We start from the raw sequence: 113591 nt of genomic DNA, 5'->3' as shown, positions 1-113591 counted from the left end.
AGCTGCGCCGGCACGTCGACGCCGTGGTCTACACCTACGGCGCCGCCGGTGACCGGCGGCTGGGCATCCCCGGGGAGGAGCTGCCCGGCAGCCTGGCCGCCACCGACGTGGTCGCCTGGTACTGCGGTCACCCGGACGCCGACCGGCCGCGGGTGGAGGACGCCGTCGCCCGGGCCCGCGACGTGGTGGTCGTCGGCGTCGGGAACGTGGCGCTCGACGTCGCCCGGGTGCTGGCCCGCTCCCCCGCCGAGCTGCACCCCACCGAGATGCCCCAGCACGTGCTCGACGCCCTGGCCGCCGCGCCGGTGGAGCGGGTGACGGTGCTCGGCCGCCGCGGCCCGGCGCAGGCCAGCTTCACCACCCAGGAGCTGCGCGAGCTCGGCCACCTGGCGGCCGCGACCGTGCTGGTCGACCCGGCCGACCTGGCCCCCGACCCGGCCACCGAGGCGCTGGCAGCCGCGGACCGGCACGTCGCCCGCAACCTCGCCGCGCTCGCCGACTACGCCGGCCACGAGGTCACGCCCGGCACGGTCAGCCTGCGGCTGCGGTTCCGCGCCCGCCCGGTCCGGCTGCTGGGCACCGACCGGGTCACCGGAGTGGAGGTCGAGCGGACGACGGTGGACGCCGAGGGCCGCGCGGTCGGCACCGGTGAGCTGGACGTCGTCCCGGCCGATCTGGTGGTGCGGTCGGTCGGCTACTCCGGGCACGCGCTGCCCGGGCTGCCCCTGGTCGGGGGCACCGTGCCGCACGAGGCCGGGCGGGTGCTGCGCGACGGCCGGCCGAGCACCGGCGAGTACGTCGCCGGCTGGATCAAGCGCGGCCCGACCGGCGTGGTCGGCACCAACAAGCACGACGCCCGGGAGACCGTCGCCGCGCTGCTGGCCGACGTGGCCGCCGGGGTGCTGCGACCCGGCGGGGACGACGACTGGCTGGACACCCTGCGCGCCCGCGGCGGGCACCCGGTGCTGCTGGAGGACTGGCGGGCCATCGACGCCGCCGAGGTCGCCCTGGGCGCCGTCCACGGCCGGGCCCGCACGACGCTGCACGAGCGCGAGGCGCTGCTGGCCGCCGTCCGCAGCGCCGTCGCGGCACAGGAGGGCTGATCCCCCGGGTGGCGCGGTACGGCACACTCGACGGTGTGAGCAGCGCCCCCGTACAGACCTCACCTGCCACCACGACGATCTCCTTCGCCCGCGGCGCCCCGTCGACCGACATCGTCGACGTCGAGGGCCTCAAGCAGGCGGCGGTCGCGGCGTTCGACGCCGACCCGGCCGGGCTGACCGGCTACGGGACGGCGGTCGGCTACGTGCCGCTGAGGGAGTGGATCGCCGAGAAGCACGGCGTGCCGGTCGACCACGTGCTCGTCACCAACGGCTCGATGCAGGCCGACGCGTTCCTCTTCGACGAGCTGGCCACGCCCGGCGCCGCGGTGGTCACCGAGCGGCCCACCTACGACCGCACCCTGCTCGGTCTGCGCAACCGGGGCGCCGACGTGCACCTGGTGACGCTGGAGGAGGACGGGATCGCCGTCGAGGAGGTGGCCGCGCTGCTCGAGGGCGGGCTGCGCCCGACGCTGGCGCACGTCATCCCCAACTTCCAGAACCCGGCGGGCTACACGCTGTCGCTGGCCAAGCGCGAGCGGCTGCTGGAGCTGGCCCGGCAGTACGGCTTCGTGCTGTTCGAGGACGACCCCTACGTGGACATCCGGTTCAGCGGCGAGCCGCTGCCGCGGATGCTGGAGCTCGACGGCGGCGCGGCCAGCGAGCACGTCGTCTACGCCTCGTCGTTCTCCAAGACCGTCTGCCCCGGCATCCGGGTCGGCTACCTGGTCGGGCCGCCGGCGCTGATCAAGAAGATCCAGGTCCGGGCCACGAACACCTACATCGCGCCGAACATGGTCGCCCAGGGCACCGTCCACGCCTACCTGCAGGGCGACCGGTTCCCGGCGGCGCTGGAGCGGGTGAAGTCGGCGCTGGCCGAGCGGGTCGGGCTGCTGGACGACGCCCTGCGCGCGCACCTGCCGCAGGCGACCTTCCGCCGTCCCGAGGGCGGCTACTTCCTGTGGGTGACCCTGCCCGAGGGCGAGGGCCACGACGTCGCCCGGATCACCACCGAGGCGGCCGCCCGCGGGGTCGCCATCGTGCCGGGCACCGACTTCCTGCTCGAGGGAGGCGAGAACTCCTTCCGGCTGGCCTACTCCGCGGTGCAGCCCGGGGACGTCGACGAGGGCGTCCGCCGGCTGGCCGAGGCCGTCGAGGCCGCCCGCCCCTGACCCACCCCGCCGTCCCCCGGGATCAGGTCAGCTGATCGTGCGTGCTCCTGGCTCACCGTGTGAGGTGAGCCAGGAGCAGCTGCGGTGAGCTGACCTGATCCCCGGTGGACGGCGGCACGCGGACGGCGGCACGCGGACGGCGGCACGCGGACGGCGGCCGGTGGACGGCTGGGCGGGGACGGCTCCGGTCCTGCCACGATGAGCTCGTGGACACCTTCGCGGAGATCGCCGACGAGCGTCGCGGTCTGGCGGCCCTGCTGTCGGGGCTCACGGCCGAGCAGCAGGCGACGCCGAGCCTGTGCGCCGCCTGGCGGGTGCACGACGTGGTCGCACACCTGGTCGTGCCCCTGGAGGTGGGCATCCCGAAGTTCGTGCTGGCCATGCTCGCCTGTCGCGGGGACTTCGACCGCGCGAACGTCCGGCTGACCCGCGAGCAGGCACGTCGGCCGTTCGGCGAGCTCGTCGAGGTGCTGCGCCGGAAGGCCGACTCGCGGTTCACCCCGCCCGGCGCCGGCCCCGAGGCGCCGCTCACCGACCTCCTGGTGCACGGCCTGGACATCCGCTGGCCGCTGGGGCTGCCGCGCGACGTCCCGGAGGCACGCCTGCGCACGTCGCTGACCTTCCTGACCGCCGGGCGCGCCGGTGGCCTCGTCGCCGCGGGCACGCTGAGCGGCTTGCGGTTCGAGGCGGACGACGTCGAGTGGGCGCACGGCAGTGGTCCCACGGTGCACGGGAACGCCGAGGCACTCCTGCTGGCGATCACGGGCCGCACGACCGCACTCGACCACCTCAGCGGCGACGGCGTCCCGACGTTGCGGAGTCGACTGGCCTGACGGTCGACGACCCGAGCCCGAACTGCACGGACCTCACCCGCTGTTGCGCAGGGCGGTGGCGACGCCGTTCACGCTGAGCTGGATGCAGCGGCGCACCAGCTCGTCGTCGTCCCCGCCGCGGCGGCGGCGCAGCATCTCCACCTGCAGGTGGTGCAGCGGCTCCAGGTAGGGGAAGCGGTTGCGGATGGACCGGGCCAGGGCTGGGTTGTCGGCCAGCAGGTGGTCATCGCCGGTGATCGCCAGCAGCATCCGCACCGACCGCTCGTGCTCGGCGGTGATCTGGCCGAACACCAGCTGCCGCAGCTCCGGGTCGGGCACCAGCTCGGCGTAGCGCGCGGCCAGCTCCAGGTCGGTCTTGGCCAGCACCATGCCCATGTTGGACAGCACGGTGCGGAAGAACGGCCAGCGCCGGTGCAGGTCCTGCAGCTGGGCCAGCCGGCCGGGGTCGCCGTCGACCCACGACTCCAGCGCCGACCCGGTGCCGTACCAGCCGGGCAGCATGATCCGCGCCTGCGACCAGCTGAACACCCACGGGATGGCCCGCAGGTCGCTGATCGAGTCACCGGCCTTGCGGGACGGCGGCCGGCTGCCGATGTTCAGCTCGGCCAGCTCGCGCACCGGTGTCGCGGCGCGGAACCACTCCACGAACCCCGGCGTCTCGTGCACCAGGGCGCCGTACGCCGAGCGGGCCCGGGCGGCGAGGTCGTCGAAGAGCGCGTAGGTCTCCTCGGCGTCGTCCCCGAGCCCCTCGATGTCCAGCAGCGTCGACTCCAGGGTCGCCGCGACCAGCGCCTCGAGGTTGCGCCGGGCCAGGTGCGGGGAGGCGTACTTGGCCGCGATCACCTCGCCCTGCTCGGTGATCCGCAGCGCGCCCGCGACCGAGCCAGGCGGCTGCGCCCGGATCGCCTCGTAGCTGGGGCCGCCGCCGCGGCCGACCGTGCCGCCGCGGCCGTGGAACAGCCGCAGCCGCACGCCGTCGGCCCGGGCCACCTCGACCAGCGCCAGCTCGGCCCGGTACAGCGCCCAGTTGGCGGCGAGGTAGCCGCCGTCCTTGTTGCTGTCGGAGTAGCCGAGCATGACCTCCTGCGCGTCGCCGCGGTCGGCCACCAGCGCCCGGTACAGGGGGTGGCCGAGCATCGCGGTGAGGATCGCGCCGGCCGCCTGCAGGTCCTCGATCGTCTCGAACAGCGGTGAGATGCCGACGCTGCACCGCGGGCCGCCCTCGGCGCCGGGGTCGAGCAGGCCCACCTCCTTGAGCAGGACGGCGACCTCCAGCACGTCGCTGACCGACTCGCACATGCTGATCACGTAGTTCGGGATCGACTCCGGGCCGAGCAGCGCGACCTGCTCGGCGGCGGCGACCAGCAGGTCCAGCTCGCCGCGGGCCAGCTCGGACAGCTCGGCGTCCCGGCGCACCAGCGGCCGGCGCAGCCGGAGCTCCCCGGTCAGCAGCTCGACGCGGGCCGCCTCGTCCAGCGACGCGTAGTCCTCGCAGACGCCGGCCCAGGCCAGCAGCTCGGCCATGACCTCCTCGTGCACCGCGGAGTTCTGCCGCATGTCCAGCCCGCACAGGTGGAAGCCGAACACCTCGACCGCCTCGCGCAGCCGGGCCAGCCGGTCGTCGGCCAGCGCTCCGGCGCCGTGCCCGCGCAGCGAGGCGTCGACGGTCTCCAGGTCCGCGATCAGCTCGGCCGGGCGGTCGTAGGGCGGCAGCTCGGCGTCCGGGGACGGACCGGGCACCTCTCCGAGCACCCGCAGCGCGGTGGCGGCCAGCCGCCGGTACACCCCGCGCAGCGCCCGCCGGTAGGGCTCGTCGCCGCGGAACGGCGAGTCGTCGCCGGAGGCCTCGGCCAGCGCGTAGAGCGCGTCGGTGGGGGTGACCAGCCGGTCGGACATCGACAGCTCGTCGGCCAGGCAGACCAGCTCGGCCAGGTGGTGGCGCAGCGCCGTCCGGGCCTGGGAGGTGGTCGCCCGCCGGACGGCGTCGGCGGTGACGAACGGGTTGCCGTCGCGGTCCCCGCCGATCCACGAGCCCGGCCGCAGCATCGGGGTGGCCAGCAGGTCGGCGTCCGGCCAGCGCTCGCGCAGCGCACGGCGCAGGGCGGCGTTGATCTCCGGCACGACCTCGAACAGCGACAGGTCGTAGTAGCGCAGCGCCTCGTCGATCTCGTCGGCCAGCCGCAGCCGGCTGAGCCGGAGCAGCGCGGTCTGCCAGAGGGTGAGCACCTCCCGCCACAGGTGCGCCGACCAGGCCGGGTCGTCGACGTCCCGGCGCTGCAGCAGTTCGCTGACCTGCTGCTGGACCTGCGAGATCGTCCGGCGCCGCACCTCCGTGGGGTGCGCGGTCACGACCGGGACGACGACCGCGCCGGTCAGCTCGCGGGCGACGACGGCGGGGTCGAGGTCGGCGGCGTCCAGCAGGTCGAGGCTCGCCGCCAGGCTGCCCTTCTGCGGCGGCGACCCGGCACGGCGGTGGTGCCGGCGGCGGCGCTCGTGGTGCACGTCCTCGGCGATGTTGGCCAGCAGCGAGAAGTGGCTGAACGCGCGGATGACGTGGGTGGCCTCGCGCGGGTCGAGCCCGGCCAGCCGCTGGGCCAGCTCACCGCGGTCGACCTCGGACCGGCGGATGCGGAAGGCCTCGACCCGGGTGGACTCCACGAGCTCGAGGACGTCGGCGCCGGCCTGCTCGCCGATCACCTCGCCCAGCACCCGGCCCAGCAGCCGGATGTCCTCCCGCAGCGGGTTCTCGGACGCCCGGTCGTCGGGGGCGTGCAGGTCGGCGACGTCGACGGTGGCTTCGGACACGACGCGCAGTATCCGGGGCGGGTGTGTCGGGCCGGTGACGTGCCCCGCGGAGGAGCGGGCCAGCGCCGGTCGAGGTCACCCGAGAAGATGGGCGCCATGAAGCGACTGACCGCGACGCCGGCCACCTCCGCCCCGGCCGAGCACGGGGAGGGCCCGATCTGGGACGCCGCCACCGCCGAGCTGGTGTGGGTCGACATCACCGCGGGCCTGGTGCGGCGCGGCCGGGTGGACGGGGACGACGTCGTCGACGTGGCGCAGCACCGCGGCGGGGGCACCGTGGGCTTCGTCGTCCCGGTCGAGGCCGGCGGCTGGCTGCTGGGTGCCGACGGCGGGATCACCCGGCTGTCCGCCGACGGCGAGGCGGACGTGCTGGTCGAGCTGGCCGGCGAGGGCGGGTCGGCCGAAGCCGGCGGCACCCGGATGAACGACGGCGGCTGCGACCGGGCCGGCCGGTTCTTCGGCGGGACGATGGCCTTCGACGAGCGCCCCGGCGCCGGGAGCCTGCACCGGCTCGACCTCGACGGGACGGTGCGCACGGTCCTCGACGGGCTGACCGTCTCCAACGGGCTCGGCTGGTCGCCCGACGACCGCACGATGTACCTGTCCGACTCCGGCGCGAAGCAGGTGTGGGCCCTCGACTACGACCCGGCCACCGGCACCTCCGGGCAGCGCCGGGTGCTGCTGGACTTCACCGACGACCCGGACGGCGTCGCCGACGGCCTCACCGTGGACGACGAGGGCTGCCTCTGGACCGCGCTCTGGGGCGGCGGCCAGGTGCGGCGGTACTCCCCCGACGGGGACCTGCTGGCGGTGGTCGAGGTGCCGGCGGAGAACACCACGAGCTGCGCGTTCGCCGGGGACCTGCTCGTGATCAGCACCTCGGTGCACGGGATGGACGACGCCGCCCGCGCCGCCCGACCCGACGCCGGGAAGCTCTTCACCGTCCGGCCCGGCGTGAGCGGCCCCCCGGCCAACCCCTACCGCGGCCCGCTCACCGCCCTCCGCGAGACCTGACCCCGACCGCCCCAGGGCGAAGATGGCCATCTCCGCCGCCCGGTCCGCGCCGAAGATGGCCATCTTCGGCGTACGGGGAGGCCCGAAGATGGCCATCTTCGGGGTTCAGGAGCCGAAGGCCTCGCGCCAGGCGGGCATCAGCTCGCGCTCGGCCCACTCCAGGTAGGGGCGCTGCTGGTCGCCGCCGATCTGCACCAGCGCGAGGTGGCTGAACCCCGCCTCGGCGTAGGCCTTCGCCGCCTCGATGACCGCCTCGACGTCGTCCCCGCAGGGGATGGAGCCCTCGACGTCCTCCTCGCGGACGAACTGGCTGGCCGCGTCGAAGCCGGCGGTGCCGGGCAGGTCGGCGTTGACCTTCCAGCCCAGGCCGAACCAGCGGAACAGCTGGTGCGCGCGGGTGACGGCGGCGGCCTTGTCGGTGCCGTAGCTGATCGGCATCTGGCCGACCCGGTCCTTGCCCGCGCCGCCGGCCTTCTCGAACTGCTCGGTGAGCTCCGGCTTGGGCTCGGTGGCGATGAGCACGTCGGCGTACTCGGCGGCCAGCGCGACCGACTTCTGCCCCGACACCGCGATGCCGATCGGCACGCCGCCCTCGGGGAGGTCCCAGACCTTGCCGCCGTCCACGTCGTAGTACTGGCCGTGGAAGGTGGTGTACCCGTCGCCGGCGAGCAGCTCCTTGATGACCTGCACGGCCTCCGCGAACATCTCGTGCCGGACGGCGACCGGCGGCCAGCCCTCGCCGATCACGTGCTCGTTGAGGTTCTCCCCCGCGCCCAGGCCGAGGGTGAACCGCCCGTCGGCCAGCAGCTGCAGGGTGGCCGCCTGCTGCGCGACGACGGCCGGGCGGTACCGCAGGATCGGGCAGGTCACGTAGGTCATCAGCGGGATCCGGCTGGTGGCCTGGGCGGCCGCGCCGAGGGTGACCCAGGCGTTGGGCGCATGGCCCATCTCGTCCAGCCACGGGAAGAAGTGGTCGCTGCTGACGGCGAAGTCGAAGCCGACCGCCTCGGCGCCGACCACGTGGGAGACCAGGTCCTTGGGACCGGCCTGCTCGGTCATCATCGTGTAGCCCAGCTGCATGCTCATGCCGCAGCCGCTACCCCGCCGTCCCGGCGACCGAACGGCGTCCTGGCTCAGCGTGCGTGCTCCTGGCTCACGTCGGGAGCTGAGCCAGGAGCACGCACGACCAGGTCACCTGATCCCGGGGGGGCAGGCAGGCCGCGTCAGCGTTCGGCGGAGAGCGCCTCGCGGAACTTCACCTTGCCGCCGGTCCGCAGCAGCGCGCCGGCGTACACCCGCCCGCCGATCCGCACGATGGCCGCGATCGCCACCAGCATCAGGACGACGGCCACCGCGACCTCCCACCACGCCGCCCCGCCCGCGGCCTGCCGCACCGGCATGACCAGCGGCGACAGCCCCGGGACGAACGAGGTGACGGTGGCCAGCGAGCCGGTCGGGTCCTGGGCCGCCTGCACGGAGACGACGAAGCCGACGACCAGCACGATGGACGCCGGGGTGATCACGCTGCCCAGGTCCTCCTGCCGGCTCACCAGCGACGCCGCGGCGGCGAACACCGACGCGTAGAAGGCGTAGCCGAGCACGAACCAGGCGACGACGGTGACGACCGTGCCGATGAGCCGCCCGGGCAGCTCCACGACGTCGAAGGCCAGCGCACCGGCGACCCCGACGACGGCGATCACCACCATCTGGCCGAGCCCGAGCAGCCCGAGGCCGAGGATCTTGCCGGCCAGCAGCTGCCACGGGCGCATGGTGGCCAGCAGCAGCTCGACGACCCGGCTGGACTTCTCCTCCACCACGCCCTGCGCCACGAACTGCCCGAACAGGATGAGCAGGCTGTAGAGCACCACCACCCCGACCAGGGCGACGACGGCGGCCTCGACGTCGGCGTCCGCGTCGGCGTCCAGCGCGACGACCTCGACCTCCGGCGGACTGGTCAGCTGCACCCCGGCGTCGGCGAGCTGCTGGCTGATCGACAGCCCCTGCACCGCGCCCTGCACGAGGGTCTCGACCTGGCCGCCGTCGTTCTCCACCAGCAGCTCGGGCCGGGCACCCGCCGGGTCGAGCAGGGCGCCGTCGACGTCGCCGTCCTCGACCGCGGTGCGGGCGGCGCCCTCGTCGTCGTACTCGGTGACCTGCACGTCGACGTCCAGCGCCTCCGCCTGGGTCTCCAGCGCGCCGGTGACCGCCTCGCTGCCGCCGACGACCGCGATCCTGGTCGTCTCCGAGCCGCTGTTGATCGCCACCTGGAACACCAGCAGGCCGACGATCAGCACGATGAGCACGGCGGAGCCGATCAGGAACCCCTTGTCCCGGATCCGGGTGGAGACCTCGCGGCCGGCCACCAGCCGGACCAGCTGGGCGGGGCTGTGCGGGGTGACGTCGCTGTGCGCGGGGGCGGTCATGCCGCCACCTCCCGGGTGTCGGTGACGGCGTCGCGGAAGAGCTCGACGAGGGTGGGTTCGCGCCAGGCGAAGTGGGTGACCCGGCCGGTGGCCAGCGCGGCGGCGAGCACCTGCTGGTCGTCGGTGCCGGGCGCCAGCTCGAGCACGGCGTCGCCGCGCTGCTCGGAGACCACCCGCACCCCGGGCACCGCCGCGGCCCAGCCGGGTGCGGCGTCGGGGGCGACCACGCGCAGCTGGCGGCCGGCCGCGGAGGTCCGCAGCTCGGCCACGCTGCCGCTGGCGACGATCCGGCCGCGGGCGAGGATGCCGACCGCGTCGCACAGCCGCTCGACCAGGTCGAGCTGGTGGCTGGAGAAGACCACCGGGACGCCGCGCCGGCACTGCTCCAGCAGCGCGTCGGCCAGCGAGTCGACGCCGACCGGGTCCAGGCCGGAGAAGGGCTCGTCGAGGATCAGCACGTCCGGCTCGCTGACCAGCGCCGCGGCGAGCTGGACCCGCTGCTGGTTGCCCAGCGACAGCTTCTCCACCCGGTCGTCGCGGCGCTCGCCCAGCCCGAGCCGCTCGGCCCAGGCGCCGGCGGCGCGGGCAGCGGGGGCGGCGTCCATGCCGTGCAGCCGGGCGAAGTAGGTGAGCTGCTCGCCGACCTTCATCTTCGGGTAGAGCCCGCGCTCCTCGGGCATGTAGCCGATCCGGCGGCGGACGGCCTCGTCGACCGGCCGGCCGGCCCAGCGGACCTCCCCGGCGTCGGCGCGGGCCAGGCCCATCGCGATGCGCATGGTCGTCGTCTTGCCCGCGCCGTTGGACCCGCAGAAGCCGAACATCTGGCCGGCGGCGACGCCGAACCCGACCCCCTCCAGCACCTGGTTGCTGCCGTAGGCCTTGTACAGGCCGTCGAACTCGAGCACTGCTCCTCCGGGGGTCGTCGCGTCCCTGCCCTCTCGACTTTCCATGCCGGAAAGACTGGCCTACGACTTTCCGTCTCGTCAAGTGAACTGTCCGGTGCGTCGCAGTCGACGTCCCGCGCTGCGGCCCGGCCCGGTTTCCGGTGTCATCAGGACATGAGCAGCGAGAACTCCCCCGCGCAGCCGCCCGGCGGGGTCGGCCTGACCGGTCTGCGCGAGGCCGCGGCCGGCTGCCGGGCCTGCGAGCTGTGGGAGCCGGCCACCCAGACCGTGTTCGGCGAGGGGCCGGAGACCGCCCGCATCGTGTTCGTCGGGGAGCAGCCCGGCGACCAGGAGGACCGGGCGGGCGAGCCGTTCGTCGGCCCGGCCGGCCGGCTGCTGGACCGGGCGCTGGCGGACGCGGCCATCGACCGGCGCGACGCCTACATCACCAACGCGGTCAAGCACTTCCGGTTCACGCCCACGCCCAAGCGCCGGATCCACCAGTCCCCCGGCGCCGAGCACCTGCGGGCCTGCCGGCCGTGGCTGGAGGCGGAGTTCGCCGTCCTGCAGCCGGAGGTCGTCGTCTGCCTGGGTGCGGTCGCGGCCAAGGCGCTCATCTCGCCGTCGTTCCGGATCACCAGGGACCGCGGGCAGCTGCTGCCCTGGACGCCGCCGGGTCGGCAGGCCGTCCTGCTGACCGAGCCCGACGCGGACGGCGACGAGCCCGAGGAGGAGGTGCCGACCCAGACCTGGATGCTGGCGACGGCGCACCCCTCCGCCGTGCTGCGGACGCCGGACGACGCCCGGGCCGCCGCCTACGACGCCCTGGTGGCCGACCTCAGGGTGGTGGCCGGCGCGCTCGCGTGACCGGTCAGACCAGCGCCGGCCAGCGGCCGACCACGGTGCCGTCGTGCTCGGTGCTGGGCTCCTCGGCGTGCCCGGCGCAGCGGAACACCCGGCGGCCGTGCCCGGCCAACGCCACGTCGGCCGGCGCCGGGCAGGGCCGGTACCAGTCCCGGCCGCCGACGTTGCGCGAGCAGCCGGGACGGCGGGCCCGCTCGGCCGCCAGCACCTCCCGCATCGCCGGCAGCGCCGCGTCCTGCAGGGCGCGCAGGACGTCGCCGGCCAGCCGGTGCAGGTCGTCGTCCGGGGTGACCGCCCACCAGTGGTCCCCGGTCGAGCCCGGCAGCACCGCACCGATCCGCTCGAACCAGCCGAGGCCGTGGTCGGCGGTGGCGCACGGCCGCGCCGGGCACCGCCCCGCCGGCACGTCCTCCGCCGCCCACAGCGCCTTGGACAGCACCCGGAGGTCGGCGGTGAACACCACCCGCTGCTCGGTCGAGCCCTCCGAGGCGTGGGAGCCGACGGTCACCCAGTGGGTGTCCGAGGGCAGCGTCCACACCGTGCCGGAGCCGGTCAGGCCCTCGGCCCGCAGCGCCGGGCCGACGTGGTCGCGGAGCAGTTCGCGATAGGCGTCCTGGGCCGTCACCGGGGCAACGGTAGGACGTCGGTCCGGACCGCCGCGCGCCCGGCCTCCGGTCAGCGTCCGGACTCGGGCTCAGGGAGCCGGCCGCCGGCGGGCACCTCGCCGCCGTCGGGCACCGTCGCCGACCGGCCGACCAGCGTGATGTCGCCGTCGCCACCGACGGTCGCCCGCTCCCCGACCACCACGCCGTCGGCCAGCACCGCGCGGGTGACCGTCGCACCGGCCCGCACGTGCACGCCCGGCAGCAGCACCGAGTCGACGACCGTGGCGCCCTCCTCGACCACCACGCCCGGCGAGAGCACCGACCCCCGGACGGTCCCCGCCACCCGGGTGCCGCCGGAGACCAGGCTGCCGTCGACGTTGCCGCCGGCCAGCACCCGGGCGGCGCTGTGCCGGCCGCCGCGGGTGTGCACCGGCCAGCTCCGCTCGTCCAGGTCGATGGGCGGGTCCGGGAGGAGGAAGTCCTGGTGGGCCTGCCAGTAGGACTCGACGGTGCCGACGTCCCGCCAGTAGCCCTGCAGGGGGTACGCGCGGGCCAGGCCGTCCTTCGTCTGCGCGGGCAGCAGGTGGTTCCCGAGGTCCTCGAGCCCGTCCTCCCCGACCGTGGCGGCCAACGCCTCCAGCCGGTCCAGCGTCGCCGTGGGCGAGAAGACGAACACCTCGTTGGTGGCCGTGGTGGTGGCCGGCTCGTCGGGCTTGTAGGCGTAGTCGGTGACCCGGCCCTCGTCGTCCACCTGCACGATGCCGTACCGGGCGGCGTCGTCCCGCTCGACCTCGGTGGTGACCATCGTGACCTCGGCGTCGGAGGCCAGGTGCGCGTCGACCACCTCGCGGTAGTCGAGCTTGTAGACGGCGTCGGAGCTGACGACGACCAGCGCGTCGGGGGCGTGCTGCCGGATCAGCTCGGCCTGCCGCCACAGCCCGTCCGCGGTGCCCTCGGTGAAGCCGCCGCGCTCGCTGCCCTGGAACGGCGGCAGCATCATCAGCCCGCCGGTGGTGCGGTCGAGGTCCCACGGCCGCCCGTTGGCCAGGTGCTCCGACAGCGACTGCGGCTGGTACTGCACCGACACCCACACGTCGGCGATGCCGGAGTGCTCGCAGTTGGACAGCGGGAAGTCGACCAGCCGGTAGACACCGGCGAACGGGACGGCGGGCTTGGCCCGGGTCTCGGTCAGCAGTTCCAGCCGGCTGCCCTTGCCACCGGCGAGCACGAGCACGAGGACCTTCGGGAGCGCCATGGGTCCCCGCTACCCGGGCACCCCAGGTGCAAGCACCAACGACCCGGTGGGCGCGCCGGTCAGGCCGAGGCCGAGCCCGCGATCCAGTCGACGACGAGCTCGGGCACGGCGTCGGTGTCGTCCCCGGTCGACCGCTCCGGGAAGTCGAAGACGGCCAGCATCATCTGCACCGGGTACCAGGGCGGCCGCGCGGCGCTGCGCACCCGGGCGCCGTCCACCAGGAAGTCGACGCGCTCGGGCGTCCAGTCGACCGCGTAGGTGTGGAACTCCGCGACGTCCAGCGGCAGCCGGACGGCGGCGAAGTCGTCGGCGACGGCCGGGTCGCGGAACGGGTGCAGGCCCGCGCCCACGGCGGCCGACTCCCCCGGCACCACGGCGTCGCCGAACACCTCGGCTCCGCAGATCTCCGCCGAGCGCTCCGGCCGGTCCTCGAGGCCGACCATCCACCAGGCGGCCATCGACCGCGGCGACAGCTCCGCCCGCGCGCGCACCTCCAGGTGCCCGCCCCGCGGCGTCCAGCCCCGGTGCGGCGGCTGCTCCTCGCGGACGACGAGGCCGTCGCGGTAGGGCTGCTGGCCGGTGGTGCTGCCCACCGGCCCGGACCCGTTGCCCGACTGGACGCCGGACACCCGCATCGGCGGCCGGTGGTCGTCGCCGCACCACAGGCCTTGCCCGGGCGGGACCGACAGGTGCAGGCAGGAGTCCCGCACCTCGTAGGTGGCGGCGGTCGCGGCGCGGGAGCTCCAGGCCGGCAGGTAGTGCGGCACCCAGACGTCCCGGTCCAGGTCGGCACCGTCGAAGTCGTCGGCGAAGTCCCACCGCGCAGCGTCTCGGAGCACCTGGGCAGGCTAGGGCCCGGCCGGGCGGAGCGGGAGGCCCCTCAGTCCTCGGCCAGCCGGCGGCGGGCGGACTCGGCCAGCTCGTCGGCGCGCGAGGCGCGGAACAGCCAGAACGAGGGCACCGCGACCGCGACCAGCACCATCGCCACCACGATCACCACCCCGCCGGACACCATCGCCAGGCTGACGCCGAACGAGCTGGCCAGCACCCCGGCCCGCAGGTCGCCGAGCCGCGGACCACCGGCGACCACCACGATGAAGACGCCCTGCATGCGGCCGCGCATCTCGTCCGGCGCGGCGGTCTGCAGCATCGACGAGCGCAGCACCGCGCTGACCATGTCCCCGGCACCGGCGACGGCCAGGCAGGCCACCGCCAGCCACAGCGTCGAGGCCAGCCCGAAGCCGATGATCGCCACGCCCCACACCGCGATCGCGACCAGCACGACCGCGCCCTGCCGGTCGACCCGGCTCACCCAGCCCGAGGTGAGCCCCATCAGCAGCGAGCCGATCGAGACGCCGGCGAACAGCCAGCCGAGGCTGTTGGCGTCCATCGCGTAGGTGGTCTCCGACAGCTCCGGGAACACCGCCTGCGGCCAGGCGAACAGCATCGCGATGACGTCGACGACGAAGGTCATCAGCAGCACCGGCTGGGTGCGCAGGAACGCGAACCCCTCGCCGACCCCGCGCACCGCCGAGCTCAGCCGCAGCGGGCCGGACACCCCCTGCGGCGGCAGCGGTGGCAGGCCGCGCAGCAGCAGCACCGCCGCGACGAAGCCGAGGGCGTCGACGGTGTAGAGGATCGACAGGTCACCCAGCGCGATCAGCAGCCCGGCGAGCAGCGGCCCGACGATCACCCCGGCCTGCCGCACCGTCATCGCCAGCGCGTTGGCCGCCGCGACGCCGTCCGCGCCGACGATCGCCGGGATCACCGCGCTGCGGGCCGGCTGGTTGACCGCGGCGAACCCGGACACCGCCGCGGCCAGCACCCACAGCACCCACAGGTGCCCGGCGCCCGGCAGCAGCGCCTGCACCGCCAGCAGCGCGCTGGTCACCGCCGCGCCCACCGAGGTGACCAGCATCAGCCGGCGGCGGTCCATCGCGTCGGCGATCGCCCCGCCGAGCAGGCCGAAGACCACCAGCGGCACGAGCGCGACCACCGAGGTCAGGCCGACCATCAGCGAGGAGCCGGTGAGGCGGTAGACCTGGTACGGGACGGCGACCAGCGTCATCTGCTGGCCGAGCATGGTGACCGCGACGCCGCCGAACACCCGCCGGTACGCCTTGTTGCGCAGCGGCGTCGTGTCGATCGCCCAGCTCCTCCGCCGGGCCGGCGCGGTGCCAGGGGCCGCGGGGTCCGTCATGGGGCCAGGCGCTGCACGACCCAGCCGCCGCCTTCCTCGTCGTCGCGCACGAAGACCAGCCGGTCGTGCAGGCGGTCCGAGCCGCCCTGCCAGAACTCCACCCGCTCGGGCACCACCCGGTACCCGCCCCAGTTGGCCGGCCGGGCGAGCGGGCCGGGCGGGGTGACGGCGTCCAGCTCCTCGACCCGGGTGCGCAGCAGCGCGCGGGACTCCACCACGGTCGACTGGATCGAGGCGGCCGCGGCCAGCTGCGACCCGCGCGGCCGGGGGTCCCAGAGCAGGTCCGACGCGGCGTCGCCGGCCCGCTCCACCGCACCGTGCACCCGCACCTGGCGCTGCAGGGCGTGCCACGGGAAGACCAGCGCCGCCCGCGGGTTCACCGCCAGCTGCGCGCCCTTGGCCGAGGCGTAGTTGGTGCCGAAGACGAAGCCCGTGACGTCGTATCCCTTCATCAGCACGACCCGGGCGTCGGGCGCCCCGTCGGCGTCGGCGGTGGCCACCACCATCGCGTTGGGCTCGGGCAGCTCGGCGGCGACCGCGTCGGCGAACCAGGAGTCGAACTGCTCGACCCAGGTGGGCGCCAGTCCGTCCTCCCCGAAGGCCCCGTCGTCGTAGTCCCTGCGCATGCGGATCAGGTCGGGCACCACCTCATGCTGTCACCGTTGCGTCCTGCACCGTCGGGTGACTCCGGACCCGTCGGGCCGACCGCCTGCACCGGCGCGGGGCGCTGCCCCTAAGTTGTGCCTCGTCGTGCGCTGATCCGGCGTCCGTCCCCACCCGCGCGCAGAGGAGCATGCGAGATGGCTGACGACTTCGTACCCGGCCTGGAAGGCGTCATCGCCTTCGAGACGACCATCGCGGAGCCCGACAAGGACGGCGGGGCCCTGCGGTACCGCGGCGTCGACATCGAGGACCTCGTCGGCACGGTGACCTTCGGCAACGTGTGGGCGCTGCTGGTGGACGGGGAGTTCGGCCCCGGCCTGCCGCCGGCCGAGCCCTTCCCGATCCCGGTGCACACCGGTGACGTGCGGGTCGACGTCCAGGCCGCGCTGGCGATGCTCACCCCGATCTGGGGCTACCGCCCGCTGCTGGACATCTCCGACGAGGAGGCCCGCGACGAGCTGGCCCGGGCCGCGGTCATGGCGCTGTCCTACGTGGCGCAGTCCGCCCGGGGCATCGGCACCCCGGCCGTGCCGCAGAAGCGGGTCGACGAGGCGTCCACCATCGTCGAGCGCTTCATGGTCCGCTGGCGCGGCGACCCCGACCCGCGGCACGTCGCCGCCGTCGACGCCTACTGGACCTCGGCCGCCGAGCACGGCATGAACGCCTCCACGTTCACCGCCCGGGTGATCGCCTCCACCGGTGCCGACGTCGCCGCGTCGCTGTCCGGCGCGATCGGCGCGATGTCCGGCCCGCTGCACGGCGGGGCGCCGTCCCGGGTGCTGCACATGCTCGACGGCGTCGAGGCCTCCGGTGACGCGACGGGCTACGTCAAGGGGCTGCTGGACAAGGGCGACCGGCTGATGGGCTTCGGCCACCGGGTCTACCGCGCCGAGGACCCGCGCGCGCGGGTGCTCCGCCGCGCCGCCGAGGAGCTGGGTGCCCCGCGCTTCGAGGCCGCGCGCGCCCTGGAGCAGGCCGCGCTGGCCGAGCTGCGGGAGCGGCGCCCGGACCGCCCGATCGAGACCAACGTCGAGTTCTGGGCGGCGATCGTGCTGGACTTCGCCGAGGTGCCCAGCAGCCTGTTCACCTCGATGTTCAGCTGCGCCCGCACCGCCGGCTGGTGCGCGCACATCCTGGAGCAGAAGCAGACCGGCCGGCTGGTCCGCCCCTCCGCCCGGTACGTCGGGCCCGCACCGCGCAAGCCCGAGGACGTCGAGGGCTGGGACACCATCACGACGACGCAGATCAGCCCGCCCACCCCCTGAGCGAGGACGACGCCATGACGATCACCATCCCCACCGACCTGCTGCCGGCGGACGGACGCTTCGGGTGCGGGCCGTCGAAGGTCCGCCCGGAGGCGCTGCAGGCGCTGGCCACCGCCGGCTCCGGGCTGATGGGCACCTCGCACCGGCAGGCGCCGGTGAAGGGCCTGGTGAAGCGGGTCCGCGAGGGCCTGACCCAGCTGTTCGACCTGCCCGACGGGTACCAGGTGGTGCTCGGCAACGGCGGGACGACGGCCTTCTGGGACGCCGCGACCATCGGGCTGATCCGGCAGCGCAGCGCGCACGGCACCTACGGCGAGTTCTCCGCGAAGTTCGCCTCCGGGGTCGCCGAGGCGCCGTTCCTGGACGCCCCGGTGATCGCGAAGGCCGCCCCCGGCTCGCTGGCGCTGCCGACCGGCGAGGCCGGCATCGACGCCTACGGCTGGGCGCACAACGAGACCTCGACCGGCGTCATGGCGCCGGTGGTCCGGCCGGCCGGGGCCGACGCCGACGCGCTGGTGCTCATCGACGCCACCTCCGGCGCGGGCGGGCTGCCGGTCGACGTCGCGCAGACCGACGTCTACTACTTCGCCCCGCAGAAGTCCTTCGCCAGTGACGGCGGGCTGTGGATCGCGCTGATGTCGGCGGCGGCGCTGGAGCGGGTCGCCGAGATCAAGGCGGGCGACCGGTGGATCCCCGGGTTCCTGGACCTGTCCATCGCGGTGGACAACAGCGCCAAGGACCAGACCTACAACACCCCTGCGGTCGCCACGCTCTTCCTGCTGGCCGACCAGGTCGACTGGATGCTCGGCCTGGGCGGGCTGTCCGGCGCCGTCGCCCGCAGCCAGGAGTCCTCCCGCCGGCTGTACGAGTGGGCGGAGGCGACGAGCTACACGTCTCCGTTCGTGGCCGAGCCCGAGCAGCGGTCCTACGTCGTCGGCACCGTCGACTTCGACGAGTCGGTCGACGCCGCGGCGATCGCGAAGGCGCTGCGGGCCAACGGGGTCCTCGACACCGAGCCCTACCGCAAGCTGGGCCGCAACCAGCTGCGGGTGGGCATGTTCCCGGCGGTCGACCCGGACGACGTCAGCGCGCTGACCGCCTGCATCGACCACGTCGTCGAGAACCTCTGAGGGCTGCCTCCCTGGTGGGGGGCGTGCGCCGGGGATGATCAGAAGATTGCGCACCATCTTCTGGTCGCGGGATCCGGTCGGGCGTGTGAGGGTCGGTGCAGGCCCAGGGAGGAGACCCGGGCACTGAGCTCGAGGAGCACCCTGTGCCGCAGTCACCACGTCGCGTCGGAACCGCCATCGTCGGGCTGGGCGGTGCCGTCGCGACCACCGCCGTGGCCGGGCTCGAGCTGCTCCGGCTCGGCGCCGTCGGCGCCGACGGCCTGCCGCTCGCCGGGCTGACCGTCGGCGACCTGCCCGTCGAGGAGGCCACCGGTCTCGTCGGGTACGACGAGCTGGTCGTCGGCGGTTGGGACCTCGACGGTGCCGACCTCTACAAGGCGGCCGAGCAGCACGGCGTGCTCGACCACCGCCAGCTGCAGCAGGCCGAGCCGCTGCTGTCGTCCATCACGCCCTGGCCCGCGGCCGGCGACGCCGACTTCTGCCGCAACGTCACCGGCGGGAACGTCGTGCTCGCCGAGGGGCGGCGCGCGCAGGTGGACGCCGTACGCGCCGACCTGCGCCGGTTCCGCAGCGAGCAGCAGCTCGACGGGCTGGTGCTGCTCAACCTCGCCTCCACCGAGCGGTGGCCCGACCCGGCCGCGGCCTGCCTGCAGACGCCGGAGGCCTTCGAGGCCGGGCTGGACGCCGACGACCGGGCGATCACCCCGTCGATGGTCTACGCCTACGCGGCCATCTCCGAGGGCGTCGGCTACGCCAACTTCACCCCCTCGCTGTCGGCCGACGTCCCGGCGCTGGTGCAGCTCGCCGAGCAGCGCGGCGTCCCGATCGCGGGCAAGGACGGCAAGACCGGCCAGACGATGATGAAGACGGTGCTCGCGCCGGCCTTCCGCAGCCGGGCGCTGACCGTCGAGGGCTGGTACTCCACCAACATCCTCGGCAACCGGGACGGGCTCGCGCTCGACGACCCGGCCTCGCTGGAGAGCAAGCTGCAGACCAAGGCCAAGGTGCTCGACTCGATCCTCGGCTACCCCGTCGAGGACCACGTCGTCCGGATCGACTACTACCGCCCCCGCGGTGACCAGAAGGAGGCCTGGGACGCCATCGACCTGGTCGGCTTCCTGGGCCAGCGGATGCAGATCAAGGTCGACTTCCAGTGCCGCGACTCGATCCTGGCGGCGCCGCTCGCCGTCGAGATCGTCCGGCTGGTCGACCTCGCGCAGCAGCGCGGCGAGGGCGGCGTGCAGCGGCACCTGGGCTGGTTCTTCAAGGCCCCGATCACCGCCGACGGCAGCACCCCCGAGCACGCGATGCACCGGCAGGAGTCCGAGCTCATGGACTGGTTGACCAGCGGCGCCGTCCTCACGGGGAGCGACGCCGACCCGGCCTCCCGGTGACCGCGAGGACCTCCGGGCTGACCACCCTCGGCGCGCTGCGGCCGCTGCTGGCCGAGATCGGCGACGCCAAGCGGGTGCGCACCGCGAGCGCGCCGGGGTCGCTCGCCGAGCAGGCGTTCGCCCGCGCCTGGGCCCGCCTGCTCGACGGCGAGGACGCCGAGCAGGTGGCGCTGTCCGAGACCGCGGCCGCCGTGGCGCGGGCCCGGCTGGCCGGCATCGACGCCGCGGTGCTGACCGACGCGGGGCTGTCCGCGGACGAGGCGCAGGCCGTGCTGCGGCGTGCCTTCGACGAGGTGGCCGGCGCGCTGGACGACGGGCTGGCAGCCCGGCTGCGGGACGCGCTGCCCGCGGTGCGGCCGGCCGGTCCTCCCCCGGCCCTCGCCGTCGCGCTCAACGCCCAGCCCCGGGCCGGGGCGACCAGCCCCGGCAGGCCCCGGGTCGTCGTCGAGCCGCCGGAGAGCCACGGCGACCACTGCCTCACCGTGGCCGTCTACGGCTGCCTGCTGGCGCCGGTGGTCGGCGCCGACCCGGTGGTCCCGTTCCTGGTCGGGCTGGCCCACCACCTGCACAACGTGGTGCTGCCCGACGCCGGGTTCGCCGGCGAGGTGCTGCTCGGCGGCCACCTGGACCCGGTGATCGGCACCCTGGAGGAGCGCGAGCTGGCCGCCCTGCCCGCGCCGCTGGCGGGCCGGCTGCGCGAGGTGCTGCTGCTCCGGGCCGACGCCGTCGCCCCCGCGTCCCAGGCGTTCCACGCCGCCGACGTGCTGGACCGCGTGCTGCAGGTGCACCACCACGCCCGGGCGGCGGCCTTCACCGCGGCGCAGGCGCTGGACGAGCTGGAGCTGGTGCACGCCGGGCCGGTGCAGGCCTTCCACCTCGACGTCCTCGCCGCGGCCGGGCTGTGACCGCCCCGGCGGCTGCCCGCTCCGGCGTGACGGCGGCCGGGGTGCCGGTCGTGGACGGCATCCCCTTCGCCCGGGCGGGCCGCGCGGAGCTGCGCGACCGGGTGGCCGGGCTGCTGGCCGACGGCGAGGTCGACCGGGCCCGGGTGGCGCTGCTCGCCGACGCCGACGACTGGTGGTCCGAGCCGCCGCCGCCGGACGAGCAGCTGGCGCGGGTCGACGCGGCGGGGACGCTCCGCGAGGCGATGGACCTGCTCGGCATGGGCCGGGTCGGCGACTACTTCGCCCACCGCTGGTCGGACCCCACGCACCTGGCCGTGCTGGCGCTGCTCGGCCGGCACTGGCCCGGCGACCGCCCGGTGGTGGACGTGGCCTGCGGGATCGGCACCCAGCTGCGGGAGCTGTCCCGGCGGGGGGTGCGCGACCTGCTCGGGCTGGACGTCGTGTGGTCCAAGCTGTGGCTGGCCCAGCGCTTCGTCTGCCCGGAGGCCCGCTACGTGTGCGCCGACCTCACCGCCGCCCCCGACCTGCAGGTGCCCCGGCCGGCCTACGTCACCTGCCACGACGCGTTCTACTTCCTCCGCGACAAGCCGGCGGCGGCCGCCGCGTTGCACGCGCTGGCGGGCCCGGGCGGCACGGTCGTCGTCGGGCACGCCCACGTCGCCGACACCGTCTCCGCCGGCGAGCCGCTGGCACCGGCGGCGTACGCCCGGCTGCTCGGGGCGACGGTGCTCTACGACGACGCCGAGCTCACCGCCGCGCTGCTCGCCGGCCGGCCGCCCCGCCCGGCGGCAGCCGACGAGCTCACCGGAAGCGAGGCGATCGGCCTGGTCGCCGGCGACCTCCGCGCCCCGGCACCGGCCGACCTCGGCGAGCCGCTGGGGCCGCTGCGGCCCAACCCGCTCTACGTCGACGGCGAGCTGCGCTGGCCCAGCGAGCGGTACGCCGCCGAGTACGGCCCCCGCTCGGCGCACCTGCCGGCGCGCTGGCCGGACCCGCTGCCCGCCGACGCCGCCCGCCGCCGGCTGCTCGTCGACCTGCCGGAGCAGTGGTGACCGCGGTCGGCTGGGGCGTGGCCGGCTGCGGCTGGGTCGCCCGGGACCACGCCGTCCCGGCCCTGCAGCAGGTGCCCGGCGCCCGGCTGGTGGCGCTGCACGACCGCGACCCCGGCGCCCTGGCCCGGATGCCCGCCGGCCCGCGGGCCACCACCGACCTGGCCGACTTCCTGGCCACGCCCGGGCTCGACGCCGTCTACGTGGCCGTGCCCAACTCGGCCCACCGGGAGGTCGTCGAGGCCGCGGCCGCGGCCGGGGTCGCCGTGCTCTGCGAGAAGCCGCTGGCCGCCGACGTCGTCGACGCCGAGGCCGAGGTGGCCGCCGCCGACCGGGCCGGCGTCCTGCTGGGCACCGCCTACGACCAGCGCTGGCACCCCGCGCACGTCCGGCTGCGCGAGCTGGTGCCCGAGCTGGGGACGGTCACCGCCGTCCGGGTCGTGTACTGCTGCTGGCTGCCCGCCGACTGGTCGCCCGACGGCCGGCCGCACGACAACTGGCGCGTGGACCCGGCCCGGGCCGGCGGCGGCGCCGCGATCGACCTGGCGCCGCACGGGCTGGACCTGGCCGGCGTGCTGCTCGGCGAGGACGTCGACGAGCTGACCGCGCTGCTGCAGCGCCGGGTGCAGCGCTACCCGGTCGACGACGGCGCGCTGCTGGCCGGCCGCACCGCCGGCGACGTGCTGGTCGACCTGCACGTCGCCTACAACTGCCCCGACGCCCTCCCCCGCCGCCGGCTGGAGGTCGTCGGCACCCGGGGCTCCGCGGTCGCCGTCGACACGATGGGGCAGGCCGCCGGCGGCTCGCTGACCCTGTACCGGCCCGAGCCGGTCGACGTCCCGTTCGCCGGCACCGACCCGTTCACCGCCCAGTTCGCCGGCTTCACCGCGGCGGTCGCGGGCACGGCGCCCTGGCCCTACCCGGCGGCCCGCGACCTCGCGCTGCACCGGCTGCTGGTCACCGCCCTGGACCGGGCCACCCTCCCCACCCCTTCCCGAGAGGAGCTGCCCGCATGAGCGAGCCAGCCACCAACCCCTACCGGGGCCTGCTGCCCGACCTGCCCGCCTTCGCCTGCACCAACTGCGGGCACTGGCAGCGCTGGCCGGCGCCGGGTCCGCAGGTCTGCCCGGTCTGCGCCGACGTCCGCAACGCGCTGCCCGAGCACGGCTTCGAGTTCGTCACGCCGAAGGAGGCCGACGAGCTGGTCACCGGCTTCGTGCGGCCGACCGCGGTCGCCGGGGTCACCGAGTTCGGCACCGAGCCGCGGTTCGGGCTGGACAGCCGCGGCTGGGTCATCGAGACCGACGCCGGTCTGGTCGGCTTCGAGTGCGCCCCCTGGTACACCGCCGGGATGCTCGCCGAGCTGCGCCGGATGGCGGCGGAGAAGGGCGGCTTCGACGTGCTGGCCTCCAGCCACGTGCACGGCTACGGCGCCCTGTGGCAGCTGCAGCTGGAGATGGAGCCGCGGACGGTCTGCGTCGGGGTGCGCGACCTGGAGTGGACCAAGGCGTTCCGGGTGACCTGGCCCGCCGACGACGTCCTGGAGCTGGCGCCGGACCTGACCCTGCACCGCACCGGCGGGCACTTCCCCGGCCACTCGGTGCTGCACGACAGCCGCCGCGGGGTGCTCTTCTGCGGCGACTCGCTGAAGGTCGACCTGGACGGGGACGGCAACCCCGTCGGGCTGAGCGCGCACAAGGCGTTCCACGCGCAGATCCCGCTCTCCCACGGAGAGCTGCGCGAGTACCTGGCGGTGGTGGCCGAGCTCGACTTCGGCGCGGTCGCCACGCCGTTCGAGCTGGTGCCCGGCGTGACCACCGACCACGTCGTCCACCTGGTGCAGCGGCTGCTGTCCGGGCGCCCGGACGCCGCACCGGTCGCGCTGGCGGACCTGTGAGCACCTCCCAGCGCTACCTGGACTCGTTCCCGGCCGGCGTCGAGGAGTTCGCGATCGAGGGGCTGGACGTCCTCGACGTCCCGCTGCACAGCGCCTTCCTGTCCTCCTCGCCCACGCACCCCGGCGGCAGCGGCCTGGGCTACGGCGCCACCCGCGAGGAGGCGCGCACCGGCGCGCTCGGTGAGATGGCGGAGATGGCCCTGTCCATCCGGGCCCACGCCGGCCTGGACCGGGTGCACGGCTCGTACCGCGAGCTGGCCCGCACCGAGGGCCGCGACCGGGTGGCCGACCCCCGCACCCTCTGCCTGGAGGCCGGCAGCGCCTACGACGACGACCGCCCGCTGCAGTGGCTGCCGATGACCCGCACCCGGGACGGCGAGTCCGTGCTGGTGCCGGCCGAGCTGGTGGTGTCCGCCCCCGAGGAGCTGCCCGGCTCCGTGCCTCCCGGCGGCTGGCTGACCACGGTGATCACCAACGGCCAGGGTGCGGCGTTCGACGCCGACCGGGCCGTCCGGCACGCGCTGCTGGAGGTGCTGCAGCGGGACGGCAACGCCACCACGTTCCGCGCGCTGGACCAGGGCGTGGTCGTCGACCTGGCCGGGCTGCGCGACCCCGACGCGCTCGCGCTGCTCGACCGGCTCGACTCCGCAAGCATCGACGTGCTGGTCAAGCTGGCGAGCACCGAGCACGGCATCGTCGACGTCTACGCCGTCGGCTGCTCGCGGGACGGCTCGGAGCCGGCCCCGATGATGGTCACCGCCTGCGGCGAGGCGGCGTCGGCCGACCCGGACGCCGCCGTGCGCAAGGCGTTGCACGAGTTCGCGGCCGCCCGCAGCCGGAAGGCGTTCATGCACGGCCCGCTGGACGCCGTCGCCGCGGCCACCCCACCCGGCTACCTGGACCAGTGGCTGCACGGGCACCCGCCGGAGCGGATGGTCGAGGAGGACCGGGCGCTGCAGGCGATGTTGGGCTGGACCTCGCTGGGCACCGACCGGCTGGTCGACCTGCTGCGCGGGTCGGTGCTCTCGCGCCGCCGCACCGTCGCCTTCGCCGACCTGCCCACCGGCGGGGACGACGACGTGCTCGGCACGCTGACCGCCGAGGGCCTCGACGTGCTGGTCGACCTGCAGCCCTCGCAGGGCGAGGCGGTCGCGGCGAAGGTGCTGGTGCCCGGGCTGGAGGTCGAGACGATGTCCTACGGCCGGATCGGCGAGCGCGGGGTGCGCCGGCTGCTGGACCGCGGCGACGCACCGGGGGCCGGGCTCGCCGTCGTGGGCGCCGACCCGGGCGGCTGGGCACGGGTGCACCTGACCGCCGAGGCCGAGGAGCGTCTGGGTGGCCCGGCTTGGTTCGACCGCGCTGGGGCCGACCGGGTCGTGGGCGAGCTCTACGCGCTGTACCGCGAGCCCGGGCGGCACGCGGCGGCGATGGCGGTGGCCTCATGAGCCTGCGGTACGCCTACAACACCAACGGCCTCACCTCGCACCGGCTGGACGACGCGCTGTCGTTCCTCGCCGACACCGGGTACGCCGGGGTGGCCCTCACCCTCGACGTGCACCACCTCGACCCGTTCGCCGACGACGCCCGCGCGCACGCCGAGCGGGTCCGCCGCCGCTGCGACGAGCTGGGGCTGGGCGTGATGGTCGAGACCGGCGCCCGGTTCCTGCTCGACCCCCGGGTCAAGCACGAGCCCACGCTGGTCAACCCGACCCCCGAGGGCCGGGCCCGCCGGCTGGCCTACCTGCGGCTGGCCTGCGACCTCGCCGAGGTGCTGCAGGCGGAGGCGGTGAGCTTCTGGGCCGGCGTGCCGCAGCCCGGCGTCGACCGGGAGGCCGCCCGCGGCTGGCTGGTCGACGGCGTGCGGGCGCTGGTCGACAGCCACGGCGGGCGCAGCTACGCGCTGGCCGTCGAACCGGAGCCGGGGATGCTCGTCGAGGACGCCGACGACTGGGCCACCCTCGCCGCGGACGTACCCGGCCTCACCCTCGCGCTGGACACCGGGCACTGCGTGGTCAGCGGCCGGTACACCCCCGAGCAGGCCGTGACCGCCTTCGCACCCGCCCTGGGTGCGGTCGCCGTCGAGGGCATGCGGCGCGGCGTGCACGACCACCTGCCGCTCGACGAGGGCGACGTCGACCTGCCGGCGGTGCTGGCCGCGCTGCGCGCGGCGGGCTACGACCGCCTGGTCAGCCTGGAGCTCTCCCGCGACGGCCACCGGGCGCACCAGATGGTGCCCCGCTCCATCGAGCTGCTGAGGAAGGCCGAGGGATGAGGATCTGCTTCGTCAGCCGGCGGTACTGGCCGGCGGTCAGCGGCATGAGCGTGTACGCGGAGAACCTGCTGCGGGAGCTGGTCGCGCTCGGCCACGACGTCACGCTGGTCAGCCAGTACCGGGACGACGAGGCCGGCACCCGGGTCTACGGCGGCGGCCCCCCGCCGGTCGACCGGGTGCCCGCCGGCGTCGAGGTGCACGCGCTGGCCAGCCGCGGCGAGACCGTCGTCCCGGCCGACTGGGAGGGCGACATCGAGGAGATCGTGCGCACCGTCGTCGGGCTGCACGAGCAGCGGCCCTTCGACGTGCTGCACGCCCAGTACGGGTACCCGCCGGGGCTGGCGGTGCTGGAGGCCTCGCGGCGCACCGGCGTGCCTGACCTGGTCAGCATCCAGGGCGGCGACGGGCACTGGGTGGGCACCTGCTGCCGGACCCACGCCGACGCCATGCACACCGTGCTCGACCACGCCGGCGCGGTGCTGATCGGCAGCGCCAGCTTCCGCGACGAGGTGGTGGGCAACCTGGGCACCGACCCGGCCCGCTTCACGATCGTCCCCGGCGCGACCGACACCACCCGGTTCACCCCCGGCGACCGGCCGCTGGGCAGCCTCGCCGACCCGCCGGTGCTGCTGTTCCACGGCCGGGTCGACCGGCGCAAGGGCGTGCTGGACCTGCTCGAGGCGCTGCCCGAGGGCGTCCGGCTGGTCGTGTCCGGGATCGGCCCGGACCTCGACGAGGCGAAGGCGCGGGCCGACGGGCGCACCACGTTCCTCGGCTACGTGCCGCCGGACGAGGCGCCGGCGGTCTTCCGCACGGCCGACGTGTTCGTCAGCCCCACCTACAGCGAGGGCTTCAGCAACACCCTGCTGGAGGCGATGGCGAGCGGGCTGCCGACGGTGAGCACCGACAGCGTCGGCGTCGTGGACTGCCTGCGGCACGAGGAGAACGGGCTGCTGCACCAGCCGGGCGACGTCGCCGGGCTGCGGGCGGCGCTGGACCGGCTGCTGTCCGACGCCGCGCTGCGCACGAGGCTGGCGACCACCGCGCTGGAGGAGGTGCGCCGGCTCTACTCGTGGCCGGTGCTGGCCCGCAGCATCGACGAGGTGTACGCCGAGCTGGCCGGCACCGTCCCGGACCTGGCCTGGGAGCTGCCGGCGACGGCGGACCCGACCTGCCGGTTCCGGGCCGCCGCGCACCTGCTCTGATGCGGGTCCTCGCGGTCAGCCCGCACCTGGACGACGCCGCGTTCTCCGTCGGCGGCACGCTGGCGGCGCTGGCCGACGCGGGGCACGAGGTCACCGTCGTCACGTGCTTCACCCGCAGCGTGCCCGACCCGACCGGCTTCGCGCTGGCCTGCCAGCTGGACAAGGGGCTGCCCGCCGACGTCGACTACATGGCGCTGCGCCGGGCCGAGAACGCCGCGGCGACGGCCGTGCTCGGGGCGACGGCGGTCGACCTCGACCTGCCCGAGGCCCCGCACCGCGGCTACGCCGACGCGCTGGACCTGTTCGCCGGCGTCCACCCCCGGGACGACGTCTGGCGGGCCGTCGCCGAGCAGCTGGCCGGCCTGGACGCCGACCTGGACGCCGACCTGTGGCTGGCACCGCAGGCGCTGGGCGCGCACGTCGACCACGTCCAGGTGCTGCGCGCGGTCGCTGCGCTGGACCGGCCGACGCTGTGGTGGCGGGACAGCCCCTACGTGCTCCGGCAGCCCGCCGCCGTCCCCGGCGCCGCGCTGCCGGGCCGGTCGGAGGCCGTCGAGCTGCCCCAGCTGCCGGACCGGCGGGCCGACGCCTGCGCCTGCTACACGACCCAGCTGGGCTTCCAGTTCGGCGGCGAGGCCGGCATGCGGTCGGCGCTGGCCGGGCTGGCCGAGGTGCTGCTGGCCGGGCCCGCCGCCCGCGACGTCCTGGCTGCGGTCACCGGCGCACCCTGAGCCCGCGGACGGTCGGGGCCTCCTACGTCGGCAGGACCCAGGTGTCCTTGCTGCCGCCGCCCTGGCTGGAGTTGACCAGCATGGAGCCCTCCTCCAGGGCGACCCGGGTGAGCGGGGCGGGCAGCGCTTGGGTGGTCGTGCCGGCGACCGCGAAGACCCGGAGGTCCACCCGGCGGGGGGCGACCAGGCCGCCGACGACGGTGGGGGCCGTGGAGAAGTCGACCGGCTCCTGGGCGACGAACCGGTGCGGCGTCGCGAGCACCTCGGCCTGCAGCTCGGCCAGCTCGGCGGCCGAGCAGTGCGGGCCGAAGACCACGCCCTGCCCGCCGTACCCGTCGACCGGCTTGACCACCAGCTCGTGCAGCCGGTCGCGGACCGCCGCGAGGTCGCCCGGGTCGGCCAGCAGCCAGGTGGGCACCCCGGCGAGCACCGGCTCCTCGCCGAGGTAGAACTCGATCATCTCCGGCACGTACCGGTAGGTGGCCTTGTCGTCGGCCACGCCGTTGCCCGGCACGTTGGCCACGGCCAGCTTCCCCGCGCGCACCGCCTCGCCGAGCAGCACGTCCAGCGGCGCGCCGGTGGGGCTCAGGTGGGAGGCCAGGTCGGCCTCGTCGAACCGCCGGTACAGCACGTCGACCGGGATGCGCTCGCCGTCGACCTGCACCGCGACGCCGCCGGTCGGGGTCGGCCACAGCACGTCCGGCGTGACGACCGGGATGCCCAGCGCCTCGGCGAGCAGCCGGTGCTCGAACCACGCGGAGTTGGCCGGGCCGTCGGTGAGCAGGCCGAGCTGCGGGGTGCCGGTGCAGCCGGCCGGGGCGGCGTCGACCAGCGCGGCCCGCAGCAGCGCGATCGACTCCCCCGGGTCGACCAGCCCGGCGGCCTCGGCACCGGCGTAGAGCCCGGGCAGGGCAGCCCGGGCGCTGTCCCGGTTGGTCAGCGCGTAGCCGATGCCCGAGGGGACCCGCAGGTTGTCCTCGAGGACGACCCAGCCCCGGGGCCCGTGCAGCAGGTCGAGCCCGGAGACGGTGATCCGCTGCTGGCCGGCCGCGGCCAGCCCGACGGCGGCCGGCCGGTGCCCCGGGCTGGCGGTGACGATCCACTCCGGGACGACGCCGGCGCGGACCACCTCGGGGTGCTGGTCGGTGTCGGTGCGGCGCCGGCCGGCGGGGCGGTACACGTCGGCGAGGAAGGCGTTGAGCGCGCGGGTGCGCTGCTCGACACCGCGGGCGAGGTGCTCCCAGTCCGCGGCGGACAGCACCCGCGGCACGGGGCACAGCGGGAACGGCCGCTCCACCAGCCGTCCGTCGACGTAGCCGCCGAAGACGACGCCGCGCATCCGCCGCTCCTGGGCGATCGCGCCGACGAGGGCGGTGACGCCCACCCGGCCGAGGTCGTCGAGGACCCGGGCGACCGGGCCGTAGGGCTCGCGCACCGCGCCGTCCGGGCCCACGGCCTCGTCCCCGGGGGAGCCGGGGTAGCGGGCGAAGACACCGGGGCTGCTGGTCATCGCGGGCTCACAGCCACCGATCGAACCACTCGGCCACCCGCTCCGACAGGTGCAGCAGGTTCTCCCGTCCCACGATCGTGTGGCCTTCACCCGTGAGCAGCAGCAGCTCCGCCGTCGCCCCGCGCGCGGTCAGCTCCTGGTGCGCCTGCACCGACTCGAGCACCGGGACGTTGGTGTCCCGGTCGCCGTGGGTGAGCAGCACCGGCGCGGTCAGCCGGTCCAGCGCCGTCATCGGGGAGATCGCCGCGAGCACGTCCCGGTCTGCCACCGGGTCGCCGTACTCGGTGACCGAGGCGGCCGCCATCCACGGCTCGGTGCCGGCGAAGAAGGTGCGCAGGTCGCTCATCCCGGCCAGCGTCGCGCCGGCGGCGAACAGGTCGGGCCAGCGGGTGAGCGCCACCAGCGTCAGGTAGCCGCCGTAGGACCAGCCGTGCGCGCCGAGCTGCCCGGGCCGGGCGACACCCGACCCGACCAGGTGGTCGACGGTGGCCACGACGTCGGCGAAGGACGCCTCCCGGGCACCGAGGTCGTCGGCGGCCATGAAGGCCGCGCCGTGCCCGCCCGAGCCCCGGACGTTGGGGGCGAACACCGTCAGCCCCGCGGCGACCAGCGACTGCGCCACCGGCGACCAGGACGGGCGCTCCTGGCCCTCCGGGCCCCCGTGGAAGCTGACCACCGTGCGGTTGGGGCCGTGCACGCCCGGCGGGACGTAGAGCCAGCCGTCGAGCTCGGTGCCGTCGGCGGCCGCGTAGCGGCGGTGCTCGGGCACGACCAGCAGGTGCGGGTCGGGCCGGCGCGGCGTCGAGGGCAGCGGCTGCGGCCCGTCGGCGCCGTCCAGGGAGACCAGCCAGAGCGAGCGCGGCGCCAGCGGCCCGGTCAGCTCGGCGAGCAGGGTGCGCCCGTCGCCGGCCAGCGACCAGCCGGGCATCACCGGCTCGGGCAGCGGCACTGCGCGCACCAGCCGGCCGTCAGCGAGGTCGCGGACCTCCACCTCGGTGCTGCCGTCGGCGTTCCAGACGCAGACGACGGTGCCGTCGGCGAGCACCGCGTAGGCGTCCAGGTCGGCGTCCGGACGGGCCACCAGGACCTCGCCCGTGCCCGGCACCCGGTCGGCGTCCAGCGGCACCCGGAGCAGGCCGGTGCGGTCGCTGCGCGGCAACCCCGGCACGCCGGGCAGCCCGGCGCGCAGGTAGACCGCGCTGCCGTCGGGGGCGAACCGGCCGTCCTCGGACGCCGCCCCGCCGGGGCTGCCGAGCGGGACCACCCGCCGCTGCTCGCCGCTGGCGACGTCGACGAGCACCACGTGCCGGTGGCCGCGCGGTCCGCGGCGGGCCAGCAGGGTGCGCTCGTCGGCGGCGACCGCGGTGACCGAGAGGAAGCCGCCGGTGGCCAGCGTGCGGCGGGCGCCGCTGACCACGTCGACCAGGACGACGTCGGCGCCGGGGCCGTCCCCGGGGGCGATCGAGCAGACGTAGTGGCCGGGGGCGGCGGTCCAGCCGCCGGCGAACACCGTCGTCCGGGGGTCCTCACCGGCGACCAGGTGCCGGTCGGTGCCGTCGGGCCGGACGGCCCACAGCTGGGCGCAGATCGAGCCGCCCGGGCTGACCAGGTAGGCCAGCCACTCGCCGTCCGGTGACCAGGCGACCGACACGACCTCCTCGTCCGGCCCGGAGAGCACGGCCGGCGGCGTCTGCTGGCCGAGCGTGGCCACCTCGAGCCGGGGCTTGCCGGAGCGGTCGCTGACGCAGGCGACCCGGTCCCCGGTCGGGGCCAGGGCGGGGCACCAGACCCCGGAGGCGCCGGCGATCTCGGCGATGGCGAGGCGGACCTGGGTGGACAGGCCGCGGGAGAGCAGGGCGTCGGTCATCTCGCCTCCTCGGCGGGGTCGGTGGGGGTGCGGCGTCGGGCGCGGCCGTCGTCCCCGGCATCGGCAGTGTGGCCCTGGCCCCTGACTCGACCGGGCGCGGTGTCGTCAGCGGATCCCGTGCCGCTGCAGCCAGAGCTCGAGCAGGCCCACCTGCCACAGCTGGTTGGACCCCAGCGTGGTCCGGTGGGCGTTGGGCGCGGCCAGCAGCCGGTCGACGTACTCCGGGCGGAACAGGCCGCGCTCGCGCGCCTCGGGTGCGTGCAGCGCCGCGCGCACCGTCTCCAGGTACTCCCCCTGCAGGTCGATGATCGCCGGCACCGGGAAGTAGCCCTTCGGCCGGTCGATCACCTCGGCCGGGACGACCTTGCGGGCGGCGTCCTTGAGCACGCCCTTGCCGCCGTGCATCAGCTTCAGCTCCGGCGGGACGGCGGCGGCCAGCTCCACGAACTCGTGGTCCAGGAACGGCACGCGGGCCTCCAGGCCCCACGCCATCGTCATGTTGTCCACCCGCTTGACCGGGTCGTCGACCAGCATGATCGTCGAGTCCAGCCGCAGCGCCCGGTCCAGCGTGGTGTCCGCACCGGGCCGGGCGAAGTGCTCGGCCACGAAGGCGCGGCTGACGTCGTCGGGGGTCAGCCACCGCTCGGCGAGCACGCCGGCCATCGCGCTGTGCGGGCGGTCGACGAAGACCGCCGCGTAGGCGTCGACGGCCTCGGCGACCGGGACGCCGTCCAGCGGCGGGTACCAGTCGTACCCGGCGAGCACCTCGTCGGCGCCCTGCCCGCTCTGCACCACCTTGACGTGCTGGCTCACCTGCTGGGAGAGCAGGTAGAAGGCGACGGCGTCGTGGCTGGTCTGCGGCTCGCTCATCGCCCCGATCGCGCCGTCGAGGCCGGCGTGCACCTCGGCGGTGGGCACCATCAGCCGGTGGTGGTCGGTGCCGAAGGTCTCCGCGACCACGTCGGAGTAGACGAACTCGTCGCCGGAGCGCTCGCCGACCGCCTCGAAGCCGATGGAGAAGGTGGCCAGGCCGCGCTGGCCCTCCTCGGCGAGCAGGCCGACGACCAGGCTGGAGTCGATCCCGCCGGACAGCAGCACGCCGACCGGGACGTCGGAGACCATCCGCCGCCGGACGGCGACCCGCAGCTGCTCGAGCACGCGCTCCTGCCACTCCACCGGGTGCAGGTCGGCCAGCTCGGCGCGGCGCTCGTGCACCGGGCGCCAGTACTCCCAGTCGGACTCGGTGCCGTCGGGCTCGTAGGTGCGCACGGTGGCCGGCGGCAGCTTGCCGACCCCGGCCAGGATCGTGCGCGGCGCGGGGACCACCGCGTGGAAGGACATGTAGTGGTGCAGCGCGACCCGGTCGATGCTGGTGTCGACCCCACCGGCGCGCACGAGGGCCGGCAGCGACGAGGCGAAGCGCACCCGCCCCGGCCCGCGGGCCAGGTACAGCGGCTTGATGCCCAGCCGGTCGCGGGCCAGCACCACCCGGCCGCTCCCCCGCTCGACGACGGCGAAGGCGAACATGCCGAGGAACCGCTCGACGCAGGCAGCGCCCCAGCGGTGGTAGGCCTTGAGCACCACCTCGGTGTCGGAGGTGGAGAAGAACCGGTAGCCCGCGGTCCGCAGCTCGGCGCGCAGCTCCTGGTAGTTGTAGATGATCCCGTTGAAGACCACGGTCAGCCCGAGCTCGGCGTCGACCATCGGCTGGGCGCCCGCGTCGGTCAGGTCGATGATCTTCAGCCGGCGGTGGCCGAGCGCGACCGGCCCGGACTGCCAGCCGCCCGAGCCGTCGGGGCCGCGCCGCTGCAGCTGGTCGCACATCGCGCCGACCGCGCCGAGGTCGGCGACCCCGCCGTCGAACCGGACCTCACCCGAGATGCCGCACACGTGCGCCCCTCCCTGCCCAGTGGCTGTCCCGCCGTCCCCACCATCCCCCCGCACTGTTTCCGGCAGGTGACCGCGGGGGCGCCCGGGGCACCGTCGGGGGCCATTGTCGTGGCTGCCGCTGCAGGCTGCGACCGGGTGCGCACCCACCGTCGAGGACGCCCCGACGGCCCGTGTCGAGCCGACGCGCCGGACGTGGCGTGTCGGCCGTACGGCCCTCGGCGAGCGCGGATAGCGTGGGAGCGGTCCGCTCCGCCGGACCCGTACCGAACCCTGCTGGAGGTCGTCCCCATGCGCTCCCTGCGCCTCGTGGCGCTCTCCGCCGACGGCAAGCACCTGGTGCTCGCCGCGGACGCGCCCGACCCCACGGAGGACGGCGAGCGCTTCGAGCTGCCCCTCGACGACCGGCTGCGCGCCGTGCTGCAGGACGGCGCCTCCGCCCGGACCGCGCTCGACGCGGGCAACGACCTGCCGCCCCGGGTCATCCAGGCGCGCATCCGGGCCGGGGAGAGCCCGGAGCAGGTGGCGCACGCGTCCGGCACCCGGGTCGAGCGGATCATGCGCTTCGCCCACCCGGTGCTCCAGGAGCGCGCCCGGGTGGCCGAGCAGGCCCGCGACGCCCGCGTCCGGCTGTCCGAGGGCACGCCGAGCATCCCGCTGGAGCAGTTCATGTCCGAGCGGCTGCGGCTGCTCGGCGCCGACCTGGACGCCGTCCGCTGGGACGCCCACCGCAGCGAGGACGGCACCTGGCAGGTGCGCGCCGCCTGGCGGGCCGGCCACAAGTCCGGCACCACGCGGTGGAGCTACGACATCCCGGCCAAGACCGTCACGCCGATCGACGCGACCACGATGGACTTCGCGGAGGGCACCCGGCTGGTCCGGGTCGTCCCCGACGTCCCGGTCGGACTGCCGGCGGCGCCGATCTCGCGCCGGTCGGTCACCGCCGTGCCCAGCGCCGACGGGCTCGCCGACGCCGAGGAGCTGGACACCGCGGACCGGCTGGACGACGACGAGGTGCGCAACGTCGTCCCGGCCGACGGCAACCCCGTCGACGTCCTGCTCTCCGGCGACGCCGGCCCGGACGCCCCGCGCCCCACCTACGCCAGCCCGTACGACGACGAGATCGACCCGGACACCCAGGACACCGTGGTGCTCGGCCGGCTCGGCGAGGGCGAGACCGACGACCCGCGGGCCCGCATCCCGGCGTGGGAGGACATCGTCTTCGGGGTCCGCCGGCACCGTTGAAGGACCCCGTCCTCCCTGCCCCCCACCACTCGCACGCTCGCGGCGGACCCCTGCAGGGAGGCCGTAAAGCGGTCGAGACCGTCCGACCGGCGGCATAGCCTGCGGAGGCCATGACCGAGACCCCTGCCGACGACGACCGGGGGCGGCTGTCGTCGCTGGCCCGGCTGTGGCCGTTCACCCGCCCATACCGCGGCCTGGTCGCGCTCACCTTCGTCGGTGCCCTGCTGGCCACCCTCACCCAGCTCGCCGTCCCGCTGATCACCCGCGAGGTGGTCGACGGCCCGATCGCCCGCGGCGACCGCGCCGGCCTCGTGCCGCTGGTCGGGCTGGCGCTCGCCTTCGGGGTCGCCGAGGCGGCGCTGTTCTTCCTCCGCCGCTGGGCGATGAACATCAGCAGCCTGCAGATCGAGCGCGACCTCCGGGACACCCTCTACCAGCGGCTGCAGCGCCTGCCGGTCGCCTTCCACGAACGATGGTCCTCCGGGCAGCTGCTGTCACGGGCGACCTCCGACGTCTCGACCATCCGGCGGTTCGTCGGCTTCGGCGCAGTGTTCCTGGTGGTCAACCTGGTCACCTGCGCGGTGGTCGGCGTCCTGCTGGTCGTCACGTACTGGCCGCTGGGCGTCGCGGTGCTGGTCACCACCGTGCCGCTGACCGTCTTCGGGCTGCGCTGGGAGAAGCGCTACAACACCGAGTCGCGGCGGGTGCAGGACGAGCAGGGCGAGCTGACCACCGACGTCGAGGAGGCCGTCCAGGGCATCCGGGTGGTCAAGTCGCTGGGCCGCAGCGGGCTGGTCTTCGGCCGCTACGACCGCAAGGCGGTGCGGCTGCGCGAGCTCGAGCTGGCCAAGGTGCGCACCCTCGCGCTCATCTGGTGCCTGTTCGAGCTGCACCCCCAGCTCACCCTCGCGGTGGTGCTGGTCGGCGGCTCCCTGGCGGTGGGCAGCGGCGCGCTGACCGTGGGCGGGCTGGTCGGCTTCGTCGCTCTCTTCACCGTGCTGCTGTGGCCGATCCTCAGCCTCGGCTTCCTGCTCGCCCAGGCCCAGGAGACCGCCAGCGCCTGCGACCGGATCGGCGAGCTGCTGGACGCCCCGCTGACCGTCGCCGACGCCCCCGGCGTCCGGCCGCAGGAGGTAGGCACCCCGGCCCGGCTGCGCTTCGAGCACGTCGGCTTCCGCTTCCCCGGCGCCGGGGAGCCGGTGCTGGACGGCGTCGACCTCGACGTCGCCCCCGGCGAGACCGTCGCCCTGGTCGGTGCCACCGGGTCGGGCAAGACGACGGTGACCGCGCTGGTGTCCCGGCTGTTCGACGTCACCAGCGGGCGGGTCACCCTCGACGGCCACGACGTCCGCGACCTGCCGCTGGTGCAGCTCCGGGCCGTGGTGGCGACCGCCTTCGAGGAGGCGACGCTGTTCTCGATGAGCGTCCGGGAGAACGTGACGCTGGGCCGGCCGGACGCCGGGGACGACGAGGTCGCCGAGGCGCTGCGGGTGGCCCAGGCGGACTTCGTGCACGACCTGCCGTGGGGCCTGGACACCCGGATCGGCGAGCAGGGGCTGTCGCTGTCGGGTGGGCAGCGGCAGCGGCTGGCGCTGGCCCGCGCCGTGCTCGGGCGCCCGTCGGTGCTGGTGCTCGACGACCCGCTGTCCGCGCTCGACGTGCACACCGAGGCGCTGGTCGAGCGGGCGCTGCGCGAGGTGCTGGCCGACACCACGGCGCTGGTCGTCGCCCACCGCGCCTCCACCGTGCTGCTGGCCGACCGGGTGGCGCTGCTCGAGCACGGCCGGGTCACCGCGGTCGGCCGGCACTCCGACCTGCTGGCCGAGGTGCCCGCCTACCGGGCGCTGCTGTCCTCGGCGTCCGAGCTCGCCGGCCGCACCGGGCCGGAGCTGACCGAGGCGGGCAGCCGATGACCGGCCCCGAGGTGCCACCGGGTCCGGACGCGACCCCCGACGTGCACGCCGACTGGCGGGGCGTCGCCGGCGAGGACACCGAGGAGGTCACCGCCTCGGCCAGCTCGTTCCTGCGCGGGCGCTCCCGCCGGTTGCTCGGCGAGCTGCTGCGGCCGCACCGCCGGCAGCTCTGGGTGCTGCTGGCCACGATCGTCGTGCAGAACCTGGCCTGGCTGGCCGGCCCGTTCCTCATCGGCGTGGGCATCGACACCGCCGTCCCGGCGCTGCTGGACGGCGACTCGTGGCCGCTGGTCTGGACCACGGTCGCCATGGTCGCGGCGGCCGCGGTCGACACCGTGCTCCGCTACCGGTTCCTGATGGGCTCGGGCCGGGTCGGGCAGGCGGTGCTGCTGACCCTGCGCCGGCGGGTGTTCGGCCACGTCCAGCAGCTGCCCCTCGCCTTCCACGAGCAGTACACCTCGGGCAAGACGATCAGCCGGCTCACCAGCGACGTCGAGGCCCTCTCCGAGCTCTTCGACGAGGGCCTCGACGGCCTGCTCACCGCGCTGTTCAGCGTGCTGTTCATCGGCGCCGTGCTGGTCGTGCTCGACCCGCCGCTGGGCCTGGTCGCGCTGCTGGGCTTCCCGCTGCTGTTCCTGCTGGCCCGCTGGTTCCAGCGGAACTCGACGGTCGCCTACCGGCGCACCCGGCAGACCATCGCGGCGCTGATCGTCCAGTTCACCGAGACGATGGGCGGCATCCGGGCGGTGCAGGCCTTCCGCCGGGAGCCCCGCAACGACGCCCTGCACGCGCAGCTCAACGAGGAGAACCGGGAGGCCCAGCACCGCGCATTCTGGCTGATCGCGGTGTTCGTGCCGGCGGTGACGCTGATCGGCAACCTGGTCACCGTGGCGGTGCTCGGGTACGGGGCGCTGCGGGTGATGGACGGCGACCTGGCCGTCGGCGTGCTGGTCGCCTTCCTGCTGTACCTGCGCCGGTTCTTCGACCCGCTGCAGGACATCGCGATGTTCTACAACAGCTACCAGTCGGCCGGCGCCGCGCTGGAGAAGCTCTCCGGGGTGCTGGAGGAGCGCTCCGGCGTGCCCGAGCCGGCCGACCCGGTGCCGCTGCCGCACCCGACGCCCGGCGAGCTCGTGTTCGACGGCGTCCGCTTCGGCTACGGCGCGGCGACCGTGCTGCCGCACCTGGACCTCACCGTCCCGGCCGGCCAGACGGTGGCGCTGGTCGGGGCGACCGGCGCCGGCAAGTCCACGCTGGCCCGGCTGACCGCCCGGTTCTACGACCCGGTGGCCGGCGAGGTGCGGCTGGACGGCGTCCCGCTGCCCCGGCTCGCCGACGCCGACCTGCGCCGGGCGGTGGTGATGGTGACCCAGGAGAGCTTCCTGTTCAGCGGCTCGATCGCGGACAACATCGTCTTCGGCAAGCCCGACGCCACCCGCGCCGAGGTCGAGGCGGCGGCCCGCGCGATCGGCGCCGACACCTTCATCCGGGCGCTGCCCGAGGGCTACGACACCGACGTCGCCAAACGCGGTGGCCGGCTGTCGGCGGGGCAGCGCCAGCTGGTCAGCTTCGCCCGCGCGTTCCTCGCCGACCCGGCGGTGCTGGTGCTCGACGAGGCGACCAGCTCCCTCGACGTCCCCTCGGAGGTGCTGGTGCAGCGGGCCCTGCAGACGCTGCTGGCCGACCGGACGGCGCTGGTCATCGCGCACCGGCTGTCGACCGTGGAGTTCGCCGACCGGGTGCTGGTGATGGAGGCCGGCGAGGTGGTCGAGGACGGCTCCCCCGCCGACCTGGTCGGCGGCACCGGCCGGTTCGCCGACCTGCACCGCGCCTGGGCCGACTCCCTCGTCTGAACAAGGACCCCCCTGCCCCCCAGCCCTCGCACGCTCGGGCCGGGCCCCTGCAGGGGGGCCGAGGGGTCCTTGAAGGAACAGGCGCTGCTGGAAGATCGTTCCCTGGTACGAGGCCGGTCGTCGTCCTGGTGACGAGCGTGGCAGCCGGATCGTCCGGCCACCACGGCAGACCGGTCCGGAACGGAGACAGACGTGTCAGCATCGGTGTCCATGCCCCTCGGCGGCGTGCAGGTCGGGTCCTACGACGGCTACGAGCAGGCCCAGCGGGCGGTGGACTTCCTCTCCGACCAGAAGTTCCCCGTCGAGAACGTGACGATCATCGGGAGCGACCTGCGGATGGTGGAGCGGGTCACCGGGCGGCTCAGCTGGGGCCGGGCGATCGGTGCCGGGGCGGCCAGCGGCGCCTGGTTCGGTCTCTTCGTCGGCCTGCTGCTCGGCATCTTCGCCGAGGACGGCAGCAGCTGGGTCGGCTCGGTGGTCTCCGGCCTGCTCATCGGTCTGGTCTTCGGCGCGGTCTTCGGCGCCGTCGGGTACGCGGCCTCGCAGGGCCGGCGCGACTTCACCAGCACCAGCAAGGTCGTGGCCGGGCGCTACGACGTGATGTGCGCACCGGCGGTGGCCGAGCAGGCCCGCGCCGAGCTCGCGAGGCTCTCGCTCCGCGGCTGACGAAGGACCCAGTCGAGACGCGTCCGACTGCGGTGTCCCGCCTCCGGGACACCGCAACGGGGCGCATCTCGACGGGCCTCAGCGCAGCGTGGCGAAGGCGACCGCGGCGGCCGCGGCGACCCCCAGCGAGTCGACCCCGCTGCGCATCGGGATCCGCGCCCGCACCTGCGCGGCCCGCTGCGCCTGCGGGGTGAGGCCCGGGCCCTCGGCGCCGAGCAGCACCGCCGTCCGCGGGTGGGCCCGGGGGTCGACGTCGCCGAGGTCGACCGCGTCGTCGGCCGGGGTCATCGCCACCGTGCGGTAGCCGGCGGCGTGCAGCCGGTCCAGACCGCCGGGCCAGTCGCCCAGCACGGCGATCGGCAGGGTCAGCACGTGGCCCATCGACACCCGCACGCAGCGCCGGTACAGCGGGTCGGCGCAGTGCGGGTCGAGCAGCAGCCCGTCCACGCCGAGCGCCACCGCCGACCGGGCGATCGAGCCGATGTTCTCGTGGTCGTTGAGGCCCTCGAGCACCGCCAGCCGCCGCGGCGCCGACGGGTCCGGCCCGGCGATCAGCGCGTCCAGGTCCGGGGGCGGCAGCCGGTCGGCCGAGGCCAGCACGCCGCGGGTGAGCCGGAAGCCGATGACCTCCGACAGCACCCACTTGTCCGCCTCGTAGGCCGCGACGCCGGGCGGCAGGTCCAGTGACGCGAGCCGGCCGGGGATGCCCAGGACGGTGCGCACCGGGTACGGCGAGGCGAGCAGCCGCTCGACCGCGGGCACGCCCTCCACGATCACCGGACCGGTGCCCCGCTCGGTGCCCGGACGGCGGTCCCCGGCCACCAGGTCGCGGAAGTCGGCGACCCGCTCGTCGCCCGGGTCGGTGATCAGCTCGGGGGCAGGCACCCGCCGATCATCCCTGCCCCCGTTCCCCCGGGATCAGGTGACCTGGTCGTCGGTGCTCCTGGCTCACGGTGTGCGGTGAGCCAGGAGCACCGGCGGTGAGCCCGGACGGGTCGCCGTCCACAGATCTGCCCGGTCCACCCCACAGCTGGGGCCGGCTGCGCCAGGGTCGACGCCGTGCATCCCGTGCTCCGCGCCGCCGCCGACCGCCAGTGGGGCGTGTTCAGCGCCTCCGACGTCCGGCGGGCCGGTCTGCAGCCGACCGACGTCCAGTCCGCGCTGCGCCGGGGCGAGTGGGACCGCATCCGACGCGGTGTCTACGTCGAGCGGGGCGCCCTCGCCGACGCCTCGCGCCGGGGCGGGAACGCGCGGCACCGGCTGGACTGTGCCGCCGTCCTGCTGTGCCTGGGCGGTCATCCGGCGATCAGCCACGCCTCGGCAGCGCGGCTGGCCGGGCTGCCGCTGCCCACAGCCGAGCGCGGCGCCCTCGTCACCCTGACCGACACCGAGCAGTGGCGCCGCGGACGCGGCTACGCCGTGCTGCGCGCCGGGCTCGCCGCCCACCACGTCCGTGACGACGGCCCGTTCTCGCTCACCGGGACGGCGCGCACGCTCATCGACTGCGCGCGGGGGTGGTCGCTCGAGGACGCGGTGATCGCCATGGACGCCGCGCTGCACGCGGGAGCGGTGACGCCCGAGGAGCTGCGGGCGACCGTGCTGGAGCAGACCCACTGGCACGGCATCGGGACGGCGGCCCGCGCGGCCGGGCTGGCCGACGGCAGGGCCGAGTCACCTCTGGAGACCCTCGGACGCCTGCGCATCCTCGGCAGCGGGCTGCCGCTCCCCGAGCTCCAGGTCGACCTGCACGGCCCGCGCGGTTTCGTCGCCCGGGTCGACGCCTGGTACGCCGACGCCGCCGTCGTCGTGGAGTTCGACGGCCGGGTCAAGTACGACGACCCGTTCGGCGGGCGCACGGCGGCCCAGGTGCTGTGGGACGAGAAGCGGCGCGAGGACGAGATCCGCGACCTCGGCGGCCGGGTGCTGCGGGTGGTCCCTGCGGACGTCGGAGCGTCCTGGCCGGTCAAGGCCGACCGGCTGCGCTCGCTGCTGGCCACCCGGCCGCCGGTCCCACCTCAGCTCCGGGCGGTGCCGTCCGCCCGGTCGCGCCGCTGGGCCGGCTGACCGTCCGAGCTCACCTCCGGTGCTCCTGGCTCACCTCCTGCGCTGAGCCAGGAGCACCCGGGATCAGGTCACCTGATCCCGGGCCGACGGGCGGCAGGGCTCGGCGGGCACGATCCCGTCGCGCCCCGCAGGATCGGGCCGTGGACAACGCGGGCAGGACGGTCGTCATCGGTGGCGGCATCTCCGGCGTCGCGTGCGCCCGGGCGCTGGCCGACGCCGGCCGGCCGGTCCGGCTCGTCGACCGGGGACGGCGGCTCGGCGGCCGGATGGGCGGGCGCACGCTGCACGGCCGGGTGGTCGACCTCGGCGCCTCCTACCTGACCGCCGGCGACGACTCCCCGTTCGCCCCCGTCGTCGCCGACTGGGTCGAGCGCGGGCTGGCCCGGCCGTGGACGGACACCTTCGCCGTCGCCGGACCGGGTGGCATCGAGCGGACGACGTCGGGCCCGATGCGCTACGGCACCGCCGGTGGGCTGCGCAGCCTGGTCGTCGACCTCGCCACCGGGCTGGACGTCGAGCTCGGGCGCACCGTCCGCGAGGTCACCCCCGGCCCCCGGGTGGACGGCGAGGCCGCGGCCGCCGTCGTCCTGGCGATGCCCGACCCGCAGGCGGACCGGCTGCTGTCCGCCACCGACGCCCCGGACGCCGGCTGGCAGCCCACGTTGGCGGTCGCGCTCGGCTGGCCGCAGCGGTCCTGGCCGGCCGACCTGCACGGCGTCTTCGTGCACGACTCGCCGGTGCTCGGGTGGGTGGCCGACGACGGTGACCGGCGCGGCGACGGCGCTCCGGTGCTCGTCGCGCACAGCACACCGGCGCTGGCGGCAGCCCACCTGGACGACCCGGACGCCGCCGTCCCCGCGGTGGTCGATGCCGTCCGGACCCTGCTCGGCATCGACGCGCCCCCGGAGTGGACGCACGCGCACCGCTGGAGCTTCGCCAAGCCCGACGAGCCGCGCAGCGAGCCGTTCGGCCTGGTCGACGGGGTCGGCCGCTGCGGTGACGGCTGGTCGGCGCCGTCGAAGGTCGAGAGCGCATGGCGCTCCGGCGACGCCCTCGGCCGCGCCCTCGCCGGCTGAGACCCCCGTGCCCCACGACGGGGGCCTTGCCATGCCCGCACAACTCATCTAGCGTTGAGTTCATCATCCGTTGAGTTGTCGTGGAGGTCGTCATGGACGCCGCCGTCGTCGTCACCGACCTGGTCGTGCACCGGGGTCCGCACCAGGTGCTGCACCAGGTGTCATGCGCCGCGCCCCCCGGCCGGGTCACCGGCCTGCTGGGGCCCAGCGGGAGCGGCAAGAGCACGCTGATGCGCGCCATCGTCGGCGTGCAGCGCGTGCGCTCGGGCCAGGTCACCGTGCTCGGCCGGCCCGCCGGCTCGGCCGAGCTGCGCTCCCGGGTGGGCTACGTGACCCAGGCGCCGAGCGTGTACGCCGACCTCACCGTGCGGGAGAACGCCCGCTACTTCGCCGCCCTGCACGGCCGCGACGCCGCGGCCGCGGACGCGGCGGTCGCCGACGTGGGGCTCGCCGACGCCGCCGGGCAGCTGGTGGAGGACCTCTCCGGCGGGCAGCGCGGCCGGGCGTCGCTGGCCTGCGCCCTGGTCGGCGAGCCCGACCTGCTGGTGCTCGACGAGCCGACCGTCGGCCTCGACCCGGTGCTCCGGGTGGAGCTGTGGAGCCGGTTCCACGAGCTCGCCGCGGCCGGGACGACGCTGGTCGTGTCCAGCCACGTGATGGACGAGGCCGCCCGCTGCGACCGGCTGCTGCTGCTGCGCGAGGGCCGGCTGCTGACCGACTCCACCCCCGCCGAGCTGCGCGCCCGCACCGGCACCGACGACCTCGAGCAGGCGTTCCTGGCCCTGGTCCGCGAGAGCGAGGTGGCCCCGGCATGACCACCGCCCTCTCCCCCCGGCTGACCACCGCCACGGCCGCGCGGGTGCTCCGCCAGCTGCGCCACGACCACCGCACCGTCGCGATGCTGCTGGTGCTGCCCAGCGCGCTGCTCGGGCTGCTGTACCTGGTCTGGGCCGACGTGCCCACCGTGCCGGGCGAGCCGAGCACCTTCGACCGGGTCGGGCTGACGATGCTCGGCGTCTTCCCGTTCGTGGTGATGTTCCTGGTGACCAGCATCGCGATGCTCCGCGAGCGCACGTCCGGCACCCTCGAGCGGCTGCTCACCACCCCGCTGTCCCGGCTGGACCTGCTGCTGGGCTACGGCGCCGCGTTCGGGCTCGCCGCGGCCGCCCAGGCGCTGGTCACGGTGGCCGTCGCGACGACCGCCTACGACCTCGACGTCGCCGGCCCGCCGGCGCTGGTCGTGCTGATCGCGGTCGTCGACGCGGTGCTCGGCGTCGCCCTGGGCCTGCTGGCCAGCGCCTTCGCCCGCAGCGAGTTCCAGGCCGTGCAGTTCATGCCGGTCGTCGTCCTGCCGCAGTTCTTCCTGTGCGGGCTGCTGGTGCCGCGGGACCAGCTGCCCGGCTGGCTGCAGGCGGTCAGCGACGTGCTGCCGCTGAGCTACGCCGTCGAGGCGCTGCGGGAGGTCGGCGCGTCGACCGGGGCGACGGGCACCATGTGGCGGGACGTCGGCGTGGTCGCCGGCGCCGCGCTGCTGGCCCTCGCGCTGGCGGCGGCCACCCTGCGGAGGAGGACCAGCTGAGCCAGCCCGCACGTCGCCCCCGGCCCACCGGACGGCGGCCCGGCAACCCCGACACCCGGGAGGCGGTGCTCGCCGCGGCGCGCGCCGCCTTCGCCGAGCGGGGGTACGACGGCGCCTCGATCCGGGTCATCGCCACCGCAGCCGGCGTCGACCCGGCGCTCGTCCACCACTACTTCGGCAGCAAGGACAAGTTGTTCCTCGCCGCCGTCGAGGCCCCCGCCGACCCGGCCGAGCTGCTGCCCGAGGTGCTCGCCGGCGGCACCGCCGACCTCGGCGCCAACGTCGTCCGGCTGCTGCTGCGGGTGTGGGACGGCCCCACCCGCGCCGCCGGGCTGGCGCTGCTGCGCTCGGCGGTCAGCAACGAGTGGGCGGCGCGGCTGCTGCGGGAGTTCCTGGTCTCCCAGGTGCTGCGGCGGGTGGTCGGCACGCTGGACCTGCCCCCGGAGGAGGCGCAGGCGCGCGGGTCGCTGGTCGCCTCGCAGCTGATCGGGCTGGTGATGGGCCGTTACGTGCTCCAGGTCGAGCCGCTGGCCTCCGCCACCGCCGACCAGCTGGCCGCCTCCGTGGGCCCCACCGTGCAGCGCTACCTGACCGGTCCCGTGGACCTGCGCGGCATGGTGCCGGGCACCCCTTAGGCTCCGCCCCGATGAGCGGGCCGGAGGGGTTCAGGTTCGCCGACGACCCGTTCGCCGACCCGGTCTTCGCGACCGCGGCCGACGGGGCGCCGGCCGCGGTCTGCCGCGGCGTGGGCAAGACCTACCGGACGGCGACCGAGCAGGTGCCGGCGCTGGTCGACGTCACGCTCTCCATCCCCCGCGCCCGGGTCACCGTCGTGGTCGGCCCCTCGGGGTCGGGCAAGTCCTCGCTGCTGCGGTTGCTGGCCTGCATCGACTCCCCGGACACCGGCGAGGTGCTCGTCGCCGGGCAGCGGGTCGACCGGCTGCGCCCGCGGGCCCGTCGCCGGCTGCGGCAGCGCCAGGTCGCCTACCTGTTCCAGCGGCCCGGCGAGAACCTGCTGCCCTACCTCGACGCGGTCGCGCAGGTGCGGCTGGCCGCCTCCCTGCGCGGGGCACCGGTGACGGCGCCGGCGGCGCTGGACCTGCTCGACCGGCTCGGCCTGGGCGACCGCGCCGACCACCTGCCCGGGCAGCTGTCCGGCGGGGAGCAGCAGCGGCTGGCGGTGGCCTGCGGCGTCGTCGGCGACCCGGCGCTGGTCGTCGCGGACGAGCCGACGGCCGAGCTGGACACCGCCGCCGCCGAGCGCGTGCTGACCGCCATGGAGGACCTCGCCGCGGCCGGGGTCGGCTTCGTGCTCTCCTCGCACGACCCGCGGGTGATGGCCATCGCCGACGGGTTCGTCCGGCTCGACCACGGGCGGCTGGTCCGGTGACCGGGCGGCGGCAGCCGGCCGGCGGGCTGACCGGCGTCGGCCTGGTCAAGCGCTTCCGCCGGGGCGCGGAGACGGTGACCGCGCTGGCCGGGGTCGACCTGCAGGTGGTCGCCGGCGAGTTCGTGGCGCTGGTCGGCCCGTCCGGCTCGGGCAAGAGCACGCTGCTGGCCCTGCTGTGCGGCTGGGAGACCCCCGACGAGGGCACGCTGGCCTACCTGGGCCCGCTGGCCCACCGCCGTCCCGACACGCTCGGCTGGCGCGACCTCGCCCTGGTGCCGCAGGCGCTCGGCCTGGTCGCCGACCTGAGCCTGGCCGACAACGTGCTGCTGCCGGCCCGGGTGCGCCGCACGCACGCGGCCGCACGGGACCGGGCGGACGGGCTGCTGGCGGACTTCGGGCTGGCCCACCTCGCCGACCGGTACCCGCACCAGGCCTCCCTCGGCGAGCAGCAGCGGGCCGCCGTGGCCCGGGCGCTGCTGCTGCGACCGGCGGTGCTGCTGGCCGACGAGCCCACCGCCCACCAGGACCGCGGCCACGCCGACGGGCTGCTCGACGCGGTGGTCGACGCCGCCCGCGAGGGGTCGGCGGTGCTCATCGCCACCCACGACGAGCAGGCCTGGGCCCGGGCCGACCGGGTGCTGTCCATGCGGGACGGCGTGCTCACCGACGGGCCGCCGTCGTGAGCCGGCCACCGCTGTGGCGGCTGGCGCCGTGGACCCGGGCGCCGCTGCTCGGGCTGCGCCAGCCGGCCGCCGTGCTGGCCGTGCTGGTCACCAGCGCGATCCTGGCGTGCGCGGTCGCCTCCGCCCCGCTGTTCCTGTCCTCGGCCCGGTCCGCCGCCCTGCAGCAGCAGCTGGCGAGCCAGTGCGCGGAGGCGGGGTGGCCGCAGACGGGCGTGTCGACCCGGCAGTTCGACCAGAACGGCCGGTCGACCGGGGCGACCGCCGACCCCGCCGTCGACACCGCGCTGGCGGACGCCTGGGCCGCGCAGGGGCGGACCAGCGCGCCGGTGCTGGCCACCGCGTCCCTCGTCGGTCGGGATCGCGCCGCGTTCGGGGCGCTGCTGCGCACGGCGTCCGGCGAGGCGGCGAGCCTGCCGGTGAGCCTGTTCCACCGCCCCGACGCGCTGGAGCACATCGAGGTGGTCGAGCAGCAGGAGGGGGCCGGCCTCTGGCTGCCCGCCGGGTACGCCGACGGCGCGGGCGTCGCCGTCGGCGACGACGTCACCGTGGCGGGCACCGCGGTGCCGGTGGTGGGCACCTACCGCGACCTGTTCACCGTCGACCCGGGGCCGTACTGGTGCGACTACCGGCCGCTGTTCGCCAACGACGTGAACGCCAACACCGCTCCCCCGGCGCTGGCGCTGGCCACCGACCCGGACACCTTCCACGCCGTTGCCGCCGGGTTCGACGGCGTGCAGCAGCTGGCCCGGGTCGAGGTGGCCGCAGACGAGCTGTCGGTCGCCGGGGCGCGGCGTCTCCTGGTCGCCCAGGACGCCGCCCAGCGCGGCGCCTTCGAGCTGCTCGGCGTCCCGGCGGTCGACGAGCACGGCCTGACCAACCCCCGGCTGGCGGACGCCGTCGACCGGGCCGAGCTGGTCGAGTCTGGGCTGCGCGGGCCGGTCGTGCCGGTGGCCGTCGCCGGGGCGCTGCTGGCCCTGCTCCTGGTCGCCGCGGCCGGCAGCTTCTGGGCCGACCGGCGGGCCACCGAGGTGCGGCTGCTGGCGGCCCGGGGCGTGGGGCCGGTGCCGCTGGCCGGCAAGGCCGCGCTGGAGCTCGGGCTGCCGGCGCTGGTCGGCGCCGCGGTCGGCTGGGCCGCCGCCCGGCTGCTCACCAGCGGGCTCGGCCCGGCCGACGACCTGGACCCCGGCGCCACCTCGGCCGCCCTCACCGCCGCGGTGGCCGCCTTCGTCGTGGGGCTGGGCGCTGCCGCGACGGTCGCCGGGCTGCGCGCCCGGGGCACCGCGGAACGGCCGGTCGGCGCGGCGCCCCGCTGGCCGTCGCAGGTGCCGTGGGAGGTCGCGCTGCTGCTGGGCGCCGGCTGGTGCTGGCTGCTGCTGCAAGACCGGGACGCCGTGGTCAGCGAGGGCGGGGTCGCCCAGGTCAACGGCCTGCTGGTCGCCTTCCCGCTGCTCGCCGTCGCCGGGGCCGCGGTGCTGCTGGGCCGGGCGCTGACCGCCCTGCTGCCCCGGCTGCGCCGCTGGGCCGGACGCCGCTCCCCCGCGGTCTTCCTCGCGGTCAACCGGCTGACCGCTGCCCGGCTGGCCACCGGGACGCTGCTGGTGGCGGTGACCCTGCCGGTCGCCGTCCTGGGCTACACCGCCACGCTGACCGCGAGCTCGGAGCAGACGCTGGACGCCAAGGTCGGCGTGCAGATCGGGGCGGGCCGGGCGGTGCAGACGCTCTCCCGCTTCGCGCCGACCCCGGCCATCGACGCGGTCGGCACGTTCGTCGTCCGGTACGAGGGGAGCGCGACCGCGGCCGACGGGCAGGGCGACAGCGCCGGCCGGACCGACGTCCAGGTGCTCGCCGTGGACCCCGCCGACTTCGCCGGCACCGCCTTCTGGGACGGCTCGTTCGCCGACGCGTCGCTGCCCGCCCTGATGGACGCGCTCACCGGGCCCGCGGTCGACGGCCGGCTGCCGGTGGTGGCGGCCGGCCTGCCGGCGGGCGACCCCGACCTGCGGCTCGGGCGCGCCGAGGTGCCGGCCGAGGTGGTGGCGACCGCGCGCGTGCTGCCCGGCCGCCGCGCCGACCAGCCGGTCGTGCTGGTCGACGCCGGCCGGCTGCCGGAGATCCCGCGCGAGGCCGGGGCCGCCCGCGCCGCCGAGATCTGGACCGACGGCGAGCTGGGGCCGGCGGTCGAGGCGCTCACCGCGGCCGGCCTGGTGGGGTTCCGGGCGCTCGAGCCGGCCGGCGTGCAGCAGACCGCCAACTTCCTGGGCATCACCTGGACGTTCGGCTACCTGTCCGCGCTGGCTGTCTTCGTCGGGGTCATCGCCGTCGGCGGGCTGCTGCTGTACCTGGAGGCCCGGTCGCGCAGCCGGGTGGCCGGGTACGTGATGGCCCGCCGGCTCGGGCTCAGCCGCGGGGCGCACCTGCGCTCGCTGGTGGTCGAGCTGGCCGGGGTCGCCGTCGCCGGGCTGCTGGTCGGCGCGGTGCTGGCCGCCGGTGCGGTGGCGCTGGTCTACCGCCGGCTGGACGTCGACCGGGTGCGGCCGCCGACACCGCTGCTCGACGTGCCGGAGCCGGCGCTGGCCGTCAGCGCGGTCGTGGTGGTCGCGGTCGCCGGGCTGGCGGCGCTGTACGCCCAGCGCGCCGCCGACCGGGCCGACCCGGCGACGGTCCTCCGCCAGGAGGCGTGACCCGCCGACGCCGCCGTCCCGGCCCGCCGCCGCCGTCCGGGCTCAGCGTGCATGCTCCTGGCTCACCTCCCGCGCTGAGCCAGGAGCCCCCGGGATCAGGTCACCTGATCCCGGGGCGACACCCGCCGGCGCGGGGAGCGGGCGAGCTGGCGGCTCTGCGCCACCAGCCGGCCGGTGGAGTCCCAGATCCGGTAGTCCTCGTCGACCCAGCCCCCGGCGATCTCGCTCGACCGGGCCTCGACCAGGCACCAGCCCGGCGCCGGCAGCGCCCGGACCAGCACCTGCAGCTGCACCGTCGGCGCCCAGCCCAGGTCGCCCAGCGCGAAGCTGGTCGGCGGCAGCGCGTCGGCGAAGGTGAGCAGGGCCAGCGGGTCGGGGTCCCGGCCGTCGGTGAAGCGCATCCAGGCCCGCAGCACCGGCTCCCCCGACGGCCGGCCGACCGCCCAGCCGGCGGTGGCGGGGTCCAGCCGGGTGTCCACCCGCAGCGAGAGCCCGGGCACCTGCACGCCGGGCGGGGCGAGCTCCCGGTGCTCGGCCACCGAGGAGCACTGCTCGGGCGACGGCGCCTCGGGGGCGGGGTGGCGGTACTCGGGCTCGTCGGTGCCCAGGGTCGCCGTCGTCACCTGCACGGTGAGCGCCGGGCCGGTCGCGTCGGCGAGGGTGACCCCCGCGTGGGCCAGCGTCCGGCCGGCCGGACCGGGGACGACGGTCAGCGTGGCCGGGCCGGCGGCCGGGGCGCGGAGGTAGCTGGCCGACACCGCGACCGGGTGCGGGTGCGGGCTGTCCAGCAGCGCGGCCCGGGCCGCCACCGAGAGCAGGTACCCGCCGTTGAGGATGCCGCCGCCGACGTCCCAGCCCGGGTCGAGCGCGGCGACCAGGCCGCCGCCCTCGGTGCGGGTCACGGCGGTCGCGGCGTCGAAGGCGGGGAGGTCGGTCTGCGGCACGGAGGACAGGGTGCCAGGCTCAGCCGACCGGCCAGCCGGTCACCCGCTCGTAGCGCGGCTCGGGCCCCAGGTGGCTGCGCCAGAGCACCACCTCGGTGACCGGCCACACCGGTCCGCGGTGGCCGGTCAGCCGGTCGAGCAGGTCGCCGTCGGCGTCCCGGCCGGCGCGCCAGCGACCCAGCGTGAGGTGCGCCCGGAACGGCCGGTCCGCCACGGGCAGGTCCACCGCGTGGGCGGCGGCGACCAGCCGGACCGCCAGCGCGGTGAGCTCCGCGACGTCGCCGGCCAGCCCGGCCCAGCAGACCGTGGGCCGGCGCCGCGACCCGAACCGCCCCGCGCCGGACAGCTGCAGCGACATCGGCGGGGCGCCGGTCACCGCCGGCGCCACGGCGGCGCTGAACGGCGCGAGCGAGGCGGCCGGCACGTCGCCGAGGAACAGCAGCGTCACGTGCCAGCGGGACGGCGGGGTCCAGCACGGCGCGCCGGGCGCGTCGCGCAGCGGCACGAGGGCGCGGTCCAGGTCGGCCACCGCGTCCGGCGGCGGGTCGACGGCGAGGAACAGCCGGCCGGCCGACGCGGTCAGTCGCCCACCACGAGGCCGGCCGCCTCCAGCATCGCCAGCAGCCGCATCCGCTCCAGCTCCCGGGTGCCGGGCGGCTCGGTGGCCAGCTGGTTCGGCACGTCGAGCAGCTCGGCGGCCTCGATCAGCACGTCGTCGTAGGCGGCCAGCAGCCCGCGGCGCCGGGCCATCGGCATGCCGCCGGGCACCATCGACAGCTCACGGGTCAGCCGTCGCACGTCGGCGGCGACCCGCTCGAGGGGCCGGCGCGGACGCACCGCGATCGGCTGCGACACCGGTGCGCCGGGCACCCGGCGACCGGCCGGGTGGTGCCAGGCGGCCGGACGGCGCTGGGCCGGCGGCCGGGGTGGCTCGACCGGGGCAGGCGGCTCCTCGACCAGCTCCGGGGCGGGCTGCCGGGGCTCGCTGGTGGCCCAGCGGAGCAGCAGGACGACCAGCGTCACCAGGGCGGCCAGCAGCAGGACGACGGCAGCGATGAGCGGCAACGACGTCCCGACGTCCGCGGAGACCGACCCTGCTGAGGGCACGTGTCTGACGTTACGTCTGTCGACGCCTGGTGACAACGTGAACGCTCACAGCGACTAGATCAACGCCCTGCATCGCGCGCGACCTGCTCCCCCGGCACCTCGCCGTCGGCCTCGTCGGCGAGCCCGGCCACCCGGGACGGGGGCCGGCCGGCGGCCACGTGCAGGTGCGCGCTCGGCGGGACGACGTGCAGCTCGAGCCGCACCCGGCGGCCCCGGGCGAGCAGCGCACCGGCGACCACGGCGGCCGCGACGACGACCAGCCCGCCGGCGATGAACCCCCAGCGGGCGCCCAGGTGCTCGGACACCCAGCCGATCAGCGGTGCCCCCACCGGGGTGCCGCCCATGAAGCACATGAAGTACAGCGCGAGGATGCGGCCGCGCATCTGCGGGTCGACGCCGAGCTGGACGAAGCTGTTGCAGGCCACGCTGAACACCAGGGCGGCCGCGCCGGTCGGCACCAGCAGGACGGCGAACGAGGTCTCCTCCGGCATCAGCCCGGCCACCACCAGGAGCACGCCGAAGGCGCCGGAGGAGACGACCAGGAACCGCTGCAGCGGCCGGGTGCTGCGCCGGGTCGACAGCAGCGCACCGGACAGCGAGCCGACGGCGTAGCAGGTGGACAGGAACCCGAAGGCCGCCGCCCCGAGCCCGTACTCCTCCCGGGCCATCAGCGCGATGGTGATCTGGGTGTTGAAGCCGAAGGTGCCGGCGACGAAGGCCAGGCCCATCGCCAGCATCAGGTCGGGGTGGCGCCGGGTGTACCCGAGCGCCTCCCGCAGCTGCCCCCGCGACCGGGACGCCGGTGGGCTGCGGCGCAGCTCGCTGCCGCGCATGGCCAGCAGCGCGGTGATGGTGACCGCGAAGCTGGCGGCGTTGACGAGGAAGGCCGGGGCGGTGTCCCCGCCGGACACGCCGATCACCGAGCCGGCCACCGCCGGGCCGACCAGCCGGGCGCCGTTGAAGACGGTGGAGTTCAGGCTGACGGCGTTGGCCAGCCGGTCGGGCCCGACCATCTCCGAGACGAACGACTGGCGCACCGGCATGTCCAGCGACGACGCGACACCGAGCGCGGCGGCGAGCACGTAGACGTGCCACAGGGCGATGGCGTCGGAGAGCACCAGCAGGCCGAGCCCGAGGGCCAGCGCGCCCATGACCGCCTGGGTGACCACCAGCACCCGGCGCTTGTCGTAGCGGTCGGCGAGGACGCCGCCGTAGAAGCTGAACAGCAGCGTGGGCGCGAACTGCAGCGCGGTGGTGATGCCGAGCGCGACGCCGCTGCCCCCGGACAGCTGGAGCACCAGCCAGTCCTGGCCGATCCGCTGCATCCAGGTGCCGGTGAGGCTGACCAGGTTCGCCGAGGCGTAGAGCCGGAAGTTGCGGACGCGGAGGGCGGCGAACACAGCCCCCTTGCGCGGCGACGTTGCCTCAGCCGTGTGCCTCACCCACTGGCGAGCTTGTCCATGATCACCGCGGCCTCCCGCAGGACGGCGCGCTCCTCGGCGCTGAGCTCGTGCAGCTGACCGGACAGCCACGCCTCGCGGGCGCGCCCTTCCTCGGTCAGCAGGTGCTCCGCGGCCGGGGTGAGGTCGATGACCACCTGCCGGCCGTCGGTCGGGTGCGGCGTGCGGGTGACCAGCCCCTTGCCCTCGAGCGCGACGACCACCCGGGTCATCGACGGCGGCTGGACCCGCTCGTGGGCGGCCAGCTCCCCCGGGCTCATCGCCCCGTGCCGCTTGAGGGTGGACAACGCCGCCAGGTGGGTCAGCGTCACCGACGTGTCGACCCGCTGGTTGCGCAGCCGCCGCGAGAACCGCATGACCGCCAGCCGCAGGTCATGGGCGAGCGCCGCGGTGTCCAGCGTCGTCCGTGCCACCCGCCCACCCTAACCGAGATGGAAAGCCTGCCTAACGACCCGGACGGTCAGACCAGCTGCTGGATCGGGTCCAGGGCGAAGTAGACGACGAAGACCGCGGCCACGACCCACATCAGCGGGTGCACGTCGCGGGCCCGCCCCACCGCGACCCGCAGCAGCACGAAGCTGACGACGCCGGCCCCGATGCCGTTGGTGATCGAGTAGGTGAAGGGCATCAGCGCGATGGTGAGGAAGGCCGGGATGACCAGCGACATGTCGTCCCAGGCGAGGTCGCGGATCTGGCTGATCAGCATGGCGCCGACGATCACCAGCACCGGCGCGGCGGCCTCGGAGGGCACCACCTGCACCAGCGGGGTGAAGAAGGCCGCGACCAGGAAGAACAGGCCGGTGACCACGCTGGCGAGCCCGGTGCGGGCACCGTCGCCCACGCCCGCGGCGCTCTCGATGTAGGTGGTGTTGGACGAGACGCTGGAGGCACCGCCGGCCGCGGCGGCGATCGAGTCGACCAGCAGCACCGGCTGCGAGCGGGGCAGGTTCCGGTCCTCGTCGAGCAGGTCGCCCTCCGCGCCGACGGCGGTGACCGTGCCGACGGTGTCGAAGAAGTCCGCGATCATGATCGAGAAGACGATGAGGACGGCGGCGATGACGCCGATCCGCTCGAACCCGCCGAACAGCGAGAAGTTGCCGATCAGCGAGAGGTCCGGCAGCCCGAACCAGTCGTCGGGCCACGAGGGCACCTGCAGCGCCCAGCCGCGCGGGTTGGCCTCGGTGCCGTCGGCGCCGGTGCGCGGCCCGATCCCGGCGATGGCCTCCACGACGATCGCGAAGACGGTGGTGGCCACGATCCCGATCAGCAGCGCGCCGCGGACCTTGCGCACCACGAGCACGCTGGTCAGCAGCAGGCCGACGACGAAGGTGAGCATCGGCCAGCCGGCCAGCGCGCCGCCGACCCCGAAGCTGATCAACGGCGCCCCGGGCCGGATGACCCCGGCGTCGGCGAGCCCGATGATGGTCAGGAAGAAGCCGATGCCCACGGCGATGGAGATCTTCAGCTGCGCCGGGATCGCCTCGAAGACCGCCCGGCGGAAGCCGGTGAGCACCAGCAGCGTGATGAGCAGGCCCTCCAGCACGACCAGGCCCATGATCTCCGACCAGGACAGCTGGGTCGCGGCGTAGACGGCGACGATCGCGTTGATGCCCAGACCGGTCGCCAGCGCGAACGGGTACCTGCCCACGATGCCCATCGCGATGGTCAGGACGCCGGCGACGAACGCGGTGACCGCGGCGACCGAGGCGAAGGGCAGCGTGTCGCCGTTCACGTCGGCGCCGGACAGGATGATCGGGTTCAGCACCACGATGTAGGCCATCGTGAAGAAGGTGGTCAGCCCGCCGCGCACCTCCCGCCCGAACGTGGAGCGGCGCTCGCTGACCTCGAAGTACCGGTCCACCCCGTTCGTCGGGCGCACCTTCGGCCCGGGGCTGCGCCGGGGCGCCGCGGCGGTGGCCGGCTGCCCCGTCGTCCCCACCGCGGTGCTGCCGGTGCCCTTCGCGGGCGAGCGGGTGGGACGTGACCTGTCGGGCATGGCGGACCCCCGGGGGACGGCGACCGGGGCGGCAAGCCAGGGTCGACGTCCCGGCGGTCCGCCCGGTGCAGGTGGCAACGAGCGGCGACAGCGTGCCACACCGCAGCGGCCTGGCGGGCCGACCGCCGCCCCGACCAGCGGTGCAGCCGCCTATCGTCGGCACGTGCCCGCGCCCACCCGCCCCTCACCGCCGCCCCTGCGAGTCGACACCGCCCGGGTCGTCCTGGTCGGGATCGGGCTGTGGGCGGCCGCCCTCGTGGTGCTGCTGGTGCTCGGCGACAGGGTGGACCGGGTGTGGACCTGGACCTGCGTCGCCGCGATCGTGCTGGCCGTCCTCGGCCTGGCGCTCATGCGCTGGCAGGGCCAGCTCCCGCGCGACTGAGCCACTGCGCGCGGGTGGTCGCGTACTCCACCTCACCCAGCTCGGTGCCGGGCAGCGGGTCGGCCTGGTCGAGGTGGGACGTCCGCACGTGGGTCATCCCGAGCGCGGCCATGGTGGCCCGCGACGCGGCGTTGACCGCCATCGTCTCGGCGAAGACGCGCGCCAGGCCCAGGTCGGCGAAGCCGTGCCGGAGCAACTCGCGGGCGCCCTCGGACGCCAGTCCCTGCCGCCAGTGCCGGCGGAGCAGCCGGTAGCCGAGTTCGGCCTGCCCGGCGACGGGCCCCTGGTCGGGACGCTCGGGCGGCTCGAGGATGAACCACCCGACGAAGGCCCCGTCCACCAGCGCGGCCCAGAAGCCCAGCCCCGGGACGACGTGCGCCACCGCGAGACGGCGCCGGTGCCGCTCGACCACCTCGGCCCGGGTGCTCGCCCGGCCGGTGAGGTACCGCATCACCTCGGGGTCGGAGTCCAGCTCGACCTCGGCCTCGAGGTGCTCGTCGCCGAGCGGCACCAGCTCGATCCGACGGGTGCGGAGCACGGCCTGGGCGCCCACCGGCTCAGATGACGTCGAAGTCCGCGGTGTCGTAGCGCGCCGTCCGGGTGACCTCGGCGGGATCGCCCTCGGTGCGCTCCAGGCTGGCCTGGCTGTGCGCCCCGCAGCCGTAGTCGGCGGTCACCACGTGCCCGTCGGCCGGCGAGTACCCGTTGGCACAGGCGCCCAGCGACAGCCGCAGCGAGCCGGCCAGCGGCAGGTAGAAGCCGCAGGTCGCGCAGGGGCCGGGGGCGTGCCGGGCCATCGCCGACCGGGGGCCGAACTCGCTGTCCCGCCACCGCTCGGCGGTCTCGCGGCGGCCCTCCACCGACAGCACCCGCTCGCGGCCGATGCCGATCTCCTCCGCGACGACCCGACCGGCCGGGTCCTCGGCGGAGTCGTCGTCGGCCAGGTAGCTGGGCACCAGCCGCGGGTCGTCCTCGGTGGAGGGCAGCACGTCGCCGACGGACAGGTCACCGGGGCGCAGCCGCTCGTGCCAGGGCACCCAGGCCGGGGCGAGCAGGGCGGCGTCGCCAGGGAGGAGGACCACCTCGTCCAGGGTGACGGCGTCCTCGCCGGGCACCCGGGCCAGCGTCACCGCCCAGTGCCAGCCCAGGTAGCCCGGGAGCGTCGCGGCGAAGGAGTGGGTGGCGACCGTGCCCAGCGACGGGTCGGCCGCCTCGGCCAGCACCTCGGCGGTCACGCCCAGGTGCTCCCCCACGACGGCGGGGTCACCGGCGGTCTCGACGGCTGCGGCGCGGGCCTGCTCGACCGCCGCGGCCAGCACGTCGTCCGGGGAGGAGCCATGGGCAGCGGAGAACGCGGAGTCGGACACGCGCCCATTGTCGCGGATGGCACCGCGGAACGGGCGGGCGCGCCCCCGGAGTGCTGGTCGGCCGGGTCCTCAGGCGGCTGCGGCACCATGGGCGGCGTGTCCGACTCCCCCGCGCCGCGCGCCCGCCGGCGCCTGCGGTCCGGCCGGGCGGCGGACCCGGGGCCGGAGACCACGCCGATGGGCGTGCGCCGCCTGCAGACCCGGCCGCTGCCGGTGGCCGGTGCCCGCGCCCCGGACGACGCGACGCCGACCGGGCCGCGCTCCGGCCTGCCGCCGACCGCACCCGGGCTCGGCGACCGACCGCCGCGGGTGACGGTCACCCGGGTGGCCGCCTCGCGCACCCGGGAGCTCAGCGGCGCCGCGGTCCGCCGGGTGCGGGCCTACGGCCGCGCCGACGGCGCCGACGCGAGCGGGCTGACCGGGCTGTTCTGGGTCAACGCCCTGCACATGGCCGGCGACGCGATGATCGCCGTGTCGCTGGCCGGCACGCTCTTCTTCGCCGCGGCCGCCGACGCCCAGCGCGGCAACGTGGCCCTGTACCTGCTGGTGACGATGGCGCCGTTCGCGCTGGTCGCCCCGGTGATCGGGCCGGCCCTGGACCGGTTGCAGCGCGGCCGCCGCTGGGCGCTCGCCGGCAGCCTGGGCGGCCGGGCGGCGCTGGCGCTGCTGATGGCCGCCCACCACGACGACGCGCTGCTCTACCCCGCGGCCCTGGGCGTGCTGGTGCTGAGCAAGGCGTTCAACGTGCTGCGGGCCGCCGTCGTCCCGCGGGTGCTGCCCCCGGCGCTGTCGCTCACCTCGGCCAACGCCCGGCTGTCGGTGTTCGGGCTGGCCGCCGGGGGCGTGCTGGGCGCCGTCGGCGCGGGCCTCGCCGCCCTCCTCGGGTTCGGCTGGGAGCTCGGGGCGACCGCCGCGGTGTTCGCCGGGGCCGCCGTCCTCGCCGTCCGGCTGCCCGCGCACGTCGACGTCCCGGGCGACGAGGAGCCGGCCGACGTGCTGCGCACCGCGCCGCTGACCCTGCCCGGCAGCCGGCGCCGGGCGACCACGCCGCACGTGGTGACCGCGCTGCGGGCGACCGCGGCGCTCCGTGGGCTCAGCGGCTTCCTGACGATCTTCTCCGCGTTCCTGGTGCAGGCCACCGTCGAGGGCGGCTGGGCCTCGACGGTCGCCCTCGGCGGCATCGCCGCGGCGGCGGGGGCCGGCAGCTTCCTCGGCACCGGCATCGGCGCCCGGCTGCGCACGACCAGCCCGGACCGGGTGGTGCTGGCCGCCGCGGGCGCCGCCGCGGCGATCACCGCGGTGGCGGCCTTCGCCTTCAGCCTGTGGACCGCCGCGCTGGTCGCCGGGGTCGCGGCCGTGGCCAACGCGCTGGGCAAGGCCGCGCTCGACGCGATCGTCCAGCGCGAGGTGCCCGACAGCCTGCGGGCCTCGGCGTTCGCGCGGTCGGAGACCTGGCTCCAGCTGGCCTGGGTGCTCGGCGGCGCGCTGGCCATCGCGCTGCCCACCGTCGGCTGGCTGGGCTTCACCGTCGCCGCGGCGCTGCTGGTGCTCGCCGTCGGCCTCACGCTCTGGAGCCTGCGCACCCGCCGGGCCGTGCGCACCACCGACCGGGAGGCAGGGACGTGAACGGGGCTGGACGGGCGTCGGCGGGGGTGGCGCTGCTCGCCGCGCTGGGGGTGCTCACCGGGTGCGGCGACGCGGGCGACGACAAGGAGGTCGTGCCGACGCTGGCCGTGCGGGCCGGCGGCGACGAGATCACCGCGGACGCCACCCAGTACTGCCTGGACGGCGACGGGCAGCGCTTCCAGACCTCGGCGCCGATCATCGAGGTCGCCCCGGACACCACCATCGAGCTGACCGTGTCCGAGGCGGTCGCCGCGGCCGGCTGGAGCGTGCAGGTCTTCGACGAAGAGCTGCAGCAGATCCTCGGCGAGGTCGACGTCCCGGCGGGTGAGTCGACGTTCAGCGAGATCACGTCGTCCGACGTCGCCCCGCCGACCTTCTACCTCGTGGTGGTCGAGACCGCCGACCCCGACGCGTGCAGCGGCCTGTCCGGCGCCTGGCCGGTCGGCTTCATCCGCGCCGGCGGCTGAGCGCCCCGCTCAGCCCTCGAGGTCGGCGGCCACCGCGCGCAGCACCGAGCCGACCTTGCGGCCGGTCGCCTTGTCCGGGTGCCGGCCGTGCCGCAGCCCCTCGGACACGCCGTCGAGCAGCGTGATCAGGTCCTCGATGATCGGCACCAGGTCGTCGGGCTTCTTGCGGGTCGCCGCCACCACCGAGGGCAGCGGGTCGAGCACCTGGACCTGCAGCGCCTGGTCGCCGCGGCGGCCGGCCACGATGCCGAACTCGACGCGCTGACCGGGCTTGAGCTCCGCGGTGCCGGCCGGCAGCGCGTCCTTGTGCACGTACACGTCCGGGCCGCCCTCGCGGGCCAGGAAACCGAAGCCCTTCGCCGGGTCGAACCACTTCACCTTGCCGCTGGGCACGTCGATCCCTCGGTCCGTCGTCCACTCACCCGGCCGTCCCGGCCGGGGTGCCGCCCGGGTGCCCGGCGGCGCTCCTCCCAGGTTAGACGGCGCGTCGCACCTGCGGCCGCGCCTCTCCCCCGACGGACGGCGCCCCTACGCTGACCGCCGTGTCGTCGCAGGAGGTGCCGCCGTCCCCGCAGGGGCACCCGGACTACCGGTTCAGCCTGGCCAACGAGCGCACCCTGCTGGCCTGGCTGCGGACGGCGCTGGCGCTGGTCGCCGGTGGGGTGGCGATGACCCAGTTCGTGCCCGAGCTGGGCGTGCCCGCCGGCGGCCCGGTCGTCTCCCTCGGCCTGCTGCTCGGAGGCCTGGGCACCGCACTGGCCGGGCACCGCCGCTACGTCCGCAACGAGCGGGCGATCGCGGCGGACCAGCCGCTGCCGGCGAGCGCCCTCACGGGGTGGGTCACCGGGCTGGTCGCTGCAGTGGTGCTCGCGCTGCTGGTGCTGGTGGTCGTGGAGGTCGTCCGCCGGTGAGCAGCCCCGGCGGCACCCAGCCGGCCCGGACCGCGCTGGCCTGGCAGCGCACCGGCCTGGGCGTGCTGCTGGTGGCCGGGCTGCTGGCCCGGGCCGCTGCCGAGCGCGGCGACCTGCGGCTGGTCGCACCCGCCGCCGTCGTGGCGGTGGCCGGGCTGGTGGTGCTGGGGCTGCTCGCGCCGCGCCGGCAACGGGAGACCGAGCGGGCGGCCCGCACCGGCGCGGACGGTCGCGCCCCGCGGGCGACGGTGCAGGTGACCGGTCTGGTCGTCCTGGTCGCCGCCTGCGCACTGGCCGGGGAGCTGCTGCAGCGGACCTGACCCGCGCGCGGCCCCGTCGCAGGGGCCCGCGGCGAGCCTGCGAGCCGTGGGGGGCGACGGGGCCCTCCCTCAGGCGTTGCGGACGGCGGCGGCCGCCTCCAGGCCCAGCTCGGTCACCGACACCTCGCGCATCTCCACCTTGCGGACCTTGCCGGTCACCGTCATCGGGAACGCGTCGACCACCTTCACGTACCGGGGCACCTTGTAGTGGGCGAGCTTGCCGGCGCAGAAGGCCCGCAGCGCCTCGGCGGTGAGCGGCTCGGCGCCGTCGCGCAGCCGCACCCAGGCCATCAACTCCTCGCCGTAGCGCTCGTCCGGGACGCCGATGACCTGCGCGTCCACGACGTCCGGGTGGGTGTACAGGAACTCCTCGACCTCGCGCGGGTACACGTTCTCCCCGCCGCGGATGACCATGTCCTTGATCCGGCCGACGATGTTGAGGTAGCCGTCGGCGTCCATCACCGCCAGGTCGCCGGTGTGCATCCAGCGGGCCGCGTCCAGCACCTCGGCGGTCTTCTCCGGCTCCTCCCAGTAGCCGAGCATCACCGAGTAGCCGCGGGTGCAGAACTCCCCGGTCTCCCCGCGCGGCACGGTCAGCCCGGTCTCCGGGTTGACCACCTTCACCTCGAGGTGCGGGTGCACCCGGCCGACGGTGGAGGTACGGCGGTCCAGGTCGTCGTCGGCGCCGGTCTGGGTGGACACCGGCGAGGTCTCGGTCATCCCGTAGCAGATGGTCACCTCGGTCATGCCCATCTCGTCGACCACCCGCTTCATCACCTCGACCGGGCACGGCGAGCCGGCCATGATGCCGGTGCGCAGGCTGGACAGGTCGTAGTCGGCGAAGCCGGGCAGCGCGAGTTCGGCGATGAACATGGTCGGGACGCCGTACAGCGAGGTGCACCGCTCGTCCTGCACCGCCTGCAGGGTGAGCGCGGGGTCGAAGCCGGGCGCCGGGATGACCATCGTCGCGCCGTGCGAGGTGCAGCCGAGGTTGCCCATGCCCATGCCGAAGCAGTGGTAGTAGGGCACCGGGATGCAGACCCGGTCGGCCTCGGTGTAGCCGCAGCCCTCGCCCACGAAGAAGCCGTTGTTGAGCAGGTTGTGGTGGGTGAGCGTGGCGCCCTTGGGGAAGCCCGTCGTCCCGGACGTGTACTGGATGTTGATCGGGTCGTCCGGGCTCAGCTGGGCCGCCCGCTCGGCCAGCAGGGCGTGGTCGGCGGCCCGGCCGTCGGCCATCAGCTGCTCCCACCGCGGGTCGCCGAGGAAGACGACGGTGCGCAGCGCGGGGCAGTCCGCCCGCACCTCCTCGACCATCGCCCGGTAGTCGCTGGTCCGGAACTCCGGCGCGGCGACCAGCACCGAGATGCCCGCCTGCTGCAGCACGTAGGCGAGCTCGTGGGTGCGGTAGGCGGGGTTGATGTTGACCAGGACGGCGCCCAGCTTCGCCGTCCCGTACTGCACGAAGACCCACTCGGCGCAGTTCGGCGCCCAGATGCCGACCCGGTCGCCCTTGGCGACCCCGAGCGCGTCGAGGCCGAGCGCGCAGGCGTCCACCTCGGCGACCAGCTCGGGGTAGCTCCAGCGGCGGCCCGAGGCGCACTCCACCAGCGCCTCGTGGTCACCCACCCGCGCTGCCGTCCGATCGAGGTCCGCCCCGATCGTGTCGCCCAGCAGGGGCACCGTGGAGGTGCCGCTGCTGTAGGACGGCAGCGCAGGTGGGGTCACCGGTCCTCGCCCGCCATCAGGCCGGCGCGGTTGGGGCGGTCGGTCGGGTGGGCGTAACGCAGCCGCTCCGGCGGGAGCGGGAAGGCGTGGTCCTCACCGAACGGGGAGAGGCCACCGGCCATCTCGCTGATGAGCTCGGTGACCGGCGGGCCGTCCCCCTCGGACACCCCCCAGGTCGGCTCGACCAGGTGGGCGTGCTTGTCCTTGCGCTTCGACATCGAGCCTCCATCAGCGGTGCGGTCCCGGGCCGGCTCCCCGGGGTGCCTCCCCGCCATCTTCCCGCGTCCGGCCGGTGAGATGCACGTCGCACTCCCCGACGTGTCGTCCGGCCAGGTCAGCGGCGTCCGGCGACCCGGGCCCCGTAGAGCGTCCCGGCCCCGTCGGCGGTGAGCACCCACTCCTGCCGGCCGACCTCGGCGTACCGGACGTCGGCGCCGTTGAGCTGCTGCACCGCGCGGGTGCGCCACACCGCGGTGGACACCAGTCGCAGCCGCAGCGGGTCGTCGGTGAACTCGTCGAAGCCCAGCGGCTCGACCTGCAGCACCGCCGGTCCCGCGATCCGCAGCACGCCGGTGCGCCACTCGGTGCGGGCCAGCCCCGCCGTCCAGCGCCGGACGCGCAGCAGCGAGCCGAGGCCGGCCAGGCCGACGGCGACCCCGCCGGCCACCAGGGCCACGACCATCAGCCCGGCGAACGGCGGCCGGGTGCCACCGCTGTCGACGATCCGGACGACGGCCGCGCCGAGCAGCACGCCCAGGACGACGGCCACCACCCCGCCGCCGAGCCAGCGCAGCGCCCCGGCGCGGAGGGCGTCGACGGCGGTGCGGGTCTGCGGGTCGTCGAGGGCGGGCACGCCGGGATGGTCCCAGACGGCCCGGTCCACCGGCCGCCGGAGCAGCGCGCACCGGAGCCGTCGTAACGTGGACCGGATGTCTCCGGACCAGCCCGCCACGCTCGCCGCCTGGCTGCGCACCCGCACCGACGAGCAGCTGGGCGCCCTCCTGGCGGCCCGGCCCGACGTCGCGCGCCCCGCCCCCTCCGACGTGGTGGGGCTGGCGACCCGGCTGGCCGTGCCGGTCTCGGTCGACCGCGCGCTGGACGAGCTGGACGCCGCCACGCTGCAGGTGCTCGACGCGGTGCTGCTCTCCCCCACCGACGGCGTCGCCCGCGCCGACCTGCCCGGGCTGCTGCCCGGCGTCCCCGTCGAGGTGGTCGACGCGGCGGTCGAGACGCTGGCCACCCGGGCGCTGCTGTGGGGTGACGAGGAGCTGCACGCACCCGAGCCGGTGCGCCGGGCCGTCCGCTACCCGGCCGGCCTCGGCCGGCGCGCCAGCGACCTGCGGGTGCCCCTCCCCCGCGACCTGCCCGCCGTCCTCGCCGAGCTGGCCCCGGACGAGCGCACCGTGCTGGAACGGCTGGCCGGCGACCGGCCGGTCGGCCACCTGCCCGACAGCACGGCCGGCTCGCTGAGCCCGGCCCGGCGGCTGCTGCAGGCCGGCCTGCTGGCCCGGATCGACGCGGTCAACGTGGAGCTGCCCCGGGAGATCGGGCTGGCGCTGCGCGGCGACCAGCCGTTCGGCCCGCCGCGGCTGCGCCCCGAGCCGGAGGTCCGCACCGCCGACCCGGCGCTGGTCGACCGGCGGGCGGCCGGGGCGGCGCTGGAGGTGATCAGCCGGGTCACCGAGGTGCTCACCGCGCTGGCCGCCGAGCCGGCCGGCCTGCTGCGCAGCGGCGGCCTCGGGGTGCGCGACCAGAAGCGGCTGGCCAAGGAGCTCGGCATCGGCGAGGCCGACGTCGCCTTCCTCGTCGAGGTGGCGCACGCCGCCGGACTGCTGGACGTCGGGGGCGCCCAGCGCGACGAGTGGCTGCCCACCCGGGGCTACGACGCCTGGCGCGAGCAGGACCTGCCCGACCGGTGGGCCGTGCTGGCCGGCGGCTGGCTGACCAGCGTGCGGCTGATCTCGCTGGTCGGGCAGCGAGACGTGGCCGGCAAGGCGGTCAACGTGCTGTCGCCCGACGTCGTCCGGCAGACCGCGCCGGTGCTGCGCCGCTCGGCGCTGTCCGTGCTCGCCGAGTACCCGCCGGGCCGCGGCCTGGTCGCCCCGGAGCTGGTCGCGCTGCTGCGCTGGCGCACGCCCCGGCGGGCCGACCGGCTGAGCCCCGTGCCGGACCTGCTGGCCGAGGCCGAGCGGCTGGGCATCGCGATCAACGGGGTGCTCGGCAGCGGCGGCCGGGGGCTGCTGGCCGGCGGTGAGGACGGCGCGTCCGACGGCATGCGCGGCCTGCTCCCCGAGCCGGTCGACCACGTGCTTGCCCAGCCCGACCTGTCGCTGATCGCGCCGGGCCCGCTGGTCGCCGAGCTGGCCGGCACGCTCGCGCTCGTCGCCGACGTGGAGTCCTCCGGCGGCGCGACGGTCTACCGGGTCACCGAGGCCAGCATCCGGCGGTCGCTGGACGCCGGCTGGTCGGCCACCGACCTGCACGGCTTCTTCACCCGGGCCTCCCGCACGCCGGTGCCGCAGGCGCTGGAGTACCTGGTCGACGACGTCGCCCGCCAGCACGGCCGGCTGCGGGTGGGCGCGATCGAGTGCTACGTGCGCTCCGACGACCACGGGCTGGTCTCCCAGGTGCTCAGCGACCGGCGCACCGCCGGCGCCGAGCTGCGCCGGCTGGCGCCGGGCGTGCTGGTCAGCGGCCTGCCGCCGGAGGAGGTGCTGGCGGTGCTGCGCGGCGCCGGCTACGCACCGGCCGGCGAGTCGGCGGGCGGGGCGGTGCTGACCCGCCCCGCGGCACCCGCCCGGGCCGCCGGACGACGTCCCGCCGGCTCCGCCCCCAGCGGACCGCGGCCGCTGGCGCCGGAGGACGTCGCGGCGACCGTCCGGGAGATCCGGGCCGGCGACGCGGCGCTGGCCGCCCGCCGGACCGAACCGGTGCGCCAGATCCCGGGCGTGACCACCGCCAGCACCCTGGAGCTGCTCTCCCGCGCGGTCCGGGAGAGCCTGCCGGTCTGGCTGGGCTACGTCGACGCCCAGGGCAGCGGCAGCCAGCGGATCGTCCAGCCGGTCTCGCTCGTCGGCGGCTTCCTGCAGGGGTTCGACGAGGGCCGCGGGGAGAACCGGACCTTCGCCGTCCACCGGATCACCTCGGTCGCGCTGGTGGACGCCGACCACTCCTGAGGAGCAGCGCTCCGAACTCCCTTCCCGCCCGGTGATCAACGCGGGATGATCTTCGGCCGAGGCGGTGTTGGGCGGACCAGTTGGTGCGCGCAACCAGAACCGGGAAGGGGTCCCGGACGTCCACTGGGGCGGCGCCGCAGGTCAGGAGCGTGGGAGATGGGGAAGCGGACGGTCGCCGACCGGTTGGCCGAGGCACTGGGTGCCGTGCTGGGCACGACGGAGCTGCCGGTGCGGCTGCGCGGCTGGGACGGCTCGATCGCCGGGCCGGCGGGTGCGCCCGTGGTCGCGATCAGGTCGCGGCGGGCGCTGCGCCGGATGCTCTGGTCGCCGGGGCAGCTGGGCCTGGGCCGGGCGTACGTCGCCGGGGAGATCGACATGGAGGACGACGTCTTCGCGACGTTCACCGCGCTGCGCACCGGCGGCCGGCTGAACCAGGAGACCCGGCCGGCCGAGACGACGTGGCGGGAACGGCTGGCCCTGCTGGGCACCGCCCTGCGGCTGGGCGCCATCGGGCCGGAGCCGGCACCGCCGGCCGAGGAGGCGCCGTTGGGCCGCGGCCACCGGCACTCCCGGGCCCGGGACGCCGCGGCGATCTCGCACCACTACGACGTCGGCAACGACTTCTACGAGCTCGTGCTGGGCCCGTCGATGGTCTACTCCTGCGCGGTCTGGGAGACCCCGGAGGTCGGGTTGGAGGCCGCCCAGGAGGCCAAGCTCGACCTGGTCTGCCGCAAGCTCGGGCTGACGCCGGGCGCCCGGCTGCTCGACGTCGGCTGCGGGTGGGGCTCGATGGCCATCCACGCGGCGCAGCGCTACGGCGCCGACGTCGTCGGGATCACGCTGTCGGAGGAACAGGCGCGGATGGCCCGCAAGCGGGTCGCCGAGGCCGGCCTGACCGACAAGGTCGACATCCGGGTGCAGGACTACCGCGCCGTGGACGACGGGCCGTTCGACGCGATCAGCTCGATCGGCATGGCGGAGCACGTGGGCCGCGCCCAGATGCCCGGCTACGTGGCCCAGCTCGACCGGCTGCTGCGCCCCGGCGGGCGGCTGCTCAACCACGCGATCAACTGGAACGCCGGGAAGTCGGTGTGGAACCCGGACACCTTCATCAGCCGCTACGTCTTCCCGGACGGCGAGCTGCTGAACCTGGGCGAGATGGTGGGGCTGCTGGAGTCCCGCGAGCGCGAGGTGCTCGACGTGGAGGCGCTGCGGCAGCACTACGCGCTGACCCTGCGGGCGTGGGTGGCCAACCTGGAGGCCAACTGGGACGCCGCCGTCGCCGCCAGCAGCGAGGGACGCGCCCGGGTGTGGCGGCTGTACATGGCCGCCTGCGCGCTGACCTTCGAGGCCGGCGACATGGGCGTGAACCAGGTGCTGCTGCAGAAGACCGGCGGCGAGCAGCCCCCGCTGCGCCGCACCGCCTGGACCTGACCCCACCACACCCCGGAGATGGCCATCTCCGTCGTCCCAGCCAGGGGCGAAGATGGCCATCTTCGCCCCTCCCGGACGGGGCGGAGATGGCCATCTTCGGGGTCCCGGCCCGGACGGCGGGCTGAGGTCGGGGGCACACCGTCGTCCGGAAGGGGACGTCGTCCGGCGGCGTTAACCTGGACAGTCCGGCGCGGAGTCCGCGCCCGAGCCCCCGAACAGAGGATGCGCGTGAGCGACGGCCCACTGATCGTCCAGTCCGACAAGACGCTGCTGCTCGAGGTCGACCACCCGCTGTCCAAGGAGTGCCGGGCGGCCATCGCCCCGTTCGCCGAGCTGGAGCGCTCGCCGGAGCACGTGCACACCTACCGGGTGACGCCGCTGGCGCTGTGGAACGCGCGCGCCGCCGGGCACGACGCCGAGCAGGTCGTCGACGCGCTGGTGCGCTTCTCGCGCTACCCGGTGCCGCACGCGCTGCTGGTCGACATCGCCGACACCATGGACCGCTACGGCCGGCTCACCCTGGCCAACAACCCGGTGCACGGCCTGGTGCTCACCAGCACCGACCGGGCCGTGCTGGAGGAGGTCGTCCGCAGCAAGCGGGTGGCCCCGATGCTCGGCGCGCGGATCGACGCCGACTCGATCGTCGTGCACGCCTCCGAGCGCGGCCGGCTCAAGCAGGCGCTGCTCAAGATCGGCTGGCCGGCCGAGGACCTCGCCGGCTACGTCGACGGCCAGGCGCACCCGATCGAGCTGGCCCAGGACGACTGGCACCTGCGCGACTACCAGCAGGAGGCCGTCGACGGCTTCTGGGCCGGCGGCTCGGGCGTCGTCGTGCTGCCCTGCGGCGCCGGCAAGACGCTGGTCGGCGCCGCGGCGATGGCCGAGGCCAAGGCCACCACGCTGATCCTGGTCACCAACACCGTCTCCGGCCGGCAGTGGAAGCGCGAGCTGATCGCGCGCACGTCGCTGACGGAGGAGGAGATCGGCGAGTACTCCGGGGAGCGCAAGGAGATCCGGCCGGTCACCATCGCGACCTACCAGGTGATCACCACCCGCCGGAAGGGCGAGTACCGGCACCTGGACCTCTTCGACGCCCAGGACTGGGGCCTGATCGTCTACGACGAGGTCCACCTGCTCCCCGCGCCGATCTTCCGGCTCACCGCCGACCTGCAGTCCCGCCGCCGGCTCGGGCTGACCGCGACGCTGGTCCGCGAGGACGGCCGGGAGGACGACGTCTTCTCGCTGATCGGGCCCAAGCGCTACGACGCGCCGTGGCGCGACATCGAGGCGCAGGGCTACATCGCGCCGGCCGAGTGCGTCGAGGTCCGGGTCAGCCTGGACGACGAGGAGCGGATGACCTACGCGGTCGCCGAGCCCGAGGAGCGCTACCGGATCGCGGCGACCGCCCAGTCGAAGCTGCCGGTGATCCGCCGGGTGCTCGACCGGCACCCGGACGAGCAGAAGCTGGTGATCGGCGCCTACCTCGACCAGCTCGACGAGCTCGGCGTCGCGCTGGACGCCCCGGTGATCCAGGGGTCGACGACGAACAAGGAGCGGGAGCGGCTGTTCCAGGCGTTCCGCACCGGCGAGATCAAGACCCTCGTCGTCTCCAAGGTCGCCAACTTCTCCATCGACCTGCCGGAGGCCGCCGTCGCGGTGCAGGTCTCGGGCACCTTCGGGTCCCGGCAGGAGGAGGCCCAGCGGCTCGGCCGGGTGCTCCGCCCCAAGGCCGACGGCCGGCAGGCGCACTTCTACACGGTCGTCTCCCGCGACACCCTGGACAGCGAGTACGCCGCCCACCGGCAGCGGTTCCTGGCTGAGCAGGGCTACGCGTACACGATCGTCGACGCCGCCGACCTGGCCGGCCCGGGCGAGGTCAACGGCCCGGACTGGGTGGACGAGCCCGCCGACTAGGAGGACCCCCTCGCCCCCCAGCCCTCGCTCCGCTCGGGCCGGGCGCCTGCGAGGGGGCCGGTCACGGCCTCAGGGCGCGGCCCAACCGGGCCATGCCCTCGGTGATCCGGTCCGGGGTGTTGGTGGTGAACGACAGCCGGAGCGTGGCGCGGTCCGGTGGGCCGGCGTGGAACGGGGCGCCGGGCACGAACGCGACGTCGTGCGCCAGCGCCGTCCGCAGCAGGTCGGCGGTGTCCGCTCCCCCGGGCAGCCGCGCCCAGACGAACATCCCGCCGTCCGGGTCGCTCCACGTGCTGCCGGCCGGCAGCGCGGCGGGCAGCGCCGCCACCATCGCGTCCCGGCGCGCGGCGTAGGCGGTGCAGAGCCCGCGCACGTGCGCGTCGAGGTCGGCCGCACCGAGGTAGGCGGCCGCCGCGGCCTGGTCGACGGTCGAGGTGTGCAGGTCGGCGGCCTGCTTGGCCACCGTGAGCGCACGCCGCAGCTCGGCCGGGGCGCGCAGCCAGCCCAGCCGCATCCCCGGCGCCACCACCTTGGAGAAGCTGCCCAGGTGGACCACCCGGTCCGCCGCACCCGGCTGCGCGGCCAGCGCCGGGACGGGCGTGCCGCGGTAGCGGAGCTCGCCGTACGGGTCGTCCTCGACCACCCAGGTGCCGTACCGGGCAGCGAGCCCGGCGACGGCCGCCCGGCGCTCCGCCGTCAGCGTGCGGCCGGTCGGGTTGGCGAAGGTCGGGACCAGGTAGAGCAGCGTCACCCGCTCCCGCGCCAGGACGTCGGCCAGGTCGTCGGGGTCGATGCCGTCGTCGTCGGAGGCCACCGGGACGACGCGGGCACCGGCGAGCTGGAAGCACTGCAGCGCCGCGAGGTAGGTGGGCTCCTCGACCGCGACGACGGCGCCCGGGTCGAGCAGCGCCGTCGCCAGCAGCGTGAGCGCCTGCTGCGAGCCGGTGGTGACGAGCAGGTCGTCGGGGCCGGTCGGGAGACCGCGGTCGGTCATCCGCCGCGCCACGAGGGTGCGCAGGTCGCGGTCGCCCTCGGTCGGCGCGTACTGCAGGTGCCGGCGGCCGGCCCCGGTCGACAGCACCGCGTCGAAGGCGGCGCGGATACCGTCGAGGTCGAACAGCTCGGGGGCCGGCAGCCCGCCGGCGAAGGAGATGACCTCCGGCCGGTCGAGCAGCGCGAGCAGGTCGCGGACCGGTGAGCTGGCGACGCCGCGGAGGCGCTGGGCGAGGGCCGGGGTGGAGGCGAGGGACGAGGGCACGGGAGGGCTCCAGGAGGCAGCTGCTCGACGACGAGGGGCGGCGCTGGAGGGCGGCTGGGTGTGCCGCGGCGTCCGCGCCGGGAGGGCCTCCTGGTCGAGAGGCCGGGTCGATCTTACGGGGCTGCGGCGCCCCCGCGGGACGGCTGGGCGGGACGGGGACCAAGGGACGTGACGAGACGGTCCGGCACGGGCATGACGAGCACCACAGCCACCGCGCCGATCGGGCATCTCCCCAGGTCAGGAGGGGTGCAGCGGCTCCCTATACGTCGTCCGCCGGGACGCGCGCGGGAGGCACCCGGTTGGGCGTGTCGACCCTCCGCCGACCAAGATGGACCCCGACATGGGGAGTGCACAGCGAGCGGAGGCCCTGGGCCCGCAGACGAACAGCCGACCGCTCCGGGCCTGGCAGCGGGCGGCCCTCGCGAAGTACGAGGAGGAGTTCCCCAAGGACTTCCTGGTCACCGCGACCCCGGGTGCGGGCAAGACGACCTTCGCCCTGACGCTGGCCCAGCGGCTGCTCGCCAAGCGCGAGGTCGCCCGGGTGGTCGTCGTCTGCCCGACCGACCACCTGCGCATGCAGTGGGCCGACGCGGCGCACGCGATGGGGATCGTGCTCGACCCCAACCTGACCAACGCCGTCGGCCCCGTGCGCGCCGGCACCCAGGGCTACGTGACCACCTACGCCCAGGTCGCCGGCAAACCGATGCTGCACGCCGCCCGGGCCACCACCGTGAAGACCCTGGTGATCCTGGACGAGGTGCACCACGCCGGGGACGGCCTGTCCTGGGGCGAGGCGGTCGAGGAGGCCTACGGCCGCGCGGCCCGCCGGCTCTGCCTGACCGGCACGCCGTTCCGCACCAAGGCCGACGAGCGCATCCCGTTCGTCAAGTACGTCGAGGACGGCTTCGAGGGCCAGGGCGGCCTGATGTCCACCGCCGACTTCACCTACGGCTACAAGGAGGCGCTGGCCGACGCCGTCGTCCGGCCGGTCGTCTTCGCCGCCTACACCGGCACCTCCCGCTGGCGGAACTCGGCCGGCGAGGTGGTCGCCGCCTCGCTGAGCGAGGCCGGCACCCGCTCGGTGGAGATGCAGGCCTGGCGCACCGCCCTGGACCCCAAGGGCCAGTGGGTGCCGCACGTGATCGCCGCGATGGACGACCGGATCACCCACCTGCGCGAGACCGGGATGCCCGACGCCGCCGGGCTGGTGCTCGCCAGCGACCAGGACGACGCCCGCGAGTACGCCAAGATCGTCCGCCGGGTCACCGGCAAGGCGCCGGAGCTGATCCTGTCCGACGACCCCAAGGCGTCGAAGAAGATCGAGAAGTTCAACCTCGGCGGCGCCCGGATCGCGGTCTGCGTCCGGATGGTCTCCGAGGGCGTGGACGTGCCGCGCGCTGCCGTCCTGGCCTGGATGACCTCCTACCGGACGCCGCTGTTCTTCGCCCAGGCCGTCGGCCGCGTGGTGCGCGCCCGCGGGCCGCACGAGTCGGCGACGGTGTTCCTCCCCGCGGTGCGGCCGCTGCTGTCGCTGGCCGCGTCGATGGAGGAGCAGCGCAACCACGTCATGCCGCCGCCGAAGTCGCAGCCCGACGAGGAGCTGGAGGCGCTCGACCTGCCGCCCCGCGAGCCGCGCGAGGGCGAGCTGCAGAAGTGGGAGGCGCTCGAGGCCGACGCCCGCTTCGCCCACGTGCTGCACAGCGGGACGGCGCACACCGGCGAGGGCAGCGGGGGCGCCGAGCCGCTGGAGGCCGAGGACGAGGACTTCCTGGGCATCCCCGGGCTGCTGACCGCCGCGCAGACCGCCGAGCTGCTGTCCCGGCGGGACGACGAGCTGCGCATCCGGGTCGCCGCCTCGCACCGCCGCGGTGACGACGACGGCGCCATGCTGGTCGAGGACCACCCCGAGGAGGACGTCGCCGGCAACGGCTGGCGCGACGTGGCCGAGCTGCGCCGGGAGATCAACCGGCTGGTCAACCGGATCGCGGCGAAGACCTCGACGCCGCAGGCCGTGGTGCACACCCAGCTGCGCCAGTCGGTGCCCGGGCCGCCGTCGGCGTCCGCGCCGGTGCAGGTCCTCCGCGCGCGCCGGGAGCGCCTGCGCACCATGCTGTGAGACCGGCCCCTGCCCGGCCGGCTGAGCAGTTCCGGTCGCTGGTCGCGGCGTGTCCGGCTGTGTCGACGGCACCAACTGCCCACTCGGCCCGACTGCGACCGCGGGACCCCTGAGCCCACGACCAGGGTCCGGTCCGGGTCTTCCCCGATTCCGCCGGGCCGCCGCCGCGGGCACGCTGACGGCATGACCGAGAACGCGTACACCCCCACCCCGCAGGCCCCGACCACGGCGGGCCGTCCGCCGCTGCAGCGCAGCCGCACCGACCTGCTGCTCGGCGGCGTCAGCGGTGGGCTGGCCGCGCACACCGGCATCGACACCCTGCTGTGGCGGGTGGGCTTCGCCGCACTGACCCTGGCCGGTGGCGCCGGGGTGGCGCTCTACCTCGTGCTCTGGGTGCTGATGCCAGCCGCGCCCGCCGGCCCCGCCGACCGCACGAACCTGCTCGACGAGTGGGTCGAGCGGCTGCGCGCCCGGTTCGTCACCCGCCCCGCGTCGTCGGCGCCGGCACCCCGCTGAGGCCGGCTCGGCCGGCCCGCTCCCGGGTCAGCCGAGCAGGCCCCGGGCGGCGGCGAGGGCGACCGCCTCGGTGCGGCCGGAGGCGCCGAGCTTGGCCAGGATGTTGCTGACGTGCACGCTGGCCGTCTTCTCGCTGATGAACAGCTCGGCGCCGATCTGCCGGTTGGTGCGGCCGGCGGCCATCAGCGCCAGCACCTCCTGCTCGCGCGGGGTGAGGACCGTCCCCGGGTCGACCGCGCGGACGCCGGGCAGCTCCAGCCGCCCGCGCCGGGCCAGCGCCTCGACCGCCGTCCGCAGCGGCGCGGCGCCGAGCCGCACCGCCACCTCGTGCGCCGCCACCAGCTCGGCCCCGGCCCCGGCGCGGTCGTCGGTGGCCAGCAGCGCCTCGGCGAGCCGGAACCGCGAGCGCGCCTGCTCGTAGACGTGGCCGTACCCGAACAGCTCGACGGCGGTCCGCCACACCTCCGGTGCCGGGGTGCCCCGCAGCCGCACCGCCTCGGCCTCCAAGCGGGCCTCCCAGGCGTGCGCCTCCGGCCCCGACGCCCCGATCGCCGGGTCGTGGGCGCGGGCCGCCGTCCGGCCGACCTCGGCGAGCGCCTCGCCCTCGGCCTCCCACCCGGCCAGCGCCGCGCCGTCCCCGGCCGACCGGGCCGCGGCGGCCGCGTCGGCCACCGCGGACAGCGCGACCGCGACCAGCCGCACGGTGGCCAGCCGGTCCTCGCCCCACAGCTGCTGCAGGCGCTCGTCGGCCCAGCGGGCCCGGTCGGCGGCCGTCCGGGCGTCGCCGGCGGCCGCGGCCAGCTCGATCTCCGCCGAGGTGGTGGCCAGCATCAGCAGCACGTGGGAGTCCCAGCGGGTGGCCAGCCCCTGCGCCCAGGCCAGCCGCTCCCGCGCCTGCGGGTCGCCCCGGCCGACCAGCACGAGCAGCCCGTCGGCGCGCACGTGCGCGGCCATGTCGGGCACCCGGGCCAGCTCGTCGGCGGCGCGCAGGCTGCCGTCCCAGTCGCCGCCGACGTAGCGGGCCACCACCTCGATGTGCCGGATCTCCGCGCCGTAGAACGACCACTCGACGCCCAGCGCCCGCGCCCGGACCAGCCCGGCGGTCGCGTGCTCCAGCGTCTCGGCGACCTCCCCGGCCTCGTAGGCGACGATCGCCAGGCTGAACCACACCCGCATCTCGACGTCGGCGTCCCCGGAGCGCTCGGCCCGCTCCCGGGCCTCGTGCAGCCGGGTGCGCAGCGTCGGCAGGTCGCCGGAGTCCTGCAGCCGGGCCAGCGAGACGGCGGTGTCGGCCCAGGCGCTGTCCAGGTCGAGCGCGTCCGCGGCGACCAGGGCCTCGACCGCGGCCACGTCGCCCTCGGCCACCCGGCCGAGGGCGTACAGCGTCCGGGCGTGGGTGGCGGCCGCCCAGGTGCGCACCGGGGACGGCGGGTCGGCGGGCACGAGGGCCATCGCCGCGGTGCTCTCGGCGAGCGCCTCGGCCGTCTCCTCGATCCGGGTCAGCGCCTGGGCGATCGTGTAGTGCACCCGCGCCCGGGCCACCGGGTCCCCGTCCGGGCCGAGCAGCTGCTGGGCCGAGCGCAGCAGCCCGACGCCGCGGTGGAGCTCCCCCACCGCGCGGGCCGCGGCGGCGGTGTCCAGCAGCAGCACCCACTGCTCCCGGCCGGCCCGCTCGGCGGCGTCCGGCACCGCCGACCACAGCGCCAGCGCCGCCTCCAGGTGCTGCAGCTGCTCGGCCGGGGCGCCCACCCGGCGGGCGGCGTCGGCGGCCTCCAGCGAGGCGGTGAAGGCGCCGGGCAGGTCGTTGCTCTCCCGTGCGTGGTGCGCGCGCTCGGCGGCGGTGCCGGCGCCGGGGTTCGCGGCCAGGTGCGCGGCGACCTCGCCGTGCAGCCGGACGCGCTCGCCGGGCAGCAGGTCGGCGAGCACCGCCTCGCGCAGCAGGGCGTGCCGGAACCGGTAGCGCCCGTCCTCGGACACCACCAGCAGGTGGTGGTGCACCGCCGCGGCCAGCGCCTGCTCGGTGTCCTGCGGCGACTGCGAGGAGACGGCCGACACCAGCTCGTGGCGGACCTGCCGGCCGGCGACCGCCGCCACCCGCAGCACCTGCTGCGCCTCCGGGCTCAGCTGCTCCACCCGGGCCAGCAGCACGTCGGTGAGGCCGAGCGGGAGCGCCTCGCCGGCGAGCCCGGCGGCCAGCAGCTCCTCGGCGTAGAAGGCGTTGCCCTCGGCGCGGGCGACGACGTCCTCGACAGTCCGGGCCGCCACCCCGCCGGACGACGCCGCGAGGCTCCGCACCAGCGCCTCGACGTCCGGGTCGGGCAGCGGGTCGAGCTCGAGCCGGTCGACTCCGGGCAGCCGCACGAGCTCGGCGAGCAGCGGCCGCAACGGGTGCCGGCGGTGCAGGTCGTCGGCGCGGTAGGAGGCCACTACCAGGATCGGTTCGTCGACGAGCCGGGCGAGCAGCCGGGCCAGCAGGTAGCGGAGCAGGTCCCGGCTGGACCGGTCGGCCCAGTGCAGGTCCTCGAGCACCAGCAGCAGCGGCTGGTCCGCGGCCAGCTCGGCCAGCAGCGAGGCGACCGCCTCGAACAGCTGCAGCCGGCCGTCGTCCGCCGGGGGCCGCAGCGTGCCCCGGGCCCGCGGGCTGCCGCCGTCGGCGTCGTCGGCCGGGGCCGCCGCGCCGGTGCCCGGCCGGCCGGTGAGCAGCCCGGCGAGGACCGGGTGGTCGGCCAGCGCGGGGGCCAGCCGCGGATCGGCCACGACCGGGCGGAGCAGGTCGACGAAGGGCAGGTACGACAGCCCGACGTCGCCGAGGTCGACGCAGTGGCCGGAGAGCACCCGCACGCCGCGCTCGGCGGCGCGGGCGGAGAGCTCGTCGAGCAGCCGGGTCTTGCCGACGCCGGCGTCACCGGCGACCAGCACCGCCGACGGCCGGCCCTGGACCGCCCGGTCGACGTGCGCCATCAGCCGGGCCAGCTCCTCGGCCCGGCCGACCAGCGGACCCTCGTCCCAGCGCGGCACGCCGCCGATGGTGGCAGAGGGCACGGACAGGACGTGCTCGTTCAGTGCGCGCGCCGACGGCGGGCGGTCCACGAACCGCGACGGCTGCCGGTGGCGAAGGACCTCGCGACCTGCTCGCGGCGGTAGGCCAGCTCGGCCTCGAGTGCGGCGTTCGGGTAGTGCGTCATGACCGTCTCCTGGGGATCTCGTCCGGGTGGGACGAGACAGACGGTCGTCCTGAGGCACCTGCTCCGGCATCGGTCGACCACGCACTCCTGGGCGGTCCCGGCAGCCTGAGTCGTCTGAGGCGGTGCCCCGGTCGTCTGAGGTGCCCCGCAGGTGCGGGCAGGCGCGCACCCCCGCCGTCCCCGACCCGTCGTCCTGGCTCAGCTCCGGTGCTCCTGGCTCACCGCAGGAGGTGAGCCAGGAGCACGCACGACCAGGTCACCTGATCCCGAGCCGGCGCGACCGGGGTCGTCAGCCGACGGTGTACCCGGCGCCGTCGTCCACCACGTCGGAGTCGTCGGCGGAGTCGTCCGCGTCGTCGGAACCGGAGACCGGCTCGGGCACGGGCTGGTCGGCGTCCTGGTCGAACTCGCCGTCGCCGTCGGTGTCGGCGAACAGGGTCGCCTCGAGGTCGGTGTCCTCGGTGAGCGCGGGCTCGAGCGCGACCTCGACGTCGTCGGTCGTCCCGACCTGCACCTGGGTGGAGCCGAGCACGGTGCCGTCGTCGGGCCGGTCGTCCTCGTCGACGGTGACGACGACGAAGCCGCCCTGCGGCGCCGACACGGTGTCGACCACGGCGCTGCTGCCGTCGCCGGACTGGTCCTCGAAGGACAGGTCGGCCTGCTGGTCGCTGCCCGCCTGGCCCCCGGGGGCGACCGTGGTCTCCCCCGCCGTCGCCGGCGAGGACGCCGGGGCGTCGCCCTGCGGCGCATCGTCACCGCAGCCGGCGAGCAGGAGGACGGCCATGGCGGACGGGACGGCGAGCGATGCACGAAGATGGGGTCTCACACCGGGACTGCTGCCCACGGGCTCGTGGTTCCACACGACAGACCTCTCCGGGACGTCCACCTCACTGGCGTGGGGACCAGCCGCCGAGGGAACCCGCACGACCGACCGGCGTCCGCCCTGCGGCGCCGAGGAGAGGAGCACCGTGCCCCACACCGGGACGAACGAACTGACCCCGACCGTCTTCGTGCTCTACGGCGCGACCGGGGACCTGGCACGCCGGATGGTGCTGCCGGCCTTCTTCGAGCTGGCCCAGCACGGCCTGCTGCCCGACGACTGGCGGCTGATCGGCAGCGGCCGCGGCGAGCGCAGCGACGAGGACTTCGTCGAGCACGTGCGCGGCGCCCTCGAGGAGTTCGGCCGCAGCCCCGACGAGGGGCCGTGGGACGACTTCGCCAAGCGGCTGCGCTTCGCCGGCGGCGGCTTCACCGAGGAGGACCCCGGCCAGCTGCTGGACGCGGTCTCCACCGCCCGCGAGGAGCTCGGCGAGGACGCCCAGCTGGTGCACTACCTGTCCCTGCCGCCCAAGGCGTTCACCAGCTACACCCGGGCGCTCGGCGCGCACGGTCTCGGCGAGGGCTCCCGGGTGGTCTACGAGAAGCCCTTCGGCGACTCCCCCGAGGGCTTCCGCGAGCTCGACGACCTGGTGCACACGGTGTTCGACGAGGAGCAGGTCTTCCGGATCGACCACTTCCTGGGCAAGGAAGGCACCCAGGACCTGCACGTGCTCCGGTTCGCCAACGGGCTGTTCGAGCACATCTGGAGCCGCGAGCACGTGGCGCAGGTGCAGATCGACGTCCCCGAGGACCTCGACGTCGCCGACCGCGCCGACTTCTACGACGCCACCGGCGCCACCCTGGACATGCTCGTCACCCACCTGTTCCAGGTGGCGGCCGAGGTGGCCATGGAGCCGCCGGTCAGCTTCTCCGCGAACGACATCCTGGCCGCCCGCGAGTCGGTGCTGGCCAAGTTCCGGCCGCTGGCGCCCGAGGACGTCGTCCTGGGCCAGTTCGAGGGCTACCGCGAGCTCGACGGCGTGCCGGACGACAGCGACACCGACACCTACGTCGCCGCCCGGCTGTTCATCGACTCCGGCCGGTGGCGCGGGGTGCCGTTCCTGCTCCGTACCGGCAAGCGGCTGGCCGCCAAGCAGCAGCGGGTCAGCCTGGTGCTGCACCGGCCCAAGGGCCCGGTGGACGACGTGCCGGCCAACGGCAACGTGATCTCGCTGTCGCTGGCCGGGGCCGGTGCGGTGGACATCGACGTGATGGCCAAGCGGCCGGGCCCGGACCTGGCGATGGCCCCGGCGCGGGTGTCGCTGGACCTGTCGAAGATCCCCGGCGGCGAGCCGCTGGCGCCCTACGTGTCGCTGATCCACGACGTGCTGGTCGGTGACCGCTCGCTGTTCACCACCAGCGAGGGCCTGGCCCAGACCTGGCGGGCGCTGCAGCCGGTGCTCGACCAGCGGCCGTCGGTGCACCCCTACGCGCCCGACTCGTGGGGCCCGGTCCAGGCGAACGAGCTGGCCGGCGAGCACGGCTGGCTGCTGGGCCAGACCGAGTAACAGAAGGACCCCCGTGCCCCCCCACCGCTCGCAGGCTCGCGGCGGGCCCCTGCACGGGGGCCTGAACGCAGCACGGCCCCCCTCCCGCGGGAGGGGGGCCGAGCTGGCGTTCAGGTCCGGACCGGGCGCTGGTCGCCTCGCGGCGGTTTGCACATCCGCAGCTCCAGCCCCCGACCGAGGTCGGGGCGGTGTTCCGCGGCGGCAGTTATCTAGTGGAGCCCGGGGACACAGGTCGCCCGGCCCGGACGTCGTCGACTCTACCCCGGGTGACGTGCCCGGAGCGGCCCCGCCGCAGGGCCCCGCCGTGAGCTCGCGAACGGTGGGGGCGGGGCCCTCCGTCAGTTGAAGCCGCGGTCGTCCTGCTTCAGCGCGGTGTCGACGGTCAGTGCGGAGGCCAGCACCAGGCTGGCCAGCGGCTCCTCCAGCCGCTGGTGCACCTGGACGACGTAGTTGTCCGCGGTGGTGAACATCGTCCGGGCGAGCCCCTCCCACTTCTTGGTGATCCGCGCGACCTCGCGGCCCGCGCCGTCGGTGACAGCGAAGTCCCAGGCCCGCCAGTTCTCCGCCTGGATCGCGCCGACCAGCTGGCCGCCGACGACCATGTCGAAGCGGACCTTGCCGAACGCGTTGGCCTGCAGCACCTCCCCGACCGGGGAGCCGTCCGGCCGGGCCACCTGCACCCGCGACTTGACCAGCTTCGCCGGCCGGGTGAGGACCAGCACCGTGCCGGTGGCGTCGCGCACCTCGAGCCGGTGGGTGAGGAACTGGTCGAACTGCGACAGCAGCCGGACGGCCTTCTTGACCGTGCTCTGGCCGACCTCGACCACCGCGCCGAGCTGCTGGCCGGACCCGTCGAAGACCGCGTACTCGTTGGTCAGCTCGATCAGCTTGGTCTTCTGGTTGACCACCAGGACCGGCTGCTCGAGCAGCACCGACCGCGGCCAGCGGCCCGCGGGCACCGGCGGGGGCGCCTGCACCGGCGGCGGTGGGGGCGGCGGTGGGGGCGGCGGTGGGGGCGGCGGCGCCGGCTGCTGCACGTGCTCGGTCCACCCCTGGCCGTCCCACCAGCGGGTGCCGGGTCCCCCGGCGGGGTCGGGGTACCAGCCCGGCGGGGGCGGCGACTGCGTCATGCCCGGGACGGTAGCGGCCGTCCGTCGTCGTCCAGGTGGTCCCGCCAGCCCCGGCCGGGCACCCAGCCGAACAGCCGCTGCGCCTTGGCGCTGCTGATCGCGCTGGCGTCCGGCCGGACCAGCGGCCGCACCTGGAGGCCGGGGTCGACGGCCAGCGCCTCGGCGCGCAGGTCCCGGCCGCCGGCGTTGTCCGCCGCCGCCGCGTAGACGACCTCGTGCCCGGGGGTGTCGGACTCCACGGCCAGCACGAGCAGCTCGGCCAGGTCCTCGACGTCGACGTAGGACCAGAACATCGGGCTGGGCAGCGACCGGTCGCGCAGGAAGGGCCCGAGGTTGCCGGCGTAGGTCTCCGGCGTCATCACCCAGGTCGCCCGCACCGACACCGCGGTGCACGCCGACCGGCGCACCAGCGCGTCGCAGAGCAGCTCGCCGACCTGCTTGCTCAGCGCGTACGGGTCCTCGGGCCGGTCCGGGTGGGTCTCGTCGATGGGCAGGAAGGCAGGCAGCCCCGGCTGCGCCGCCCAGGTGATCCCGGCGACGCTGTCGGAGGACAGCGCCACGAACCGGCGCACCCCGGTCCGCGCCGCGGCGTCCACCACGGCGAAGGAGGCCGCGGTGTTGACCCCGAAGACGACGTGGTCGGGGTCCATGCCCGGCCGCGGCAGCGCCGCGGTGTGCACCACCGCGTCGACGTCCCGGACGACGGCCGCGGCCTGCCCGGCGTCGGCGAGGTCGGCCCGGACGTAGGGCACCCGCTCCCCCGCCGCGTAGGACGGCGCACCGAGGTCGGTGCCCCGGACGTCGTGCCCGCGGGCGAGCAGCCGGACGACGACCGCCCGGCCGACCTGGCCGCGGCTGCCGGTGACGAGGACCCTCATGCCCGCAGCGCGTTCCGCTCGAGGAAGTCCGCCGCCAGGCCGACCCCCAGCCCCGGGCCCGTGGGCACCGGCAGCCGGCCGTCGACGATCGCCGACAGTCCCAGGTCCAGCCCGGCGTCGTCGGACAGCAACGGGTCCAGGTGCACCGGGAACTCCAGCACGTCCAGCCCGGCCGACGACGCGGCGACGTGCAGGTTCGCGGCCATCGACACCACCCCGCCGTGGTGGTGCCCGACCGCGCGCACGCCCTGCGCCGCAGCCAGCGCCGCGACCGCGCGGGCCGGCTCGATGCCGCCGGTGATCGCCGCGTCGGGCTGCACCACGGTCACCCCGCCGGCCAGCGCCTCGGCGGCGTCCCCGAGGGTGAACAGGTGCTCGCCGTAGGCCAGCGGCACCCGCGTGCGGCGGGCCAGCTCGGCGATCGCGGCCCGCTGCTCGTAGGGCAGCGGCTCCTCCAGCCAGGCGATGTCCAGGTCGGCCAGGCCGTCGGCGATGCCCAGCGCGTCGGCCAGCGTGAAGAACTCGCTGGCGTCCACCGCCACCTCGACGCCGTCGCCGAGCAGGCCGCGCAGCTCGGTGAGCACCCGGAGGGCCCCCCGCCAGTCCGGTCCGATGCGCATCTTGACCATGTCCACGCCCCGGTCCAGGGCGGGGGCCAGCCGGTCCAGGTGCGCGGTGGCCGGGCCGGACTCCAGGAACGGGCTGCTCCCCACGTACACCCGCACGCTGTCCCGCACCCGGCCGGCGGCCTCGCTCACCGACCGGCCGGCGGCCTGGGCGGCGAGGTCGGTGAGCGCGATCGCGACCGCGCTGCGGGCCTGGGCGGCGACGGTGCCGGCGCCCAGGGTCCGCCGGGTGGCGTGCAGGACGGCGTCCACGGCCGGACCGCCGGCGCCGACCTCGGTGCCGACCAGCGCGGGGGCGAAGACGTCGTCGACGATCGCGGCCAGCACCGTCGGGTGCGAGACGCCGAAGCAGTCGCAGGCCTCCCCGTGCCCGGTCAGCCCCTCGTCGGTGGTCACCCGGACGACGAAGAACGTCATCGGCTGGTTGGCGCTGCGCATCAGCAGCGGGGCCGCGGTGATCCCGGTGACCTTCACGCCCGGTCCCCTCCCTTGCCGGCGGTCACGAGCCGCTCTGCGGGGTGTACTGCGCCGGGTCGTAGCTGATCGAGGGGTCGATGAACTCGTTGGTGTAGATGTCCTCGGCGGTCAGCCCGTCGGCCAGCTCGGTGTCCAGGTCGGCGAAGACGCCGGTCAGCAGCTCGGTCATCCGCTCCATCCGCTCCGGGTCGAAGCTGCCCAGCGTGCCGTCGGGGGCGTTGGCGACGATGCCGGCGTCGTGCAGCGAGTCGGTGATGGCCGCGGCCCGCTCGGGGGTGATCTGGAAGAACTGGCCGATCTCCTCCAGGTAGCCGGAGATGGCCTCGTTGACCGGCTGCGGGTCGTACATGTAGTCGACCTGGCCCTGCTGCAGCAGCGGCACCAGCTGGGTCAGGCAGGCGCTGTTGGCCTCGACCGACTCCGGGGTGCCGGCCCAGGCGGAGCCGTAGGTGTCGTACCCGGCGTCGCCGAGGGTGAGGTAGCCCGGCTCCTTGCCGAAGTCGGTGAACTCGTTCTGCAGCCGCCACGGCTCCTGGGTGACGTAGCCCTGGATGACGACGTCCTCGCCGGCCACGATCCGGGTCAGCGACCCGTCGAAGGACCCGTCGAGCTGCTCGGGGCGCACGAAGCCCTGCTGGCGGAGGTAGTCCATGTACGTGGCGCCCTGGAAGTACAGGACGGTGGCGTCGCTCGCCGCGATGTCGGCGAACGACTGGAAGTCGTACTTGTCCGGGTCCCACAGCAGCACCTGCGGGTTGAGCTCCAGGGGGGTGACCACGGCCTTCGTCGGCTGCTCGGCGGAGAGCCGCACCGACTCGTCGGTGTCGACCATGCCGAGCATGACGTCGTCGTCGGTGTAGAGCAGCGCGGTGTTGCTCTGGAAGCCGATGAACGGCCCGCCGGCCCGTATCTCGATGGTCACGTTCTCGTCGGCCAGCGCCGGCCCGGAGTAGATCCCGGCCTCGGCGTCCCTGGTCGCGTCGGCGGGGTCGATCAGCTGGTAGGCGGCGGCGTGCTCGGGCTCGGGGAACCAGTTGGTCTGCAGCACCACCGTCGCCGGGCAGTCCGACAGCGCGCCGTCGCCGCCGACGGCCGCGGCCGCCTCCTCGTCCGAGCCGCCGCAGGCGGACAGGACCAGGGCGGCGGACAGCAGGGCGGCGCCGGGACCGAGCAGCCGGGGTGAGCGGGGGGTGCGCCGGGACGAGGGCATGGCGGGGCTTCCTCAGGGGTCGGGAGGGGGCCGGCCGGCAGGCGCCGGCCGGGTGGTGCGGAGGGGGGTGGTGCGGAGGGTGGGTGCGGTCAGCGCCGGGGCGGGCGGTACCAGGCGCCGGTGGCCAGGTGGGCGATGGCGCCGAAGACCCAGAAGACGACCAGGCCGAAGAGCGAGGCCAGCAGGATCGCGCCGTACAACATCTCGCCGTCGAGGTTGTTGCGGTAGATGTCGATCTGCAGCCCGATGCCCGGGGCGCCCTGCCGGAAGAAGAAGTCGGCGACGATCGAGCCGACCACCGCCATGCCGGCCGAGATGCGCAGGCCGGCGAAGGTGGCCGGCAGCGCCGCGGGCAGCTGCAGCTTGCGGAGCCGCACCCAGCGGCTCGCGCCGTGCAGGCTGAACAGGTCGTGCATCTCCTCGCTGGCCGAGTGCAGCCCGAAGAGGGTGTTGGTGATGATCGGGAACAGGCAGATCAGGACGACGACCACCAGCCGGCTGCCGAACCCGTAGCCCAGCGCGAAGGCGATCAGCGGCACCAGCGCGAGGATCGGGATGCTCTGCAGCGCGACGGCGTAGGGGTAGACGGCCGCCTCGACCCAGCGGGACTGGCTCATCAGCATCGCCAGCAGCACCCCGAGCACGGCGGCCAGCACCAGCCCGGTGAGCGCCACCCGGGCGGTGGTGCCCAACGCCGTGAACAGCTCGGCCAGCGAGTCGCCGTCCAGGAACGCCTCGAGCACCACCTCGTGCGGCGGCGGGAGGATGAACTGCCGGCGCGGTTCCAGGAGGACCAGGCTGACCAGGTACCAGAGGCCGACCACCACCAGCCCCAGGACCGCCGGCACCAGCACCCGGACCAGGTCCCCACCGGCCGGCGCCGGCCGGCCGCGCGGTGCCGGCGGTCCGGACGCGCCCCCGGCCACCGGCGCACCGGGGACCGCGGACGGGACGGCCGGCACCTCCCGCTCGGCCACCTCGGACGACGTCCCGGTCACGACCACCTCCGACCCTCTCGCATTGACCACACCAATATCGAGGGGCGGTGTTTCCGCCGGGTTGCCGGCAGGTTGGTCTTCCGTTCCGTTCCGCCGGCGGGCGGTCAGGACGGCGGGTCGTCCGCCGCGGCCTGCACCACGAGCACCGTCGCGACGGCGCGCCCCAGCCGCCGGAACCGGTGCGGCACGTCGCCGGCGTAGTACAGCGAGTCGGCCGCGGCGAGCTGGTGGCGGCCCAGGTCGCCCAGGTCGACCTCGATCCGCCCGGCGACCACGTAGACGAACTCCGCCGCCGGGTGCTGGAAGAAGTCGTCGAAGTCGCGGTGGGCCACCCGGAACTCCAGCGGCAGCAGCGCCGGCGCCCCCTCGGCCAGGGCACGGGTGCTGCCGCCGTCGTGCTGCACCGTGGTCCCGCCGCCGGCCCGGACGACGCTGAACCGGCCCGCCGGGGACGGCGCCGCACCCGCCATCAGCGCCGGGGTGGTGGTGCCCAGCGAGCGGGCGATGCGGTGCAGCGACCCCATGCTCGGCCGGGCCAGCCCCCGCTCGACCTGGCTCAGGAACGGCTGGGACAGCTCGGCCCGCTCGGCCAGCTGCACCATGGTCAGCCCCTGGGCGCGCCGTCGTTCCCGGATCCGCGCGCCCAGGGCCGCCCCCAGCTCGTCGTCGGCCGGCGCGGGGTCGGGCAGGACGTCGGCCACGGTGCCGATCCTGCCCGCCGCCCCCAGCGCCGGCGAGGCGTCGTCCACCGGCCGCTCAGCCGACGGTGGCGGCGCGTTCCCGTTCCAGCAGGTAGTCCCCCGCGGTGACCGGGGCGTACCAGGCGCCCCCGCCGACCGGCGGCGCGAACGGCTCGACCACCGCCGTCACGTCGGTCTCGAAGAACATGATCAGCGAGATGAGCTCCTCGTCCGGCGCGTCGGCCGACGGCGGCAGCACCCGGTGCCGGGTCGACCGCCACCGGTCCCCGGTCCAGCGGGCGAGCAGGTCGGCGATGTTGACGGTCAGCGCGTCGGGCACGAACGGGGCGTCGGTCCACTCGCCGTCCAGACCCTGCACCTGCAGGCCGCCGTAGCCGGGCTGCCGGTCGAGGACGGTGATCACGCCCCAGTCGGTGTGCGGCCCGACCCGGTACTGGCCCTCCAACGGGGCGCCGGTGTCGGCCAGGGAGGGGTAGCGGTTGATGTTGAAGGTGAACGGCGCGTCGGTGGAGCGGTCGGTGAACCAGCCCTCCTCCAGCCCGAGCGCGACCGCGCACATCTGCATGAGGTCCAGGTACAGCTCCCAGGTGGCCGCGGTGAACTCGGCGCACAGCGCGCGGAGCTCGGGCACCTGCTGCGGCCAGACGTTGGCCGGGAACCACTCCGCGTCCAGGGCGGCGTCCCCGGTGCGGTGGTCGCGACCGGAGGTGAGCGTCTCCTTGAGGTCGGCGCGGGCCGCGTCGGGCTCCTCGCCGTAGAAGGCGTTGGCCTCCATCCCCTTGGCGATCCAGCCGCGCCCGCCCGGGGCGCAGCGGAACGGCTCCTTGTCCGCCGGCGCCAGGGCGAAGAACCGCCGGGCCGCGGCCCGCAGCCGGTCGCGCAGGTCGGCGGGGATGCCGTGCCCGGAGACGAGGAAGAACCCGGAGTCCTGCATCGCGCGGTCCAGCCGCGCGGCGAGCTCGGCCCGGGTCGCCGGGTCGCCGGTGCGCCACCGGCCCACGTCGATGAGCGGGATGTCCGGCGTCGCGGTCATGCGTTGGTCTCCTCTGCAGGGGCGGGCACGGCGACGTCCGTTCTAACCACCCGCTGTGCCAGCGGTGGGTCGGCCGTGTTGCCGGCCCGTGCCAGACTCCCCGGCGTGGCCGGCGTCGACTTCGAGCACTGGGCAGCACTGGCCGGCGACTCCGCCACCTCGCGCACCGAGTGGGCCGCGGTCGTCGGGGCGTGGAGCGAGCCGCACCGCCGCTACCACGACCTCGCCCACCTGGCCGCGGTGCTCGGGCTGGTCGACACCCTGGCCGACGCCGCCACCGATCCGGCCGCCGTCCGGCTGGCCGCCTGGTACCACGACGTCGCCTACGACCCGCAGCGCACCGACAACGAGGAGGTCAGCGCGGCCCGCGCCCGGATCGGCCTGCTCGGCCTGGTCGACGACGCGACGGTCGCCGAGGTCGAGCGGCTGGTGCTGCTCACCGCCGGGCACTCCCCCGGGCCGGACGACGCGAACGGCGCGGTGCTGTGCGACGCCGACCTGGCCGTGCTGGCCAGCCCGCCGGCGGCCTACGCCGCCTACGCCTCCGCCGTCCGGGAGGAGTACGCGCACCTGCCCGACGGGGAGTTCACCGCCGGACGGATCGCCGTCCTGGAGCACCTGCTCGCGCTGCCCCAGCTGTTCCGGACGCCCGCCGCGGCGGGTTGGACCGAGCCCGCCCGGGCCAACCTGACCGCCGAGCTCACCCTGCTGCGCGCCCGCACCTGACCGGGCTCACCCGACGGGATGAGGGACCGTCGCGCGGGGCCCCGCCGTGGTCCAGGGTCGTGCGGCGACCTGTCCCCGTCCCGGGGGCCCCGGACGGTCGCCCGACGAAGGAGTTCCCCGTGCGACTCGGAACCGGCATCTTCCTGCTCGCGCTCGGCGCCATCCTGACGTTCGCGGTCAGCGCCCAGGTCAGCGGCATCGACCTGGACGTCGTCGGCTGGATCCTGATGGCCGTCGGCGCGCTGGGCATCCTGGTCGAGCTGGCCGTCTGGGCGCCGCGGCGCCGCCGGGTGGTGCGCACCGACGGCTACGAGGGCGGTCCGGTGCGCCGCTCGACCACGGAGGAGTCCTACTGAGCGGTCCTGCCGGCCGCTGCCGCTGAGGGCTGCGGGGAGGTCGTCGCCCGCGGCTTCCTGACCCGCAGCCCGGCGGCGAGCAGCCGCTGCAGCAGCTCCCGGCAGCCCACCGGCTCCGCGCCCGCGGCGACCGCCTCGGCGTAGAGCTCCTCCGGGACGTCGTAGTGGTCGCCCTGGAAGGCCCGGCGCGGGATGCCCAGGTGGGCGGCGACGAAGGCGTGCAGCTCGTCGTGGTCGACGTCGCTGACCAGGTGCGACCACCGCCGCCCCCGCCAGGGCCACACGGGGGTGTCGATCAGCAGCGCCACGGTGCCAGTCTGCCTGCATGACCTCTGACGTGCGCGCCTCGCCCGTGCTGCCGGTGGCCGACCTGGACCGGGCCCTGGCCCACTACGCGGCCCTCGGCTTCGCGACGAGCCGGCATGACGACAGCTACGGGTACGCCACCTGGTCCGGGCTCGAGCTGCACCTGGCGGTCGACCCGGACGGCGGGGGCGCGGAGGTGTTCCTGCACGTGCCCGACGCCGACGCGGTGGCGGCCGCGTGGGCCGGCCCCGGGACGACCGAGCCCGCCGACCGCCCCTGGCACGTGCGCGAGGGCAGCCACGTCGACCCGGACGGCAACCTGCTCCGCTTCGGCTCCCCGCTAGCGTCTGGGGCGTGACCGAGGAGATCCGCTGGGGAGTCGTGGGGCCGGGCCGCATCGCCGAGAAGGTGGTGGCCGACTTCGCCGTCGTCGAGGGTGCCCGCGCGGTGGCGGTCGCCTCCCGCTCGCTGGACCGCGCGCAGGACTTCGCCGGCCGGCACGGCATCGAGCGGGCGCACGGCTCCTACGCCGACATCCTGGCCGACCCCGACGTCGACGTGCTCTACGTCGCCACCCCGCACCCGCAGCACCACGCGGTGTCGCTGGCGGCGCTGCGGGCGGGCAAGGCGCTGCTGGTCGAGAAGGCGTTCACCGCCACCGTGGCCGGCGCGACCGAGGTCGCCGACCTGTCCCGGCAGACCGGCGTGTTCGCCATGGAGGCGATGTGGACCAGGTTCCAGCCGGCCGTCGTCCGGCTGCGGGAGCTGGTCGCCGAGGGCGCCGTCGGCGAGGTCCGCTCGGTGCAGGCCGACCTCGGCGTGCAGCGCGACTTCGACCCCACCGACCGGCTCTTCGCCCGGGAGCTCGGCGGCGGCGCACTGCTCGACCTCGGCGTCTACGTCGTCTCCTTCGCCCAGATGCTGCTCGGCGACCCGGACACCGTCACCGCCACCGGCTCGACGTTCGAGACCGGTGTCGACGCCGAGGTCTCGCTGCTGCTGGGCTGGGCCGACGGCCGCTCGGCGACGCTGATGACCTCGCTGCGCAACGCGCTGCCCGGCCAGGCCCGGGTGTTCGGCACGGCCGGCTGGATCGACGTGCTGCCGCGGTTCCACCACCCGCAGACGATCGTGCTGCACCGGGACGGCGCCGAGCCCGAGGAGATCACCCTGCCGCAGCTCGGCGCCGGCTACGCGCACGAGCTCGCCGAGGTCGGCGAGTGCCTGCGCGCCGGACGCCGCGAGAGCGCGGTGATGCCGCTGGCCGACACCCTCGCCGTCCAGCGGGTGCTCGAGGACGCTGCCGGTCAGCTGGGCGTGTCCTTCGCCGAGGACGCCACCGTCCTCTGACGGGGCTGCTTGGGCGGTGGCTTCGGCGGCCAGGCGGTGCCGTCGGCCTGGGCCGTGGTGGGCACCCGGGTGTGGGCGCGGCCGGTGGCCCGGACGGCGCCGGCGAACGTGACCGCGTCGACCGTGGCCGCGCCGCCGGGGTCGTTGTTGAAGTAGACGGCGACGTCGTCGTCGCCATAGGTGTCCGCGATCCGCTCCGCCCACAGCTGCAGCGTCTCCGGTCGGTAGCCCCAGCCCTGCGCCCCGGTGTGCAGCCGGAGGTAGCCCCACTCGGCGGTGCGCCAGAGCGGCGCGATCGGCTGCTCGGCGCGGTCGGCCCAGCACAGCGCGGCCTGGTAGCGCTCGAGCAGCGCCCGGACGTCGTCGGTCCACCAGCTCTCGTGCCGCGGCTCGACGGCGACCCGGGTGCCGGCCGGGAACTGGGCGAGGCACACGCTGAGCAGGTCCGTGTCGGCCTGGAGCGTCGGCGGCAGCTGCAGCAGCACCACGTCCAGCCGGTCGCCGAGGCCGGCCACCCGCTCCATCAGCCGGGCGACCGGCTCCTCCGGATCGCGCAGCCGTTTGAGGTGGGTGAGGAAGCGGCTGGCCTTCACCGCCCACCGGTAGTCCGCCGGGGTCCGCTCCCGCCACTTCTCGAACGTCGTCTGCTCGGGCAGCCGGTAGAAGGCGTTGTTGCTCTCCACGGTGGCGAAGTGGGCGGCGTGGTGCTCCAGCCACAGCCGCTGCGGCAGCGCCGGCGGGTAGAAACGGCCCCGCCAGTCGCGGTACTGCCACCCCGACGTCCCGATGGTCACGGTCACGACGGCCGCCTACCCTCCTCGGCCATGGCCGACTCCCCCGTCCGCTTCCTGGACCTCTGCCTGGACGCCGTCGACCACCAGGCGCTCGCCGACTGGTGGTGCGCGGCGATGGGCTACCAGCGGGCCGAGCGGCCGGGCTGGGAGCCGGGCTGGCCGATCCCGCTGGTCGACCCCACCGGTGCCGGCCCCGGCATCTGGGTGAACCCGGTCGCGGAGCCGAAGACGGTGAAGAACCGCATGCACCTGGACGTCACCGGGGACACCGAGGCGCTGCTGGCGCTGGGCGCCACCCTGCTCCGGCGCCGGGACGACGTCGGCTCCTCCGACCACGACGCCGGACTGGTCAGCTGGGACGTGCTCGCCGACCCCGAGGGCAACGAGTTCTGCGTGCACCCCCCGGACTGACCCACCGCGCGCTTTCCCACGCCTTCCCACGCGCGCTTTCGCGCGCCTTCCCACACGCGGTTTCGCGCGCCTTCCCACGCGCGGTTTCGCGCGCCTTCCCACGCGCGGTTTCGCGCGCCTTCCCACGCGCGGTTTCGCGCGTCTTCCCACGGGTGGACGGGGGCGGGACGCCGACAGGGGCGGCCCGCAATGAGCGGACCGCCCCTGCCGGGCAGTGCTGGTGGTGCAGTGTCAGCCGAGGCTGACGGGCGGACTCAGAAGTCCATGCCGCCCATGCCGCCGTCGCCGCCACCGGCCATGGCCGGGGCGTTCTTCTCCGGCTTGTCGGCGATGACGGCCTCGGTGGTGAGGAAGAGCGCCGCGATGGAGGCGGCGTTCTGCAGCGCCGAGCGGGTGACCTTGGCCGGGTCGATGATGCCGGCCGCGATCAGGTCCACGTACTCGCCGGTGGCGGCGTTGAGGCCCCAGCCGGTCTCGGAGTTGCGGACCTTCTCCGCCACGACGCCGCCCTCGAGGCCGGCGTTGATGGCGATCTGCTTCAGCGGGGCCTCGAGCGCGACGCGCACGATGTTGGCACCGGTCGCCTCGTCACCCTCGAGGTCGAGCTTCTCGAACGCGACCGTGGTGGCCTGCGCCAGGGCGACGCCACCACCGGCGACGATGCCCTCCTCGACGGCGGCCTTGGCGTTGCGCACCGCGTCCTCGATGCGGTGCTTGCGCTCCTTGAGCTCCACCTCGGTGGCAGCCCCGGCCTTGATCACCGCGACGCCGCCGGCCAGCTTGGCCAGCCGCTCCTGCAGCTTCTCGCGGTCGTAGTCGGAGTCCGACTTCTCGATCTCGGCGCGGATCTGGTTGACGCGGCCCTGGATCTGCTCGGCGTCACCAGCGCCCTCGATGATCGTCGTCTCGTCCTTGGTGGTGACGAACTTGCGGGCGCGGCCCAGCAGCGACAGGTCGGCGTTGTCGAGCTTGAGGCCGACCTCCTCGCTGATGACCTGGCCACCGGTGAGGATGGCGATGTCGGCCAGCATGGCCTTGCGGCGGTCACCGAAGCCGGGGGCCTTGACGGCGACCGACTTGAAGGTGCCACGGATCTTGTTGACCACCAGGGTCGCGAGGGCCTCGCCCTCGACGTCCTCGGCGATGATCGCCAGCGGCTTGCCCGACTGCATGACCTTCTCCAGCAGCGGGAGCAGGTCCTTGACCGTGGAGATCTTCGAGTTGACGACCAGGATGTACGGGTCGTCGAGCACGGTCTCCATGCGGTCGGTGTCGGTGACGAAGTAGGCCGACAGGTGGCCCTTGTCGAAGCGCATGCCCTCGGTGAGCTCGAGCTCGAGGCCGAAGGTGTTGCTCTCCTCGACGGTGATGACGCCTTCCTTGCCGACCTTGTCCATCGCCTCGGCGATGAGCTCGCCGATGGCCGGGTCCGCGGCGGAGATCGAGGCGGTGGCCGCGATCTGCTCCTTGGTCTCGACGTCCTTGGCGGTCGACAGGAGGTACTCGGAGACCGAGGCGACGGCCTTCTCGATGCCCTTCTTCAGGGCCATCGGGTTGGCGCCGGCGGCGACGTTGCGCAGCCCCTCGCGGACGAGGGCCTGGGCGAGCACGGTGGCGGTGGTGGTGCCGTCACCCGCGACGTCGTCGGTCTTCTTGGCGACCTCCTTGACGAGCTCGGCCCCGATCTTCTCGTACGGGTCCTCGAGCTCGATCTCCTTGGCGATGCTCACACCGTCGTTGGTGATGGTGGGGGCACCCCACTTCTTCTCCAGCACGACGTTCCGGCCACGGGGGCCGAGGGTCACCTTGACGGCGTCGGCGAGGGTGTTCATCCCTCGCTCGAGTCCGCGGCGCGCCTCTTCGTTGAACGCGATCATCTTGGCCATGTGGTGATGTCCTCCGAGCGTGGATCGCTGCACGGCCGGGTCCGGTGCCCGCGACGGACGGCACCCGCGCCGTGGACGCTCCTGCGGCCCACGTGCCAGTACCTCACCGTTCCGACCTGGTTGGCACTCGACAGGCATGAGTGCCAGAGATGAGTCTGGCACTCGCCCTGTGCGAGTGCAAGAACGGGGGGCCGTGGGGGCTTGTTCCCGCCGGTCGGACGCCGGCTCCGGAGACGCAGCGAGGCCCGGTCCCCCGCAGGGGACCGGGCCTCGAGGGCGGGCAGGTCAGGCGCTGCGGACGGCGTCGGCCTGCGGGCCCTTCTCGCCCTGGACGACCTCGAAGCTGACCCGCTGGCCCTCGTCGAGGCTCTTGTAGCCGTCCATCTGGATGGCCGAGTAGTGGACGAATACGTCCTGGCCGCCGTCGACGGCGATGAAGCCGAAGCCCTTCTCGGCGTTGAACCACTTCACGGTGCCCTGTGCCACGTGCGCTCCCACGTTCGTGCGGCGGACGGCCGCCCCTGGTCGGCGGCCGGGTCTCGCTCTTCCGCCCGTGAGCACGAACGTGGAACTCGAACCGCGCGGAACGGTACCGCAGGAGGTGTCGCAGGTCACCGCCCCGACGCGCCGGCCACCCCGGGGCGGGACGCCGCGCGTGTCGCGGGCGCCCCGGCCCCGCTCAGGCGATGAGGCCGGCCTCGCGGAGCGAGGACAGCGACGGCTGCACGTGGTGCGAGGGACCGACGACCGGCAGCAGCGGGTCGAGGGTCTTCAGGCCCTCGCCGGTGTTGAGGACGACGACCTCCTGGGCGGGGTCGACCAGGCCCCTCTCCACCAGCTGGCGCAGCACCGCGGTGGTCACGCCACCGGCTGTCTCGGCGAAGACCCCGGTGGTCCGGGCCAGGTCGCGGATGCCGGCCACGATCTCGTCGTCGCCGACCCGGCCGACCGAGCCGCCGGTGCGCCGGATGGCGTCCAGCGCGTAGGGGCCGTCGGCGGGGTTGCCGATGTTCAGCGACTTGGCGATGCCGGTGGGCTTGACCGGCTTGACGACGTCCCAGCCGTTGTCGAAGGCGGTCGCGATCGGGTCGCAGCCGGCCGACTGGGCGCCGAAGACCTTCCAGCCGGTGTCCTCGACGATGCCGGCGGCGACCAGCTCGCGCCAGGCCTTGTCGACCTTGGTGAGCAGCGAGCCCGACGCCATCGGGATGACCACCTGGGCCGGGATGCGCCAGCCGAGCTGCTCGGCGATCTCGTAGCCCACCGTCTTGGAGCCCTCGGCGTAGTACGGCCGCACGTTCTGGTTGACGAAGGCGGTGTCCTCGAACTCGTCGGTCTCGGCGAGCTCGCTGGTCAGCCGGTTGACGTCGTCGTAGCTGCCGTCGACGGCGATGAGCGCCTGGCCGTAGACCGCCGACTGGGTGATCTTGCCGGGCTCCAGGTCGCTGGGCACGAACACGTAGGAGGGCAGCCCCATCCGCGCCGCGTGGGCGGCCACGGAGTTGGCCAGGTTGCCGGTCGAGGCGCAGGCGATCTTGGCGTAGCCGAAGCCCTTGGCCGCGGTGGCGGCGAGGCTGACCACCCGGTCCTTGAAGGAGTGGGTGGGGTTGGCCGAGTCGTCCTTGACCCACAGCCCGCCGGTGAGGCCGAGCTCGGCGGCGAGCCGGTCGGCGCGCACCAGCGGCGTCATGCCGGGGTCGAGGGTGACCCGGGACGCCGGGTCCTGCCCGACCGGCAACAGGGCGGCGTAGCGCCAGATGTTCTGCGGGCCGGCCTCGATCTGCTCGCGGGTCACCGCCCGCATCAGCGCGGGGTCGTAGTCGACCTCGAGCGGGCCGAAGCACTCGGCGCAGGCGTGCTCGGCGATCAGGCCGAAGGTGGCGCCGCAGTTGCGGCACACCAGCCCACGGGCGGGGTTCGGCGGGACGGGCCCACCAGCGGTGACGTCTGCCTGGGCGGAGCCGGGAGCGGTCATGGTCATTCGACGACTACCTCCTCATCTTCCCCGCGCCGGGCCGTCGAGCCGCGCGGGACGGAATTGGCACCTCCCGCTGCGCATGCGCGCAGACGGCGGTTGCCGGGGCTTCATCGGGCCGTGTCCCTCTGCCCCTCTGGATGAGTGGAACTCGGTCAGCCTACCTGGACCGGTCCGCCGCGGCGGCCACCGGCAGGATGGGGCGTGTGGCCACGCGCATCGTCTACACCGACCTCGACGGCACGATGGTCGGCCCCCGCGGCTCCTTCTGGCACACCGCCGATCGCGGGCTGACCCCGACCCCGGCCGAGGCGCTGCTGGCCCTGCACCGGTCCGGCGCGGCCCTGGTGCTGGTCAGCGGCCGGACGCACGCCCAGCTGCTGGAGGCGGCCCGGATCTTCGCCGCGGACGGCGCGATCTCCGAGCTCGGCTCCCTGGTCAGCTGGGCCGGCGGCCGGGAGACCCACCTGCTCACCGGTGAGCTGCCCGCGGAGTTCGCCGGACGCACGCCGATGGCGGTGATGGCCGAGCTCGGCGTGGTCGACCAGCTCGTCGCGGCCCACCCGGGACGGCTGGAGTGGCACGAGCCCTGGCACACCGCGCACTCCGCCGACGCGCTGCTGCGCGGCCGGGTGGACGCCGCGGCGGTCGACGGCTGGCTGGCCGAGCGGGGCTGGGGCTGGCTGACCCTCAACGACAACGGCGCGGTGCCGGCGACCCCGCGGATGACGCTGGCCGCCGACGCCCTGCCCCCGCACGTCTACCACCTGATGCCGCGCGGGATCTCCAAGGGCAACGCGATCAGCTGGGACCTCGCCCGCCGCGGGCTCACCGCCGAGGACGCCGTCGCCGTGGGCGACAGCGTCAGCGACCTGGAGATGGCGCCTGCGGTCGGCCGGTTGTGGGTGACCGCCAACGGCGCCGCGGTGAGCGGGATGGGCGACCGGCTGGCCGCCGTCCCCAACGCCGCGGTGACCGACGCCGCGATGGGCGAGGGCTGGGCCCAGGCCGTCCTCGCCAGCCTGTAGCCCGCCGCCGCCTTCGCCGGCTCTGGATCAGGTCCCCTGGTCGAAGGCCGTCCTCCCGCACCAGCGTCGGTGCGGGAGGACACCCTTTGATCAGGTCACCTGATCAACGCCTCGGCTACGACGTCACGTCCTTGCGGGCGAAGGCGCGGAAGGCGAGCGCGGTGAACAGCGCCGACCAGGCCAGCCCCTGGACGACGCCGCGGAACAGGTCACCGGAGTCGAACTGGCTCTGCAGCAGGTCGGTCCAGGCGTAGTTGAACGCGGTCGGGAACCAGTCGCGGATGCCGCCGAGCTGCTCCACCTGCTCCAGCACCGCGAACACCACGGTGGTGAACACCGCGCCGCCGACCGCGGCCAGCGGGGCGTCGGTCACCGTCGACAGCCAGAACGCCAGCGTGCCGACGACGAGCAGGTGGACGGCGAGGTAGCCGACCATGCCGACCAGCCGCACCATCGCCGTCCCCTGCTCCAGCGCCACCCCGAGCGGTGTCTGGACGTCGCCGAAGCCGTAGGCGAGGCCGCCCGCGACGACGGCGACGAGCACCAGCAGGACCATCGCGCCCACCGACAGGACCAGCGCCGCCAGCCACTTCTGCCGCAGCAGCCGGGCCCGCGGCACCGGGGTGGCCAGGGCGTAGCGCAACGACCCCCACGAGGCCTCGCTGGCCACCGTGTCGCCGAAGAACAGCGCGAAGACGACCACCAGGAAGAAGCCGGTGGTGGCGAACAGGACGAACAGCGTCAGGTTCAGCCCGCTCGCCGTCGCGACGTCGACCAGGTTGACCCGGCTGTTCTCCTCCGCCTCCTCGGCACCGCCCAGCTGCAGGGCGCCGATCAGGATCAGCGGCAGCGCGGCCATGAGCGCGAGGACGCCGAGGGTGCGGCGCCGCTTGAACTGCCGGCGGAGCTCGACGCCGAGCCGGAGCGTGCGCTCCGGGCGGTAGCCGGCGGCGGCGCCGGTCGACCCGGCGGACCCGGTGGACGTGCTCATGACTCCCCCACCAACGACAGGAACGCGTCCTCCAGCCGCCGACGCGGCGAGAGCTGGTCCACGGCGATGCCGGCGCCGACCAGCACGGTGAGCGCGCGGGCCCGGCTGGTCTCCCCCAGGTCGACGACCAGCCCCTCCTCGGTGCGCTCCACCGGACCGGTGCCGGGCAGCGCGGCCAGCAGCTCGACGGCGCGGTCGGCGTCGGCGCCGTCGGCGAGCCCGATCAGCACCGCTCCCCCGGTGCCGACGATCTCCTCCACGGTCCCCTGGGCGATCTTCTGCCCGCGGGCCATGACGACGACGTGGCTGCAGGTCTGCTCGATCTCGCTGAGCAGGTGGCTGGAGACGATCACCGTGCGGCCGGTCTCGGCGTAGGAGCGCAGCACGTCGCGCATGGCGTGGATCTGCGGCGGGTCCAGCCCGTTGGTCGGTTCGTCGAGCACCAGCAGGTCGGGCAGGCCGAGCATCGCCTGGGCGATCGCCACCCGCTGGCGCATGCCCTGGCTGTAGCTGCGCACCGGCTTGTCCAGCGCCGTCCCGAGCCCGGCGACCTCGATCGCCTCCTCGAGGTGGGCGTCCGCGGCGGGCCGGCCGGTGGCCGCCCAGTACAGGGTGAGGTTGTCCCGGCCGGACAGGTGCGGCTGCAGGCCGGTGCCCTCGACGAACGAGCCGAGCCGGGACAGCACCGGAGCGCCCGGTCCGGCGGCGTGCCCGAAGACCTCGATCCGGCCCTCGGTCGGCCGGATCAGCCCCATCAGCATCCGCAGGGACGTCGTCTTGCCGGCGCCGTTGGGCCCCAGCAGGCCGAGCACCTGACCGCGGCGCACCTCGAAGGAGAGGTCGCGGACGGCGACGAAGCCGTCCTTGTAGGCCTTGGTCACCCCGGTGAAGCGCAGCGGCACGTCCTCGCCGTCGGCCGAGGCCACCGACATCCGCGCGCTGCGGCGCCGGCCGAGCAGCCGGGCGGCCAGCCAGCCGAGCAGGGCCAGCGCGGCGAGCACTGCCAGCAGCACCCACCACCGGGCGGAGCCCGCCGCGGCCTGCACCGACCCGGGCACCTGCGGCACGGACAGCGACGTGCCCCCGGCCAGGCCGACGCTGTCGACGGCGGCCGTGACCGGCAGCGCGAAGGCCTGGTCGGTGGTGGAGACCTGCAGGCGCAGGGTGTGCCCCACCTCGAAGCGGTGCACGATCGCCGGCAGCGTCACCGGCACCTCGGTCGGCGTGGCCGGGTCGGCGGACAGCCCGGTCAGCGCCAGCGGCGCCACCAGCCCGCTGGGCAGGGTCGTCGTCCCGTCGGGGGCGACGTCGTAGAGCTTGGCGAACAGCGTGGCGCTGCCACTGGGCGCGGCCACCTCCAGGGTCACCGTCGCGGCGCCGACGACGTCCAGGGCCTCGGTGAGCTCGGCGCTGTCGAAGACGGCGGACTGGCCCGGGATCTCCAGCGTCGCCCCGCCCAGGGCCGCGGTGACCGAGCCGAGGCCGGGCAGCGTGGACAGCCCGGCGGGGCTGCCACCGGCCGGGTTCACCACCGGCTGGACGGCGCCCTCGACCGGCACGTCGGTGCGGCGCACCGGGTCGCCGCGCAGGCCGGGGTACCCGCCGACCTCGACCGTCTGGGTGCCGCCCTGCACGCTGCCGATGCCGCCGCCCAGCCCGGTCGGCTCCGGGTAGCTGAAGCCGGTGCCGGGGTCCGGGCCGGTGCCGCGCAGGTGGTGGTCGAACCAGCCGGCGACCTCGTCGCGCAGCTCGCCGGTGACCCGCTCGGCGGCGGAGGTGTCGTGCCCGCCGGCGTACCAGACCACCTTGACCTCGGTGCCGTTCGCGGCGATGCCGCGGGCGTTCGCGTCGGCCTCCCCCAGCCCGAACAGCGAGTCCTGGGTGCCCTGCACCAGCAGCGTGGGCGCGGTGACCCGGTCCAGCACGCCGGCCGGGCTGCTGCGGTCGAGCACGGCCGCCACCTCGGGGGTGAGCGTCCCGCTCGCGGCGGCCGACTGGTAGGCCGCGCAGATGTCGGCGCGGAACCGGCCGCAGGTCAGCGCCTGGGTGACCGCCGCCGGGTCGACGTCGGACAGGTCCGGGGCGGTCGGGGCGGCACCGTCGGCGCCGGTGAGGCCCCCGAGCAGGCCGTCGCCGGTGGGCACCGACCCGACCCCGAAGAAGAGCCCGGACCACAGGCGCTTGAACACCCCGGTGTCCCCGGTGCGCGGGGTCGCCGCCGGGGTGTCGGCGGCACCCTCGATGCCGGCCTGGTCGGGGAAGAGCGCGGTGGTCAGCGAGTTCCAGGTGATCTGCGGCGCGATCGCGTCGACCCGGTCGTCGTAGGCCGCGGCGAGCAGCGCGAGCGCGCCGCCGTAGGAGGCGCCCGCGATGCCGACCCGCGGGTCGCCCGCGGCGTCCAGCTCGACGTCGTCCCGGGTGGCGAGCAGGTCGACCAGGGTGCTGGCGTCGGCCACCTCGTAGCGCGGGTCGTCCAGGCCGATCTGCCCGGTGCTGGCACCGAAGCCGCGGGCCGACCACGCCAGCACGACGTACCCCCGCGCGGCCAGGGCCTCGGCCTCGTCGGCGACGGAGTCCTTGCTGCCGCCGAAGCCGTGGGCGAGCAGCACCGCGGGCGCGGGGTCGTCGGCGGTGGCCGACGAGGGCACGTAGACGGTGGTGTCCAGCTCGACGGCGTCGGCACCCTGGCCGGAGGGCACCCGCTGCTGCTCCGTGGTGACGGCCTCCGCCGCCCGGGCCGGGACGGCGGCGAGCAGCGTGCCGAGGGCGAGGAGCAGGGTCAGCAGCGCGACCGCGGGGGTCCTCGCTCGGGCGGTGCGCACGGAGGCGGCAACGGACGGGGCCGTGCAGTGGTTCCGCACGCGGCGGGTCAGGGCCGCCAGTTGCCGGTGGCGACCACGACCAGGCCCGGCGTGGCCTCGTCGACCTCGAAGTAGCGCGGCACCGGACCGGAGACGTCGGGGAACTGCTCGACCAGCTGCGTGGCCGCCTGCTGCTGCACCGTGTCGCCCTCGGTGAAGTAGACGGTGGTGGTCGCGACGTCCTCGACCGGTGACGCGCCGGTGCTGGTGACCTCCCAGCCACCGCCGGTGAAGGCGTTCCCGACGTCGGCGGCGAGGCCGTTGATGCTGGTGCTGTTCAGCACCGTGATCGGCGCCCGCACCGGGACCACCGGCGCCGGGGCGACCTCGGGTGCGGGCGCGACGGTCTCCTGCACCGGCGGGGCCGCGGCGCTCGGCTCCGGAGCCGCGTTGGTGGCCGGCGTCTGCGTCGAGGTCTCGGTGGTCTCCGGCGCGGTGAACGACCAGAAGCCCAGCACGGCCACCGCGACGACGACGACCGCGACGAGCGCCTGCACGACGCGGCGGGGGGCGTGGTGCTCGCCGGCGGGCGGGCCGTCGGCCTGCTCGGGCCGGCCGGGGCCGCGGGACGCCGGGCCGGCGGGCACCGGCGGCGGGCCGACCTTGCGGCCGGACTTCTTCTGCGCGGCCTCGGCCGCCTGGCGCTCGATCCGGGCGGCGGCCCGGCCGCCCACCGGGACGTCGACCTTCTTCCGCGGCCGCTCCGGCGCCGCGGACGACCCGGGCGCCGGGTCCTCGACCGGGGCCCGGGACGCGCCGTTCCCCAGCGGGGGCAGCGGCGGCGGGGCGGACGCCGGACGGACGGGGGCCCGCTGAGCGCGGGCGGGGGCCTGCGCCGCCCCGGCCGGCACCGCGGACCCGGCGGCCGCCGCGCCCCACGGGGAATCGGCCGGCGCTGCGGTGGAGACGCGCTGGGTCAGGTGGTCCGAGGGCGCCGGCGGCGCGGGCTCCGAGGCCCAGCCGGGCATGCCGGTGGTCTGCGGGGCGAGCTCGGCGCGCAGGCCAGGGAGCGGGGCGGACGGGTGCTCGGGGCGGGCCGGCGGGGGCGTGGCGCGGCCGGTGGTGGCGGCCGGGGCCGCCGTGGTCATCGGCCCCGAGGGCACCGGACCGGAGAGCACCCGACCGGAGGACGCCGGGGCGGCCTGACCGAGGGCCGGGCGGGGCGACGGCGACGGCCGGGACGGCACGGCCACCGGCGCCCCCGGCGAGGACGTGACCGGTGACGACGTGATCGGTGACGACGTGATCGCCGACGCCCCGTTCGGGACCGACGCGGTCGGGGCCTGGGCGGCGGGCAGCCGCCGGCGCTCACCGGTGGCCGGCGGACGTCCCGGCGCGGCCCCGGGGTCGACGTCGGTGCGGCGACGGCCGGCACCGGGCGGCGGACCACCGGCGGGACGGGCCGGGAGGCGGCGGACCAGCGGGTCCTCACCGGAGGGCAGCAGGCCCTCGCGGCGGCGGTCGGCCCGGCTGGGCCGCGGCATCGTCATCGCGCCGTCGGACTCGGGGCCGGCCTGGCGGGCGGGCGCGACGTCGGTCGCGGTGGTGGTGGTCGGACGGCGGGGACCGGAGCCGGCCGGGACGGGCCGGTCGGTCACGGGGGCGGCGTCGCGGCGCCCGTCCATCCGGCGCCGATCGCCCGGCGGGGTCGGCTGGGCCTGACCTCCGTCACCGCCTGATTGCGCATGCCTCCCCACAGTGAGAGAGGCTAGCCGCGCGAGGGGTCGCTGCCCAGGACCCGGCCGGAGCGTTGCCGCTGGCGCGCCGCCCGCATCCGGCGCAGCCGGCGGACCAGCAGCGGGTCGGCGGCGAGGGCCTCGGGGCGGTCGACCAGGGCGTTGAGCACCTGGTAGTAGCGGGTCGGCGAGATCCCGAAGCGCTCCCGGATCGCGGTCTCCTTGGCCCCGGGGAACCGCCACCACTGGCGCTCGAAGGCCAGCATGTCGCGTTCCCGTGCGGGCAGGCCCACCGTCGCGCCGTCCCCGTGCGCCCCAGCCGTCACGGCGGAGGTCGCCGGCGGCGCACCGGCGTCGTCGCCGTCCCGCGCCGGTGGGGCGGTCCGCGCGGTGTCGCTGCTCATCGCCTGTGCCTCCTCCGATCACGTCCGTGTAGTTACACGACGGTAGTCCGAGGTACCGACGATCGGGGGGTCACGTCGCGGCCGGCACCGGCACCGCTGCGGCCCGCCGAGCGCTGTGCGCGTTCCGCAGGCTGTCGACGGTGAAGACCGCCAGCGCGACCCAGACGATCGCGAACCCGGCCAGCCGGGCGGGCGGCATCGGCTCGTCGTAGACGAAGACGCCGATCGACAGCTGCATCAGCGGGGTGACGTACTGCAGCAGGCCGACCGTCGACAGCGGCACCCGGCTGGCGGCGGCCGCGAACAGCAGCAGCGGGACGGCGGTGGCCAGCCCGGTGCTCACCAGGAGGGCGGCGTTGCCGGGGCCCTCGGCACCGAACGCCGCGTCGCCGGAGCCCGTCAGCACCCCGATCACCACGAGCGCGGGCACGAAGACCACCGCGGTCTCCACGAGCAGCCCGGGCACCGCGTCGACCCGGACGACCTTCTTCATCAGGCCGTACAGGCCGAAGCTCACGGCCAGGGTGAGCGCGATCCACGGCGGGCGCCCGTGGTCGACGGTCAGCACGACGACGGCCAGCACCGCGATGCCGACGGCGAGCCACTGCAGCCGGCGCAGCCGCTCGCGGAAGACCACGACCCCGAGCACCACGCTGACCAGCGGGTTGATGAAGTAGCCCAGCGAGGCCTCGACGACCTGCCCGGAGTTGACCGCGAACACGTAGACCAGCCAGTTGACGGCGATGAGCACGGCAGCGAGGGCGAGCACCCCGAGCGTCCGGCGGTCGGTCACCGCGGCCCGCACGTGGGACCAGCCGCGGCCGACGGTCAGCAGCAGGGCGACGAAGACCAGTGACCAGACCACCCGGTGGGCGACGATCTCCAGCCCGCCGGCGGGCTCGAGGAGCGGGAAGTAGAGCGGGAAGACCCCCCAGAGCACGTACGCGCCGAGGCCGGCCCACACCCCGACACGACGTTCGTCCACCGGCGCACCGTACGCCCCCGGTCGTGAGCCGGGCTCAAGACCGGGACGACCGGCCGGCGGACCCCGGCCGCCGGACTGAGGCCCCCACGCGCCGTCGTCCTGCCACCTCGGTGGGCGAGGGGACGACGGACGGGACCGCGACCCACGCGGGACCGGCCGCGGACGCCTACCGTTGAGGGGTGGACGCTGGACGCCCGAACCCGGCCCAGTGGCTCTGGTACGCCTACGGCGGCGGTCTGCCGCGGTCGCTGTCGTCGTGGGTCCTCGACGACGTCACCCGGCGCACCTGGGTGCTCCGGCACCTCGGCCGGGCGCTGGTGCAGCTGGCGCCGGTCGTCGCCCTGTGCCTGCTCGTGCCGCCGCTCGACCTGGGCATCCGGGCCACCGCGGCCGGCGGCGGGCTGCTGATCGGCCTGCTCTTCTCCGTGGCCTACATGACCGAGACGACCGAGCACCGTGCGGTCAAGGCCGGCTGGCCACCCGGGACGACGGCGGAGCGCCGGGAGCAGCGGGTCGAGCGCGAACGGCTGGAGCGGCAGGCCCGGTACCGCTCCGGCGGCTCGGGCAGCTTCGACTGAGGCGCCGCCGCGAGCCCGGTCCGGGCCCGGACGCACCCCGGGCCTCCGTCCCCGGGGGGACGGAGGCCCGCCGACGGGCGTCAGCTCAGTCCTCGACGCGGAAGCCGATCTTCATGGTGACCTGGAAGTAGGCCACGTCGCCGTCGGCGACCATGCCGCGGATCTCCGAGGTCTGGAACCACTCGATGTTGCGCACCGTCTCCGACGCCTTGCGCACGGCGGTGCGGATGGCGTCGTCGACGCTGGTGGGGGAACTGCCGACGATCTCGCTCAGCCGGTAGACGTGGTCGCTCACGGTGGGGCTCCTCGGGGTCGGGCTGCCGGGGTGGCAGCGGTCCCCTCCGACCCTGGCACGGCAGCGAGCGGCCCGCGAGCGCGGCGTGGAGCCCCATGTCCGGATTGAACGGACGACCTTTCGCTTACAAGGCGAGTGCTCTACCACTGAGCTAATGGGGCGACCCGGCGAGGTTACCGGGGTCCCGCCCGGCGGGCGCGCAGCCGCTCGAGCAGGTACCAGGTGCCCCAGGCCTGCAGCAGCCCGATCAGCGTGAAGACCAGCAGCGAGCCGAGTTCCCCGGGCAGGGCGAGCAGACCGACCAGCGAACCGGGGACGGTGAGCGCGATCAGCCAGACCCCGGCGAGGCTCGCGTCCTCGGCCCCCGCGGCGGCCACCTGCACCCACACCGTGGTGAGCAGCACCGCCAGCGCGTAGCCCCCGGCCACCCGCACCGGCCAGCCGTGACGTCGTCCCACGGGGTGATCATCCCCTGCCCGCCCCGGTGGGACGGGCGCCGGGTCAGGCGGCGTCGGAGCCGGCCGCCGGGTCGCCGGAGACCCAGCGCGCGGGGTCGCTGTCGACGGTCGCGCCCTCGGCCAGCCAGCGCGCGAAGCCCACCGGGTCGCGGCGTTCCAGCTCGTCCAGCGCCTCGCGGCGCCGCTCGGCCAGCGCCTGCCGGACCAGCGGCCCGCGCGCCTGCGCGAGCGCCGCCGACGTCCGCAGCCACTCACGGCCGAGGTCCTGCACCGACAGGCTGCCCACCGGTGCGGTGCCGGCGGTCGGCAGCGGGACGACGGTGGCCCCCGCCGGGCGCCGGCCGGCCCGGTCCTGGCGGGCTGCCCGCAGCGCCCACCACAGCAGCGTGCCGCCCAGCCCGACGCCGGCGAGCAGTGCGGCCGCCCCGCCGCCGGCCAGCACGGCGGTACCGCTCAGCACCAGCAGCACGCCGACCGTGCCGACCGCGGTGCGCCACGCGGCGTCGAGGGCGGCCTGGCGCGGTCGGGGCGAGTCGCCGTCCCGGGCGATGCCGGCGCCCAGGCACCCGGCGACGACGGCGGCCAGCACCACGGCCACCACGCCGGAGCCGCCCAGCGAGATGCCCCCGACGGCGGCGAGGGCGGCGGCCAGGAGCAGCAGCAGACCGGCGAGGGAACGGACGAGTGCGCGAGCCGGCACCGACAACCTCCGGAGCGGGGACGAGGCGGCAGGACCTGCCGCCCCTGCTCTGCCCACCCCGGCCCGTGATCACGCACGACGCGCCCCGGGGATTGTCGTGCACGACCGATCCGGCGCGGCGACCCGTCCAGCGAACTCACAGCGGACCACCAGTCCCGGGGCAGACCGCGGGCGCACAGTGGTGGCATCGCGACGGGGAAGGCCCGCCGTGACGTGGGAGGGACCAGCAGTGACTGAGCACAACCGCCCGGCCGACGAGACCGGGCAGGGCACCGACCGACCCGCGGACGCCGGGTGGACGGCGCAGCCGACCGGGCAGTTCCCGCCGGCCGCCGCCCCTGTCCCGTCCGGTCCGCAGTACGGCCCCCCGCCGAGCCCGCAGCAGGGCCCGCAGCAGGGCCCGCAGCAGGGGCCGCAGCCGACCCAGCAGTTCCCGCAGCAGCCGCCGCAGCACCAGCCGTGGCCCCCGGCGGGCTACGGGACGGCGGGCTACCAGCAGCTGCACGGCCAGCAGACGTCCGGTGGCGGGCTGCCCCCGCTGTTCCAGCCCGCGCAGTCCCCCCGCCGTCCGGCGCGCTGGCGGCTGGGGCTGGCCGCCGGGCTGGTGGGCGCGGCGCTGATCGGGGGCGGCGCCGGCGCCGGGGTGATGGCGCTGACCGACGACGACACCGTGACCACCGCCGGCGGCGGCTCCGCGCAGCAGGTGACCATCACCGACCCCGAGCGGGCGACCAGCACCACGGCCGCCGCCGCGGTCGCCGCGCCCAGCGTCGTCACCCTCTACGTGAGCTCCGGCTCCGGCTCGGGGTCCGGCTCGGGCGTCGTGCTGAGCGCCGACGGCTACGTGCTCACCAACAACCACGTGGTCACCCTGGACAGCGCGACCGACGGGGCGACCGTCCAGGTGCGCACCTCCGACGGCACCCTCTACGCCGCTACGGTCGTGGGCACCGACCCCAGCTCCGACCTCGCGGTGGTGAAGCTGCAGGACGCCAGCGGCCTGACCCCGGCCTCCTTCGCCGACTCCGACGACGTGCAGGTGGGCGACCTGGCCGTGGCCATCGGCGCCCCGCTGGGGCTGTCGAACACGGTCACCGACGGCATCATCAGCGCGACCAACCGCGCGGTGGCCACCGGCTCGGACCAGGAGCAGACCGTCATCGACGCGCTGCAGACCGACGCGGCGATCAACCCGGGCAACTCCGGGGGCCCGCTGGTCAACGCCGCCGGCGAGGTCGTGGGCATAAACACCGCGATCGCCTCGGTGGCCACCTCCGACCTGCCCGGTCAGCAGTCCGGCCAGAGCGGCAACATCGGCGTCGGCTTCGCAATCCCGGCGAACACCGCCCAGCGGATCGCGCAGGAGATCATCGAGACCGGCTCGGCCACCCACGCGCTGCTCGGCGTCACGGCCACCACCGCCTCCGACGGCGGGACCGCGGTGGGCAGCGGCGCCCAGCTGGTGACGGTGCAGGACGGCACGCCCGCCGCGGACGCCGGCCTCCGGGCCGGCGACGTGATCACGGCGGTCGGCGACCGGGTGGTCACCACCTCCACCGAGCTCACCGCCGCCGTGCGCAGCGCCCAGCCCGGCGACACCGTGACCCTGACGGTCCGCCGGGACGGCGAGAGCTCCGAGGTCGACGTCACCCTCGACACCTCCGACTGAGCAGCGGCCCCCCGACCGACGACCCCGGCGCCGACCCCCGCGGCCCCGGGGTCGTCGCACGCCTAGGCTCGGTCGGGTGCCGGCTCCTCCGCTGACCGTCCCGCTCACCGGCTCCCTCGACGACCCGGCCCGGGCCCGCGACCTGACGAAGATGAAGCGGCTGGCCACCAGCCTCTTCCTGGTCGCTGCCGCGGTCTTCCTGGCCTGCGTGCTGCTCGGCGAGGAGTCCGGGGCCTGGGTCGGCTACGTCCGCGCGACCGCGGAGGCGTCGATGGTCGGCGCGCTGGCCGACTGGTTCGCGGTGACCGCGCTGTTCCGGCACCCGCTCGGGCTGCCGATCCCGCACACCGCGATCATCCCGCGCAAGAAGGACCAGATCGGCACCAGCCTGGGCACCTTCGTCCAGGAGAACTTCCTGACCCGGGCCGTGGTCGAGGAGCGGCTGGACGGCGTCGACGTCCCGGGCCGGATCGGTGACTTCCTCGCCGCCCCCGGCCGGGCCGAGCGGCTGGCCGGTGACGCCGGGGCCGCGCTGGGCGCACTCGGCGACCTCATCGCCGACGACGAGGTGCAGCAGACGGTGTCGGCCTTCGTCGACCGCAAGCTGCGCGAGACGCCGGCCGCCCCCGGGCTGGCGCGGGTGCTCGAGCTCGCCGTCGACGGTGACCGGCACCAGGAGGTGCTGTCGGCGGGGCTGACCGGGCTGGCCGAGTTCCTGGCCGAGAACCGGCTGGTGTTCCGGGCCCGGCTCGGCGACGCCTCCCCCGCCTGGGTGCCGGACTGGGTCGACGACCGGGTGTTCGACAAGGTCTTCGAGCTGCTGCGCGGCTTCCTGGCCGAGGTCGGGGCGGACCCCGGGCACGCGGTGCGCCAGGTCTACGACCGCCGGCTGCGGGCCTACGTGCACGCGCTGCGCACCGACCCGGCCACCGCCGCCCGGGTCGACCAGTTCAAGGCCGAGGTGCTCGACCACCCGGCGGTGCGCACCTGGTCCGGGTCGCTGTGGACCACCGCCAAGAACGGCGTGCTCACCGCGGCCGCCGACCCGGACTCCGAGCTGCGCGCCCGGGTGGTCGGGCTGATCCGCTCCGGGGCGCGGCTGCTGCAGACCGACCCGACCGTGCGGGAGCTGGTGCAGCGGGAGGCCCGCCGGGGCGCGGGCTGGGCGGTCGAGCGCTTCGCCGCCGACGCCGCCGAGCTCGTGGGCACCACGGTCGCCCGCTGGGACACCGAGGAGACCAGCCGGCGGATCGAGCTGCAGGTCGGCCGGGACCTGCAGTGGATCCGGGTGAACGGCACCGTCGTCGGCGGCCTGGCCGGCCTGGTCATCTACACCGTGGCCCAGCTGCTCGGCTGAGCCGCTCCGGCGACCGTGGCCCCGCGCCGCGCCCCCGCTCGGCAGGCGGTGGGCCGGCTCATCCTGCGTCGAGCTGGAAACCGCTCCACCGGAAGCCGGGCGAGACGACGCAGCTGACCAGCACCTCGGCCTCCGCCGGGGCAGTGCACTGCCAGCGCCCGGCCGGCACCAGCAGCTGGACGGCGTCCGGGCCGAGCACGTGCTCCTCGTCCGGGTCGCGCAGCCGCAGGGTGAGGCTGCCCGGCCCGTGCCAGAGCCACAGCTCGTCGGCGTCCACCCGGTGCCAGGCGGAGCTCTCCCCCGCGGTGAGCAGGAACAGGATCGCCGTCGCCGCCGGCCGGTCACCGGCCGCGGCCGGGGAGGTCCAGGTGCGCCGGTACCAGCCGCCCTCGGGGTGCGGCTCGAGCCCGAGCCGCACCGCCGTGGCGGGCAGGGTCATCCCCGGCGGGCGGTGGCCGCCGCGAACAGCGCGATGCTGGCCGCGACGCTGACGTTGAGCGACTCGGTGTCCTTGGTGATCGGGATGGACAGGACGACGTCGCAGCGCTCCCGCACCAGCCGGGACAGCCCGGCGCCCTCGGCGCCGACGACCAGCGCGATCGGGTCGGTGAACCCGTCGTAGGCGTGGATGCTCATGTCCCCGTCGGCGGCCAGGCCGATGGTCTGCAGCCCGGCGTCCTGGTACGAGCCGAGCGCGCGGGCCAGGTTGGTCGCCCGGGCCACCTGCAGCCGGGCCGCGGCACCGGCGCTGGTGCGCCAGGCCGAGCCGGTCATGCCGACCGACCGGCGCTCGGGCACGACCACGCCGTGGGCGTCGAAGGCCGCCGCCGAGCGGATGATCGCGCCCAGGTTGCGCGGGTCGGTGATCCCGTCGAGGGCCACGACCAGCGGCGGGCGCCCGGAGTCGCGGGCGATGTCGAGCAGGTCGTCCGGGTGGGCGTACTCGTAGGGCGGCACCATCAGGCCGATGCCCTGGTGCAGCGCCCCGTTGGACATCCGGTCGAACTCGGCCTTGCCCACCTCGAGCAGCGGCAGCCCGCGGTCGGCGGCCAGCTGCACGGACTCGGCGATCCGCTCGTCGGTGCCGCCGCGGGTGGTGTCGCCGGTGACGACGTACAGCGCGGTCGCCGGGATGGCGGCCCGCAGCGCCTCGAGCACCGGGTTGCGCCCGAGCAGCAGCTCCGGCGCCTCCTCGTTGCGGCGCTGGACTCGGGCCCGGTTGTCCTGGCGGGCCGCGGCGGCCTTGGCCTTCTTGTAGGCGGGGTGGTGCGGCCGCGCCGTGGCCGGCGGGGTCGCACCCCGGCCGGCCAGCGACCGGCGGTTCTTGCCGCCGGTGCCGGCGGTGGCGGTCTTCTTCCCGGCGCCGGCCGAGCGGCCGCGTCGTTGGCTGTTGCCGGCCATCAGCTGGTCAGCTCCCATCGTGTGCCCTGGGGGGTGTCCTCGACCTGCACGCCCAGGGCGCCGAGCTGGTTCCGGATCGCGTCAGCTGACGCGTAGTCCTTGCGGGCCCGAGCGGCGGTGCGCTGCTCGAGGGCGAGCTGCACCAGGCCGTCGGTGACGCCGGCGAGGCGGTCGCCGCCGGCGGTGGCCCAGTGCGGGTCGAGCGGGTCGAGGCCGAGCACGTCGAGCATGGCGCGCACCGAGCCGAGCGCCGCGGCGACCGCTGCCTCGTCGTCGGCGGCCAGCGCGGTGTTGCCGGCGGTGACCGTCTCGTGCACGACGGCGATCGCGGCCGGGGTCGACAGGTCGTCGTCCAGGGCGGCGGAGAAGGCGTCGGCGAGCACCGGCTTGCCGGCGTCCGGGCCGACCCGCTCGGCGGCCCGCCGGACGAAGGACTCCAGCCGCCCGTAGGCGGTGGCCGCCTCCTGCAGCGCCGCCTCGGTGTACTCGATCATCGACCGGTAGTGCGGCGCGACGAGGTAGTAGCGCAGCTCGACCGGGCGGACCCGCTGGACGACCTCGTCGACCAGCAGGGTGTTGCCCAGCGACTTGCTCATCTTCTCGCCGCCCATGGTCACCCAGGCGTTGTGCAGCCAGTAGCGGGCGAACCCGTGCCCGGCGGCCTGGGACTGGGCACGCTCGTTCTCGTGGTGCGGGAAGCGCAGGTCCAGCCCACCGCCGTGGACGTCGAACTCCGGCCCCAGGTACTTCTCGGCCATGGCCGAGCACTCCAGGTGCCATCCCGGCCGGCCCCGGCCCCACGGCGTCGGCCAGGACGCGGTCTCCGGCTCGCCGGGCTTGTGCGACTTCCACAGCGCGAAGTCGCGGGGGTCGCGCTTGCGCTCGTCGGTCTCGGTGTCGGCGGCCGGCTCGAGCTCGGCCAGCCGCTGCCCGGACAGCTCGCCGTAGCCGGCGAACGAGCGGACGTCGAAGTACACGTCGCCGTCCACGGCGTAGGCGTGCCCGCGACCGATCAGCTGCTCGATGAGCTCGACCATCTCCGGGACGTGCCCGGTGGCGCGCGGCTCGTAGGTCGGCGGCAGCGTGCCGAGCACCTCGTAGGCCCGGGTCGCAGCCCGTTCGTTCTCGTAGGCCCACGCCCACCAGGGCGCGCCGGCCGCGGCCGACTTGGCCAGGATCTTGTCGTCGACGTCGGTGACGTTGCGGACGTAGGTGACCTCGTGGCCGGTGTGGGTCAGCCAGCGGCGCAGCACGTCGAAGGCCAGCGCGAAGCGCACGTGCCCGATGTGCGGCGGCCCCTGCACGGTCAGGCCGCAGACGTACATGGAGACCCGTCCCGCACGCAGGGGCGTGAAGTCGCGCACGGCACGCGCGGCCGTGTCGTACAGGCGGAGGCTCACCGGGCCGATTCTACGGGCGCGGCGGTCGTGCTCCGGACCACGAGCGCGGTGGCCACCGCTGCCCGGCCCTCGCCCCGCCCGGTCAGGCCCAGCCCGTCGGTGGTCGTGGCGGTCACGGCGACCGGGGCGCCGAGCGCCGCGGAGAGCACCGCCTCGGCCTCCGCACGCCGGGGACCGACCTTCGGGGTGTTCCCGATCAGCTGCACCGAGGCGTTGCCGACCTCCCAGCCGGCGGCCGCCAGCACCTCCCGCACGTGCGCGAGGACGGCGGCGCCGCGGGCCCCGGCCCAGCGCGGGTCGTCGGTGCCCAGCAGTCCGCCGATGTCGCCGAGCCCCGCGGCCGACAGCAGTGCGTCGGTGAGGGCGTGGGCGACCACGTCGCCGTCGGAGTGCCCGGCGCAGCCGTCGGCGTCCGGCCACTCCAGGCCGGCCAGCCAGCAGGCCCGGCCGGGCTCGATCGGGTGGACGTCGGTGCCGACGCCGATCCGTGGCAGGGCCGTCACAGCTGCAGCTCCGCGAGGGCGAGGTCGTGCGGGACGGTGATCTTCGCGGCCCGCTCGTCGCCGGCCACCGTGTGCACCGGGATGCCGGCGGCGCGGACCACGCTCGCGTCGTCGGTGAACTCGGCGGCCGACCCGTGGGCGGCCGCGTAGGCGGCGACCAGCGTCGTCCGGTCGAAGCCCTGCGGGGTCTGCACCCGCCGCAGCGGCCCGCGGGCGACGTCGCCGGTGACGAGACCGTCGGGGTCGACCACCACCGTGGTGTCCACCACCGGGAGCACCGGTACGACCGCGGCCGCCCCGGCCGCCAGCGCGGCGAGCACCCGGGCGACCACCTCGGGCGGGGTCAGCGGCCGGGCGGCGTCGTGCACCAGGACGGCGTCGGCGTGCTCCCGGGCCGCGGCCAGCGCGGCCCGGACCGACGCGGTGCGGGTGTCCCCGCCGACGACGACGTGCACGTCGTCCGGGAGGACGGCGGTGAAGGCCGCCTGCTGCGGCGCCGGCACCGCGACGACGACCTCGTCGACCCCGCCGGCGCGCAGCGCCTCGACCGCCCAGCAGACCAGCGGCCGCCCGCCGAGCAGGACCAGCGCCTTGGGCAGTTCTGCCCCCAGACGCAGACCACTCCCGGCCGCTGCGACGATGCCGACAGCGTGCACGGGAGTGGTCTGGGTGTCTCGGGGGTGGAGCAGGACGATCAGGAGGCCAGGACCTCGTCGAGCAGCAGCTCGGCCTTGTCCTCGTTGGTGCCCTCGGCGAGCGCGAGCTCGCTGACCAGGATCTGGCGCGCCTTGGAGAGCATGCGCTTCTCCCCGGCGGACAGACCGCGGTCCTTGTCCCGACGCCACAGGTCGCGGACGACCTCGGCGACCTTGTTCACGTCGCCGGAGGCCAGCTTTTCGAGGTTGGCCTTGTAGCGGCGCGACCAGTTGGTCGGCTCCTCGGTGTGGGGTGCACGCAGGACCTCGAAGACCTTGTTCAGGCCCTCCTGGCCGACCACGTCGCGCACGCCGACGATCTCGGCGTTGTCCGCGGGGACGCGGACGGTCAGGTCGCCCTGGGCGACCTTCAGCACCAGGTAGGACTTCTCGACGCCCTTGATGGTGCGCTGCTCGATCGCCTCGATGAGCGCCGCGCCATGGTGCGGGTAGACAACGGTCTCGCCAACAGTGAAGCCCATGTGTATGTGACCCCTTTCGCTCACCCCAGGTTACCACGGCAGAATGCCGTCCGGCTCGTCGAAGTGCGACAAACGTGCAGGTCAGCGGCCCGATCGAGGGGGGTCTCGGTCTTGACAGGGGGGTGGTCGGTGTGCAGTCGCCCGGTGCTGTGAGCCGTCCCGGCCCCCTCCGCGCCGCCGCCGCGATGGCCCGGGCGACCCACCTGGAGCCCGCGCTCGCGGTCACCGTCGTCGCCGTCCTGCTGGCGGTGGCCGCCGGTGTCGGCCCGGGCCGGACCGTGCTCGTCGGGGCCGCCGTCCTCGCAGGTCAGGCGGCGATCGGCTGGTGCAACGACTGGCTGGACGCCGACCGCGACCGCGCCGTCGGCCGGCCGGACAAGCCGGTGGTGCAGGGCACGGTCACCCCGGCGGCGCTGCGCACCGGGACGCTGGCCGCGACCGCCCTCGCGGTCGTCCTGTCGCTGCTGCTCGGCGTGCTGCCGGGGCTGCTGCTGCTCGGGCTGGTCGTCAGCGGCCTGGCCTACGACGCCGGCCTCAAGCGCACCGCGCTGTCCCCGCTCCCCTACCTCACCGGCTTCGGCGCGCTGCCCGCCGGCGTCGTCGCCGCCGCCCCGGGCGCACCGCTGGCGCCGTGGTGGCTGGTCGCCGCCGGGGCGGCGCTCGGCGGCGCGGCGCACGTCGCAAACGTCGCCCCGGACGTCGACGACGACCTGGCCACCGGGGTGCGCGGCCTGCCGCACCGGGTGGGGGCGGTGCCGTCGGCGGTCGCCGGGGCGCTGCTGCTGGGGGCGGCGTCGCTGCTGCTGGTGCTCGGCCCGGACGGCCCGCCCGGTGCCCTCGGCTGGGCGGCCTGCGTGCTCGCCGCCCCGGCCGTCGTCCTCGCCGCGCTCGCCGGCAGCCCGCGCGCCCGCCGGGCGGCGTTCCCGGCAGTGCTGCTGCTGACCGTGCTGGACGTCGTCCTGCTGCTGGCCGGCGGCAGCGCGCTCGGCTGAGCGGACCGCCAGCACGCGATCCGCCAGGGCTGCGGCGGCCAGGGCTGCGGCGGCCAGGGCGCGGCGGCCAGGGCGCGGCGGCTAGGGCGCGGTGGTGCCCCGGCGCACCTCCTGGTCGACCACCGCGTCGAGGTCGCGCAGCCGGCCGAGCCCGGACAGCGGCTGGCGCATCCGCTGGTTGCCGGCCAGCCGCTCCCGGTTGCGCTCCAGGAAGGCCCAGTAGCCGGCGGTGAACGGGCAGGCGTCGTCCCCGAGCCGCTTCTTCGGGTCGTACCGGCAGCCGCCGCAGTAGTCGCTCATCCGGTCGATGTAGGCGCCGCCCGCGGCGTAGGGCTTGGTGGCCAGCACCCCGCCGTCGGCGTGCTGGCTCATCCCGACCACGTTGGCGACCATCACCCAGTCGTAGCCGTCGACGAACACCCGGTGGAACCAGTCGGTCATCGCCAACGGCTCGATCCCCCGCTGCAGCGCGTAGTTGCCCAGCACCATCAGCCGCGGGATGTGGTGCACCCAGCCGCGCTCCCGGACGTCGGCGAGCACGTGGGCGAGGCAGTTCGCCTCCACCGCGTCGGACTCCAGCTCGGCGAGCCAGCCGGGCACCTCCTCGTGCGCGGCCAGCGCGTTGCCGTGCCGGTAGTCCCGGCCCAGCTGCCAGTACAGGTGCCAGATCCAGTCCCGCCAGCCCATCACCTGGCGGACGAACCCCTCGACGGAGTTCAACGGCAGCGGGTCGCCGGCCGCCACCGAGTCCCGCCACGCCTGCTCCGCCCGGTGCACCACCTCCGCCGGGTCGACCAGCCCGAGGTTGAGCGAGGCCGACAGCATCGAGTGCGCCAGCCAGGGGTCGCCGGCCAGCATCGCGTCCTCGTGGGGACCGAACGCGCGCAGCCGGTGGTCCAGGAAGCCGGCCAGCCGCTCCTGCGTCTCGGCGTGCGTGACCGGGAACAGCCGCGGCCCGTCGTCCCCGACGAACGCCACGTCGCCGTCGGCCACCCAGCGGTCCAGGTCGGCCCGCACCTGCTCGTCGATCTCGTCCTCGACCGGCCACCACGGCGCCGGGGCGTCGACCCGTCCGTCGGCCGGCGGGGGCTCGCGGTTGTCGTGGTCGAGGTTCCAGGTGCCGCCGGCCGGCTCCGCGCCGTCCATCAGGACGTCGTGCACCCGGCGGGCCGCCCGGTAGAAGTCGTCCATCAGCAGCCGCGGGCGGGACCGGGCCTCCGCCCAGCGCCGGAAGTCGGCCTGCCGGGTGACGAACCCCCGGGCCTCCAGCACGGTGACCCCGGGCCGGCGGAGCACGAAGTCGCGGGCCGGCCAGGTGGTCGGCGCGCACACCGACAGCGGCTCGGTGACCTGGTCGAGCGCCTCGGCGTAGGTGTCGGTCTGCAGGAACAGCGCCTGGTCGCCGAGCTCGGCCGCCCGGTGCCGGAGCGCGGACAGCAGCAGGTGCGCCTTCTGCCGGTGGAAGCGCCGGCGGCGGAAGACCGACCGCGCCTCGACCAGCAGCACCGGCTGACCCGGCGCGTCGAGGAAGTGCGGCCCGAGCTGGTCGGCGAAGCACCAGCGCCGGGTGCCGGGTGCGTGACCTGCGAAGTCGGCCAGCGCGGGGTCGCCGTCCCCCGGCAGTGCGGTGTGCGTGCGTGCGGCCATGTCCCTCACCTCCCAGCGGACATCCTGGGCTGACCGTTACGCTCACCGCGACTCGTGTCACCGGAGCCCTCGGTGGCCGGCACGTCTCCTGGAGGTCGACGCTGTGAACCGCGCTCCGCGCGCTGCCGCGATGGGTGTCCTGCTGCTCTCACCGATCGCGCTCACCGCCTGCAGCGCAGGTCAGGTCGCGCAGACGGCGACCCAGGACCGGGACAAGATCGGCGCCCAGGGCAGCGTGGGCGACCTCGCCCTGCGGGCCTTCGAGCTGCCCTACCCGACCGGTGGCGTCTACCCCAGCGGCGGTGACGCCCGGCTCCTGGGCGCGATCGCCAACCCCACCCCCACCGACGACACCCTGGTCTCCATCGAGGGCGAGGACTTCGAGGGCGTGGAGGTCGTCGACCCCAGCGCCGCCGAGACCGTCGCCGACGGTGCCGCCTCGGGCTCGGTGGACCTGACCGTCCCGGCCGCGGACAACCTCTTCCTCGGCAACGGCGACGGCCCCTCGGTGACCTTGGTCGGGCTCGCCGAGGAGATCGGCGTCGGCCAGTACGTCGACGTGACCTTCACCTTCGAGGAGGCCGGGGAGATCACCCTGCCCATCCCCGTCGGGTACGCCACCCGCGACCTCCCCCGCGGCGAGCCGTTCGACTTCCACGGCGACGAGGAGGGCGGCGAGAACAGCGGCCGCGAGGAGAGCGCAGAGGGCGGCGAGGGCAGCGAGGGCGGCAGCGAGGGCGGCAGCGGCGGCGAGGAGCAGTCCGGCGGCTGACCCGCCCCCGGCTCCCTGCACGTCCCCCGGACTGTCGTACCCCGCGGTCATGCTGCCCGCGTGCCAGCATCCGGTGTGAAGTCCCGCCCTGCCCACCGCTGCACCGAGTGCGGCTACACCTCGCCCAAGTGGGTCGGCCGCTGCCCGGAGTGCCAGGCGTGGGGCAGCATCGCCGAGGTCGGTGCGCCTGCCTCCCCGCTCCGCTCGGTCGCGGCCGGGCCGGTCACCGCCAAGGCCCGGCCGATCGGGCAGGTCGAGCTGGCCGGCGCCCGGGCGGTCCCCACCGGCATCCCCGAGTTCGACCGGGTGCTCGGCGGCGGTCTCGTGCCCGGGGCGGTGCTGCTCGTCGCCGGTGAGCCCGGGGTGGGCAAGTCGACCCTGCTGCTCGAGGTGGCGCACAAGGTGGCCGCCGCGAACGGGCCCACGCTGGTCGTCTCCGGCGAGGAGTCCGCCGCCCAGGTGCGCCTGCGGGCCGAGCGGATCGGCGCGCTGCACGACCAGCTCTACCTGGCCGCCGAGACCGACCTGGGCGCCGTCCTCTCGCACGTGGAGGACGTCAACCCCTCACTGCTCGTCCTCGACAGCGTGCAGACCGTCCGTTCCCCCGCCGTCGACGGCACCGACGGCGGCGCCACCCAGGTCCGTGCGGTGGCCAGCGCGCTGACCGGGGTGGCCAAGAGCCGCGGCATGACCACGATCCTGGTCGGGCACGTCACCAAGGACGGCGCCATCGCCGGCCCCCGGGCCCTGGAGCACCTGGTCGACGTGGTCATCTCCTTCGACGGCGAGCGGCACTCCACGCTGCGGATGGTCCGGGCCTCCAAGAACCGGTTCGGCCCGGCCGACGAGATCGGCTGCTTCGAGATCGGTGACAACGGCGTGGTCGGCGTGCCCGACCCGTCGCACCTGTTCGTGTCCCGCCGCTCGGCCCCGGTCCCCGGCAGCTGCGTCACGGTGACCATGGAGGGCAGCCGGCCGCTGCTGGCCGAGGTGCAGGCGCTGGTGGCCACCTCCGGCGGGGGCGGCTCGCCGCGCCGCGCGGTCAGCGGGCTGGACTCCCAGCGGGTGGCGATGGTCAACGCCGTCGTCGAGCGCCGGGGCGGGGTGAAGCTCGCCGAGTCCGACGTCTTCGCCGCCTCCGTCGGGGGCGTGCGGATCGTCGAGCCCGCCGCCGACCTGGCGCTCGCCCTGGCCATCGCGTCGGCTGCCAAGGACCGCCCGCTGCCGCTGGGGGTGGTCGCGCTGGGCGAGGTGGGGCTGTCCGGGGAGATCCGGCGGGTCGGCGGGATGGGCCGGCGGCTGGCCGAGGCCGCCCGGCAGGGCTACACCACGGCCCTCGTCCCGGAGGACTCCGGTCCCGCACCGAAGGGCATGCGGCTGCTCGAGGTGCCCGACCTCGGGGCGGCGTTCACCCGGCTCTGGTGACCCCCGCGGCACCGGACAGGACGCGCGTCACAACCCCCGGGCGA

At 75.5% G+C, this 113591-nt stretch carries 107 protein-coding genes, 1 tRNA gene and 1 riboswitch (1 of these 109 only partly in view); of the genes, 51 read left to right on the top strand and 57 right to left on the bottom strand.

Annotated elements, in window-relative coordinates:
* The 3 genes from HL054_RS19455 to HL054_RS19445 all read left to right on the top strand — a co-directional run.
* Window positions 1–1103, top strand: partial view of an FAD-dependent oxidoreductase gene (locus HL054_RS19455; protein ID WP_369140731.1) — the 3' portion only. The gene continues 286 nt to the left of window position 1, outside the view; the window shows 1103 of its 1389 coding nt (coding positions 287–1389); its start codon lies off the left edge, out of view; it ends in the stop codon at window positions 1101–1103.
* A 35-nt stretch (window positions 1104–1138) separates the two neighbouring features.
* Window positions 1139–2272 carry an aminotransferase-like domain-containing protein gene (locus tag HL054_RS19450; protein WP_369140730.1) on the top strand — a complete coding sequence of 378 codons (1134 nt, stop codon included), beginning with the start codon at window positions 1139–1141 and terminating at the stop codon, window positions 2270–2272.
* A gap of 206 nt (window positions 2273–2478) precedes the next feature.
* On the top strand, window positions 2479–3105 hold the full coding sequence (locus HL054_RS19445; protein WP_369140729.1) for a maleylpyruvate isomerase family mycothiol-dependent enzyme: 627 nt from the start codon (window positions 2479–2481) through the stop codon (window positions 3103–3105).
* Between the two features lie 33 nt (window positions 3106–3138).
* Here the strand turns inward: HL054_RS19445 and ppc are convergent, their stop codons facing one another.
* Window positions 3139–5910 (bottom strand): phosphoenolpyruvate carboxylase, encoded by a 2772-nt coding sequence (ppc, locus tag HL054_RS19440; RefSeq protein WP_369140728.1) that lies wholly within the window; start codon window positions 5908–5910, stop codon window positions 3139–3141.
* A gap of 96 nt (window positions 5911–6006) precedes the next feature.
* On the opposite strand from ppc, the gene HL054_RS19435 reads away from it, so the two are divergent.
* Window positions 6007–6924 carry an SMP-30/gluconolactonase/LRE family protein gene (locus tag HL054_RS19435; protein ID WP_369140727.1) on the top strand — a complete coding sequence of 306 codons (918 nt, stop codon included), beginning with the start codon at window positions 6007–6009 and terminating at the stop codon, window positions 6922–6924.
* A gap of 105 nt (window positions 6925–7029) precedes the next feature.
* On the opposite strand, the gene HL054_RS19430 is transcribed toward HL054_RS19435, so the two are convergent.
* The 3 genes from HL054_RS19430 to HL054_RS19420 form a co-directional block, all read right to left on the bottom strand.
* Window positions 7030–8010, bottom strand: coding sequence for a TIGR03557 family F420-dependent LLM class oxidoreductase (locus HL054_RS19430; protein ID WP_369140726.1), 981 nt, complete (start codon window positions 8008–8010; stop codon window positions 7030–7032).
* 137 nt (window positions 8011–8147) lie between these two features.
* Entirely contained in the window at window positions 8148–9347 is a 1200-nt protein-coding gene (locus HL054_RS19425) for an ABC transporter permease (protein WP_369140725.1), read from the bottom strand.
* The gene (locus tag HL054_RS19420; protein WP_369140724.1) at window positions 9344–10252 is read right to left on the bottom strand and encodes an ABC transporter ATP-binding protein; all 909 of its coding nucleotides are present in this window, start codon (window positions 10250–10252) and stop codon (window positions 9344–9346) included. The genes HL054_RS19425 and HL054_RS19420 overlap by 4 nt, the downstream gene beginning before the upstream one ends.
* Before the next feature lie 153 nt (window positions 10253–10405).
* Between HL054_RS19420 and HL054_RS19415 the strand changes: the two genes are divergently transcribed.
* The gene (locus tag HL054_RS19415; protein WP_369140723.1) at window positions 10406–11098 is read left to right on the top strand and encodes a UdgX family uracil-DNA binding protein; all 693 of its coding nucleotides are present in this window, start codon (window positions 10406–10408) and stop codon (window positions 11096–11098) included.
* A 4-nt stretch (window positions 11099–11102) separates the two neighbouring features.
* Here the strand turns inward: HL054_RS19415 and HL054_RS19410 are convergent, their stop codons facing one another.
* From HL054_RS19410 to pdxH, 5 genes are read right to left on the bottom strand one after another with little or no spacing between them, the layout of a single operon-like run.
* Window positions 11103–11720 (bottom strand): DUF4304 domain-containing protein, encoded by a 618-nt coding sequence (locus tag HL054_RS19410; RefSeq protein ID WP_369140722.1) that lies wholly within the window; start codon window positions 11718–11720, stop codon window positions 11103–11105.
* Window positions 11721–11770: 50 nt separating this feature from the next.
* Window positions 11771–12955, bottom strand: a complete 1185-nt coding sequence (locus HL054_RS19405; protein ID WP_369140721.1) for a glucose-1-phosphate adenylyltransferase family protein — start codon at window positions 12953–12955, stop codon at window positions 11771–11773.
* Window positions 12956–13014: 59 nt separating this feature from the next.
* On the bottom strand, window positions 13015–13794 hold the full coding sequence (locus HL054_RS19400) for a glycoside hydrolase family 16 protein (protein WP_369140720.1): 780 nt from the start codon (window positions 13792–13794) through the stop codon (window positions 13015–13017).
* A gap of 41 nt (window positions 13795–13835) precedes the next feature.
* On the bottom strand, window positions 13836–15155 hold the full coding sequence (locus HL054_RS19395; protein WP_369140719.1) for an MFS transporter: 1320 nt from the start codon (window positions 15153–15155) through the stop codon (window positions 13836–13838).
* Window positions 15152–15799 carry a pyridoxamine 5'-phosphate oxidase gene (pdxH, locus tag HL054_RS19390; RefSeq protein ID WP_369140718.1) on the bottom strand — a complete coding sequence of 216 codons (648 nt, stop codon included), beginning with the start codon at window positions 15797–15799 and terminating at the stop codon, window positions 15152–15154. Before pdxH ends, HL054_RS19395 begins: the two co-directional genes overlap by 4 nt.
* Window positions 15800–15955: 156 nt before the next feature.
* On the opposite strand from pdxH, the gene HL054_RS19385 reads away from it, so the two are divergent.
* The 11 genes from HL054_RS19385 (at window position 15956) to HL054_RS19335 (ending at window position 27666) form a co-directional block, all read left to right on the top strand.
* The gene (locus tag HL054_RS19385; protein ID WP_369140717.1) at window positions 15956–17083 is read left to right on the top strand and encodes a citrate synthase 2; all 1128 of its coding nucleotides are present in this window, start codon (window positions 15956–15958) and stop codon (window positions 17081–17083) included.
* Between the two features lie 14 nt (window positions 17084–17097).
* Complete coding sequence (gene serC / locus HL054_RS19380; protein WP_369140716.1) at window positions 17098–18213, top strand: phosphoserine transaminase; 1116 nt, start codon at window positions 17098–17100, stop codon at window positions 18211–18213.
* 143 nt (window positions 18214–18356) lie between these two features.
* Window positions 18357–19607 (top strand): inositol-3-phosphate synthase, encoded by a 1251-nt coding sequence (locus HL054_RS19375; RefSeq protein WP_369140715.1) that lies wholly within the window; start codon window positions 18357–18359, stop codon window positions 19605–19607.
* Window positions 19604–20512 (top strand): hypothetical protein, encoded by a 909-nt coding sequence (locus HL054_RS19370; protein ID WP_369140714.1) that lies wholly within the window; start codon window positions 19604–19606, stop codon window positions 20510–20512. The genes HL054_RS19375 and HL054_RS19370 overlap by 4 nt, the downstream gene beginning before the upstream one ends.
* A 50-nt stretch (window positions 20513–20562) precedes the next feature.
* Window positions 20563–21564, top strand: coding sequence for a methyltransferase domain-containing protein (locus HL054_RS19365; protein ID WP_369140713.1), 1002 nt, complete (start codon window positions 20563–20565; stop codon window positions 21562–21564).
* Entirely contained in the window at window positions 21561–22577 is a 1017-nt protein-coding gene (locus HL054_RS19360) for a Gfo/Idh/MocA family protein (RefSeq protein ID WP_369140712.1), read from the top strand. The genes HL054_RS19365 and HL054_RS19360 overlap by 4 nt, the downstream gene beginning before the upstream one ends.
* The gene (locus tag HL054_RS19355; protein WP_369140711.1) at window positions 22574–23458 is read left to right on the top strand and encodes an MBL fold metallo-hydrolase; all 885 of its coding nucleotides are present in this window, start codon (window positions 22574–22576) and stop codon (window positions 23456–23458) included. The genes HL054_RS19360 and HL054_RS19355 overlap by 4 nt, the downstream gene beginning before the upstream one ends.
* Entirely contained in the window at window positions 23455–24903 is a 1449-nt protein-coding gene (locus HL054_RS19350; RefSeq protein ID WP_369140710.1) for a YcaO-like family protein, read from the top strand. The genes HL054_RS19355 and HL054_RS19350 overlap by 4 nt, the downstream gene beginning before the upstream one ends.
* Window positions 24900–25730, top strand: a complete 831-nt coding sequence (locus HL054_RS19345; RefSeq protein ID WP_369140709.1) for a sugar phosphate isomerase/epimerase family protein — start codon at window positions 24900–24902, stop codon at window positions 25728–25730. Before HL054_RS19350 ends, HL054_RS19345 begins: the two co-directional genes overlap by 4 nt.
* Window positions 25727–26935: a glycosyltransferase family 4 protein gene (locus HL054_RS19340; protein WP_369140708.1), complete on the top strand. Its 1209-nt coding sequence runs from the start codon at window positions 25727–25729 to the stop codon at window positions 26933–26935. Before HL054_RS19345 ends, HL054_RS19340 begins: the two co-directional genes overlap by 4 nt.
* Complete coding sequence (locus HL054_RS19335; protein WP_369140707.1) at window positions 26935–27666, top strand: PIG-L deacetylase family protein; 732 nt, start codon at window positions 26935–26937, stop codon at window positions 27664–27666. The genes HL054_RS19340 and HL054_RS19335 overlap by 1 nt, the downstream gene beginning before the upstream one ends.
* Before the next feature lie 22 nt (window positions 27667–27688).
* Here the strand turns inward: HL054_RS19335 and HL054_RS19330 are convergent, their stop codons facing one another.
* From HL054_RS19330 to HL054_RS19320, 3 genes are all read right to left on the bottom strand, one after another.
* On the bottom strand, window positions 27689–29176 hold the full coding sequence (locus HL054_RS19330; RefSeq protein WP_369140706.1) for a circularly permuted type 2 ATP-grasp protein: 1488 nt from the start codon (window positions 29174–29176) through the stop codon (window positions 27689–27691).
* 7 nt (window positions 29177–29183) lie between these two features.
* Window positions 29184–31043, bottom strand: coding sequence for a S9 family peptidase (locus HL054_RS19325; protein WP_369140705.1), 1860 nt, complete (start codon window positions 31041–31043; stop codon window positions 29184–29186).
* Window positions 31044–31148: 105 nt separating this feature from the next.
* The gene (locus HL054_RS19320; protein ID WP_369140704.1) at window positions 31149–32933 is read right to left on the bottom strand and encodes an N-acetylglutaminylglutamine amidotransferase; all 1785 of its coding nucleotides are present in this window, start codon (window positions 32931–32933) and stop codon (window positions 31149–31151) included.
* A 288-nt stretch (window positions 32934–33221) separates the two neighbouring features.
* Here HL054_RS19320 and sepH point away from each other — a divergent pair, with 288 nt between their 5' ends.
* The 4 genes from sepH (at window position 33222) to HL054_RS19300 (ending at window position 38607) form a co-directional block, all read left to right on the top strand.
* Window positions 33222–34175, top strand: a complete 954-nt coding sequence (gene sepH / locus HL054_RS19315; RefSeq protein ID WP_369140703.1) for a septation protein SepH — start codon at window positions 33222–33224, stop codon at window positions 34173–34175.
* A 110-nt stretch (window positions 34176–34285) separates the two neighbouring features.
* A complete protein-coding gene (locus HL054_RS19310) occupies window positions 34286–36088 on the top strand; it encodes an ABC transporter ATP-binding protein (RefSeq protein WP_369140702.1) in 1803 nt (600 codons plus the stop codon).
* Window positions 36085–37941: an ABC transporter ATP-binding protein gene (locus HL054_RS19305; RefSeq protein ID WP_369140701.1), complete on the top strand. Its 1857-nt coding sequence runs from the start codon at window positions 36085–36087 to the stop codon at window positions 37939–37941. Before HL054_RS19310 ends, HL054_RS19305 begins: the two co-directional genes overlap by 4 nt.
* A 192-nt stretch (window positions 37942–38133) precedes the next feature.
* Window positions 38134–38607 carry a general stress protein gene (locus tag HL054_RS19300; RefSeq protein ID WP_369140700.1) on the top strand — a complete coding sequence of 158 codons (474 nt, stop codon included), beginning with the start codon at window positions 38134–38136 and terminating at the stop codon, window positions 38605–38607.
* A 78-nt stretch (window positions 38608–38685) separates the two neighbouring features.
* On the opposite strand, the gene HL054_RS19295 is transcribed toward HL054_RS19300, so the two are convergent.
* Window positions 38686–39492: a TrmH family RNA methyltransferase gene (locus HL054_RS19295; protein WP_369140699.1), complete on the bottom strand. Its 807-nt coding sequence runs from the start codon at window positions 39490–39492 to the stop codon at window positions 38686–38688.
* Between the two features lie 174 nt (window positions 39493–39666).
* Between HL054_RS19295 and HL054_RS19290 the strand changes: the two genes are divergently transcribed.
* From HL054_RS19290 to HL054_RS19255, 8 genes are all read left to right on the top strand, one after another.
* Window positions 39667–40671 (top strand): type IV toxin-antitoxin system AbiEi family antitoxin domain-containing protein, encoded by a 1005-nt coding sequence (locus HL054_RS19290; protein ID WP_369140698.1) that lies wholly within the window; start codon window positions 39667–39669, stop codon window positions 40669–40671.
* A 140-nt stretch (window positions 40672–40811) separates the two neighbouring features.
* Entirely contained in the window at window positions 40812–41747 is a 936-nt protein-coding gene (locus HL054_RS19285; RefSeq protein WP_369140697.1) for an NAD(P)/FAD-dependent oxidoreductase, read from the top strand.
* Window positions 41748–41827: 80 nt separating this feature from the next.
* Entirely contained in the window at window positions 41828–42562 is a 735-nt protein-coding gene (locus HL054_RS19280; RefSeq protein ID WP_369140696.1) for an ABC transporter ATP-binding protein, read from the top strand.
* Complete coding sequence (locus tag HL054_RS19275; protein WP_369140694.1) at window positions 42559–43326, top strand: ABC transporter permease; 768 nt, start codon at window positions 42559–42561, stop codon at window positions 43324–43326. The genes HL054_RS19280 and HL054_RS19275 overlap by 4 nt, the downstream gene beginning before the upstream one ends.
* 65 nt (window positions 43327–43391) lie before the next feature.
* Window positions 43392–43961 (top strand): TetR/AcrR family transcriptional regulator, encoded by a 570-nt coding sequence (locus tag HL054_RS19270; protein ID WP_369140693.1) that lies wholly within the window; start codon window positions 43392–43394, stop codon window positions 43959–43961.
* 11 nt (window positions 43962–43972) lie between these two features.
* Window positions 43973–44716, top strand: a complete 744-nt coding sequence (locus HL054_RS19265; RefSeq protein ID WP_369140692.1) for an ABC transporter ATP-binding protein — start codon at window positions 43973–43975, stop codon at window positions 44714–44716.
* Window positions 44713–45399, top strand: coding sequence for an ABC transporter ATP-binding protein (locus HL054_RS19260; RefSeq protein WP_369140691.1), 687 nt, complete (start codon window positions 44713–44715; stop codon window positions 45397–45399). Before HL054_RS19265 ends, HL054_RS19260 begins: the two co-directional genes overlap by 4 nt.
* The gene (locus tag HL054_RS19255; RefSeq protein ID WP_369140690.1) at window positions 45396–48080 is read left to right on the top strand and encodes a hypothetical protein; all 2685 of its coding nucleotides are present in this window, start codon (window positions 45396–45398) and stop codon (window positions 48078–48080) included. The genes HL054_RS19260 and HL054_RS19255 overlap by 4 nt, the downstream gene beginning before the upstream one ends.
* A 95-nt stretch (window positions 48081–48175) precedes the next feature.
* On the opposite strand, the gene HL054_RS19250 is transcribed toward HL054_RS19255, so the two are convergent.
* From HL054_RS19250 to HL054_RS19225, 6 genes are read right to left on the bottom strand one after another with little or no spacing between them, the layout of a single operon-like run.
* Window positions 48176–49024 (bottom strand): thioesterase family protein, encoded by an 849-nt coding sequence (locus tag HL054_RS19250; protein WP_369140689.1) that lies wholly within the window; start codon window positions 49022–49024, stop codon window positions 48176–48178.
* Window positions 49025–49043: 19 nt separating this feature from the next.
* Window positions 49044–49586, bottom strand: a complete 543-nt coding sequence (thpR, locus tag HL054_RS19245; protein ID WP_369140746.1) for an RNA 2',3'-cyclic phosphodiesterase — start codon at window positions 49584–49586, stop codon at window positions 49044–49046.
* Between the two features lie 17 nt (window positions 49587–49603).
* Window positions 49604–50131: a hypothetical protein gene (locus tag HL054_RS19240; RefSeq protein ID WP_369140688.1), complete on the bottom strand. Its 528-nt coding sequence runs from the start codon at window positions 50129–50131 to the stop codon at window positions 49604–49606.
* A gap of 59 nt (window positions 50132–50190) precedes the next feature.
* A complete protein-coding gene (locus HL054_RS19235) occupies window positions 50191–51531 on the bottom strand; it encodes an MFS transporter (RefSeq protein ID WP_369140687.1) in 1341 nt (446 codons plus the stop codon).
* Between the two features lie 38 nt (window positions 51532–51569).
* On the bottom strand, window positions 51570–52004 hold the full coding sequence (locus HL054_RS19230) for a MarR family winged helix-turn-helix transcriptional regulator (protein WP_369140685.1): 435 nt from the start codon (window positions 52002–52004) through the stop codon (window positions 51570–51572).
* A gap of 47 nt (window positions 52005–52051) precedes the next feature.
* Window positions 52052–53587 carry an NCS2 family permease gene (locus HL054_RS19225; RefSeq protein ID WP_369140683.1) on the bottom strand — a complete coding sequence of 512 codons (1536 nt, stop codon included), beginning with the start codon at window positions 53585–53587 and terminating at the stop codon, window positions 52052–52054.
* 163 nt (window positions 53588–53750) lie between these two features.
* Between HL054_RS19225 and HL054_RS19220 the strand changes: the two genes are divergently transcribed.
* On the top strand, window positions 53751–53969 hold the full coding sequence (locus tag HL054_RS19220; protein ID WP_369140682.1) for a DUF2530 domain-containing protein: 219 nt from the start codon (window positions 53751–53753) through the stop codon (window positions 53967–53969).
* Here HL054_RS19220 and HL054_RS19215 read toward each other — a convergent pair.
* Both HL054_RS19215 and HL054_RS19210 read right to left on the bottom strand, forming a co-directional pair.
* Window positions 53935–54522: a GNAT family N-acetyltransferase gene (locus HL054_RS19215; protein WP_369140681.1), complete on the bottom strand. Its 588-nt coding sequence runs from the start codon at window positions 54520–54522 to the stop codon at window positions 53935–53937. The genes HL054_RS19220 and HL054_RS19215 overlap by 35 nt on opposite strands.
* A 4-nt stretch (window positions 54523–54526) precedes the next feature.
* Window positions 54527–55336 carry a DUF3027 domain-containing protein gene (locus HL054_RS19210; RefSeq protein ID WP_369140680.1) on the bottom strand — a complete coding sequence of 270 codons (810 nt, stop codon included), beginning with the start codon at window positions 55334–55336 and terminating at the stop codon, window positions 54527–54529.
* 96 nt (window positions 55337–55432) lie between these two features.
* Here HL054_RS19210 and HL054_RS19205 point away from each other — a divergent pair, with 96 nt between their 5' ends.
* Both HL054_RS19205 and HL054_RS19200 read left to right on the top strand, forming a co-directional pair.
* Window positions 55433–56962: an MFS transporter gene (locus tag HL054_RS19205; RefSeq protein ID WP_369140679.1), complete on the top strand. Its 1530-nt coding sequence runs from the start codon at window positions 55433–55435 to the stop codon at window positions 56960–56962.
* Window positions 56959–57429, top strand: a complete 471-nt coding sequence (locus tag HL054_RS19200; protein WP_369140678.1) for a DUF2771 domain-containing protein — start codon at window positions 56959–56961, stop codon at window positions 57427–57429. Before HL054_RS19205 ends, HL054_RS19200 begins: the two co-directional genes overlap by 4 nt.
* A 9-nt stretch (window positions 57430–57438) precedes the next feature.
* On the opposite strand, the gene HL054_RS22355 is transcribed toward HL054_RS19200, so the two are convergent.
* Complete coding sequence (locus tag HL054_RS22355) at window positions 57439–57822, bottom strand: cold-shock protein (RefSeq protein ID WP_440347957.1); 384 nt, start codon at window positions 57820–57822, stop codon at window positions 57439–57441.
* Window positions 57823–57971: 149 nt separating this feature from the next.
* Between HL054_RS22355 and HL054_RS19190 the strand changes: the two genes are divergently transcribed.
* Both HL054_RS19190 and HL054_RS19185 read left to right on the top strand, forming a co-directional pair.
* Entirely contained in the window at window positions 57972–58340 is a 369-nt protein-coding gene (locus HL054_RS19190) for a YidH family protein (RefSeq protein WP_369140677.1), read from the top strand.
* A complete protein-coding gene (locus HL054_RS19185; RefSeq protein WP_369140676.1) occupies window positions 58337–58660 on the top strand; it encodes a DUF202 domain-containing protein in 324 nt (107 codons plus the stop codon). Before HL054_RS19190 ends, HL054_RS19185 begins: the two co-directional genes overlap by 4 nt.
* A 69-nt stretch (window positions 58661–58729) precedes the next feature.
* Here HL054_RS19185 and HL054_RS19180 read toward each other — a convergent pair whose 3' ends face one another.
* The 3 genes from HL054_RS19180 to HL054_RS19170 form a co-directional block, all read right to left on the bottom strand.
* Entirely contained in the window at window positions 58730–60385 is a 1656-nt protein-coding gene (locus HL054_RS19180) for an AMP-binding protein (RefSeq protein WP_369140675.1), read from the bottom strand.
* Complete coding sequence (locus HL054_RS19175; RefSeq protein ID WP_369140674.1) at window positions 60382–60603, bottom strand: hypothetical protein; 222 nt, start codon at window positions 60601–60603, stop codon at window positions 60382–60384. The genes HL054_RS19180 and HL054_RS19175 overlap by 4 nt, the downstream gene beginning before the upstream one ends.
* A 116-nt stretch (window positions 60604–60719) precedes the next feature.
* A complete protein-coding gene (locus tag HL054_RS19170; RefSeq protein WP_369140672.1) occupies window positions 60720–61238 on the bottom strand; it encodes a hypothetical protein in 519 nt (172 codons plus the stop codon).
* A gap of 76 nt (window positions 61239–61314) precedes the next feature.
* On the opposite strand from HL054_RS19170, the gene HL054_RS19165 reads away from it, so the two are divergent.
* The 3 genes from HL054_RS19165 to HL054_RS19155 all read left to right on the top strand — a co-directional run bounded on the left by HL054_RS19165 (window position 61315) and on the right by HL054_RS19155 (window position 66909).
* Window positions 61315–63561, top strand: a complete 2247-nt coding sequence (locus HL054_RS19165; protein WP_369140671.1) for a helicase C-terminal domain-containing protein — start codon at window positions 61315–61317, stop codon at window positions 63559–63561.
* A 156-nt stretch (window positions 63562–63717) separates the two neighbouring features.
* On the top strand, window positions 63718–64995 hold the full coding sequence (locus HL054_RS19160; RefSeq protein ID WP_369140670.1) for a class I SAM-dependent methyltransferase: 1278 nt from the start codon (window positions 63718–63720) through the stop codon (window positions 64993–64995).
* Between the two features lie 228 nt (window positions 64996–65223).
* Window positions 65224–66909 (top strand): DNA repair helicase XPB, encoded by a 1686-nt coding sequence (locus HL054_RS19155; RefSeq protein ID WP_369140669.1) that lies wholly within the window; start codon window positions 65224–65226, stop codon window positions 66907–66909.
* Between the two features lie 61 nt (window positions 66910–66970).
* On the opposite strand, the gene HL054_RS19150 is transcribed toward HL054_RS19155, so the two are convergent.
* Window positions 66971–68167 (bottom strand): aminotransferase-like domain-containing protein, encoded by a 1197-nt coding sequence (locus HL054_RS19150; protein ID WP_369140668.1) that lies wholly within the window; start codon window positions 68165–68167, stop codon window positions 66971–66973.
* A gap of 340 nt (window positions 68168–68507) precedes the next feature.
* Here HL054_RS19150 and HL054_RS19145 point away from each other — a divergent pair, with 340 nt between their 5' ends.
* The gene (locus HL054_RS19145; RefSeq protein ID WP_369140667.1) at window positions 68508–70283 is read left to right on the top strand and encodes a DEAD/DEAH box helicase; all 1776 of its coding nucleotides are present in this window, start codon (window positions 68508–68510) and stop codon (window positions 70281–70283) included.
* 183 nt (window positions 70284–70466) lie between these two features.
* Window positions 70467–70799: a PspC domain-containing protein gene (locus tag HL054_RS19140; protein ID WP_369140666.1), complete on the top strand. Its 333-nt coding sequence runs from the start codon at window positions 70467–70469 to the stop codon at window positions 70797–70799.
* Between the two features lie 27 nt (window positions 70800–70826).
* Here the strand turns inward: HL054_RS19140 and HL054_RS19135 are convergent, their stop codons facing one another.
* From HL054_RS19135 to HL054_RS19125, 3 genes are all read right to left on the bottom strand, one after another.
* Complete coding sequence (locus HL054_RS19135) at window positions 70827–73841, bottom strand: helix-turn-helix transcriptional regulator (RefSeq protein ID WP_369140665.1); 3015 nt, start codon at window positions 73839–73841, stop codon at window positions 70827–70829.
* 17 nt (window positions 73842–73858) lie between these two features.
* Complete coding sequence (locus HL054_RS19130; protein ID WP_369140664.1) at window positions 73859–73984, bottom strand: hypothetical protein; 126 nt, start codon at window positions 73982–73984, stop codon at window positions 73859–73861.
* 289 nt (window positions 73985–74273) lie between these two features.
* The gene (locus tag HL054_RS19125; protein ID WP_369140663.1) at window positions 74274–74768 is read right to left on the bottom strand and encodes a DUF7282 domain-containing protein; all 495 of its coding nucleotides are present in this window, start codon (window positions 74766–74768) and stop codon (window positions 74274–74276) included.
* A gap of 184 nt (window positions 74769–74952) precedes the next feature.
* On the opposite strand from HL054_RS19125, the gene HL054_RS19120 reads away from it, so the two are divergent.
* A complete protein-coding gene (locus HL054_RS19120; protein ID WP_369140661.1) occupies window positions 74953–76371 on the top strand; it encodes a glucose-6-phosphate dehydrogenase in 1419 nt (472 codons plus the stop codon).
* Window positions 76372–76709: 338 nt separating this feature from the next.
* Here the strand turns inward: HL054_RS19120 and HL054_RS19115 are convergent, their stop codons facing one another.
* From HL054_RS19115 to HL054_RS19085, 7 genes are all read right to left on the bottom strand, one after another.
* Window positions 76710–77501, bottom strand: a complete 792-nt coding sequence (locus HL054_RS19115) for a phospholipid scramblase-related protein (RefSeq protein ID WP_369140660.1) — start codon at window positions 77499–77501, stop codon at window positions 76710–76712.
* A complete protein-coding gene (locus HL054_RS19110) occupies window positions 77498–78379 on the bottom strand; it encodes an NAD-dependent epimerase/dehydratase family protein (protein WP_369140659.1) in 882 nt (293 codons plus the stop codon). The genes HL054_RS19115 and HL054_RS19110 overlap by 4 nt, the downstream gene beginning before the upstream one ends.
* Entirely contained in the window at window positions 78376–79479 is a 1104-nt protein-coding gene (locus HL054_RS19105; RefSeq protein ID WP_369140658.1) for a mandelate racemase/muconate lactonizing enzyme family protein, read from the bottom strand. The genes HL054_RS19110 and HL054_RS19105 overlap by 4 nt, the downstream gene beginning before the upstream one ends.
* 25 nt (window positions 79480–79504) lie before the next feature.
* Entirely contained in the window at window positions 79505–80692 is a 1188-nt protein-coding gene (locus HL054_RS19100; RefSeq protein ID WP_369140657.1) for an ABC transporter substrate-binding protein, read from the bottom strand.
* Between the two features lie 89 nt (window positions 80693–80781).
* Window positions 80782–81690, bottom strand: coding sequence for an ABC transporter permease (locus HL054_RS19095; protein WP_369140656.1), 909 nt, complete (start codon window positions 81688–81690; stop codon window positions 80782–80784).
* Between the two features lie 104 nt (window positions 81691–81794).
* On the bottom strand, window positions 81795–82439 hold the full coding sequence (locus tag HL054_RS19090) for a helix-turn-helix domain-containing protein (protein ID WP_369140655.1): 645 nt from the start codon (window positions 82437–82439) through the stop codon (window positions 81795–81797).
* Window positions 82440–82446: 7 nt separating this feature from the next.
* Window positions 82447–83424: an isopenicillin N synthase family dioxygenase gene (locus HL054_RS19085; RefSeq protein WP_369140654.1), complete on the bottom strand. Its 978-nt coding sequence runs from the start codon at window positions 83422–83424 to the stop codon at window positions 82447–82449.
* Window positions 83425–83529: 105 nt separating this feature from the next.
* On the opposite strand from HL054_RS19085, the gene HL054_RS19080 reads away from it, so the two are divergent.
* A complete protein-coding gene (locus HL054_RS19080) occupies window positions 83530–84150 on the top strand; it encodes an HD domain-containing protein (protein ID WP_369140653.1) in 621 nt (206 codons plus the stop codon).
* A gap of 119 nt (window positions 84151–84269) precedes the next feature.
* Complete coding sequence (locus tag HL054_RS19075) at window positions 84270–84506, top strand: DUF6458 family protein (RefSeq protein WP_369140652.1); 237 nt, start codon at window positions 84270–84272, stop codon at window positions 84504–84506.
* On the opposite strand, the gene HL054_RS19070 is transcribed toward HL054_RS19075, so the two are convergent.
* On the bottom strand, window positions 84500–84814 hold the full coding sequence (locus HL054_RS19070; protein WP_369140651.1) for a DUF4031 domain-containing protein: 315 nt from the start codon (window positions 84812–84814) through the stop codon (window positions 84500–84502). The genes HL054_RS19075 and HL054_RS19070 overlap by 7 nt on opposite strands.
* Before the next feature lie 17 nt (window positions 84815–84831).
* Between HL054_RS19070 and HL054_RS19065 the strand changes: the two genes are divergently transcribed.
* Window positions 84832–85170, top strand: coding sequence for a hypothetical protein (locus HL054_RS19065; protein WP_369140650.1), 339 nt, complete (start codon window positions 84832–84834; stop codon window positions 85168–85170).
* Window positions 85167–86162 carry a Gfo/Idh/MocA family protein gene (locus HL054_RS19060; RefSeq protein ID WP_369140649.1) on the top strand — a complete coding sequence of 332 codons (996 nt, stop codon included), beginning with the start codon at window positions 85167–85169 and terminating at the stop codon, window positions 86160–86162. The genes HL054_RS19065 and HL054_RS19060 overlap by 4 nt, the downstream gene beginning before the upstream one ends.
* On the opposite strand, the gene HL054_RS19055 is transcribed toward HL054_RS19060, so the two are convergent.
* Window positions 86120–86962: a DUF72 domain-containing protein gene (locus HL054_RS19055; RefSeq protein ID WP_369140648.1), complete on the bottom strand. Its 843-nt coding sequence runs from the start codon at window positions 86960–86962 to the stop codon at window positions 86120–86122. The genes HL054_RS19060 and HL054_RS19055 overlap by 43 nt on opposite strands.
* A gap of 24 nt (window positions 86963–86986) precedes the next feature.
* On the opposite strand from HL054_RS19055, the gene HL054_RS19050 reads away from it, so the two are divergent.
* On the top strand, window positions 86987–87367 hold the full coding sequence (locus HL054_RS19050) for a VOC family protein (protein WP_369140647.1): 381 nt from the start codon (window positions 86987–86989) through the stop codon (window positions 87365–87367).
* 254 nt (window positions 87368–87621) lie between these two features.
* On the opposite strand, the gene groL is transcribed toward HL054_RS19050, so the two are convergent.
* From groL to thrC, 3 genes are all read right to left on the bottom strand, one after another.
* Entirely contained in the window at window positions 87622–89253 is a 1632-nt protein-coding gene (gene groL / locus HL054_RS19045) for a chaperonin GroEL (protein WP_369140646.1), read from the bottom strand.
* Between the two features lie 285 nt (window positions 89254–89538).
* Entirely contained in the window at window positions 89539–89739 is a 201-nt protein-coding gene (locus HL054_RS19040; protein WP_369140645.1) for a cold-shock protein, read from the bottom strand.
* A 193-nt stretch (window positions 89740–89932) separates the two neighbouring features.
* A complete protein-coding gene (gene thrC, locus HL054_RS19035; protein ID WP_369140644.1) occupies window positions 89933–91234 on the bottom strand; it encodes a threonine synthase in 1302 nt (433 codons plus the stop codon).
* 12 nt (window positions 91235–91246) lie between these two features.
* Window positions 91247–91375: riboswitch (SAM riboswitch) on the bottom strand.
* 59 nt (window positions 91376–91434) lie between these two features.
* Between thrC and HL054_RS19030 the strand changes: the two genes are divergently transcribed.
* Complete coding sequence (locus HL054_RS19030; RefSeq protein WP_369140643.1) at window positions 91435–92256, top strand: HAD family hydrolase; 822 nt, start codon at window positions 91435–91437, stop codon at window positions 92254–92256.
* Window positions 92257–92371: 115 nt separating this feature from the next.
* Here HL054_RS19030 and HL054_RS19025 read toward each other — a convergent pair whose 3' ends face one another.
* The 5 genes from HL054_RS19025 to rarD all read right to left on the bottom strand — a co-directional run bounded on the left by HL054_RS19025 (window position 92372) and on the right by rarD (window position 99173).
* Complete coding sequence (locus HL054_RS19025; RefSeq protein ID WP_369140642.1) at window positions 92372–93247, bottom strand: ABC transporter permease; 876 nt, start codon at window positions 93245–93247, stop codon at window positions 92372–92374.
* Window positions 93244–96069, bottom strand: a complete 2826-nt coding sequence (locus HL054_RS19020) for an alpha/beta fold hydrolase (RefSeq protein WP_369140641.1) — start codon at window positions 96067–96069, stop codon at window positions 93244–93246. Before HL054_RS19020 ends, HL054_RS19025 begins: the two co-directional genes overlap by 4 nt.
* Before the next feature lie 47 nt (window positions 96070–96116).
* Window positions 96117–97706, bottom strand: a complete 1590-nt coding sequence (locus tag HL054_RS19015; RefSeq protein WP_369140640.1) for a LytR C-terminal domain-containing protein — start codon at window positions 97704–97706, stop codon at window positions 96117–96119.
* 110 nt (window positions 97707–97816) lie between these two features.
* Window positions 97817–98188, bottom strand: coding sequence for a DUF3263 domain-containing protein (locus HL054_RS19010; protein WP_369140639.1), 372 nt, complete (start codon window positions 98186–98188; stop codon window positions 97817–97819).
* Between the two features lie 70 nt (window positions 98189–98258).
* Window positions 98259–99173: an EamA family transporter RarD gene (rarD, locus tag HL054_RS19005; protein ID WP_369140637.1), complete on the bottom strand. Its 915-nt coding sequence runs from the start codon at window positions 99171–99173 to the stop codon at window positions 98259–98261.
* Between the two features lie 179 nt (window positions 99174–99352).
* Between rarD and HL054_RS19000 the strand changes: the two genes are divergently transcribed.
* Window positions 99353–99751 carry a DUF5313 family protein gene (locus HL054_RS19000; protein WP_369140636.1) on the top strand — a complete coding sequence of 133 codons (399 nt, stop codon included), beginning with the start codon at window positions 99353–99355 and terminating at the stop codon, window positions 99749–99751.
* 85 nt (window positions 99752–99836) lie between these two features.
* Here the strand turns inward: HL054_RS19000 and HL054_RS18995 are convergent, their stop codons facing one another.
* The 4 genes from HL054_RS18995 to HL054_RS18980 all read right to left on the bottom strand — a co-directional run bounded on the left by HL054_RS18995 (window position 99837) and on the right by HL054_RS18980 (window position 101204).
* The gene (locus HL054_RS18995; protein WP_369140635.1) at window positions 99837–100046 is read right to left on the bottom strand and encodes a dodecin; all 210 of its coding nucleotides are present in this window, start codon (window positions 100044–100046) and stop codon (window positions 99837–99839) included.
* Between the two features lie 86 nt (window positions 100047–100132).
* Window positions 100133–100207: transfer RNA gene (locus HL054_RS18990), tRNA-Thr, on the bottom strand.
* A gap of 12 nt (window positions 100208–100219) precedes the next feature.
* Window positions 100220–100504: an SCO4225 family membrane protein gene (locus HL054_RS18985; RefSeq protein ID WP_369140634.1), complete on the bottom strand. Its 285-nt coding sequence runs from the start codon at window positions 100502–100504 to the stop codon at window positions 100220–100222.
* Between the two features lie 43 nt (window positions 100505–100547).
* Window positions 100548–101204: a hypothetical protein gene (locus tag HL054_RS18980; protein ID WP_369140633.1), complete on the bottom strand. Its 657-nt coding sequence runs from the start codon at window positions 101202–101204 to the stop codon at window positions 100548–100550.
* 229 nt (window positions 101205–101433) lie between these two features.
* Here HL054_RS18980 and HL054_RS18975 point away from each other — a divergent pair, with 229 nt between their 5' ends.
* Complete coding sequence (locus HL054_RS18975) at window positions 101434–102873, top strand: S1C family serine protease (protein WP_369140631.1); 1440 nt, start codon at window positions 101434–101436, stop codon at window positions 102871–102873.
* Window positions 102874–102949: 76 nt separating this feature from the next.
* Entirely contained in the window at window positions 102950–104230 is a 1281-nt protein-coding gene (locus HL054_RS18970) for a DUF445 domain-containing protein (RefSeq protein ID WP_369140630.1), read from the top strand.
* 58 nt (window positions 104231–104288) lie between these two features.
* Here HL054_RS18970 and HL054_RS18965 read toward each other — a convergent pair whose 3' ends face one another.
* The 6 genes from HL054_RS18965 to HL054_RS18940 are packed head-to-tail and all read right to left on the bottom strand — an operon-like array spanning window position 104289 to window position 108711.
* On the bottom strand, window positions 104289–104669 hold the full coding sequence (locus HL054_RS18965) for a cupin domain-containing protein (RefSeq protein WP_369140629.1): 381 nt from the start codon (window positions 104667–104669) through the stop codon (window positions 104289–104291).
* On the bottom strand, window positions 104666–105649 hold the full coding sequence (rlmB, locus tag HL054_RS18960; RefSeq protein ID WP_369140628.1) for a 23S rRNA (guanosine(2251)-2'-O)-methyltransferase RlmB: 984 nt from the start codon (window positions 105647–105649) through the stop codon (window positions 104666–104668). The genes HL054_RS18965 and rlmB overlap by 4 nt, the downstream gene beginning before the upstream one ends.
* Window positions 105631–107031 (bottom strand): cysteine--tRNA ligase, encoded by a 1401-nt coding sequence (gene cysS / locus HL054_RS18955; RefSeq protein WP_369140627.1) that lies wholly within the window; start codon window positions 107029–107031, stop codon window positions 105631–105633. The genes rlmB and cysS overlap by 19 nt, the downstream gene beginning before the upstream one ends.
* Window positions 107028–107534: a 2-C-methyl-D-erythritol 2,4-cyclodiphosphate synthase gene (gene ispF, locus HL054_RS18950; RefSeq protein WP_369140626.1), complete on the bottom strand. Its 507-nt coding sequence runs from the start codon at window positions 107532–107534 to the stop codon at window positions 107028–107030. The genes cysS and ispF overlap by 4 nt, the downstream gene beginning before the upstream one ends.
* A complete protein-coding gene (ispD, locus tag HL054_RS18945) occupies window positions 107531–108190 on the bottom strand; it encodes a 2-C-methyl-D-erythritol 4-phosphate cytidylyltransferase (RefSeq protein ID WP_369140625.1) in 660 nt (219 codons plus the stop codon). Before ispD ends, ispF begins: the two co-directional genes overlap by 4 nt.
* Window positions 108191–108228: 38 nt before the next feature.
* Entirely contained in the window at window positions 108229–108711 is a 483-nt protein-coding gene (locus tag HL054_RS18940; protein WP_110553406.1) for a CarD family transcriptional regulator, read from the bottom strand.
* Between the two features lie 149 nt (window positions 108712–108860).
* On the opposite strand from HL054_RS18940, the gene HL054_RS18935 reads away from it, so the two are divergent.
* Window positions 108861–109703, top strand: coding sequence for a UbiA family prenyltransferase (locus tag HL054_RS18935; RefSeq protein ID WP_369140624.1), 843 nt, complete (start codon window positions 108861–108863; stop codon window positions 109701–109703).
* Between the two features lie 81 nt (window positions 109704–109784).
* Here HL054_RS18935 and HL054_RS18930 read toward each other — a convergent pair whose 3' ends face one another.
* Window positions 109785–111350: a cryptochrome/photolyase family protein gene (locus HL054_RS18930; protein ID WP_369140623.1), complete on the bottom strand. Its 1566-nt coding sequence runs from the start codon at window positions 111348–111350 to the stop codon at window positions 109785–109787.
* A 103-nt stretch (window positions 111351–111453) separates the two neighbouring features.
* Between HL054_RS18930 and HL054_RS18925 the strand changes: the two genes are divergently transcribed.
* A complete protein-coding gene (locus HL054_RS18925) occupies window positions 111454–112122 on the top strand; it encodes a copper chaperone PCu(A)C (RefSeq protein ID WP_369140622.1) in 669 nt (222 codons plus the stop codon).
* A gap of 60 nt (window positions 112123–112182) precedes the next feature.
* Window positions 112183–113547 carry a DNA repair protein RadA gene (radA, locus tag HL054_RS18920; RefSeq protein ID WP_369140621.1) on the top strand — a complete coding sequence of 455 codons (1365 nt, stop codon included), beginning with the start codon at window positions 112183–112185 and terminating at the stop codon, window positions 113545–113547.
* Window positions 113548–113591 lie beyond the last annotated feature (44 nt).

This window comes from Modestobacter versicolor (genome assembly GCF_041028285.1).
Taxonomy (GTDB): domain Bacteria; phylum Actinomycetota; class Actinomycetes; order Mycobacteriales; family Geodermatophilaceae; genus Modestobacter; species Modestobacter versicolor_A.
Note: the sequence above shows the minus strand (reverse complement) of the source record. Positions and strands in the feature narration are given on the sequence as shown.

Excerpts from the sequence above, each read along its gene's own strand:
- HL054_RS19435 (WP_369140727.1), top strand. The coding sequence starts at position 6,007 with ATGAAGCGACTGACCGCGACGCCGGCCACCTCCGCCCCGGCCGAGCAC.
- HL054_RS19430 (WP_369140726.1), bottom strand. The coding sequence starts at position 8,010 with ATGAGCATGCAGCTGGGCTACACGATGATGACCGAGCAGGCCGGTCCC.
- HL054_RS19425 (WP_369140725.1), bottom strand. The coding sequence starts at position 9,347 with ATGACCGCCCCCGCGCACAGCGACGTCACCCCGCACAGCCCCGCCCAG.
- HL054_RS19415 (WP_369140723.1), top strand. The coding sequence starts at position 10,406 with ATGAGCAGCGAGAACTCCCCCGCGCAGCCGCCCGGCGGGGTCGGCCTG.
- HL054_RS19405 (WP_369140721.1), bottom strand. The coding sequence starts at position 12,955 with ATGGCGCTCCCGAAGGTCCTCGTGCTCGTGCTCGCCGGTGGCAAGGGC.
- HL054_RS19395 (WP_369140719.1), bottom strand. The coding sequence starts at position 15,155 with ATGACGGACCCCGCGGCCCCTGGCACCGCGCCGGCCCGGCGGAGGAGC.
- HL054_RS19385 (WP_369140717.1), top strand. The coding sequence starts at position 15,956 with ATGGCTGACGACTTCGTACCCGGCCTGGAAGGCGTCATCGCCTTCGAG.
- serC (WP_369140716.1), top strand. The coding sequence starts at position 17,098 with ATGACGATCACCATCCCCACCGACCTGCTGCCGGCGGACGGACGCTTC.
- HL054_RS19355 (WP_369140711.1), top strand. The coding sequence starts at position 22,574 with ATGAGCGAGCCAGCCACCAACCCCTACCGGGGCCTGCTGCCCGACCTG.
- HL054_RS19345 (WP_369140709.1), top strand. The coding sequence starts at position 24,900 with ATGAGCCTGCGGTACGCCTACAACACCAACGGCCTCACCTCGCACCGG.
- HL054_RS19340 (WP_369140708.1), top strand. The coding sequence starts at position 25,727 with ATGAGGATCTGCTTCGTCAGCCGGCGGTACTGGCCGGCGGTCAGCGGC.
- HL054_RS19335 (WP_369140707.1), top strand. The coding sequence starts at position 26,935 with ATGCGGGTCCTCGCGGTCAGCCCGCACCTGGACGACGCCGCGTTCTCC.
- HL054_RS19330 (WP_369140706.1), bottom strand. The coding sequence starts at position 29,176 with ATGACCAGCAGCCCCGGTGTCTTCGCCCGCTACCCCGGCTCCCCCGGG.
- HL054_RS19325 (WP_369140705.1), bottom strand. The coding sequence starts at position 31,043 with ATGACCGACGCCCTGCTCTCCCGCGGCCTGTCCACCCAGGTCCGCCTC.
- sepH (WP_369140703.1), top strand. The coding sequence starts at position 33,222 with ATGCGCTCCCTGCGCCTCGTGGCGCTCTCCGCCGACGGCAAGCACCTG.
- HL054_RS19310 (WP_369140702.1), top strand. The coding sequence starts at position 34,286 with ATGACCGAGACCCCTGCCGACGACGACCGGGGGCGGCTGTCGTCGCTG.
- HL054_RS19305 (WP_369140701.1), top strand. The coding sequence starts at position 36,085 with ATGACCGGCCCCGAGGTGCCACCGGGTCCGGACGCGACCCCCGACGTG.
- HL054_RS19275 (WP_369140694.1), top strand. The coding sequence starts at position 42,559 with ATGACCACCGCCCTCTCCCCCCGGCTGACCACCGCCACGGCCGCGCGG.
- HL054_RS19265 (WP_369140692.1), top strand. The coding sequence starts at position 43,973 with ATGAGCGGGCCGGAGGGGTTCAGGTTCGCCGACGACCCGTTCGCCGAC.
- HL054_RS19225 (WP_369140683.1), bottom strand. The coding sequence starts at position 53,587 with ATGCCCGACAGGTCACGTCCCACCCGCTCGCCCGCGAAGGGCACCGGC.
- HL054_RS19175 (WP_369140674.1), bottom strand. The coding sequence starts at position 60,603 with ATGTCGAAGCGCAAGGACAAGCACGCCCACCTGGTCGAGCCGACCTGG.
- HL054_RS19165 (WP_369140671.1), top strand. The coding sequence starts at position 61,315 with ATGTCTCCGGACCAGCCCGCCACGCTCGCCGCCTGGCTGCGCACCCGC.
- HL054_RS19160 (WP_369140670.1), top strand. The coding sequence starts at position 63,718 with ATGGGGAAGCGGACGGTCGCCGACCGGTTGGCCGAGGCACTGGGTGCC.
- HL054_RS19145 (WP_369140667.1), top strand. The coding sequence starts at position 68,508 with ATGGGGAGTGCACAGCGAGCGGAGGCCCTGGGCCCGCAGACGAACAGC.
- HL054_RS19140 (WP_369140666.1), top strand. The coding sequence starts at position 70,467 with ATGACCGAGAACGCGTACACCCCCACCCCGCAGGCCCCGACCACGGCG.
- HL054_RS19130 (WP_369140664.1), bottom strand. The coding sequence starts at position 73,984 with ATGACGCACTACCCGAACGCCGCACTCGAGGCCGAGCTGGCCTACCGC.
- HL054_RS19125 (WP_369140663.1), bottom strand. The coding sequence starts at position 74,768 with ATGGCCGTCCTCCTGCTCGCCGGCTGCGGTGACGATGCGCCGCAGGGC.
- HL054_RS19115 (WP_369140660.1), bottom strand. The coding sequence starts at position 77,501 with ATGACGCAGTCGCCGCCCCCGCCGGGCTGGTACCCCGACCCCGCCGGG.
- HL054_RS19110 (WP_369140659.1), bottom strand. The coding sequence starts at position 78,379 with ATGAGGGTCCTCGTCACCGGCAGCCGCGGCCAGGTCGGCCGGGCGGTC.
- HL054_RS19100 (WP_369140657.1), bottom strand. The coding sequence starts at position 80,692 with ATGCCCTCGTCCCGGCGCACCCCCCGCTCACCCCGGCTGCTCGGTCCC.
- HL054_RS19085 (WP_369140654.1), bottom strand. The coding sequence starts at position 83,424 with ATGACCGCGACGCCGGACATCCCGCTCATCGACGTGGGCCGGTGGCGC.
- HL054_RS19065 (WP_369140650.1), top strand. The coding sequence starts at position 84,832 with ATGACCTCTGACGTGCGCGCCTCGCCCGTGCTGCCGGTGGCCGACCTG.
- HL054_RS19050 (WP_369140647.1), top strand. The coding sequence starts at position 86,987 with ATGGCCGACTCCCCCGTCCGCTTCCTGGACCTCTGCCTGGACGCCGTC.
- groL (WP_369140646.1), bottom strand. The coding sequence starts at position 89,253 with ATGGCCAAGATGATCGCGTTCAACGAAGAGGCGCGCCGCGGACTCGAG.
- thrC (WP_369140644.1), bottom strand. The coding sequence starts at position 91,234 with ATGACCATGACCGCTCCCGGCTCCGCCCAGGCAGACGTCACCGCTGGT.
- HL054_RS19025 (WP_369140642.1), bottom strand. The coding sequence starts at position 93,247 with ATGAGCACGTCCACCGGGTCCGCCGGGTCGACCGGCGCCGCCGCCGGC.
- HL054_RS19010 (WP_369140639.1), bottom strand. The coding sequence starts at position 98,188 with ATGAGCAGCGACACCGCGCGGACCGCCCCACCGGCGCGGGACGGCGAC.
- HL054_RS18965 (WP_369140629.1), bottom strand. The coding sequence starts at position 104,669 with ATGACCCTGCCCGCCACGGCGGTGCGGCTCGGGCTCGAGCCGCACCCC.
- rlmB (WP_369140628.1), bottom strand. The coding sequence starts at position 105,649 with ATGGGAGCTGACCAGCTGATGGCCGGCAACAGCCAACGACGCGGCCGC.
- HL054_RS18940 (WP_110553406.1), bottom strand. The coding sequence starts at position 108,711 with ATGGGCTTCACTGTTGGCGAGACCGTTGTCTACCCGCACCATGGCGCG.
- HL054_RS18930 (WP_369140623.1), bottom strand. The coding sequence starts at position 111,350 with ATGGCCGCACGCACGCACACCGCACTGCCGGGGGACGGCGACCCCGCG.